A 113,135-nucleotide genomic window follows, 5' to 3' on the forward strand; every position below is an offset into this window, starting at 1 on the left:
AATTTCAATAACCGTTGATAGCGCAGAAAAAACAAAGCGGGGAGGCCTGACGGCCTCCCCGCTATTCATCTAGAGCACACCAGCACCACGAAGGCGCTGCACCTCGCCGACATCCAGCCCCAACACCTCCCCCAGCACCGCTTCGGTATGCTCGCCTAACAAGGGTGGCGCCCGGCGATACTCCACTGGCGTCTCCGACAACCGTATCGGGCTCGCAACTTGCGGCACACTACCCGCCAAGGGATGCGGAATACTCAACGCCAACCCGCGCGCCAGCACCTGGGGATCCTGGAACATCTGCGCCAGGTTATTGATAGGCCCACACGGCACTCCTGCAGCCTCCAACTGGGCCACCCACTCAGCTGTGGTCTTGAACACCGTAGCCTGGCGAATTAGTGGTATCAGCTCAGCCCGGTTGGCCACCCGCAGCTTATTGGTAACGAACCGAGGGTCCTCCGCCCATTGCGGCTGCCCGGCCACCTCAGCGAATTTACGGAACTGGCTGTCATTACCGACGGTAAGAATGAAATCGCCATCTGCCGTCGGAAAGTCCTGGTAAGGGACTATATTAGGATGCGCATTACCCAGCCGACGAGGAGGGGCGCCCGTGGTCAGGTAGTTCATTGCCTGGTTCGCCAGGCAGGCCACCTGCACATCGAGCAATGCCATGTCGACATGCTGACCGACCCCGGCCTGATCCCGGTGGGCGAGAGCAGCCAGCATGGCGACCGTGGAATACAACCCGGTCAGAATGTCGGTAAGCGCCACCCCCACCTTGACCGGCCCGGCGCCCTCTTCACCCTCCGGACGACCAGTCAGGCTCATCAGCCCACCCAACCCCTGGATCATGAAGTCATAGCCAGCGCGCTTGGCATAGGGCCCGGTCTGACCGAAGCCGGTAATGGAGCAATAGATGAGCTGCGGGTTTATCGCCTTCAGGCTCTGGTAGTCCAGGCCATACGCTGCCAGCCCACCTACCTTGAAGTTCTCTATGACGATATCGCACTTCGCCGCCAGTTCACGCACCAGCCGCTGTCCCTCCGGCTGGGTAAAGTCGATGGTCACTGAGCGCTTGTTGCGGTTGGCCGACAGGTAATAGGCCGCCTCACTGGTGTCCTCACCTTCGGCATCCTTGAGAAAAGGCGGCCCCCATGAGCGGGTATCGTCGCCACTGCCAGGGCGCTCGACCTTGATCACGTCGGCGCCAAGGTCAGCCAAAATCTGACCAGACCACGGGCCGGCCAACACGCGCGAAAGGTCTAGCACCCGCAGATGTGATAGCGCGCCCATGGCTTGCTCCTTATCAATAGAACGCCTGGATACCGGTCTGCGCACGACCCAGGATAAGTGCATGCACATCATGGGTACCTTCATAGGTGTTGACCACCTCCAGGTTAACCAGATGGCGGGCCACACCAAACTCGTCGGAGATGCCGTTGCCGCCCAGCATGTCACGCGCCATACGGGCGATATCCAGCGCCTTGCCGCAGGAATTGCGCTTCATGATGGAGGTGATTTCCACCGCAGCCGTCCCTTCATCCTTCATGCGACCCAGACGCAGGCAGCCCTGCAGCGCCAGGGTGATTTCTGTCTGCATGTCGGCAAGCTTCTTCTGAATCAACTGGTTGGCGGCCAGTGGACGACCAAACTGCTGACGGTCCAGGGTGTACTGGCGAGCGGTGTGCCAGCAGGCTTCAGCGGCACCCAGCGCACCCCACGAAATACCATAGCGAGCCGAGTTCAGGCAGGTGAACGGGCCCTTGAGGCCACGCACGTCCGGGAAAATGTTCTCTTCTGGCACGAACACATTGTCCATGACGATTTCACCAGTGATCGACGCGCGCAGGCCAACCTTGCCATGGATTGCCGGGGCACTGAGGCCTTGCCAGCCTTTTTCCAGTACGAAGCCACGAATATCGCCCGCATCATCCTTGGCCCACACCACGAACACATCGGCGATGGGACTGTTGGTGATCCACATTTTACTGCCGGTCAGCCGGTAGCCACCGTCGACCTTCCTCGCGCGCGTAATCATCGAACCAGGATCGGAGCCATGGTTAGGCTCGGTCAGACCGAAGCAACCGATCCACTCGCCACTGGCCAACTTGGGGAGGTACTTCTGCTTTTGAGCTTCGGTGCCAAATTCGTTGATCGGCACCATCACCAGCGACGACTGCACACTCATCATCGAGCGGTAACCTGAGTCGATACGTTCCACTTCGCGAGCAATAAGGCCATAGCACACATAATTCAGGCCACTGCCACCGTATTGCTCGGGAATGGTTGCACCCAACAGGCCTACTTCACCCATCTCGCGGAAGATCGCCGGATCGGTCTGCTCATGGCGGAAGGCCTCAAGCACACGCGGGGCCAGCTTGTCCTGGGCGAACTGATAAGCGCTGTCACGCACCATGCGCTCTTCTTCAGTGAGCTGCTGATCCAGCAGCAACGGGTCGATCCAGTTGAAGCTTGCTTTACCGGCCATGAGCGAATCCTCGAAATAGGGGGCAGTTTCTTGTGCCTTTGAGCCTAGGCCTGATCGGCCGCCGGGACAAACGAGGATTGCGCACCAATTAGTGATATTTTGTCACTCCGTAAATCGGCAAAACGCCTTATTGACAGCCTTACAAGTGAGGTTGACGTACATGCGCCGTAAGATCCCCAGTACCGCCGCCCTGATTTGCTTCGAGGCGGCAGCCCGTAACGAGAGCTTTACCAAGGCTGCCCAGGAACTCGCGCTGACCCAGGGTGCCGTCTGTCGGCAGATCGGTGGCCTGGAAGCCTTCCTTAATGTGGAACTGTTCCGTCGCTCGCGCCGCGGCGTAAGGCTGACCGAAGCCGGCCTGTCCTACAGTCGCCAGGTGGCGGCCCAACTGGACGCCGTGGAGCGCGATACCTTGTCGGTCATGCGCCAGCAAGGCGCCAATGTGATCGAGCTGGCGGTAGTGCCGACGTTTGGCACTCAATGGCTGCTACCACGGCTCAAGGACTTTCAGCAGCGCCACCCGGAGGTCACAGTCAACCTCACCAACCGCACCCGGCCATTCCTGTTCGCCGACACTACCTTCGATGCCGCCATCTATTTTGGTGATGCGGACTGGTCAGGCACCCAGTCGCACCAACTGATGGGTGAAAACCCAGTACCCGTGTGCAGCCCGGCACTGCTGAACGGCCAGGGCATGCTCGAGGCACGCCACATCGCGCAGCTACCACTGCTGCAGCAGAGCACGCGCCCGTATGCCTGGCGGCAATGGTTCGGCAGTGTGGACATGAATGTGGAGCGCGACATGACAGGCCCGCGCTATGAACTATTCTCGATGCTCGCCCAGGCGGCCATGCACGACATGGGCATTGCCCTGATACCACCGTTCCTGATCCAGCGGGAGTTGGAGGAGGGAAGGCTGGTGGTCGCTAACAGGCATGCCCTGAGTAGCGACAAGGCCTACTATCTGATGATTCCAGAGCGCAAGGTGGAGTCGGCGTCGCTACGCGCCTTTCGCGACTGGCTGGTAAGCCAGGCTCAGGCCTACATGAATAGATCAGGGGCAAGCGCGACAAATTGACCCTGTAGTCAATTATTTTAAACACCTACAGATATATGTATATGTCGCATATTCGCAAACTGTAACGCAAGCATAAAAACACCCTTTAACCGTGCTCAGTACGCGGCTTTGCGGGTTATTTTGCGACATCCAACTAGTCGTAAGCGAATTGGCCGCTTTTTTTTGATTTTTTCTCCTAATCTGCCAATGGCGCATGTTTGATGGGCTGCAACCCTATTGCTGCGACAAGCGGTCACAGGGTGACTTGTAGTTTTGACTTCGTTTCGCTTCAGAACCGGTTGAAGGCCTTCGGGTTCGTCTGCAAAATGCTTCGCCCCGCCCGGGATCCGGCGGGTTGGCGCTCCACAGCCGCCCCAGCGCACCATCCGAAGTGTGCTGGCTTCTACAAAGACAAAAGGTCACCGCAGGAGAAATAGTCGTGCACATTGGTGTTCCTCTCGAGACGCAGACCGGTGAGACAAGGGTCGCTGCGACCCCCGAAACCATCAAGAAACTGATTGGCCAGGGCCATCAGGTCACCGTTCAACGGGGGGCAGGGCTCAACGCCGCCATTCCGGACAGTGCCTATGAAGCCGTGGGTGCTTCCCTTGGAAGCGCCGCCGATGCCTACGGCGCCCAATTGGTACTCAAAGTGGTCGCCCCCAACGACCAGGAACTGGCCCTGATCAACAGCGGCAGCCTTCTGGTGGGCATGCTCAACCCCTTCAACGGTGAACTGATCGGCAAGATGGCCGAACGCGGTATTACCGCCTTCGCCCTGGAAGCCGCGCCGCGAACCTCGCGGGCGCAGAGCCTGGACGTGCTGTCGTCGCAGGCCAACATCGCCGGCTACAAGGCCGTGTTGCTGGCAGCCCATCACTACCCACGCTTCATGCCAATGCTGATGACCGCTGCCGGTACCGTTAAGGCCGCACGCGTCCTGGTACTGGGCGCTGGCGTTGCCGGCTTGCAGGCTATCGCCACCGCCAAGCGCCTGGGTGCGGTGATCGAAGCATCCGACGTTCGCCCGGCGGTGAAAGAGCAGATCGAATCACTGGGTGCAAAATTCATCGACGTGCCCTACGAGACCGACGAGGAGCGAGAATGCGCCGAAGGTGTTGGCGGCTATGCCCGACCAATGCCGGCCAGTTGGATGCAGCGCCAGGCGCAGGCCGTGCACGAGCGCGCCAAGCAGGCCGATATCGTCATCACCACCGCGCTGATCCCCGGGCGCAAGGCGCCGACCCTGCTAAGCGCCGAAACCGTGGCGCAGATGAAGCCTGGCTCGGTGGTCATCGACCTGGCTGCAGCCCAAGGCGGCAACTGCCCACTGACCGTCGCAGATCAAGTGGTGCAGGAGAACGGCGTGACCATCGTCGGCCCGACCAACCTGCCGGCCCAGGTGAGTGCCGATGCCTCGGCACTGTATGCACGCAACCTGCTGGACTTCATGAAGCTGCTGTTCGACAAGGATGGCGCGCTGATCATCAACCTCGAAGACGACATCGTCGCGGCCTGCCTGATGTGCCGTGATGGTCAGATCGTCCGCAAGAACGGCTAAGGAGCACGACAATGGAAGACATGCTGATTTCCCACGGCATCTACAACCTGATCATTTTCGTGCTGGCCATCTATGTGGGCTACCACGTGGTGTGGAACGTCACCCCGGCGCTGCACACCCCACTGATGGCGGTCACCAATGCCATCTCGGCAATCGTCATCGTCGGCGCCATGCTGGCCGCGGCCCTGACCGTGACCCCGGCCGGCAAGCTGATGGGCACCCTGGCCGTGGCCCTTGCCGCAGTCAACGTGTTCGGTGGCTTCCTGGTCACCCGCCGCATGCTTGAAATGTTCAAGAAGAAAACCAAGAACGAGGCGAAGAAGTAAGCATGAGCATGAATCTGGTAACGCTCCTCTACCTCGTCGCCTCGGTGTGCTTCATCCAGGCGCTCAAGGGCCTGTCGCACCCGACTACCTCGCGGCGCGGCAATCTGTTCGGCATGATCGGCATGGGGCTCGCCATCCTCACGACGGTCGGCCTCATTTATAAGCTTGGGGCTGAACTTGCCACTGCCGGTATCGGCTATGTCATCGTCGGCCTGCTGGTCGGCGGCACCGCCGGTTCCATCATGGCCAAGCGCGTCGAAATGACCAAAATGCCCGAACTGGTCGCTTTCATGCACAGCATGATCGGCCTGGCCGCGGTGTTCATTGCCATCGCCGCCGTGCTGGAGCCACAGTCGATGGGCATTGTGGCTGCCATCAGCGATCCGATCCCCACCGGCAACCGCCTGGAGCTGTTCCTCGGTGCTGCCATCGGTGCCATTACCTTCTCCGGTTCGGTGATCGCCTTTGGCAAATTGTCGGGCAAGTACAAGTTCCGCCTCTTCCAAGGCGCACCGGTACAGTTCGCTGGCCAGCACAAACTGAACCTGATCCTTGGCATGACCACCATCGCCCTTGGCCTGCTGTTCACTTTCACTGGCCACTACAGTGCCTTCACCCTGATGCTGGTCCTGGCCTTCATCATGGGTGTGCTGATCATTATTCCGATCGGCGGCGCCGACATGCCAGTGGTGGTGTCGATGCTCAACAGCTACTCGGGGTGGGCAGCGGCCGGCATCGGCTTCTCGCTGAACAACTCGATGCTGATCATCGCCGGTTCCCTGGTAGGTTCGTCCGGTGCCATCCTCTCGTACATCATGTGCAAGGCGATGAACCGCTCGTTCTTCAACGTCATCCTTGGCGGCTTCGGTGGCGATACCGACACTGGCGCGGCGCAAGGTTCGCAAGAACAGCGGCCGGTGAAGTCCGGTTCGGCTGACGATGCCACCTTCCTGCTCAGCAATGCCGACAGCGTGATCATCGTTCCGGGCTACGGCCTGGCGGTGGCCCGCGCACAACACGCACTGAAAGAGCTGACCGAGAAGCTGACCCACAATGGCGTGACCGTGAAGTATGCGATTCACCCGGTGGCGGGCCGCATGCCCGGGCACATGAACGTACTGCTGGCCGAGGCTGAAGTGCCGTACGATCAGGTATTCGAGATGGAAGACATCAACGCCGAGTTCGGCCAGGCCGACGTGGTGCTGGTGCTGGGCGCCAACGACGTGGTCAACCCGGCGGCGAAGAACGATCCCAAGTCGCCAATCGCCGGCATGCCGATCCTCGAGGCGTTCAAAGCCAAGACCATCATCGTCAACAAACGCTCGATGGCCAGCGGCTATGCCGGCCTGGACAACGAACTGTTCTATCTGGACAAGACCATGATGGTGTTCGGTGACGCCAAGAAGGTCATCGAGGACATGGTCAAGGCAGTGGAATGACACCAGCCGCTGCAAACCAGCTGATATAAAGGAAGCCCCGGTCAGAATCTGCCGGGGCTTTTCTTTTATTGATCCGGATCAACGGCTCAAATACAAGGCTTCTCATACGACCATGGTCGTGGGACGGCAATGGGCGAAATCTCTAGACTGCGCTGCAGTAGTTTCAGTAGCCCGAGATAACAATCCATGTACCGTGATCGTATCCGCTTGTCCTCCCTGCACAGCAAGGTAATGAGTGCGGCTGATGCCGCTGGTCTGATCGAGGACGGCATGACTGTCGGCATGAGCGGCTTCACCCGCGCCGGCGAAGCCAAGGCCGTACCGCATGCACTGGCCGAACGTGCCAAGCAATCGCCACTGAAAATCAGCCTGATGACCGGCGCCAGCCTGGGCAATGACCTGGACAAACAACTGACCGAGGCCGGTGTGTTGGCCCGCCGCATGCCGTTCCAGGTCGACAGCACCCTGCGCAAAGCCATCAATGACGGCCAGGTGATGTTCATTGACCAGCACCTGTCGGAAACCGTCGAGCAACTGCGCAACCAGCAGCTGAAGCTGCCGGACATCGCGGTCATCGAAGCCGTGGCCATCACCGAGCAAGGCCACATCGTGCCAACCACGTCGGTGGGCAACTCGGCCAGCTTCGCGATCTTCGCCAAGCAGGTGATTGTGGAGATCAACCTCTCGCACAACACCAACCTCGAAGGCCTGCACGACATCTATATCCCAACCTACCGTCCGACTCGCACGCCAATCCCGCTGGTCAAGGTAGACGACCGTATCGGCAGCACCGCGATCCCGATCGACCCGGCCAAGATCGTCGGTATCGTCATCAGTGATCAGCCAGACTCGCCGTCCACTGTGCTGCCGCCAGATGATGAAACACAGGGCATCGCCGACCACCTGATCAACTTCCTCAAGAAGGAAGTGGATGCAGGCCGTATGACCAACAAGCTCGGCCCGCTGCAAGCCGGCATTGGCAGCATTGCCAATGCGGTGATGTGCGGCCTGATCGAGTCGCCGTTCGAAGACCTGACCATGTACTCCGAAGTGCTGCAGGACTCCACCTTCGACCTGATCGACGCCGGCAAGCTTAGCTTCGCATCGGGCAGCTCGATCACCCTGTCAACGCGCCGCAATGCCGATGTGTTCGGCAACCTGGAGCGCTACAAGGACAAGTTGGTGCTACGCCCGCAGGAAATCTCCAACCACCCGGAAGTGGTACGTCGCCTGGGCATCATCGGTATCAACACCGCACTGGAGTTCGATATCTACGGCAACGTCAACTCCACTCACGTCTGTGGCACCAGGATGATGAACGGCATCGGTGGCTCCGGCGACTTCGCCCGTAACGCCCACCTGGCCGTGTTCGTCACCAAGTCGATTGCCAAAGGCGGGGCGATTTCCAGCGTGGTGCCAATGGTCAGCCATGTCGACCACACCGAGCACGACGTGGACATCCTGGTCACCGAGCAGGGCCTGGCGGACCTGCGTGGCCTGGCGCCGCGCGAGCGAGCGCGAGCGATCATCGACAACTGCGTGCACCCAGACTACCGCGCTGCGCTGAACGACTACTTCGACCGTGCCTGCCAGCGTGGCGGCCATACCCCGCACATCCTGCGTGAAGCCCTGAGCTGGCACGAAAACCTGGAAGAAACCGGGCGCATGCTGGCTAGCTGATCCAGATGTGGTACGGAACGGCGGCCCTGCCTCTGCTGTTCCGGCCTCTTCGCGGGCTTGCCCGCTCCCACAGGTGATGTGCAACCCTAAAGGGCAGCACTTTCTCTATGGGAGCGGGCAAGCTCGCGAATGGACCATAACAGTCAAACCCTTCTATCAATACACCTTTCCGCCATCAGCAGAATAATCTGTTCTACTGTACTGGTGTTTTCAGATCTTCCCGACTGACAAATCCCCTTCTTCGAACCAAAGCGCACCAAAGAAGTGCAGACCAGTACAGTTACGCCTATTTCGAGTGCAACAGTAGGGTTACACAGTTAACTGAGCCATCGTCTTTCAACTGAACTGTATCTACTGTTATGGACGACAGAGGAGGATCATTGGCATCAGTTAAATCACTACCTAATGCCGCCATAAGCGGAAGGATGAAGCATCATGGAACGTACCCTCAGTTCCGGTCTGGTTTTTGAAAGCAACGCCCAGCAATCCAACACCTCGCTGCCGCTGCGCGCATTGTCGACCCTGCTGCTGTGGCAGCGCCGTATGACCAGCCGTCGTCAACTGGCTCGCCTGGACTCCCGCCTGCTGGCAGACGCCGGTATCAGCGAGTCGCAGCGTTACGAAGAGCTGAGCAAGCCTTTCTGGCGCTAAGCTCCCGGCTTGCCGGCTTTGACCGGCACCGTGAATTCCCCAAACCCGTTGCAGGTGACTGCAGCGGGTTTTTTATTGCCCGAGAGACGCGCTGTAGAGCACTTGAGATCACGACCAGTACAGTTTTATAGGTACAAAAAAACACCTTAACAGTTGCCTGGCGCAGCACTCGTTATCATCGCTACGTAGCACTGCGTGATACGCTTGGCATAACCGTCTGCTAGAACCCCGTTGTTGAAACGTACCGTGACGATCCCTGCAAACGTCCGATAAAGCAGAACCAACCTGACCCTACCCCAGGAGTCCACGATCATGTCCCGTAAACACCTGCTTGGCGCCGCCCTGCTGCTTGGCCTGGCTGGCACTGCCAACGCCACCAGCTTCGTTGTCACCACCGATACGGTAGTACGCGCCGTTGCCGCCTCCACCGACGCCACTTCCGATCTGAGCTCTTCGTTCCGCGACGACAAGATCGTCCAGGCAGCCCGCGATGACGCAGCCACCTTCGTCGGCACTCAGGGCGCTATCCGCGGCGCCCGACTGGAAAGCGCCTTTGTACACATCCGTTCGAACATGCCTACCCTGCAAGCCAGCGATGCACAACTGGCCCAGGCCATCCTGGCACTCTGATACACGCCATGCGAGACAGGTGCGTTGGCTTCGGCCCTCGCACCTGAGGTAGGCTTCGCCGTTCACTTTTCCAGCCTTCAAGAAAGCTCATGCGTTATCTGTTGCCGTTGCTGTTCGCCGCCGCAGGCATGGCCAGCGCCCATGCCATGGATACGACCACACAAAGCCTGGTCATCACCGGCTATGTCACCAGCCAGGTCACAGCCGCACCATTCGATCGCAAATTGGTCACACAGGCCCGCGACGATGCCGCCGCATTCGTTGCCAGCGACGGCCTGATCCGTGGTGCACGCCTGGAAGCCGCCCTTGAATCATTACGCCACAATTGCGCACGGCACGCCGTCGGCGATCTGGAACTGGCGCAGGCAATTCTCGTCCAATAACTACATCTGACTCCCTGTATTTTTCGGAGATGCTCCATGCGTAAACCGCTGATTGCCGCTTCCCTCGGCATGCTGCTGCTGGCCGACCTGGCCCAGGCACAGACCCTGGTGGCCACCAGCAACATCATCGTGCGTGCCTTTGGCCGTTCGATCGACTTCACCTCAGACACCACCACCTCGATCCGCGACTCCAAAGTGGTGCGCGAAGCCCACGACGACGCTGCAAGCTTTGTCGCCAGCAACGGTGACATCCGCGGCGTCCAACTCGAGGCAGCCTTCAATACCCTGCGCGAGCGCGTACCGGAAGCGCGAGGCGCCAGCGACCAGGTGCTGGCTGAAGCCATACTCGCACTGTGACGCGCGTGCGCGCCTGGCTGCTCGGCTGCGCCCTGACGCTGCTCGGCACGCCCGCCTTGGCCGACCTGCAGCTTGAGCTGCAGTCGTCCGGCCTGGACCCGCAACAAGCACAAGCTTCCCAAGCCCTGCTCAACGAGGCCATGGGTAAGCTGCCACCGCGCTTCAAGCAACAGCTGGACCGTCGCGTGCGGGTCAGTTGGAGCGACAACATGCCTGCCGACGCCTATGGGCAGGCTTCACTGATATCCACCCTCGAGCTCAACCGCAGCTTGCTGCCCAGCCTCACCGATGGCAGCGCCGCCACTGAGCGCACCGACCGCCCACATGGCACGGTGCGTGAAGAGCTGCTGGCCACCGTGCTGCACGAGCTCACCCATCTCTACGACCGTGCCCGCTTGTGGCCCAGCGTCGAGAATTCGCTGATTGCACGCTGCAAGCGCCAGCAAGGCACGCTGGGCAAGGTCGGCCTGCCGGAAGAATGCCGCGGGCAGGCAGAGCGCCGCTTCACCCTGAGCGACGACCCACGCCTGCTCGACCTGGCCGGGTGGCAGCAGTACGTGGGCCGACGAGGCGAGCGCGAACAGCACAATGGCCAATTCGTGCGCAGCCCCGACAGCTATGAGTTGAGCAGCCCCAAGGAATACATCGCGGTCAACATGGAGTATTTCCTCCTCGACCCGAGCTACAGCTGCCGTCGCCCGGCGCTGTATCAGTACCTCCGTGAACACTTCGGCTGGGCCCCCCAACAGGACACCTGCGCCAAGGGCCTGCCGTTCATCAATGCCGGCAGCGACTTCGCCCGCCAGCCGCTAGGTGAAATCGACCCAGAGCGGGTCTACGAAGTGGACTATCTGCTGGCTGAAGCCAATCAGAACCTGGTCAGCCGCTGGGGGCACAGCATGCTGCGCCTGGTGATCTGCAAGCCGGGCCGACCACGCGGCCCAGACTGCCGCCTGGACCTTGATCAAAGCCTGGTGCTTTCGTACCGCGCCTTCGTCAACGACGTGCAACTCTCCAGCTGGGACGGCCTGGTCGGCAACTACCCGTCGCGGCTATTCGTGCTTCCGCTGGGCCAGGTGATCGACGAATACACCAAGACCGAGCTGCGCAGCCTGGCCTCGGTGCCCTTGAAACTCAACCGCGATGAGATCGAGAGCCTGGTGCGCCAGGCCGCCGAGATGCACTGGAGCTATGACGGCAACTACTGGTTCCTGTCCAACAACTGTGCAGTGGAGTCATTGAAGCTGCTGCGCAGCGGCACCGCCAATCCACGCCTCAACGACCTGGACAGCATCATGCCCAACGGTTTGCTGGCCGTGCTCAAGGGCAGGGGGCTGGCAGATACCAGCGTGCTTGATAACCCGCGCGAAGCGTTACGCCTGGGCTACCGCTTCGATTCTTACCGCGACCGGTACCAGGCCATGTTCGAGGTGCTGAGAAAACAGTTGCCAATCAAGCAAGCTCTGGTTGAAGACTGGCTGGCCCTCAATGCCGAGCAGCGCCGTAGCTGGTTCGCCAAGGCTGACCTGCGCACCAGCGCGGCACTGCTTCTGCTTGAGCAGGCCAGCCTGCGCCGGCAGCTTCTGCTGGCCCAGGACGAGGTCAAGCAGCGTTACCTGAATGCCGCAGCCTTGAACGATGGCAGCATCAACAAAGCTGATGCCACGCTCAAGCAAATGCTTGCCAACAGCGGTTTTCTCAGCCGCCCGGCAGAGTTGCTCGATTCCAAAGGCTACGGGCTGCCGCAGCCAGAAGAGCGCAAGCACCTGGAGCAGGTGAGCAGCGAGCGGCAGGCACAGCTGTTGCGCTTGAGCACCAGCCTGGACAAAGAGGTGAGGGCGCTGCTGGAGCCGTCGCGAGCCAAGGAAATTGCAGCGATCGAGGCCAACGTGAAGCAAATCGGTGAGCATTTGCGGGCGTTGCACAAGGCTGCTGGTGGCCTGCAGTTGTGATGGATGAAGGGCTAGCCCTTTCACGGGCAAGCCCACGCCTACAGGCGCTCCTCATCTTCCGACGGCAAATCCTCATCCAGATGCAACCAGGGCAACCGGCTGCCTACCCAGATATGCCGGTTGGCTTGCACCCACTCAGGGTGATCCAGCGTGGCCACCGTCACATCGATCGTCTGCGGGCTATGCGTGGTCACCAGCGCCACATGCGCCCCACACTGCCCACAGAAGTAGCGGCTGCAACTGGCAGGCGCCACATAGCAGTTCGGCTCGCCCGTTAACCACTGGAACCCAGAACGGGGTAGGGTAAGCCAGGTGACCACCAGTCCACCGCTGACCCGCCTGCAGATCGAACAATGACAGTGGGCAATGTCCGTCAAGTTGCCCTCCAGCCGATAACGCAGGGCGCCACAATGGCAGCCACCTTCGGTTACATCCTGCATCACCTACCTCTCGTCACCTTTGCTTCAGCGAAAGCTGGCTGAAAGCTTGCCCTTTTAGGATAGCGCCCACTACCGGCACAAGACCGGTCAGCCAGGGCACCCGGTCAATACCGCGCCCGGCCCAATCAACAACAACAATGGTGATTCTGATGTATTCCTGTGCCCGCCTTTTCGTAGTCCCCTTCCGCATGCTCCCCGCACAGTGCCCTACGCGCTGATACGCCCGAATCGACTGCCCTTTCGCCGCGCCCCGCCTGGAGTATTGCCATGCTGACCTTCCTCGGCTTTGCCATGGTCATCACGTTCATGTACCTGATCATGACCAAGCGCCTTTCGGCCTTGATCGCGCTGATTCTGGTACCGATCCTGTTCGCCCTGTTCGGTGGTTTTTCCGCCAAGATCGGCCCCATGATGCTAGAGGGCATCAGCAAGCTCGCACCTACCGGCGTGATGCTGATGTTCGCCATCCTCTATTTCGCCCTGATGATCGATTCCGGCCTGTTCGACCCGGCCGTTCGCAAGATCCTCAAGCTGGTCAAGGGCGATCCGCTGAAAGTCTCGGTCGGTACCGCTGTACTGGCCCTGGTGGTCTCGCTCGACGGTGACGGAGCCACCACCTACATGATCTGCTGCGCCGCCATGCTGCCGATGTACAGCCGCCTGGGCATGAGCCCGCGGATCATGGCCGGCCTGATCATCCTCGCCGGCGGCGTGATGAACATGACCCCCTGGGGTGGGCCGACCGCGCGTGCTGCCAGCGCCCTGCACGTAGACCCGTCAGACATCTTCGTGCCGATGATCCCGGCCATGCTGTTCGGTGTGTTGGCGATCCTGGCCATTGCCTACATGTATGGCAAGCGTGAACGCGCCCGACTGGGCGAACTGCATCTGCCTACCGACGACATCGACCACAGCGAAATCACCGTCTCGCAGTACCCGGACGCACGCCGGCCCAAGCTGCTGTACTTCAACGGTGCCCTGACCGCCACCCTGATGGTCGCGCTGATCGCCGGCGTGCTGCCGCTGCCAGTGCTGTTCATGATTGCCTTCAGTATCGCCATGATCGTCAACTACCCGTGCCTGCAACAGCAGAAGGACCGCATCGCCGCCCACGCCGGCAGTGTACTGGCCGTGACCGGGCTGATCTTCGCCGCCGGCATCTTCACCGGCATCCTGTCCGGCACCGGCATGGTCGACGCCATGTCCAAGAGCCTGCTGGCGGTCATCCCCGAGGCACTGGGCCCATACCTGGCCGTCATCACCGCGATCGTGAGCATGCCGTTCACCTTCTTCATGTCCAACGACGCGTTCTACTACGGCGTGCTGCCGGTGCTGGCCGAGGCCGCCAGCCACTATGGCATCACCCCGGTGGAAATGGCCCGTGCGTCGATCGTCGGGCAGCCGGTACACCTGCTCAGCCCGCTGGTACCCTCCACCTACCTGCTGGTGGCCCTGGCCGGTATCGAGTTCGGCGATCATCAGCGCTTCACGCTCAAGTGGGCAGTGCTGGTATGCCTGTGCATAATGCTCGGCGCACTGCTGATGGGGATTTTCCCGCTGTTCAGTAGTCTTTAATACATCCGTATCACGTACGCGACGCGCCCTGACCGGGGCGCGTTGCCATTACCGCTCGAAGGAAAATACATGGAATGGCTGACCAGCCCGGAAATCTGGGTTGCCTTTTTCACCCTTACCGCGCTTGAGATCGTCCTCGGTATCGACAACATCATCATGATCTCGATTCTGGTCAGCCGCATGCCCAAGCACATGCAGCCACGCACCCGGATCTTCGGCCTGGCCCTGGCCATGGTCACCCGTATCATGCTGCTGCTGTCGATTACCTGGGTGATGCGCCTTACCGCCGACCTGTTCGTGGTATTTGGCCAAGGCATCTCCGGGCGTGACCTGATCCTGTTCTTCGGTGGCCTGTTCCTGCTATGGAAGAGCTCGCAAGAGATCTACCACGGCCTGGAAGGCGAGGACGAGAATGCAGAGGAGCCCAAAGGCGCAGGTGGCAAGTTCTTCTACACCATCATCCAGATCGCCATCATCGACATCGTGTTCTCGCTGGACTCGGTGATCACCGCTGTGGGCATGGTTTCCCACGTACCGGTGATGATCGCCGCCATCGTCGTGGCCGTGCTGGTGATGATGCTGTGCGCCGGCGCCATCAGCAATTTCATCGACAAGCACCCGTCGCTGAAGATGCTCGCGCTGTCGTTCCTGATCGTGGTCGGTACTGTACTGATCGCTGAAGCGTTCGATGTGCATGTACCGAAGGGCTATGTCTACTTCGCCATGGCCTTCTCGCTGGGGGTGGAAGCCATCAACATACGCATGCGCACCGCCATGGCCCGCAAGGAAGGCAAAGATCATGAACCGGTGAAACTGCGCAAGGACATTCCGGGTCAATAAGGCCAAGGAAAGTGCTGCACAACAAGGGCCCTTCGCAGGGCCCTTTTTCATGCCTTTTTTCTGTGCGTTTTTTCCTGCGCGTTGTCACTGTGGAGGCTTGCCCGCGAAGCAGCGCCGACAGGCCGTCATTCGTTTCAAGATCTGTTTCAAATAAATGACTGCCATGCGAAGCTGGCGACAGCTTGGCAAAACAGCTAAAGCTTTGAGTGAGCACCGAAAATTCTTCAAACGCTCACGTTTCTTTTCTTGGCCCGATGGGCCTATGCAACAGGGGGCCTTCGCCATGCTGACCCTGCTCAACCTGCTCTCGGCCGTGACGCTTCTGGTCTGGGGTACCCACATTGTGCGTACCGGCATCCTTCGGGTATTCGGCTCGAACCTGCGACGCATCATCAGCCAGAACATGGACAAGCGCCCGCTGGCATTCATCGCCGGTATTCTGGTCACGGCCATGGTTCAAAGCAGTAACGCCACGGCCATGCTGGTCACCTCTTTCGTCGGCCAAGGCCTGATGGCCATGACCCCGGCCTTGGCAATCATGCTGGGTGCCGACGTGGGCACCGCACTGATGGCCCGGGTACTGACCTTCGACCTGTCCTGGCTGTCGCCGCTGCTGATCTTCCTTGGCGTGATCTTCTTCCTTTCGCGCAAGCAGACACGGGCCGGCCAACTGGGCCGAGTAGGCATCGGGCTTGGCCTGATCATCCTGGCACTTGAGCTTATCGTGCAGGCAGCTGCGCCGATCACCCATGCCCAGGGCGTGAAAGTGCTGTTTGCCTCACTGACCGGCGACATCATGCTCGACGCTCTGGTCGGGGCAATGTTCGCCATGATTTCCTATTCCAGCCTGGCCGCCGTTCTGCTCACAGCGACACTGGCCGGCGCCGAACTGATCAGCTTGCCGGTAGCCATCGGGCTGGTGGTCGGCGCCAACATCGGCAGCGGGCTGCTGGCCTTCATCAGTACCAGCATGCAGAACGCCGCCGGGCGTCGGGTGGCCTTGGGCAGCCTGCTGTACAAGCTGATCGGCCTGGTGCTGATCATCCCTGTGCTGCACCCGCTGGTGGCATGGATGGACTCGCTGAGTTTCAGCCCTCAGGAGCTGGTCATCGGCTTTCACCTGCTCTACAACACGCTGCGTTGTCTGATCATGCTGCCCACAGTCAAACCGATGGGGCGGCTGTGCAACGCCCTGCTGCCTGAACGGGAAATCGGCAATGGTCAGGTGCGCCCCCGTCACCTTGACACCTCGGCCCTGGAAACGCCCAGCCTGGCCCTGGCCAACGCCGCCCGCGAGACTTTGCGCCTGGGGGATATCGTCGACAGCCTGCTCGAAGCCATGCTTGGAGCCCTGCGTGGCACCCAGACCGCCTTGCCACAGCAAGTTCGCGCCTTGGGCGAAGACGCCGAAGCCCTGTACAGTGCAATCAAGCTGTACCTGGCGCAGATGTCACGGGAAGACCTCAGCGAACAGGACAACCGCCGCTGGGCCGAAATCATCGAGCTGGCAATTAACCTCAAACTCGCCTGTGACCTGATCGAACGCATGCTGCGCAAGGTCCAGCAGCAGAAAACCAGCCAGCGTCGGGAATTTTCCCAGGTAGGCCTGGAAGAGCTGACCGGCCTGCAGGAGCAATTGCTGGCCAATCTGCGCCTGGGCCTGTCGGTGTTCCTCAGTGCCGACCCGGAAAGCGCCCGCTTGCTGCTGCGGGAAAAACGCCGGTTCCGTGCCCAGGAACGGCGCCTCGCACACGCCCATGTCAGCCGCCTGCAGCGCAAGGTCGTGCAAAGTATCGAGACCAGTTCGCTACACTTGGAGCTGATCGCCGACATGAAGCGGTTGAACTCTTTGTTCTGTAGCAGTGCCTATGTGGTACTGGGCGGCTCGGACACCGGAGGGCTGATGCTCGACAGTGTGCCCGATGAAGCCCGCCAGCCGTGATTTCTCCTAGCTGAGGACCCTCGCTCGCCCATGCGTTGCCTGATGTTCGTTTGCCTGCTGATCTGCAGCCTGCCCTCGTTTGCCCTCGACCGCTCGCGGGTTGAAGGCTACCTGTTGCCTAATGGTCTGCAGGTCATCCTGAAAAACGGCTACGAACGGGACCATGTGGCGATTCGTCTAGTGGTCGGCGTGGGCCTGGATGATTTCGACTGCGAGCAGAAAGAGCTGCCACACCTGCTTGAGCACCTGTTGTTCAGTGGCATCGACGAAACAGGCGAAGGCGGGCTGGAAGAGCGCCTTCAAGCGCTCGGCGGCGAGTGGAACGCCTATACCAGCAGTGCCGACACCACCTTTGTCATCGAGGCCCCGGCGCGCAACCAGCGCAAGGTCCTCGACCTGCTGTTGGCAGTCATCCGCGATACCACCATCGACGCCAAGGCCTTGACCACCGCCAAGCGCATCATAGAGCGCGAGGATGGCGGCCACTATGGCCACCTGCAGCGCTGGCTCGACCGCCAGGATATCGGCCACCCCGCCAACGACCAGTTGGCCACCGAGCTGGGTCTGAAATGCCCGGAGCGCTCCAACCTCGACGACATGACCTTGGAGCAAGTTCAGGCGTTGCGTGACCGCTGGTACGCGGCCAACAACATGACCCTGATCATGGTCGGAGGCCTCGATCGCCTGCTTCCGGCTTATCTGGAGCGGTCCTTCGGCGAACTGCCCGCCACTGAACCCGAAGAGCGCCGCAACCTTGAAAGCATCAGCCAACAGGCCGAACAGCGTCGCAACCTGACCCGCGGCTGGCTGGGTGATAGCGTCAAATTGCACTGGCTGTTCATCGAGCCGGTGCTGGACAACGACCATCAAGCCACCCTCGACCTGCTTTCGCGCTACCTGGACTGGGCGCTGTACGACCAGCTACGTCTGCGCAACGGGCTGTCCTACGGCCCCTCCGTGCAACGTGAAAGCTTTGGCGACACCGGCCTGCTCAGCCTCAATGCGGACCTTGAGCGCGATGACATCGACAAGGCTGTCAAGGTGATGCAGGCCCTGTTCGACCACCTGCGCAAGGAAGGCCTGGACCCGGACACCTTCGCCCGCATCAAGGAAGCCAGCATCGCCAAGGAAAGCTGGAGCACCCAAGGCAACAGCGCCTTGGCCGACTACTACTGGGGGGCGCTGAACGACTATACCGACGGGCGCTTTGCCAGCCCGGTGCGCAAGCTGCGCCAAGTCAGCCTGGAACAGGCCAACGAGGCACTGAAGGATCTGCTCAAGGAAGATGGCTATGTGCGCATCGAAAAGCCGTTGCTAGGCTATGACGAGCTTTACGGGCTGATGGCCTTGCTTGCGGGGCTGTGCCTGACGGCGGGGCTGTTGCGCTGGCGGCGGCATGGGCCTGAACGGCCCAGTGGTGCTACACGGCAGCGGTAAATCGGCGGTATCCTTTTGCCAGTACCGACCCTTTCGCAGGCTTGCCCGCGAAGAGGCTGGCACAGCCACCTCACTTTTCTGTTGTAGCCCCCAATGCCCCAAATCCCCCATATCGTCCAGCGCGTCATCGAACTCCTCAAGCGCTACCCCGGCATCATTGCGCTCGGCGGTTTCCTCTCCGGTATCGGCAGCTTCATCCTGGTCGACCGCCAGGCTGGCCTGGCCAGCTGGGTCGCCGTGCTCATGCTGGTCAGCTGGGTCTGGCTGATGCTGGAGAACACCCTCACCGGGCTGTTCGCGCGCACGTTCAACCGCGAGATCCCTCAGCCGCTGCTGCGCTATGCAACGCAGATGATCCACCAGGAAACGCTGTTCTTCGTGCTGCCGTTCTTTTTCATCACCACCACCTGGAACAGCGGTCAGCTGGTCTTCACCGGCTTGCTCGGCGCCGCCGGCCTGGTTTCGATCACCGACCCGCTGTACTACAAGTGGCTGGCACCACGGCGCTGGCTGTTCCTGGCGCTGCATACCCTGACGTTGTTTGCCGCTCTGCTGACCGCGCTACCGATCATCCTGCACCTGACCACCGCACAAAGCTTCAAGCTGGCCCTGATCGCAGCCATGGCCCTGTCATTCCCCAGCCTGGCCAGCAGCTTCCCGATCAACAACTGGCGCCGCGCCGTGGCTCTGGTGCTGGTTACCCTGTCGGTCGGTGCCGGTGGCTGGCTGCTGCGCTCCTGGGTACCGCCGGCAACCCTGTGGATGACCGAGGTGGCGGTGAGTACCGAAGTCATGAACCGCCAACCGGGCGACTCGCTGGACGAAATTGCCGCCAGCCGCATTCGCAGCAGTGGCCTGTATGCCTACACCGCCATCAACGCGCCACGCGGCCTGAACGAGCGGATCTACCACGTGTGGCAGAAGGACGGCCAAGAGGTCGACCGCATTGCCCTGGACATCCACGGCGGGCGCAAGGAAGGCTATCGGGCCTGGACCCACAAGCAGAACTTCCCACCCAACCCGGTAGGCAAGTGGCAGGTGAGGGTGCTGACCGAGGATGGGCAAGTGATTGGCGTGCTGCGCTTCAAGGTGGTCAATGATGCACCCGCGGGTAGTTGACCCCCTGCCTTGCGCATGAGCAGCCTTGTGCTGCGAAAGGGCCGGTACAGCACACCACTTCCGTGTGCGCTTACGAGCTCTTCGCAGCACAAGCCTGCGCCATGGCACTGCTGCCAAGCGCACACACAGCACATAATCACCAAACAGCCCATGCCCCCTGCGCTATGATCAGCCCCTAAGCCTTAGCGCCGAGTCAATTGCATGGAGCCTATGACCACCCCTAGCGCCACCCTGGACACCAGCTGCCAACCGGCCTGCCTGCGTATTACCGGTGACTGGACCCTGGCACACTACGCCAACCTCAAGCGCGAGAGCGAGCGCCTGCGCACGCAGTGCGCTGCCAACACGATCGCCGACCTCAGCCAGCTGGGCCGCCTGGACACCGCCGGTGCTTCGCTGCTGGCCGAACTGCTAGGCTCCGAGCGCCTGTCGCGCTGCACCCACGTGCTGCCTGAAGCCAGCCAGGCGCTGCTGAAGAATGTCTACTGTTCAGTCCAGGATTACTGCATCCCGGTCAAGGAGCCCGAGCGCAATGTGCTGTTGCTGCTGCTGGAGCGTATCGGCCGCGCCGTCGGCACGCTGTGGCAGGACAGCATGCAACTGCTTGGTTTCGTCGGTGTGATTCTGGAAACCTTGCTGCGCCGCGCCTTCCAGCCACATCGCTGGCGCTTCACTCCTGTGGTGGCACATATTGAGCAGACCGGGCTGGACGCCGCGCCCATCGTTGCGTTGCTGACCTTTCTGGTGGGCGCCGTAGTCGCTTTTCTCGGCGCCACGGTGCTGGCCGACTTCGGCGCGACCATTTTCACCGTCGACCTGGTTGCGTTCTCGTTCCTGCGCGAGTTCGCCGTGCTGCTGACCGCCATTCTCATGGCCGGCCGCACTGCCAGCGCGTTCACCGCGCAGATCGGCTCGATGAAGGCCAACGAAGAAATTGACGCCATCCGCACGCTGGGCCTCAACCCCATGGAACTGCTGGTGGTGCCGCGGGTACTGGCCCTGCTGATTTCGCTACCGTTGCTCACCTTTGTCGCGATGATCTGCGGCATCGTTGGCGGTGCGGTGGTATGCGCCCTGACGCTGGATATTTCGCCGGCCATGTTCCTGTCGCTGCTGCAAAGCGACATTGGCGTGCAGCACTTCCTGGTAGGCCTGGCCAAGGCACCGTTCTTCGCCTTCCTGATCGCCGCCATCGGCTGCCTGGAAGGCTTCAAGGTCAGCGGCAGCGCCGAGTCGGTGGGGGCACACACCACCTCGGCAGTGGTGCAGTCGATTTTTGTGGTCATCGTGCTGGATGCGGTGGCAGCGCTGTTCTTCATGGAGATGGGCTGGTGAGTGGCCAGGATTGCGTAATCGAAGCCCGCGGCATCTGCAACCGCTTCGGCCGCCAGGTGGTACATGAAAACCTTGACCTTGACCTGTACCGCGGCGAAATCCTCGCCGTGGTAGGCGGCTCAGGCAGCGGCAAGTCGGTGCTTCTGCGCAGCATCATTGGCCTGCGCCGGCCCAATGAAGGGCAGATCAAGGTGTTCGGCCAGGACCTGACCGGCCTGCGCGAAGAACAGCGTTCACTGGTCGAGCGGCGCTTTGGCGTGCTGTTCCAGAAGGGGGCGCTGTTCTCTTCGCTGACGGTGACCGAAAACGTGGCCTTGCCGCTGATCGAGCACGCCGGGCTGTCGCGCAATGATGCCGAGCACTTGGCCGGGGTGAAATTGGCCCTTGCCGGGTTGCCGATCTCGGCTGCCGACAAGTACCCGGCCTCGTTGTCGGGGGGCATGATCAAGCGCGCAGCGCTGGCCCGCGCCCTGGCCCTGGACCCGGACATCCTGTTCCTCGACGAACCCACGGCTGGCCTGGACCCGATCGGTGCCGCGGCATTTGACCAGTTGATCCTTACCCTGCGCGATGCTCTGGGGCTGTCGGTGTTCCTGATCACCCACGACCTCGACACCCTGTACACCATCACCGACCGCATCGCGGTGCTGTCGCAAAAGAAAGTCCTGGTGGCCGGCCCGCTGGCCGAGGTCGAGAAGACCAACGACACCTGGATCCAAGAATACTTTCACGGCCCTCGCGGGCGCGCCGCCGAACAGGCTGCCACCCGTGCCGGGCAGGAGCGCTGAGCAATGGAAACCCGAGCCCATCACGTCCTCATTGGCCTGGTCACCGTTCTGGTGGTGGCCGGGGCCATGCTGTTCGGCCTGTGGCTGGCCAAGTCCAGTGTCGACGACGCCTTCAAGGATTACGAAGTAGTGTTCAACGAAGCCGTGTCTGGCCTTTCCCGAGGCAGCACGGTGCAGTACAACGGCATCAAGGTGGGCGACGTGTCGACCCTGCGTCTGGACCCGAAAGACCCGCGCCGGGTATTGGCACGGGTGCGCCTGAGCGCCGATACCCCGGTGAAGGAAGACACCCAGGCCAAGCTGACCCTGGCCGGCGTCACCGGCAACTCATTCATCCAGCTCAGTGGCGGCACGCCGCAAAGCCCCGAGCTTAAAGGCAAGGATGGCAAGCTGCCGGTGATCATCGCTTCGCCATCGCCAATCTCGCGCCTGCTCAACGACAGCAGCGACCTGGTGACCAACATCAACATGCTGCTCCATAACGCCAACCAGATGTTCTCTGAGGACAACATAGGCCACCTCAGCAACACGCTGGCCAACCTCGACAAGACCACCGGCGCCTTTGCCGGCCAGCACGGCAGCATCGCCGAGGCCATCGAACAGCTGGTAAAGGTGGGTAATCAGGCCAGCGCCACCCTGGCCGAAACCCAGGCGCTGATGCGCAATGCCAACGGCCTGCTGGGTAGCGAAGGCAAACAGGCGATCGGTAGCGCCGAACAGGCCATGCAGTCACTGGCCCAAAGCACGGCAACCATCAATAACCTGCTCAAGAACAACAGCGAGGCTATCGGTGACGGCGCCCAGAGCCTGAACCAGCTCGCCCCGGCCATTCGTGAACTGCGCGAAACCCTTAACGCGCTCAAAGGCATTTCCCGGCAACTGGAGGCCGACCCGAGCGGCTACCTGCTTGGCCGCGACAACAACAAGGAGTTCCAGCCATGAATCTGTCGCTGCGCCTGCTGACCCTGACGGCCTCGATGAGTCTGGTCAGTGCCTGCTCGATCCTGCCGAAGAGCGAACCTGTGGACCTTTATCGCCTGCCAGTAAACCAGCCCAGCCGCACAGCGCCGCCGCTGGAGTGGTCATTGCGCCTGAACAAGCCGCTGGCCAGTGAAGTGTTGGCCGGGCCGCGCATTGCCGTCATTCCCCAAGGCGATGTGATAAGCAGTTACAAGGGCGCACGCTGGAGCGATGCGGCTCCGGTGCTGCTGCGCAACCGCCTGCTTGATGGATTCCAGCGTGACGGCCAGGTGCAGCGCCTGAGCGCTGACGACAGTAACCTGCAAGCCGACTACGAGCTGGCTGGCGAGCTGCAGGCGTTTCAGAGTGAGTACCGCCCGGGCGGGGCGGTGGAGGTGGTGATCCGCTACGATGCGCGTCTGGTTAAGGGGCGCGACCAGCGCATCCAGGCCAGCAAGCGCTTCGAGATTCGCCAGCCGCTTGCCGACAAGCAAGTGTCAGCGGTAGTCGCCGGCTTTGGTCTGGCCAGCGACCAGCTGGTGGGGCAGGTGGTGAGCTGGACCATTGCTCAGGCCAACCAGGCACAGCTGAAGGTTCAGGCGAAGAACCAGTAGCAGACGAAGATCGCCGCGACCACCCCTGAAAACTCGGCCAGCAGTGCGCAACCGACCGCATGGCGCACGCGCTGGATGCCCACGGCACCAAAGTACACGGCCAGTACGTAGAAGGTGGTTTCGGTGCTGCCCTGAATCGTCGCCGCCACCAAGGCAGGGAAACTGTCCACGCCTTGCGTCTGCATGGTCTCGATCAGCATTGCCCGCGCTGCGCTGCCAGAGAACGGCTTGACCAGCGCGGTGGGCAAGCCCTCGACGAAGCGCGTGTCCAGGCCCATCCAGTTCACCGCATGGCGGATACCGTCCAGGGCCAGCTCCAGGGCACCAGAGGCGCGCAGCACACCCACCGCCACCAGCATCGCCACCAGGTAGGGCAGCAGGCTCTTGGCCACATCGAAGCCTTCCGTGGCGCCTTCGACAAAGGCTTCATACACCTTCACCCGTTTCAGGGCGCCCACCACCAGGAACAGCATGATCACGCCAAACAGCGTGAGGTTGCCCATGAGCGACGACAGGCTGGCCAGCGCGGCGGCCGACAGGGTGCCAAGAAAAGCCATGAAGCCTCCCAGCAGCAAAGCGCCGGGGATGAAGTAGGCAAGCACCACCGGGTCCCACAGACGCAAACGCTGCATCACTGCCACCGACAGCAGACCTACCAGGGTCGAGACGCTGGTCGCTAGCAGGATTGGCAGAAACACCATGGTCGGGTCTGGTGCGCCTTGCTGCGCCCGGTACATGAAGACGGTTACCGGCAGCAGGGTCAGCGACGAGGCGTTGAGCACCAGGAACAGGATCTGCGCGTTGCTCGCGGTGGTGCTGCCAGGGTTCAGCTCCTGCAGCGCGCGCATGGCCTTCAGGCCAATCGGCGTAGCGGCGTTGTCGAGTCCCAGGCCGTTGGCGGCGAAGTTCATGGTAATCAGGCCCAGGGCCGGATGGCCGGGCGGCACCTCCGGCATCAGGCGGGCGAACAACGGGCCCAGCACCCTGGCCAACCATTCGACGATGCCGGCCTTTTCGGCGATCTTGAGAAAGCCCAGCCACAGGGTCAGTGTGCCGAACAGCAGCACCATCACCTCGACCGACAGCTTGGCCATGGCGAAGATGCTTTCGACCATTGCCGCGAAGATGCCTGCGTTGCCACCCACCAGCCATTGGGCCAGGGCGGACACCGCCGCCACCAGGAAAAAGCCGAGCCAAAGGCCGTTGAGCATCCGTATGTTCCCCCTGAAAAGTGCCCGAATAATAGCGTATCGCAGCTGGTGACTGGAGACCGCGGGCCTGACACAGGGACTGTATAACCCTTAAGACTGCGCGCCCCTCAGCGTTCGAGCAAGACTGTCGCTGCCACTAGAGGCCCAGGTTCTCGCAGATAGCAAAAAGCCCCGACAAGTCGGGGCTCTTGGTCAAACAGCCATCAGGCTCAGCGCTTGGCGGTTTCGCCAACCACTGCAGCTTCCTGCTTCTCGGCCAGCAGCGAGGCGTAGTACTGCTCGCCCTTGACCGCGTCGTACATGCCTTCCCAGCGAGCAATGACCAATGCAGCCAAGGCGTTGCCCACAACGTTCAGCGCAGTTCGGGCCATGTCCATGATGCGGTCCACGCCCGCGATGAAGGCCAGGCCTTCCAGCGGAATGCCGACGCTGCCCAAGGTGGCCAGCAGTACCACGAACGATACGCCCGGCACACCCGCGATACCTTTGGAAGTGACCATCAGGGTCAGTACCAGCAGCAGCTGCTGGCTCCACGACAGGTCGATACCGTACAACTGGGCAATGAAGATCGCCGCGATGCTCTGGTACAGGGTCGAACCGTCGAGGTTGAACGAGTAGCCGGTCGGTACCACGAACGAGCAGATCGACTTTGGCGCACCGTACTTCTCCATCTTCTCGATCACCCGCGGCAGCACGGTTTCCGAGCTGGAGGTGGAGTAGGCCAGGATCAGCTCATCTTTCATGATGCGCATGATCTTGATCACCGAGAAGCCGAACAGGCGGGCAACCAGGCCCAGTACCATGAAGGCGAAGAAGGCGATGGCGAAGTACACCAGCAGCACCAGCTTGGCCAGCGGCAGCAGCGAGCTGAAACCGAAGTTGGCCACGGTCACGGCAATCAGGGCGAACACGCCGATCGGGGCATAGTTCATGATCATGTGAGTGACCTTGAACATGGTTTCCGAAACAGCCTGGAAGGTACGAACCAGCGGGTCACGCAGCTCTGCCTGCAGGCTCGACAGACCCAGGCCGAACATCACCGAGAAGAAGATGATCGGCAGCATTTCGCCACGCATCAGCGCTGCGAAGATGTTCGACGGAATCAGGTTGAGCAGGGTTTCGATGAACGCGTGCTCATGCTGCACTTCGGCCGCTGTCGCCTGGTACTTGGAGATGTCCACCGTGCCCAGGGTGCTCATGTCGATGCCGGCACCTGGATGGAACAGGTTGGCCAGCACCAGGCCTACGACGATGGCGATCGTGGTCACCACTTCGAAGTAGATGATGGTCTTCAGGCCGATGCTGCCCAGTTTCTTCGCGTCGCCAACACCGGCGATACCCACGATCAGCGACGAAATCACGATCGGGACGACGATCATCTTGATCAGGCGGATGAAGATGTCACCAGCGGGCTGAAGGACGTTGCTGATCCACCATGCCTTTTCTGCACTGAAATGATTCAGTAGCGCGCCGATTGCAACACCCAGGACCAGACCGATGACGATCTGCCAGGCGAGGCTCAGTTTTGCCTTCTTCATGTCTTTACCCTTTGTTTTAGTGGTCATGGCACCTGGCGGAAACACGCGTAACAGCGCCATAGGCAAGGTCACGGGCAGTAAGGATTCCGTCAGGCGACGTCATGTAAGGACACCGCAGGCGAGCGACCGGGCGCTCTGGCCAGCGAAAAAGGCGGCAACTATTGCGACGGCAAGGGGCGAAAGCTAATGCCTGAAACGCATGGCCCATGCCGTTTATGCATACTGTTTTCGACCTAGCCGGCAGCTTCGCAAGTGCTTGATTTATAACATTCGGAATCCCGAACAAGACCAAACCGCCATATTTCGGCAGATTTGGCGGGACAGGTAGGACATGAAAGATGGCCTGTTCGACAATCCGAATGGCGTAAATGCCACTTGTAGCAGCACCAAGAAGGTCGAAAAAAATTTGATGTACGGTCGAGACAAAATGTGTCCCAGGGGAAAAAACGCGCAAGGGAAGCGACGTTTCCTACATGGCTCCTCGGAAGTCAGGTCTGGCAAGGCATCCCTGTGACGCCGCCGACCTGAGACTTCCGATTCCGCCTTTCCTGACCCGGCCCATTACTGGAGGCACTCCCTGTACCCCTAGGCCACTCCGATCCTGAAACAATCAGAGCAGCCCGACCCCTTGGTCATGTGCTACCCCTCCTCGGGGCGGCGCGTCATAGAAGGCTGAACTATAGAAAGCTTCAGCTTCTATTACGTGACAGTGAGTGACCTTTCATCCGTGCCGGCAATAATGCTCAGTACCAGTTCGGGTCACGTTTGAGCTGCTCCTGCAGCATTGCCTTCATGCCGTCGTCAGGTTTGCCCAGCCAGCGGTACTGCGCATGACGGGTGGGCGACTTGTCGCTCGGCAAACCTTCGGGTACCTCCACGAGCATTCCGTAGGCATCATCCTTGTCCCAACTGAACGCCACGATCAGCCGCTTGTAGGTACAGTTGTCCTGTTTTTCGCACAGCGGGCCGACCAGGTATTTGTCGCCGTCTTCCGTAACGGCAGACATCTGCTCCTGGGCACTGCCGGTCAGATTGACCACCCAATCGGGCAGGCGTTCCTCGCCTTCGAGGGTGTCCTGCCAGGTTTCCCGGTACTCCGGGTCCGAGCCGAGCAGCTGGTCGACCCGAACTTGGCCGTCATTGGCCGCCATGGCCGCCGCGCTGCCGCCCAGCAACAGGGCGGCGACCACGGCTGAACGAAGCTTCCTGCTCATCTTCAACCTCGTCCGCGTCCAAAGAAGAAGGAGGCTACAAACAACACCAGGAAGACAATGAACAGGATCTTGGCGATACCTGTAGCAGCGCCCGCGATACCACCGAAGCCCAATACGGCGGCGACAATGGCGATGATGAGGAAAGTGATAGCCCAACTCAGCATGGTAGTTCTCCTTTCTTTTTGCGGAATCGATCCGGCCGCTTGGTCAGAAAACCCAGCGTTCCTGGGGAACAACTTTTTCCACAGTGGCCGGTGAGGCAATGGCCTGGCCAGCTGGCTGCCAGTCAGCGGCCTTGACCAAGGTGTTGGCACGGGTTGCCTGAATCTGCGTCAACAGGGCAGTCTGAGCTGCCACCTGCTCAGCCAGACGCGCCGTCTGCAAGCTGTAATAGAAGAGGCCAGCGGCCAAGGTCAGCAGCATCGCCATGCCGAGTGTCAGCATCTGGCGCAAAGGCAGTGCGGCGCTCTGCGAGCGGTTGACGGATTGGCGGTTCATGCTGGCTCTCCTGCTGTAATTTTTGTTCAACCTGAACAGGTAATTGCAGCCTGCATGCCAGCCTTTTGATTTAAATAAAAACGTTATAAATCAATGAGTTAACCAATACACGAATGCATCATGAGGACGTATCCTGCACGATGGCGCCTGTGCGGTCGTGCGAATTGCACGATCAGCCTTCAACCTTGGTCGCCACCTTCAGCAGGTCAGCATCCACGCCCCGTACGCCGATGATCTGCCGGGCGATCTCCACGGCGATGGTTTTCTGCTCCGCGCTAACCACTTCGCCCGAGAGCCGCACCATGCCTGCTTCGCTGGCCACCTTCAGGTTCAGGCCATCGAGGTTGCGACTGAAGCGATAGCTGCTCTGGATCTTGTCGACGATCCAGCTGTCGCTTGGCTGCGGCCCGGTTGGCGCACCCGCTGGTGTTTCCCGCGCTTTGGCCATGGCAGCGGTATCGAGGCTGACCAGGTTGTTGACCAGGTACACGCCGTCGGTGGTACGCGCTACCACGCCCGCCAACTCCTTGGCTTCGGCACTGTCGACCTTGCCACGCAACGTCACCACACCTTCACTGCTTTGTACTTCTATAGGGGCCTTTTCGGTGGTACGGCTCCACAACAGCCGAGCACGGATCACCGCCGCCAGGGTCACATCCTCCAGGCGCTGGGCGTAGGCACGCAACTCCAGTGGATGCTCCACCAGTTGGGTATTGACCTGCAGCAGGTTCTCCACCTGTTCGATGCCCCGGGTAGCGCGGGCCACGTCCTCGGCCAGCTGCCGCTCGACCTCGTTCTCCACCTCACCGGAAAGCCGCGCCTGCTTGCCGTCCACTTCAACCTTGATACGAAATGAATCAAGCATGCGGTTCAGTGACAAAGCGGTTTGCAGGGCGCCTTCCAGGCGCGCGTCCTGCACAGGGTCGGCGAATGCCGGGGTAAACATGGGTAGCAGGGTGGCGGCCAAAACGGCTGTACGCAGGGAAAAGGGCATGGCAGTGCCTCCTTCGTGGGCAAAATCTGAAAAACATCGCAACCAATGTGCCAGCGCGTGTCTCTAAGCAAATCATTGAAGAATCACGGCTTGTAGACATCGTTCGGCCACTGGCTAGCATGCAAAGGACAGAATCCTTCAGAATTGACCATGCAACTTGCCCGATTTTTCCCACACTAAATAAAGATCTTTCCCTAAGGAGCACAGGAAATGGAATCAGCCCAGGACAACCAAGGCCGCATTCTACTGGTGGATGACGAGTCCGCGATCCTGCGCACGTTCCGCTACTGCCTGGAAGACGAGGGCTACAGCGTGGCCACGGCCAACAGCGCCGCCCAGGCCGAAACCCTACTGCAGCGCCAGGTGTTCGACCTATGCTTCCTCGATTTGCGCCTGGGTGAAGACAACGGCCTCGACGTGCTGGCACAGATGCGTATCCAGGCCCCGTGGATGCGGGTGGTGATCGTCACCGCGCACTCAGCGATCGACACCGCAGTGGATGCCATCCAGGCCGGCGCTGCCGACTACCTGGTCAAGCCGTGCAGCCCCGACCAGTTGCGCCTGGCCACTGCCAAGCAACTGGAGGTGCGCCAGCTTTCTGCGCGCCTGGAAGCCCTGGAAGGTGAAGTACGCAAACCCAAGGACGGCCTCGATTCCCATAGCCCGGCCATGATGGCGGTGCTGGAAACCGCCCGCCAAGTCGCCATCACGGACGCCAACATCCTCATCCTTGGCGAATCTGGTACCGGCAAGGGCGAACTGGCACGGGCCATCCATGGCTGGAGCAAGCGTGCACGCAAAGCCTGCGTGACCATCAACTGCCCGTCGCTTAACGCCGAGCTGATGGAAAGCGAGCTATTCGGCCACACCCGCGGCGCCTTCACCGGCGCCAGCGAAAGCACCCTGGGGCGGGTCAGCCAGGCTGACGGGGGCACATTGTTCCTCGACGAGATCGGCGATTTCCCGCTGACCTTGCAGCCCAAACTGCTGCGTTTCATCCAGGACAAGGAATATGAACGCGTCGGGGACCCGGTTACCCGACGTGCCGATGTACGTATCCTGGCTGCCACCAACCTCAACCTTGAAGAGATGGTGCGCGAAAGCCGCTTTCGCGAAGACCTGCTGTATCGCTTGAACGTGATTACCCTGCACCTGCCCCCGCTGCGCGAGCGCAGTGAAGACATCCTCATCCTGGCCGACCGCTTCCTTGCCCGCTTCGTCAAGGAATACTCCCGCCCCGCCCGCGGTTTCAGTGACGAGGCGCGCGCCGCCCTGCTCAACTACCGCTGGCCTGGCAACATTCGCGAACTGCGCAACGTAGTGGAACGGGCCAGCATCATCTGCCCGCAGGAAAGAGTGGAAATCAGCCACCTGGGCATGGGTGAACAACCCGCCGGCAATGCCCCACGCGTAGGTGCCGCGCTTAGCCTGGATGAGCTGGAACGTGCCCATATCGGTGCCGTACTGGCCGCCAGCGATACCCTCGATCAAGCCGCCAAGACCTTGGGCATCGATGCTTCTACCCTGTACCGCAAGCGCAAGCAGTACAACCTATGAAATGGCCGCCCATGAAGCTGCGTACGCGGCTTTTCCTCAGCATCTCGACGCTCGTCACGGTGGCGTTGCTGGGGCTGCTGCTGGGTCTGGTCAGCATGCTGCAGATGGCTACAGTGCAACAGCAACTGGTGCGCGATACCACCCATGTCCTGGAAGTGGGGCTGAAGTTGCGCCAGAACCTGGGCGAACAGCTGATGCTGATTCTCGATGAAGACACCGCCCCGGAAAGCCTGCGGCTGCTGCAGGAAAACTTCCAGGACCTGCTCAACCAAGGGCTGGAGCAAGGCGGTGAGCGCACCGGTTTCAGCAAGGCCAGCAGCAACTACCAGGCCTTCCTCCAAACCTATCGCGACAGCGCCACACCCGCTCGCAGCATGGGTGCCGATCAGCCGCTTGGGGCCGCGTTCAATCAGGTGCGCACCGACCTGATCGATTCCCACAAGCAGGCATTGGACCTGATTACCCATAGCGAGGAGCGCACCCGTGACCGCGCCTTGCTGGTCAGTGGTGTACTCGGCCTGATGGGGTTGGTGGTGTTGGTACTGGGGTTTATCACCGCTCACAATATCGCCCGGCGTTTCGGCCAGCCGATCGAAGCCTTGGCCAAGGCGGCCGACCAGCTAGGCAAGGGCAATTTCGACGTTACGTTGCCGGTTACCCAGGCCGCCGAGCTTAACCAGCTGACCCGCCGTTTTGGTCTGATGGCCGATGCCTTGCGCAAGCACCAGGCCACCAACGTTGACGAGCTGCTGGCCGGCCAGCAGCGTTTACAGGCCGTACTCGACAGCATCGACGACGGCCTGCTGATCATCGACCGCCAGGGCCGCCTCGAGCACCTCAACCCGGTGGCGCAGCGCCAGCTGGGCTGGAACGATAGCCGCGTGGGCAGCAGCCTGGTCGAAGCCCTGCAGCGACCCGAGCTTGAGCAACAACTGCGCCAGGTTCTGCGCGGGGGCAGCCTCGACCGCCCACCGGACGACCTGAACATGGAGGTCGATGACGAATCACGTCTGCTCACCTACAGCCTGACCCCGGTCAGCCACCCGCAGGGGCCAATCCTCGGCGCAGTGATGGTGCTGCACGATGTAACCGAGCAAAGGGCCTTCGAGCGAGTGCGCAGCGAATTCGTGCTGCGCGCCTCCCATGAACTGCGCACCCCGGTGACCGGCATGCACATGGCCTTCGGCCTGCTGCGCGAGCGGGTCAAGTTCCCGCCCGAAGCCCGCGAGAACGACCTGCTGGAAACCATCGGCGAAGAAATGCAGCGTCTGACCCAACTGATCAACGACCTGCTCAACTTCTCCCGTTATCAGAGCGGTTTGCAAAAGCTCGAGCTGGCCCCCTGTGCCATCGACGACCTGCTGGAGCATGCGCAATTGCGCTTTGCCGAACACGCTGCGCACAAGCAGATCGAGTTGATCAAAGAACTGGACCCGCCGCTACCGCGCATCCAGGCCGACGTCGCCCAGTTGGATCGAGTGCTGGACAACCTGCTGCACAACGCCATCCGCCATACCGCCAACGGTGGGCGCATTCGCCTGCATGCCCGACGGCATGCGGAACGGGTGATCATCAGCGTCGAGGACAATGGAGAGGGCATTTCCTATGGGCAGCAAGCGCGCATCTTCGAGCCTTTCGTGCAGGTAGGTCGCAAGAAAGGCGGTGCTGGGCTGGGGCTCGCGCTGTGCAAGGAGATTGTGCAGCTGCACGGAGGGCGTATGGGCGTGTTTTCCCGGCCGGGGCAGGGGACACAGTTCTACATGGCGTTGCCGGTCTGATTGCTTAAACGCGCCTACACCCGCCGCGGCAGGTGCCCGCGAGTCACCAACTCGGCAAACTGCCGGGCGTTCAGCGGGCGGGCGAACAACCAGCCCTGGCCATAATTGACCCCCTCGCTGTTCAGCAGCACTGCCTGGTCCTCGAACTCGATACCTTCGGCAATTACCCGCAAGTGCAAGTCATGGGCCATGCGGATGATATGCGGGGCCACGCCGCTACTGGCGGCATCGTGGCCCAGAGCGTCGATGAATGCCTTGTCGATCTTCAGGCAGTCCACTGGCAGGGTTTGCAGGTAGGCCAGGCTGCAATAACCGGTACCAAAGTCGTCGATCAGCACCTGGTGCCCCACGGCGCGTAGCGCCTGCAGATTGTCACGGGCGACCACCACGTCGATCAGGCCGCGCTCGGTCACCTCGAAGGCAATCTGGCTGGGCGCCACTCGATGCAAAGCCAACAAGCGCGCCGCCACCCGGCCAATACGTGGCACCATCACATCGCAGGCCGCCAGGTTTATCGATATGTATAGCTTGGGGTGCGAGCGCAGTAGCTGACCTAGCTGTTCAAGCACACGCTGCAGGACAAAGTCGGTGATCTGGCGAATCTGCCCGGTATTCTCCGCCAGCGGAATGAAAAGGTCCGGGCTGGTCAGGGTGCCGTCCGGGCGGCGCCAGCGCACCAAGGCCTCGGCGCCCACACAGCGCCGGCTGTCGAGCTCGATGATGGGTTGGTAGAGCACCTGCAGCTCTCCACGACGCAAGGCATTCTGCAACTCTGAACTCATCGACCGTCGTTGCAGAATCAACTGCAGTACCAACCAACCGATGCAGCAGGCCGCCAGCACGCTGCCGGGGAACAGCAACCAGAGCATGCCGTTCATCCTCAGCGGCAGACTGGCCCTCGGGGCAATCAGCACCAACTGGTAATCCGGCGACTTGGTCGGCATTCGGTAGATCAGCCGATCACTGAGTTCCAGCAGCGACTTGTGGCTGGTCGACCAGGCCGAGGGCGGAGGCCATACCTGTGGCGGGCCAAGCACCGGAATGGCCCGGGCGCCGTTATCCAGCACCACGACCAGGCTGCCGCCCGGAGGCAGGTCCACCACATCGGTCAAATGCCCACGGGAGGTGGACACCAGAAACTTGCCCCGGCCCAGCATCAGTGCTGCCAGGTTCTCGTTCGGCTCGGTGGTTGTGTTAAGCCAGTAGCTGTACGTCGGCCCCTGGATATCTGGCGCCCGCAAGGGAACGAACGCTCGCTCATCACCGCGGTTGGAGCAGGCAACATTGTCATCTACATAAGCCGCTTCATAGATGAACCGCGAGCTCAGGCCAACCTGTTGCAGGGCTGCCAGCATCGCCGGGCTGCAGCCGCGCAAGGGTTGGGCCTGCAGCAGGTCTACCCCTTCGCGCAACTGGCCGAACACCTGTTCGAGCCGGTCCAGAAAACGCTCGCCCTGGGCATTCATCTGTTCGCTTTCGCTTTGCTTCATTTGGTGCAGGGCAATGCCAATGCTGGCAGAGAGCAACACGGCGGCGCTGGCCAGCGCTGCCAAAGTGGCCAGCATCCAGGGGCGGTAAAAAATTTGGCGCAGCAAGGCAATGAAGGCTGACATCGAAGGCATCCAGTTGATAACCAAGGTATAGCAACGGAATCAATAATCACCCTCACCGTTTGGCGCTTCGCTGCAATCCACCCACGCTCTTTGTAGAGGCAGCCTTGTGGCTGCGATGAGAACGTTAATAAACCGCGTCGACCAAACCCGCCTCTTCGTAGCGCAAGGCTGCTGCAACAAGTACCTCGCCCGCCACGACTCAACGCATGCGGTTAAGTACCTGCAGCATCGCTGCTGTCTGTGCATCCGGCATGCCGTCGAAGCGCTGCGGGCGGAAGCGCATCTGGAAGGCGGCAATCACATGACGTGTGGCGACATCCAGCACGCCGGTCTGCTCGATCTGATAGCCAAACCGTGCCAGCTCCTGCTGGTACCAGCCAACGCTTGGCGGGTTGACGCTGAAGTAGGCTTGCTGCCGTGCCACGGCGTTAGCATCCGGCCAGATACCCAGCCCGGCATCGGCCAGACGCTTCCACGGGAACAATGGCCCCGGGTCCAGCTTGCGCAGCGGGGCGATGTCACTGTGGCCGATGATATGGCGTGGTTCGATGTTGTTGCGTTTGACAATGTCCTTGAGCAGCGCGATCAGCGACTGGATCTGCGCCTCGCTGTAAGGGTGCCAGACCCGGCCGTTCGGGGTGTCGGTAAAGCCCGGGTTGACGATCTCGATACCAATGGACGAGGAGTTCAGCCAGGTGCGCCCCTGCCACTGGCTATCACCGGCATGCCAGGCACGACGGTTTTCATCCACCAGTTGATACACCGTAGCCGGGCCATCGCCGATCAGGTAATGGCTGCTGACTTCACCCTGGGTAAGCAGCGCCAGGGAGCGCTCCAGCGAAGCATTGGTGTAATGCAGGACAACGAACTGGATGCGGTTGTCCTGATTGACCGAAGGGTGACTGCGGTCGATGCGCAGGCCCGTCGAGCAACCGGCGACAGACAACAGCAAAAAGGAAATCAGGGTTTTTTTAAGCGTGGAAAGCACGTCAGTGGCCTCAGCGTATGAGCGCTACAGTATAACGTGCTCACCTGCGCTGTGCCTGCCGAGGAAACGGCGGCTGGCTAGCCTTGCTCGACGCGATTACGCCCCTGATCCTTTGCCCGGTACAGCGCTGCATCGGCTCGTTTGAGCACCTGGTCGCTGCGTTCGCCAGAACGGAATGCACCCAGGCCGATGGAGGTGGTGATCACTACCCGCTCACCCTTGAAGTGGAATGGGCAGGCTTCGACTGTGGCGCGCAACACCTCGGCCATCTGCGCAGCGACTGCGGGCGTAGTCTGCGGCAGCAGCAAGACGAATTCCTCGCCGCCAAAACGGGCGATGAAATCCCGGCCCCGCAGACGCTTGCGCAACTGGTCGGCCACGATCTTGAGGACCTTGTCCCCAGCCAGATGACCATAGTTGTCGTTGATGCGTTTGAAATGGTCCAGGTCAAGAATCGCCATCGCCAGATGACCGCCGTTTTCCTGCCAGTCAAGCATTTCGCGTTCGACTTGCTCGCTCCAGGCCGCACGGTTGGGCAAGCCGGTGAGCGGGTCCAGCAGCGCTTTCTGGCGCTGTTCTTCCAGGTGCTCGCGATAGCCAAGCGCCTCATGCTCCATGCTCGCCACCCGCTCCGACAAGCCTTGCAGGCGACCGGCCAGTTCCTGCTCGCGGCGATCACGCTCGTGCTTGTGCTCGTCCATGGTCAGCAGCAAGCCTTCCAGGCGGTTTTCCAGAATGTGCTTGAGGCTGTCTACATCGGCGGCACCTTGCACGCTGCTTTGCAGGCCGTCGACGTGCTCACGCAGTTGGCTATCCAGCTCGCGGGCAGCGGTGCTGTTGTCCGCGTGACCGGCACTGGCCTCGTGCAGGTGGCTCTGGAAACCTTCCAGGCGTTCATTGAGCTGCTGCAGGTAGGTTTCGAATTCGTGCTGGCCGCTGTCGGTGATCGCCAGCATGAGGACTGCCAAGTCATCCAGCACTGGGATCAGCTCATACCAGTTCAAGCCGCGCGCAACCCGCTCGCGCATTTCCAACGCCTGAGCCTTGTGGCGCTCGGGCAGGCTAAGGTCATCGAGCAGACCGATCAGGGTCTGCTCGATGTGCGCGGCAACCTGGCTGTAAGGCGGCTCCACTGCGTAGGGCAGGGCATAGGGGCCGTCTTCACCAAAGGTTTCTTCAAGGGCTTGTAAGGGTTCTGCCTCAGCCAACGGCTCGCTGACGGAAACTGCAGCTTCCGGCAATGGCGCCTTGTCCCTTGGCAACGGGGCTGGCGCCATTTCGGCCGTTTCGATCAGCGCCGGGCCAAATGCCTCCAGCTCAAGCTCGGGCGCTTCGGCCACCTCGGCAGTCGGAGCAGCAGGGGCCGGCAACGGTTGTAGCGCATCGACGTCATCGGGCCGCGAGGGCTCGGCACTGCCGGCTGCCTGGGGCACAACCTCGGCAGCAGGCAACGCCACCGGCGCAAGCTCTGCTCCTGCCTGTGCATCTTCCTCGCGGCTTCCGAACAACCGCTGCAGAAACCCGGGTCGGGCTTCTTCACCCGGCTTGCCAAGGGCCGACAGCGCGCGCCCCTGCAAGCCGCTCAACTCGCCCAACAGCGGCGGCAGCTCGCGTGACTGGGCAACCCCGCCGTCGAGCTTCTTCGCCAGTTTTTTCAATGGCCGCGAGATATCACTGGGCAGGGGTAGGCCTTGCAGTTGGCCAACCAGTGCGGTCAGCGCATCGCTGACTTGGTTCATGCGGGTTTCGCGACGCTGTTCGGAATCCAGTACCGCTTTCTCAAGGCGCGGAATCAAGCCGGCGAGGCCGGCGTCCATGTTGTCGCTGCGAATGACATCGCGCATTTCCTTCATGCACTCGTCTACCACCTTGTCACTGCCTTCAGCAGCCAGGGTGCTGCGCACCAGGCCTCGACGCAGCAGGTCAAGACGGGCATCCCAACGGCGTTCGAGCTTTTCTTGCTGCTCGATGCTTTTAAGGTATTTTTCTTTCCAGCGCTCAGCGTCTTCAGTCATGCCCGGGTCCGCAAACGGTGATGGCAATTAGCTCAAAACCGGCAGCGTATCCACAGTCAATGCATCAGGCAATCGAATCTCGACAGCAACGGGAAGGTGGTCCGAAATTGGCTGCGCCAGCACCTCGACACGCTCCAGCGTGAGGCTTGAACTGAGCAAAATATGATCAAGGCAACGCTGCGGTCGCCAGCTGGGGAAGGTGGCCTCGACTTGCGGGGCGACCAGGCCCAGGTCGCGCAGTGGCGAATGCTCCAGCAGGTCGGTGGCATGGGTGTTCATGTCACCCATCAGCACCTGGTGACGGTAACCGCCTATCAGCTCGCGGATATAACCCAACTGCAGGGCGCGGGTCTTGGCCCCCAATGCCAGATGCATCATCACCACTATCAGCGCATCTTCGCCTTCGCCAAACCGCACCAGAATCGCACCTCGCCCGGCCGGGCCAGGCAACGGATGGTCTTCGAGCAGTTGCGGCTTCAGGCGGCTGAGCACACCGTTGCTGTGCTGGGCAAAACGCCCAAGGTTGCGGTTGAGCTGCTGGTACCAATAGGGGAAGGCCCCCAAGTGGGCCAGGTGTTCGACCTGGTTGACGTAGCCCGAGCGCAGGCTGCCACCATCGGCTTCCTGCAGGGCCACCAGGTCGAAGTCGCCCAGCAACCTGCCGATCTTCTGCAGGTTACCGGCACGGCCGTTATGCGGCAGCAGGTGCTGCCAGCTACGCGTCAGGTAATGGCGGTAGCGCTCGGTGCTTATGCCCACCTGGATGTTGAAACTGAGCAGCCGCAGACGACCATCCTCGGGCAGGCCCGGGGCCTGCAGGTGATGCTCGTTGACCTGCGGCTCGTGCAGGCCAATGCCACGCGTAGCTCTGAAGCGGGGCATGGGTGACGCCGCCTACTTGGCAGCGCGCTCCTTGTCGATCAGCTGGTCGGCGACATTCAGCACGCCTTCCGGTCCGCCGGCAGTCCCCAGGTCGAAGCGGTACTTGCCGTTGACGACCATGCTCGGTACGCCGGTGATTTCATACTTCTTCGCCAATTCCTTGGCCTGTTTGACCTGGCCCTTGATGGCGAACGAGTCGAAGGTGGCGAGGAACTTGTCCTTGTCCACACCTTGAGTGGCGAGGAAGTCGGCCATGTCGTTCTTGTCGGTCAGGCGCTTGTGCTGGTTCTGAATGGCATCGAACACCGCCGCGTGCACCTTGTGCTCGACGCCCATGGCTTCGAGGGTCAGGAACATCTGGCCGTGTGCATCCCACGGGCCACCGAACATGGCCGGTACGCGCTTGAAGTTGACGTCCTTGGGCAGCTTCTCAGCCCAAGGGTTGATGGTCGGCTCGAAGTGGTAGCAATGTGGGCAGCCGTACCAGAACAGCTCGACGACTTCGATCTTGCCAGGCACGGAAACCGGAACAGGGTTGCTCAGCTCGATGTATTCCTTGCCGGCGACAGGCTCGGCGGCCTGAACGGCAGTCATACCGAATACGCTGGCGGCGACCAGCGCAGCGCTGAGAATCAGTTTACGCATGCTTTACTCCTGAGCAGTCATGGGTCGCCACGACGCGACCTGCACTGAGACAGGCCGGGAAGGGCTCGAGTTCTGTAGTGTAACGGCTGCGGACTGAAAAAAGGGCAGCCCGGCCGCCCTTTCATCATTGACCTACAACATTAACCGAAAGTTAATGCAGGCCCTGGATGTAGCTGGCCAACGCTTCGATGTCATGGTTGCTCAGCTTGCCAGCGATGGTGCGCATGGTCATGGCATCGCCATCGTTGGTGCGGTTGCCTTCGCGGAAATCAGTGAGCTGCTTGGCCACGTACTGCGAGTGCTGCCCGCCCAGGTGCGGGAAGCCGGCCAGGGCGATGCCCGCGCCGTTAGGCGAGTGGCAGCCAGTGCAGGCCGGCATGCCCTTTTCCAGGTCGCCACCATTGAACAGCGCACGGCCGCGCTCGACCAGTTTGGGATCGGCGGCACCCACGCTGCCTTTCTGGCTGGAGAAGTAGGCGGCGATATCGGCCAGATCCTGGTCGCTGAATGCGGCCAGCATGCCGGTCATTTCCAGCACGGTACGCTTGCCCGACTTGATATCGTGCAGTTGTTTTTCGAGATAGCGCTGGCCTTGGCCGGCCAGTTTCGGGAAGTTCGGTGCCAGGCTGTTGCCGTCAGGATTGTGGCAGGCGCCACAGACGGCGGTCTTGGCCTGGCCAGCGGCGGCATCGCCTTTGATAGGTTGCGCAGCAGTGGCCGCACCAGCGACACCCAAGGTCAACAGCAGACTCACGACTAGTTTGTTCATCAGCTAATCCAACACGGCTAAGGGTGAAATGTTATGTATCGGGACTGCCGCTCATCCAAAGGATGACCAAACGGTAGTCCTCGGCACTGCAGTCCATGCACAATCCACGCGGCGGCATAGCCTTGAAACCCTGGGTCACGTGCTTCACCAGTACATCCATGCCTTGCGCCAGCCTTGGCTCCCATGCTGCCCGGTCACCCCGTCTGGGTGCCTGTGGCAACTGCCCGGTGTGGCAGGCCGCACACGTGCGGTTGTACAACACCTCGGGATCCTGTGTAGCCTGTGCGCTGAAAAACGGCAGGAACATACCGACAGCAAGCAGCCATTTCGCCATGCGGAACGACCTTCAGGGTTGGGGGCCGCGCTGCGTTCTGTTGCGCGAGCTATTGTTCGACACCCCATGCCCGTTCTCCTTCGCTGGGAGAATGAGCACACAAAAACTGGGGCATTATATACTTCCGCCATCCAAACGGAAACGACACCGCTTGCCAGGCTTGGCTCTACAAAGTCAGGCAACACCCACATCGGATATCCCATGCAAGTCAAGAACCCCATCCTCGGCCTCTGCCAGAAAGCCAAATTCGCCCTCAGCGCAGCCAAGGTCGAACAATGCCCGGACGACCAGGGCTACGAGGTGGCTTTTGCCGGCCGTTCCAACGCCGGCAAATCCAGCGCCCTCAATACCCTGACTCATGCCAGCCTGGCGCGTACCTCGAAAACTCCCGGACGCACCCAGCTGTTGAATTTCTTCAGTCTGGACGATGAACGGCGTTTGGTCGACCTGCCGGGCTATGGTTATGCAAAAGTCCCGATTCCGCTCAAGCAGCACTGGCAGAAACACCTGGAAGCCTACCTGGGCAGCCGTGAGTGCCTGCGTGGCGTGATCCTGATGATGGACGTGCGTCACCCGATGACCGACTTCGACAAGATGATGCTCGACTGGGCCAAGGCCAGCAGCATGCCGATGCACATCCTGCTGACCAAGGCCGACAAGCTGACCCACGGCGCGGGCAAGAACACACTGCTGAAAGTACAGTCGGAAATCCGCAAGGGCTGGGGGGATGGCGTGACCATCCAGCTGTTCTCGGCACCCAAGCGCCTGGGCGTGGAAGACGCCTACCGAGTGCTGGCAGACTGGATGGAACTGGAAGACAAGCCGGTCATTTAATGCTTTGCGCCTGACCCGTAGGAGCGGGTTTGCCCGCAAAAGGGCCGGGCCTGCTCTCCACCCGCCGTTCACCGTTGCCGCCACTACCGTATTCGCGGGTAAACCCGCTCCTACACCTGATCGGGGTTGGACACGCTTTGGTGATTGGGCGCAGGCCCTTGTAGGCGCGGGCTTACCCGCGAATGCAGCGGTGAATTCGACAGCGCATTCGCGGGTAAACCCGCGCCTACGGAGGCTCAGTACAAGCCATCCGGCAAATTCCGGGCAAAAAAAACCCCGGACTTCGTATGGGGAGGGGGAAGTTCGGGGTCCAAGTCCGGACCGCTAGGGCGGGGTCCAGATATCTGCCAACACTTAACACAACATAGGAGCATCGAAGGGCTTCACCAGCCATTCAGTTACTCTGAGTTCCGCTTCACCGGTTTAGTTCCGAAGCCCACAAAACTATTTGCGATAGTTTCATGAAACTTAAGCACCCACAGCACTGAGCGGTGCTCGGATCCGCGTCACTACGCCGCAGATCCTACACAGTTTTACCTGCTCAATCAGTGAGCTTCGTCCCAATTCGCACCAACGCCTGCTTCGACAAGCAGCGGCACATCCAGCTGCGCGGCCTGGCTCATGTGCTGGCGAATTTCATCTTTCACCTGCTCCACCAGGTCCTCGCGTACCTCAAGCACCAGTTCGTCGTGCACCTGAAGGATCACCCGGGCATCCAGCCCGCTCTCGCTCAACCAGTTATCTACTTTGACCATGGCCCGCTTGATGATGTCGGCCGCAGTACCCTGCATCGGGGCGTTGATCGCCGTGCGCTCGGCGCCCTTGCGCAGGGCAGGGTTCTTGGCATTGATGTCTGGCAAGTACAGCCGGCGGCCAAACAGGGTTTCGACAAAGCCTTGCTCGGCCGCCTGGGCGCGGGTGCGCTCCATATAGGCCAGCACGCCCGGGTAGCGGGCAAAATAACGGTCGATGTAGTCCTGTGACTGCTTGCGGTCGACGCCGATCTGCTTGGCCAGGCCAAAGGCGCTCATGCCGTAAATCAGGCCGAAGTTGATGGCCTTGGCGCTGCGGCGCTGGTCGGTGGTCACGTCTTCCAGAGCCACACCGAACACTTCGGCTGCCGTGGCGCGGTGCACGTCCAGGTCATTGCGGAAGGCATGCAGCAAGCCTTCGTCCTTGGCCAGGTGGGCCATGATGCGCAGCTCGATCTGTGAATAGTCCGCCGCCAGAAGCTTGTAGCCCGGACTGGCGATGAACGCCTGGCGAATACGCCGCCCTTCAGCGGTGCGGATCGGAATGTTCTGCAGGTTCGGGTCGCTCGACGACAACCGGCCGGTGGCCGCCACCGCCTGCTGGTAGGACGTGTGGATGCGCCCGGTGCGCGGGTTGATCTGCCCCGGTAACTTGTCGGTGTAGGTGCTCTTGAGCTTACTCAGGCTGCGGTACTGCATCAGCACCTCTGGCAGCGGGTAGCCTTGTTCGGCCAGTTCGTCGAGCACTGCTTCGGCGGTGGATGGCTGGCCCTTGGCGGTCTTGCTCAGCACCGGCATGCCCAGCTTGTCGTAAAGAATCGTGCCCAGCTGCTTGGGCGAGCCGAGGTTGAACGTCTCACCGGCGAGCTCGTAGGCACGCAGCTCCAGCTCAGCCATCTTCACGCCCAGCTCACCGCTCTGTACTTTCAACAGCTCGGCATCGACCAACGCACCCTGGCGCTCGATCCTGGCCAGCACCGGCACCAGCGGCATCTCGATATCCGTCAGCACCGGTTGCACGCTCGGCGTCTGTGCCAGGCGGGCCTGCAATGCATGGTGCAGGCGCAGCGTGATGTCGGCGTCTTCGGCGGCGTAGGGGCCGGCCTTGTCCAGGGTGATCTGGTTGAAGGTAAGCTGCTTGGCACCCTTGCCGGCGATGTCCTCGAAGGCGATCGTGGTGTGGTCGAGGTACTTCTGCGCCAGGCTGTCCATGTCATGACGGGTGGCCGTGGAGTTCAGCACGTACGACTCGAGCATGGTGTCATAGGCCACGCCGCGCATCTCGATGGCGGGAGAGCCATTGGCGAGGATGTTGATGTCGTACTTGGCGTTCTGCCCGACCTTGGCCTTGGCCGGGTCCTCCAGCAAGGGCTTCAGCGCCAACAGCACGGCCTCGCGATCCAGCTGGACCGGCGCGCCTTCATAATCGTGGGCCAGCGGCACATAGGCCGCTTCGTGCGGCTCGACAGCGAAGGACAGGCCGACCAACTGCGCCTGCTGGGCGTCCAGGCCGGTGGTCTCGGTGTCGAAGGCGAACAGCGGTGCCTGGCGCAGCTTCTCCAGCCAGGCGTCGAAACGGGCCTGGTCGAGAATGGTTTCGTATTTGGGCTCGACCTTGGCCGCAGGCTCCACGGCCGGGGCAACATCATCACCGGCCTTGGCGGCATCGCGCTGCACTTCGGCGACCCAGCTCTTGAACTCCATCTCGGTGTACAACGCCAGCAACGCCTCGCGGTCAGGTTCACCGCACACCAGCGCCTCGACCTCGACATCCAGCGGCACGTCAACCTTGATGGTGGCCAGCTCGTAGGACAGGAATGCCGCGTCGCGGTGCTCCTCCAGCTTGGCCGGCAAGGTCTTGGCGCCGCGAATGGCCAGCGTTGGTACCTTGTCCAGGTTGGCGTAAAGGTCGCTGAGACCGCCGCCGATGCCGGTCAGCAGCCCCACCGCCGTTTTTTCGCCCACGCCCGGCACGCCCGGGATGTTGTCGACCTTGTCACCCATCAGGGCCAGGAAGTCGATGATGTGTTCCGGGCCGACGCCGAACTTCTCGTGCACGCCAGCCACGTCCAGCACGCTTCCGGTCATGGTGTTGACCAAGGTAATGTGCCCGTCCACCAGCTGCGCCATGTCCTTGTCACCGGTCGAGATGATCACCGGGCGACCCAGGGCGGCGCTGCTGCGCGCCAAGGTGCCGATCACGTCGTCAGCCTCGACACCCTCCACGCACAGCAGCGGGTAGCCCAGCGCCTTGACGCTGGCGTGCAGCGGCTCGATCTGTACCCGCAGGTCATCCGGCATGCTGGGGCGGTTGGCCTTGTACTCAGCGAACATGGCATCGCGGAAAGTGCCGCCCTTGGCGTCGAACACCACGGCGAACAGGCTGTCGGGATATTGCTTGCGCAGGCTCTTGAGCATGTTCAGCACACCCTTCACCGCACCGGTCGGCATGCCCTTGGACGTGGTCAGCGGTGGCAGCGCGTGGAAGGCGCGATAAAGGTAGGAGGAACCGTCCACCAGGACGAGGGGCGCTTGGCTCATGAGCAGAATCAACCTTTTCGACGGGTCCGGCGCTAGAATAGCCAGAATCATTGACGACAAAGGGACTAGGTTATCATGCGCACACTCAATCGCCTGTTACTGCTCGGCCTGTTGGCAACCACGCCTGTCGTCACCCTGGCGGCGGACGACGCCCCCTCGGCCGATCCCGAGGTGACCATTCGCACGGAAGGCGATAAAACCATCCAGGAATACCGGCAAAACGGCTTCCTGTATGCGATCAAGATCACGCCGAAAAACGGCAAGCCTTACTTCCTGGTACGCGCTGATGGCACTGATGCCAATTTCATTCGATCCGACCAGCCGGACATGCTGATTCCGTCCTGGAAGATCTTCGAGTGGTAAGCTGACGCGCACCGTTCACATCAACCCGGCACTTCCCGGCGGAAGTGCCCGTATGGGCATTTTTTCATCATGTCAGTCTTCACCCCCGTGACCCGGCCTGAGCTGGAAACCTTTCTGGCGCCGTACGAGCTGGGCCGTCTGCTCGACTTCCAGGGCATTGCCGCCGGTACCGAGAACAGCAATTTCTTCGTCAGCCTCGAACAGGGGGAGTTCGTCCTGACGCTGATCGAGCGTGGGCCCAGCGAGGACATGCCGTTCTTCATCAAGCTGCTCGATACCCTGCACGGTGCCGACATGCCGGTGCCCTATGCCATTCGTGATCGCGACGGCAACGGCCTGCGCGAGCTGTGCGGCAAGCCGGCATTGCTGCAGCCCAGGCTGTCGGGCAAACACATCAAGGCACCCAACAACCAGCACTGCGCCCAGGTCGGCGAGCTACTGGCACACATTCACCTGGCCACCCGAGAGCACATCATCGAGCGCCGCACCGACCGCGGCCTGGACTGGATGCTGGCCTCGGGTGCCGAGCTACTGCCACGCCTGACTGCGGAGCAAGCCGCATTGCTGCAGCCGGCGCTGGACGAAATCAGCGCACATAAGGCGCAGATCCTGGCCTTGCCGCGGGCCAACCTGCATGCCGACCTGTTCCGCGACAACGTGATGTTCGAAGGCACCCACCTGACCGGTGTGATCGACTTCTACAATGCCTGCTCCGGGCCGATGCTGTATGACATTGCCATCACCGTGAACGACTGGTGCCTGGATGAGCAGGGAGCGGTGGATGTACCACGCGCCCAGGCACTGCTGGCAGCCTATGCGGCGCTGCGGCCGTTCACTGCAGCCGAAGCCGAGCTGTGGCCGGAAATGTTGAGGGTAGGCTGCGTACGTTTCTGGCTGTCGCGCCTGATTGCCGCCGAATCGTTTGCCGGGATGGATGTGATGATCCACGATCCGAGCGAGTTTGAAGTACGTCTGGCGCAGCGCCAGCAGGTGGCTTTGCACCTGCCGTTCGCGCTGTAGACCGCGTCTGCTTCTTCGCGGGTGAACCCGCTCCCACAGGGATAGCGACGGCCTTGAGGCCTGCGCAGTACCTGTGGGCACGGATTCACCCGCGAAGGGGCCGGTACAGGCTTACAGCTGTTCCAGGCAGCCTGCCAGGTCACCGCCCAGCTTCTCCAGCAAGCGCTCATACCCTTTGCCATCCACCGGATCGGTGCCACCCAAGGCATCCAGCTCGGCCAGGCGCACCGGCAACCCGGCAGTCAGCGTCTCGGCCAATCGCGGCCGCAGTGGCGGCTCGCTGAACACGCAGGTCTTGCCCACTTCCTGAAGACGCTTGCGCATGGCCGCCACATGTTGCGCCCCAGGCTGCACCTCGGATGCCACGCTGAACACGCCCGCGTGCTTCAAGCCATATTCAGCTTCAAAATAGTCGAAGGCTTCGTGGAAGACGAAGTACGGCTTGCCGGCAATACCGGCCACGCGCGCCTTGATACGCCCATCCAACGCATCCAGGCGTTCATCGAAGGCCTTCAGGTTGCTCTGATAGCGAGCCGCATTGGCCGGGTCGACCTGGGCCAGGTCAGCTGCCATTTTTGCCGCGATTACTCGCGCATTGACCGACGATAGCCACAAATGCGCATCCAGGCTGCCTGGGCGGTGATCGTGGTCATGATCGTCATGGTCTGCTTCCTCATGGGAGTGGCTGTCCTCGCCAAAGTGGCGCAGCTTCATGCCCGGCAGCGACTGCACAGCCACTGTGGCCTTGCTGCGGCTTCCCAGCACACGCGGAAGGAAGTTCTCCATGTCAGGGCCGATCCAGTAAAGCAGGTCGGCATCGCCTACCCGCCGCACGTCCGAGGGGCGCAGCGCATAGTGGTGGGGTGAAGCGCCGGGCGGCAGCAGCACGTCAGGGCTGCCAACACCCTCCTGCACGGCAGCGGCAATCTGCTGCAGGGGCTTGATACTGGTGAGCACACGCACGTCGGCCTGCGCGGATAATGCGATGAAAGCGACAAACAGAGCCAGGAATCGGGACACGGTGGATACTCGAATCTTCAGAAACAGGTAACATAATAACGTCTCTGTCCAGAACCGTCGCTGCCCATGTCCATCACACCGCTGGCCAACCGTCCTCACGACCACTCCCATTGCGTACACAGCGCACTGGCTGAAGCCGACGCCTTGTGCACCCGCCAGGGCCTGCGCCTGACAGCCCTGCGCCGCCGTGTGCTGGAGCTGGTGTGGCAGAGCCACAAGCCACTGGGCGCCTACGACATCCTCGCTGTGCTCAGTGAGCAGGACGGCCGCCGCGCCGCGCCGCCCACGGTGTACCGTGCGCTGGACTTCCTGCTGGAAAACGGCCTGGTACATCGCATCGCATCGCTCAACGCCTTCATCGGCTGCAGCCACCCCGAGCACGTGCACCAAGGCCAGTTCCTGATCTGTCGGGCCTGCCATGTGGCCATCGAGCTCGAGCAGAGCAGCATCAGCGAGGCCATCATCAACAGCGCCAAAGGCGTGAGTTTCACGGTCGAGACCCAGACCGTGGAAGTGGTCGGCCTGTGCGGTAACTGCCGGAGCGCGGCATGAGCGACGCCCTGATTCGCCTGGAGCAGGTCGGCGTCACCTTTGGCGGTGAGGCGGTGCTCGACAGCATCGACCTGTCGGTCGCCCCAGGCCAGATCGTCACCCTGATTGGCCCTAACGGGGCGGGCAAGACGACCCTGGTGCGCGCCGTACTTGGCCTGCTCAAGCCACATCGCGGCAAGGTATGGCGCAAACCCAAGCTGCGCATTGGCTACATGCCGCAGAAAATTCAGGTTGATGCCACGCTGCCGCTGTCGGTGCTGCGCTTCTTGCGCCTGGTGCCCGGCGTAGACCGCGCGGCAGCCTTGTCGGCGCTGCAGGAAGTGGGCGCCGAGCACGTCATCGACAGCCCGATCCAGACTATTTCCGGCGGCGAAATGCAACGCGTGCTGCTGGCCCGCGCCTTGCTGCGCGAACCCCAGTTGCTGGTGCTCGACGAACCGGTACAAGGTGTGGACGTGGTCGGCCAGACCGAGCTTTACAACCTCATCACCCGCCTGCGCGACCGCCACGGCTGCGGCGTACTGATGGTGTCCCACGACCTGCACCTGGTCATGAGCGCTACCGACCAGGTGGTGTGCCTGAACCGCCACGTGTGCTGCTCGGGTCACCCTGAGCAAGTCAGCGGTGATCCGGCGTTCGTCGAGCTGTTCGGCAAGACCGCACCGAGCCTGGCCATCTACCACCACCATCACGACCACAGCCACGACCTGCATGGCTCGGTGGTCGCCCCTGGCACCCATGTTCACGGAGAGCACTGCAAGCATGGCTGATTTTCTTCTCTACGCCTTGCTTGCCGGCTTGTCCCTGGCACTGGTTGCAGGCCCACTGGGCTCCTTCGTGGTATGGCGGCGCATGGCCTATTTTGGCGACACCCTGTCTCACGCCGCGCTGCTCGGTGTGGCCCTGGGCTTTGCCCTGGATGTCAGCCCGGCGCTGGCGGTAACCGTGGGCTGCCTGTTGCTGGCGATTCTGCTGGTGACATTGCAGCAACGCCAGCCGCTGGCCTCCGACACCCTCCTGGGTATCCTGGCCCCCAGCACCTTGTCGCTGGGCCTGGTGGTGCTGAGCTTCATGCACGATGTGCGCATTGACCTGATGGCTTACCTGTTCGGCGATCTGCTGGCCATCAGCACCACCGACCTGGCCTGGATCCTCGGCGGCAGTGCACTGGTTCTGCTGCTGCTCGCTGTGCTGTGGCGGCCGCTGCTGGCGGTTACCGTGCACGAAGAACTGGCCGTGGTAGAAGGCCTGCCCGTGGCCGGCTTGCGCATGGCGCTGATGCTGCTGATCGCGGTGGTGATTGCGGTTGCCATGAAAATCGTTGGCGTGTTGCTGATTACCTCACTGCTGATCATTCCTGCCGCTGCGGCACAGCGTCACGCCCGCTCACCAGAGCAGATGGCCCTGGGTGCCAGCCTGCTGGGTGTCACCGCAGTCTGCGGCGGCCTGGCCATGTCCTGGTTCAAGGACACCCCCGCCGGGCCCTCGATCGTGGTCTGCGCCGCGGTGCTATTCTTGCTGAGCCTGGCTCTGCCAAAACGCTGAAAAGCAAGGCGTGTGCAGGCACGCCTTGCAACCTTCGGCCCGTAAAGGGTCTGTAAGGCCTATTTTCGAGCGTGCGCACCTGGGTGTAGACTTGCTCGCTTTTTGCGCAAATAGAGAGTCGCAGGAATGAAGCCGTTCGCCTCCCGTTATCTGCTTGTTGCCGCGTTTTCCCTGATCCTGGCTGCCTGTTCCAATGCGCCGGTCGAACAGGCCACCGCACCTGCTCAAGCAGATGCCTGGCAGCAGTTGCAACAGAACATCGCCAGCAATGAGCTGGCTACCGCCGAAGACCAGCTTGCTGCACTGCAGGCCCAGTCGCCGGATGATGCACGCCTGGAGCAATACCAGCGCCAACTGGCCGAAGCTTACCTGCAACGTAGCCAGATCGTTCTGCAGAAGGGCGATGTAAACGCGGCAGCTACCGCGCTGGCTCGTGCCCGGGCACTGATGCCGCAGGCGCCAGCGGTGACCGGCGGGGATGCCGTGACCCAGGCCCGCAAGGCCGAACTGGAAAAGGCTGAAGCTGCGCTGAAAGCCGCCGAAGCCAAGCCCAAGGCACGCATCATCGACCCGACAGCGCCCAGTACCGTGGTGGCCTTGAAGACCACTGACAGCCGCGTTCTGCGCCGCCAACTGGACGACATTGCCGCCGATGTGGTGAGTTACCAGTGCGAAGTGGTATTCCAGGTACCGCGCACCGAGGATGCACCTTGGCTGAAGACCTTGCTGGAAAAGCGCGTGCGCAAGATTGACAGTGGGTTCGAGCTGAAGCAGAAGCATGAGATTCAGCGCTCGCTGCCGGCACAGGTGGTGCTGGTCCCGCATCAGCAGTAAACGCTTCGCGGGTAAACCCGCTCCTCTATCAGGAGCGGGTTTACCCGCGACAAGGCCTTATCAGGCAGGAACAGCTTCAGCTGCCGCCTCCCGCTCCCACACCCGGTGGCTTTCAACCGCTTTGACAAAGGCATCCACTGCCTTCTGCTCATCCCCGAGCAGCAGCCCCTTGTCCTCCTTGAGCCCCAACGCTTTCGCCAATTCCTTGGTCAGCACCAGCGCCTTCAGGTGCTTGTAGCCCTCCAGCACGAAGTGCTTGGCCAATCCGCTAGCCGCCAGCGCATCCGTAGAGGCCTTGCCCGCAGGCACGACAATCCCGTCGAACATGATCGAAGGCATCCCCTCCATCGACGCCGCTACCGGCAGTTGTTTGCCATCCGCCGCCTTCACCGGCGCCGAGGTCGGCCCCAGCAGCATCGGCCGGGCACTGTGCGCTTCCAGGGCCTTGACCAGTTTGTCCACGCTGGCAGCGTCCACGCCATCTGCCACCAGCACAGCAATCTTGCGCCCCTTGATACCCACCGAACCTGGGTGGTTCATCTGGCTCAACGCAGGCGATTGCGTCAGCTGGCTACCCTTCACCTTCACCGTACCCGCTTTCGGCGCAGGAAGGCCCAGGTTGGCCGCAACCGCCGCCGCCAGCTTCAGGTCGATGTTGGCGAGAATTTCATTCACTTCCCGGGCGCGGATATGTTCACGCTCCACTTTGCCCAACTCGAAGCTGTAAGCCTTGATGATGTGCTGTTGCTCGGTCGGGCTCATGCTCTGGAAGAACAGCCGAGCCTGCGAGAAGTGATCGCCAAACGACTCACTGCGCTGGCGAATCTTGTGCGCATCGACACGCTCCTGATAGCTCTCGAAGCCGCCGTCCTGCGCCGCAGGCGGGGTTTCCTTCGGCCAGCCGCCATCAATCGAGTTGGGCTCGTAGGAAGCCCGGCCCTTGTGCACGACGTGCTGGTGCAGGGCATCACGCTGGTTGTTGTGGTTCGGCGCTACCGGCCGGTTGATCGGGATCTGGTGGAAGTTCGGCCCACCCAGGCGGCTGATCTGGGTATCGGTGTACGAGAACAGCCGGCCCTGCAGCAGCGGGTCGTTGGTAAAGTCGATACCTGGCACGATATGGCCTGGGCAGAACGCCACCTGTTCGACCTCGGCAAAGAAATTGTCCGGGTTGCGGTTGAGCACCATCTTGCCCAGCGGCGTGACGGGTACCAGTTCCTCCGGGATGATCTTGGTCGGGTCCAACAGGTCGAAGTCGAATTTGTGTTCGTCAGCCTCAGGCACAATCTGCACGCCCAGTTCCCATTCCGGGTAGTCACCGGTTTCGATGGCTTCCCATAGGTCACGGCGCTGGAAGTCGGTGTCCTTGCCCGCCAGCTTCTGGGCTTCGTCCCACAGCAGGGAATGCACGCCCTGGCGTGGTTTCCAATGAAACTTGACGAAGCTGGCCACGCCCTTGGCATTGATCAGACGGAAAGTATGCACGCCAAAGCCTTCCATCATTCGAAGGCTGCGCGGGATGGCGCGGTCAGACATGGCCCACATGACCATATGGGCCGACTCCGGCACCAGCGAGACGAAATCCCAAAAGGTGTCGTGAGCCGAACCGCCGGTCGGTATCTCGTTGTGGGGCTCTGGCTTCACCGCGTGGACAAAATCGGGGAACTTGATGGCATCCTGGATGAAAAACACCGGCATGTTGTTGCCGACCAAGTCGAAATTGCCTTCATCTGTATAGAACTTGACGGCAAAGCCCCGTACATCTCGCACCGTGTCACCAGACCCGCGTGGGCCCTGAACCGTCGAGAAGCGGACAAAAACCGGGGTGATCTTTTCCGGATCTTGCAGGAAGCCGGCCTTGGTCAGCTCAGCGTGGTTGCCGTAGCTCTGGAAGAACCCGTGTGCCCCGGTACCGCGTGCGTGCACGATGCGCTCGGGGATACGCTCATGGTCGAAGTGGGTGATTTTCTCGCGCATGATGAAGTCTTCAAGCAGCGAAGGTCCGCGATCACCCGCCTTGAGGGAGTTCTGGTTGTCAGCAATGCGCACGCCTTGGTTGGTTCGCAGCGCATGCCCGGTCGCATCGCTACGGTCGGCCTCCAGGCTCTGCAGCTTGGCATTGGTGTTGGCCCTGTCAGGGGTCTGGGTACCGGCGGCCTCGCTGTGCTTGGGCGCATCCGTTTTCTTGCTGGGCATGATCGGCTCTCCTCATCAGTCTTAAGGCGTGCCCGTTCAGGGCTTGTGCAAGTAGTGACTGGAGGGCGTTGCCGAGCGTTCAATCAGGATTACCGGTTGTCGCGATATGCCCGATGGATTGGTGCATGACGAAATAAATGCTAAGAACAGCTATGGGAAAAGGCTAAAATGCGCGACCCCAGCTAACCGCTGACCCAAATTTCAATGCGCCCCACAAGGTTCGCTACGTGATCGAGTTCCAACAGGTACATAAAACCTACCGCGTTGCCGGTAGGGAAATCCCCGCACTGAATCCGACCAGCCTGACCATCGAAGATGGCCAGGTGTTCGGCCTGATCGGCCATTCCGGCGCTGGCAAAAGCACCATGCTGCGCCTGATCAACCGCCTGGAGGAGCCCTCCGGCGGCACGATCATCGTCGACGGCGAAGATGTCACCGCGTTCAACGCCAGCCAGTTGCGCGGCTTCCGCCAGCAAGTCGGGATGATTTTCCAGCACTTCAACCTGCTGGCTTCCAAGACCGTCGCCGACAACGTCGCCCTGCCACTGGCCCTGGCCGGTGAGCTGTCGCGCAGCGAAATCGACAAGCGTGTCACCGAGCTACTGGCTCGCGTTGGCCTGTCGGACCACGCCAAGAAGTACCCGGCGCAGCTGTCCGGCGGCCAGAAGCAGCGCGTCGGCATCGCCCGCGCCCTGTCCACCAACCCAAAGATTCTGCTATGCGACGAGGCCACCAGTGCCCTCGACCCGCAAACCACGGCCTCGGTCCTGCAACTGCTGGCCGAGATCAACCGTGAACTGAAGCTGACCATCGTGCTGATTACCCACGAGATGGACGTGATCCGCCGTGTCTGCGACCGCGTGGCCGTGATGGACGCCGGTCAGATCGTCGAGCAAGGCTCGGTGGCCGAGGTGTTTCTGCACCCGCAGCACCCCACCACCAAGCGCTTCGTCCAGGAAGACGAGCAGGTCGACGAAGGCGAGCAGCGCGACGACTTTGCCCACGTGCCAGGCCGCATCGTACGCCTGACCTTCCAGGGCGACGCCACCTACGCGCCGCTGCTGGGCACCGTGGCCCGCGAAACCGGTGTCGACTACAGCATCCTCGCCGGGCGTATCGACCGCATCAAGGATGTCCCCTATGGCCAGCTCACTCTCGCCCTGATCGGCGGAGACATGGAAGCGGCGTTCGCCCGCTTCAAGGCAGCTGACGTACATATGGAGGTACTGCGTTGATGGACGCCCTGAATTTCTTTGCCAACGTCGACTGGGCCGAAATCTGGCTGGCCACCGTCGATACCATGATCATGCTGTTCGGCTCGCTGTTCTTCACCGTGCTGCTAGGCCTGCCACTGGGCGTGTTGCTGTTCCTCTGCGGGCCAAAGCAGATGTTCGAACAGAAAGGCGTCTATGCGCTGCTGTCGCTGGTGGTCAACATCCTGCGCTCGCTGCCATTCATCATTTTGCTGATCGTGATGATCCCGTTCACCGTGCTGATCACCGGTACCTCGCTGGGCGTTGCAGGCGCCATCCCGCCGCTGGTAGTGGGTGCCACGCCGTTCTTTGCACGCCTGGTTGAAACCGCCTTGCGTGAAGTGGACCGCGGCATCATCGAAGCCACCCAGTCGATGGGCGCCACCACCCGCCAGATCATCACCAGTGCGCTGCTGCCGGAAGCCCGTCCGGGCATCTTCGCGGCCATTACCGTAACCGCCATCACCCTGGTTTCTTACACCGCCATGGCCGGTGTGGTGGGTGCCGGTGGCCTTGGTGACCTGGCTATCCGCTTCGGTTACCAGCGTTTCCAGACCGATGTGATGGTAGTGACTGTGGTACTGCTGCTGATACTGGTTCAAGTACTGCAGAGCGTGGGCGACAAACTGGTCGTGCATTTTTCCCGTAAATAACCCCAATGGGGTCGGCCAGGCCGACCCGTTCGGGGGCCGTCGCGGCCCTCACAAGGAGTGATCAATGAAGAAGCTGCTTGCTGTCGCTGCCGCTGTCGCGGCCTTCTCGGCCCAGGCCGATACCCTTACCGTCGCCGCCACCCCGGTGCCGCACGCCGAGATCCTCAACTTCGTCAAACCACAACTGGCGAAAGAAGGCGTAGAGCTGAAGGTCAAGGAATTCACCGACTACATCCAGCCGAACGTGCAGGTGGCCGAAAAGCGCCTGGACGCCAACTTCTTCCAGCACCAGCCTTACCTGGATGAGTTCAACAAGGCCAAGGGTACCCAGCTGGTGAGCGTGGCAGGCGTGCACATCGAGCCACTGGGCGTGTATTCGTCCAAGATCAAGAAGCTGGACGAGCTGTCCTCCGGCGCCACCGTGGTCATCCCCAACGACGCCACCAACGGCGGCCGCGCCTTGCTGCTGCTGGACAAGGCTGGCGTGATCAAGCTCAAGGACAACAAGAACATCCTGTCGACCGTGAAGGATGTTGCCGAAAACCCGAAAAACGTGAAGTTCCGTGAGCTGGAAGCCGCCACCATCCCGCGTGTGCTGACCCAGGTAGATGCTGCCCTGATCAACACCAACTACGCGCTGGAAGCCAAGCTGAACCCGGAAAAAGACGCGCTGGCCATCGAGGGCAGCGACTCGCCTTACGTGAACATCCTGGTTGCCCGCCCGGACAACAAGGACTCGGACGACATGAAGAAACTGGCGGCTGCACTGCACTCGCCTGAGGTGAAGCAGTTCATCATCGAGAAGTACAAAGGCGCTGTGGTTCCGGCGTTCTGAGCCAACATCCCCGGGGCCGCTTTGCGGCCCTTTCGCGACGCAAGGCCGCTCCCACAAAGTAAGGCGTACGCCGATCCGTGGCCTTGTGTCGCGAAAGGCCTGCGCAGCAGGCCCAGCACTCTCAATCCCGCTTGACCAGCCCCGGCAACTGCGCCCCCAGCTTCTGGTTGTTGAACGGCGCCCGAATGAACCCACGCTGTCGCCCATCCGGCCCGACAATCGCCAGGTTACCGCTGTGATCCACGGTATACCCCGGCTTGCTGGTATCCGCCGGAATGAACGGAATGCTCAAGGCATTGGCCAGCTTCTGGGTATCCTCGATCGACCCCGCCACGCCGACAAAGTCCTTGTCGAAATAGCCCAGATACTGCTTCAGCTGGTTCGGCGTGTCGCGGTTAGGGTCCACGCTCACCAACACCACCTGCAGCCGGTCGACGGCATCCTTGGGCAGCTCGCTCTTCACCTGGCGCAACTGGGCCAGGGTGGTCGGGCAGATGTCCGGGCAGTAGGTGTAGCCAAAGAACAGCAGCGACCATTTGCCCTTGAGGTCATCCATCTGCACCGGCTGGCCGTCCTGGTTGGTCATGGTGACATCAGCCACGGCGCGGCTCTGCGGCAGCAGGATGATGCCCGCATCAATCAGCTCGGCAGGGTTGGGCTGGTCACGACCATTAAGCACCTTGTTGACGGTCAGGCCCAGGATCAACGCGACCAGGGCAACGAGGATGAAGACGGTTTTCTGGGTTCGGGTCATAGGCTCAGCAACAGGTAGTGGTCAAGGAGCAACGCGATGAACAGCGCGAACAGGTAGCCGATAGAGTACTTGAAGGTGCCGATCGCCGCGTGCGGCCGGCTGCTACGGTACAACACCCAGGCCCAATGCAGGAAGCGCAGGCCCAAGCCCAGGGCACAGGCCAGGTACAGCGGGCCACTCATGTGGATGGCATACGGGAGCAGGCTCACCGCCAGCAGGATCAGGGTGTACAGCAGGATATGCAGTTTGGTGTAGCGCTCGCCGTGGGTCACCGGCAACATCGGGATATCGGCCTTGGCGTATTCCTCCTTGCGGTGGATGGCCAGCGCCCAGAAATGCGGCGGGGTCCAGGCGAAAATAATCAGCACAAGCAGCAAGGGTTCGGCGCTGACATGGCCGCTTACCGCCACCCAGCCGAGCAACGGCGGAGCGGCACCGGCCAGGCCACCGATGACGATGTTCTGTGGCGTGGCGCGCTTGAGAAAGCCGGTGTAGAGCACCGCATAACCGAGTAATGAGGCCAGGGTCAGCCAGGCGGTGAGGGCGTTGGTGAACACCAGCAGCAGGACCATGCCCAGCAGCGCCAGGGCCAAAGCGAACAACAGCGCCGGCAGGGGCTCGACTCGGCCTTGGGCCAAAGGCCGTTTGTGGGTGCGTGCCATCAGCGCATCGATGCGCCGATCCACCACATGATTGACCACCGCTGCGCCACCCGCGCACAGGCCGATGCCCAGGTTGCCGAACAACAGCACGCTCCAGCTGACGCCCGCCCGGGTGGCCAGGAACATGCCCGCCAGCGAGGTGATCAGCATCAGCACCACCACCTTGGGCTTGGTCAGCTCAAGGTAATCGCGCCAGCGGGCCCGTCGTACGCTTAGAAGCGTCGCCACGAGTCGTTCCTCATGTGATGGGAAATGCCCACCCCGACCACCGGCCGCAGACGCCAACCATGACCGACACCCATACGAACCTTGTCGACCACTCGAATGCGGTAGTTCACCAGCACCATGCTCAGCAGCAGCATCGCCCCGCCGGCATTGTGCGCAACAGCCACCGCCAGCGGCAGGTGGAACACCACGTTGCTGATGCCCAGGCCCACTTGCAAGGCCAGCGCCAGCAGCACCAGCCGCGCCAGGCCGGGGAGACCACAGCGGTGCAGCTTCCAGCTGAGCATCAACAGCACACAGGTCACCAGCAGCGCGCCCAACCTGTGGCTGATGTGGATGGCCGTGCGCGCATCACTGTCCAACTGCCCGCCAAGGTAATTGGGGCCGACGTGCTGGGTCAGGTGGAAGCCGTTGCTGAAATCCGCCGCTGGCCACCACTGGCCATGGCAGGTCGGCAGGTCGATGCAGGCCACGGCTGCGTAGTTGGCGCTGACCCAACCGCCCAGGGCAATCTGGCCGATTACCACCAGCAGCGCCAGTGCAGCGATCCGGCGCAGGCTCAGCGGCAGTTTCGGCAAGGGCGCAAAAGCCCGGGACAGACGCAGAGACAACAGGAACAGCAAGCTCAACGTGGTAAAGCCACCCAGCAAGTGCGCCGTGACCACCTGCGGCCACAGCTTCAGGGTGACCGTCCACATTCCGAAGGCTGCCTGGGCCAACACCACACCCAGTAGCAGCATCGGCAGGCGATAAGGCTGCCCATCGCGGGCATGCCGGCGCATTGCCTGGAACGCGAGCAGGGCGATCACCACGGCCAGGCTACCGGCAAAGTAGCGGTGGACCATCTCCGCCCAGCCCTTGGCAGCTTCCACCGGGTGCTCCGGAAAGTGCAGCTCGGCATGGGCCAACTGCGCGTCAGTCTTGGGCACGCTGATAAAGCCATAGCACCCCGGCCAGTCGGGGCAACCGAGGCCTGCGTGGGTCAGGCGGGTATAGGCACCAAGCAGGACGACCAGCAGTGCCAGCAGGGTGGCGAACACAGCAAGGCGAAATCCAGGTCTGGCCATGGCAGGCTCCTAGCCGATGTTGGACAGCTTGAGCAGGTGGCGCAGGTCATCCAGCACATGCTTGCCGTTGACCTTGCCGTCGTAGCGCAGCACCAGGTTGCCGTGCGGGTCGACGATCCACAGCTGCGGGCCGGGCTCGACAACCTTCTGCTGATAACGTTGCGCATCCAGCGGGTAGCGCTGCAACTGCGGGTACTCGCGGCCAAGCAGTGCCTGATAGTCGGCGCTCAGCGGCTGGGCGGCGGCCAGCGCATGGCTGGCGCGGCTGGCATCACGCCCCAGCCCGACCTGAATCTGCCGAGCCAGGTACACCAGGCGCTGACAGTCTTCGGTGCAGGCCTGGGGCGCGCTGACCAGCAACTGCCAGCGCTCGTCCTGTCCCGCCACGCCGAGATCGGCACGGCTTTCCCCATTGCCAATCATGGCGCCATGGTAGCTGCGGCCTTCCGGCACCCAGAATTTGAGCTTGTACATACTGGTGGCCAGAACCATCGGCCCAAGCACCACCAGCAGGATCAGTAACAGCTGCAAACGCCCACGGGCTCTGGGCTTGCTACGTTCAGGCACGTCCAGTGGAGTGGCGGTGGCCATGGCGTTTCTCCTTGTTTTGGTGCCAGCCGAAGTAGAGGTAGAGCAGAACCAGAGCGGTAGCCAGGGCAAACCACTGCACGGCGTAGCCCACGTGTTTTTCGGGGCTCATGGCCACAACCGGCCAGTCCAGGCGATAGCTCGCAGGGCCCGGCTCCAGGCGCAATTCCTGAGCGAAGCCTTCGCGATCAAGCTGTTGCCATAGCAGCGCAGCATCGATAGCGGTCAACAGATGCGGCCATTGCCCACCGATGGGGTCCGGGTGCAGCTGGAAGGTGCTACCGGGCGCGACATACACAGAGGCATCCAGCGCCAAGGCCTCGGCAGGGGTTTCGAAGTGCACCGGCACCCGGCGGTCCAGCCATGGCAGCCAGCCACGATTGATCAGCAACCACAGGCCGCTGGCTTGGTCGTGGAAGGGCTGCAGCAGCTCGACACCGGCTTTTCCGTCGCGCATGCGGTTGTCCAGCAGCACGCTGTGCTCGGCGTCGAAGCGGCCATACAGGTGCACACGGCGGAAGGCGTTGTCTTCTTTCGAGAGGAGCTGGGCGGTGGCGATCGGCGCTTCAACCCGCCGTTCCGCATAGGTGGCCAGCAGCACGCGCTTTTCCTCGGCACGGCCGAGTTGCCAGCAACCAAGCGCAATCAACCCTGGCAGCAGTGCAAGCACCACCAGCGTCGGTACCCAGCCTGGGCGAAACGGCCTCACGGGCGCCTCGCTATACTTATCCACATCACCGCATCCCCCCGGAGTAACGCCATGCTCAAGGCCGCGATTGTCCTGATGCTGTTGGCCACGATTGCCAGTCTGTTCAGTGGCCTGGTGTTTCTGGTCAAGGATGATGAAAACTCGACCCGCCTGCTCAAGGCCCTGACCGTACGGGTCACCCTGGCAGCCTTGACCATAGGCCTGGTCGCCTGGGGCTTGATCAGCGGTCAGCTGGTCTCCCACGCCCCTTTCTGAAGCGCTCACCCACCCCTACAGGGTTTCGTATTCACAACACATAGACAAAGATGAACAACCCCACCCACACCACATCGACGAAGTGCCAGTACCAACTGGCTGCCTCGAAGCCGAAGTGTTTTTCTGGGTTGAAATGCCCGCGCAAAATACGCACGAACATCACAATCAGAATGATCGTGCCCAATGTCACGTGGGCACCGTGAAACCCGGTAAGCATGAAGAACGTCGCACCGTAGATCCCTGAGCCCAGTGTCAGCCCCAGCTTGGTATAGGCCTCGTGGTACTCGAAGGCCTGCAGCGCGATGAAGCTGATGCCCAGAACAATGGTCAGCGCCATCCAGAATTTCAGCGGCCCGCGGTGGTCACGGCGCAAGGCGTGGTGGGCAATGGTGATTGTCACACTGGAACTGACCAGCAGGATGGTGTTGATCAGCGGCAGATGCCACGGGTCGATCACTTCCTTGGGCGGCGGGAACAGCTTGGGGTCGGGGGTGTGCAGTAGCGGCCAGGTGAATTCGAACGTTGGCCACAGCATGTGCGCAACACCTTTGGCCCCTTCGCCTCCCAGCCACGGCCCCGCCAGTACGCGGACATAGAACAGCGCGCCGAAGAACGCCAGGAAGAACATCACTTCAGAGAAGATGAACCAGCTCATGCCCCAGCGGAACGAGCGATCCAGCTGCGGGCTGTACAACCCGGCGCGGCTCTCCTTGACCACTGACCCAAACCAGCCGAACAGCATGTAGGCCAGAAACAACGCACCCACGAAGAAGATCAGCGGCCCGTGCGAATCCGGGTGGCCCGCCTTCATGTCGTTGAACCAGGTGCCCAGGCCGAATACCGTGATGAACATGCCGATGGTGGCGATGATCGGCCATTTGCTCTGCGCCGGAACGTAGTAGTGCTCATGACTTGCCATTGCTGTTCTCCTTCCCTTAACGGGCGCCCTGGACGTCCTGCGCCGCAACGTGCGCGACCGGCGGGTGGCGAGCGGTGATGTCGAACAAGGTGTAGGCCAGTGTCAGGTGCTTCACGCTGGCCGGCAGGTCGCGGTCGACGATGAAGCGCACCGGCATCTCGATGCGTTCGCCGGGCTGCAGCACCTGCTGGGTAAAGCAGAAGCACTCGGTCTTGTGGAAGTAGGCCGCGGCCTCGGCCGGGGTAATGCTGGGTATTGCCTGCGCACTCATCGGCCGGTCGGTCGGGTTGTGAGCAATGAAGATCATCTGGTTCACCGCGCCCGGGTTGACCTCCAGCTGGTCGGCAGTGGAGTAGAAGTCCCAGACCATGTCGCTGGCATTGGTCGACATGAACTGCACCCGCACAGCACGCGTCGGGTCACTGACCTGGCTACCTTCGTATTGGCCGCCGGTCTTGCCGTTGATACCGAACGCTTTGCACATGACGTCGTAGATCGGCACCAGCGCGAAGCCGAAGGCGAACATCACCACCGTCAGCATCAACAGGCGCGTTACCAGGCGTTTCACCGACAGGCCGTTCATGGCGGGTTCCTATTTCACTTCCGGGGGTGTCTGGAAGGTGTGGTAGGGCGCAGGCGAGGGTATCGACCACTCAAGGCCCTCGGCGCCATCCCAGGGTTTGGCCGGTGCCGGCGCGCCACCGCGGATGCACTTGATGACAATGAACAGGAAGAAGATCTGCGTGGCGCCGAACATGAACGCGCCGATCGACGACACCATGTTGAAATCGGCGAACTGCAGGTTGTAGTCGGGGATGCGCCGTGGCATGCCGGCCAAGCCTACGAAGTGCATGGGGAAGAAGGCCATGTTCATGCCGATGAACGACAGCCAGAAGTGCAGTTTGCCGAGGGTTTCGTCGTACATGTGGCCAGTCCATTTCGGCAGCCAGTAGTAGGCCGAGGCAAAGATGCCGAAAATTGCACCAGGCACCAGTACGTAATGGAAATGCGCCACCACGAAGTAAGTGTCGTGGTACTGGAAGTCCGCCGGGGCGATCGCCAGCATCAACCCGGAGAAACCACCGATGGTGAACAGGATGACAAAGGCGATGGCGAACAGCATCGGCGTTTCGAAGGTGAGCGAACCTTCCCACATGGTGCTGACCCAGTTGAATACCTTCACCCCGGTGGGCACGGCAATCAGCATGGTGGCGTACATGAAGAACAACTCGCCGACCACCGGGATGCCGACCACGAACATATGGTGGGCCCAGACGATGAATGACAGGAAGGCAATGGCGCCGGTGGCATACACCATCGAGGTATAACCGAACAGCGGCTTGCGCGAGAACGCCGGGATGATCGAGCTGACCGCACCGAAGGCGGGCAGGATCATGATGTACACCTCAGGGTGACCGAAGAACCAGAACACATGCTGGAACAGCACCGGGTCACCGCCACCTGCGGCACTGAAAAAGCTGGTACCGAAGTGGATATCCATCAGCATCATGGTTACCACGCCGGCCAGTACTGGCATCACCGCAATCAGCAGGAACGCGGTAATCAGCCAGGTCCAGACGAACAGTGGCATTTTCATCAGCGTCATGCCGGGGGCACGCAGGTTGAGGATGGTGGCAATCACGTTGATCGCCCCCATGATCGAGCTGATACCCATCAGGTGGATGGCGAAGATGAAGAAGGTGACACTGGCTGGCGCATAGGTGGTGGAAAGCGGTGCGTAGAACGTCCAGCCAAAGTTCGGCCCTCCGCCCGGGCTGAACAGCGTCGAGACCAGCAGCAGGAAGGCCGCCGGCAGCAGCCAGAAGCTGAAGTTGTTCATCCGTGGCAGGGCCATGTCAGGCGCGCCGATCATCAGCGGAATCATCCAGTTGGCCAGGCCGACGAAGGCCGGCATCACCGCGCCAAACACCATGATCAGGCCATGCATGGTGGTCATCTGGTTGAAGAACGCCGGTTCCACGATCTGCAAACCCGGCTGGAACAGCTCAGCGCGGATCACCATGGCGAACGAGCCACCCAGCAGGAACATGATGAAACTGAACCACAGGTACATCGTGCCGATGTCTTTATGGTTGGTGGTCAGCACCCAGCGCATCAGGCCCTTGGCCGGGCCGTGCGCATGGTCATGGCCGTGGGCGTGGTCGTCGATCACTGCACTCATGTCCTGTCTCCTGCAATCCATTGATTGCCGCGAGTAACCCGGTTCACTTGGCTTCTGCCTGCTTCAGCGCCAGCACGTCCTTCGGCGTCACCATGTCGCCTTTGTTGTTGCCCCAGGCATTGCGCTCGTAGGTGACCACAGCAGCGATGTCGACTTCCGACAGCTGCTTGCCGAAAGCGGCCATGGCCGTGCCGGGCTTGCCATGGAAGACAATGCTCAGGTGGCCTTCCTTCGGCCCGGTGGCAATCTTCGAGCCTTTGAGCGCCGGGAACATTGGCGGCAGGCCCTGGCCTTCGGCCTGGTGACAGGCCACGCAGGTGGTGTGGTAGACCTTGTCGCCTCGCGCCACCAGCTCTTCCAGGGTCCATTCCTTGCTGGTCAGCTCCTTGAGCTTGGCGGCTTCAGCCTTGCGCTCGCCAAGCCAGGTGTCGTAATCGGCCTTGGACTTGACCTCGACCACCACCGGCATGAAGCCGTGGTCTTTGCCGCACAGCTCGGTACACTGGCCGCGGTAGATGCCTGGCTTTTCGATCCGGGTCCAGGCTTCGTTGACAAAGCCTGGGATGGCGTCGCGCTTGACCGCGAAGGCTGGCACCCACCAGGAGTGGATCACGTCGGCAGCAGTGACCAGAAAGCGCACTTTCGCGCCCACCGGCAGCACCAGCGGCTGGTCGACTTCCAGCAGGTAATGCTCATCCTTGGGCGCCTTGTTGTGGATCTGGTCGGTGGGGGTGGCCAGATTGCTGAAGAACTCCACGTCCTGGCCCAGGTACTTGTAGTGCCATTTCCACTGGTACCCCGTGACCTGGATGTCGATGTCCGAATCGCTGGCATCGTAGATGTCGATCAGCGTCTTGGTGGCCGGGATGGCCATGGCCACCAGGATCAGGAAGGGAACTACCGTCCAGAGGATTTCCACCCAGGTGTGCTCGTGGAAATGCGCAGCCTGCTGGCCGGTGGAGCGGCGGTGGATGACCATTGACCAGAACATCGCGCCAAACACCACGATGCCAATGATCACGCAGATCCAGAAGATGGTCATGTGCAGGTCGAAGACGGCGTTGGAGACTTCCGTCGCCCCTGGGTGCATGTTCACGGTCCAGGCGGCGTTTGCCTGGCCAAAAACCGACCACAACAGGAGGCCCATCCAGACATGTGGATGTCGCATCATTGCGGGTTCCCCTTCTAATTCTTGTTGTCCCGGAGGCGTGGCCTGCGGCAAGAGGGAACGGCGGTCAAGACTGCATGGCTTCGACGACCGAGCCCCTGCTAAAAGCAGTCGGGCCTCATCAACGAATCACGTTCACCGGGAGTATAGACAGCGACCAATGGCACGCAATGAAGCCTGTGAAATGAACTTCACGAAATAGCCAGATAGCCTGAAAACCGCGCGCTTGAGAGGTCATGGCTAAATAATGGCATCTGGTTATGCCAGACATAGCACACGTTTGCGCGGTTTATAACAAATACGTCTTAGGTATTCTGTATACCGAGCTAATTTAGTGTCTTCCGTTTGAAACGTAATGTCCCTGGAGTTGTCATGAACATCGCTGCTGTACGCGAGCAGGTAAGCCAAGCCCATCAACATGAAGGCCAGACCGGCCAATTGAAACAGCGTCTCGAGCTGCAACTGCCCCATCTGCACCCCTCGATCCAACTGCCTGAGCAGGACGCCCAGGGTACTTTGGCGCGCTTCGTCAGCGCCTACATCGATCAGGTTCCGGAACTGCTGGAGGCCGCCCACGAGGTCGCCCGCGAAGCCGGGATCGAATCGCAGATCAAACCTGTACTGAAAATTGCCGAAGCCTACTTCCTGCAGCCGCCCAGCGTGATGCAAGGGCATGTAGGCCTGGACTGCCTGCTGGATGAAGCCTACCTGGCGCACCGCCTGGTGGAGGAGGTGAATGACTTGTACATTCGCTACTTCCAGCAGCCGTTGATTCCGGTCGACACCACGGTCGCCAACCTGATTGCCCACCAGTTGATTGGCGAAAGCTTTGCCAACCAGCTGGATGAAGTGGTGCACCACTCGGTCGACGAAATGCTCAATGACGAGAGCTTTGCGGTTGAATCGGTGGAGGCTTATCGAGAGAAGCTGAGCAGCCCGGCAACTGGCGAGGCGTGGAAGCGCTGGCCGTGCCTGTCGCGCCAACTGGGTGTCGAGCTGGGTCAGCCGGCCTGATAGACCTGTAACGGCCTAGGTGCATCGGTGGTTCGGCGCAGGCCGTCGTAGGAGCGGGTTCACCCGCGAAAGGGCCGGCCCTGCTGGCCTATCTCCACCCGCCGATCACCGTTGCCGCCGCTACCGTATTCGCGGGTAAACCCGCTCCTACGCACATGCATCGGTGGTTCGCCACAGGCCGTCGTAGGAGCGGGTTCACCCGCGAAAGGGCCGGCCCTGCTGGCCAATCTCCATCCGCGGATCACCGTTGCCGCCGCTACCGTATTCGCGGGTAAACCCGCTCCTACGCCCCAGCCCCCGCTGTAGTCCGCAACCGCCCCTCGATCCGACGCTTCAGGCGCCGCTGCTCTATCAGCAACCGTGACCCATTGGCAGAATTGCTGCGGCTCCAGTCCTCCAGCAACTCAAGGCACGAGTGGTCGATATAGCTCAAGTTCCCCAGCGGCACATGCAGCGTGGTGCCCGCCGGTACGGTAACCAGCACCTGGGTCAGCGCCGGCACCTTCAGGAAGGTCGCCGCGCCACTGAGGCGCAGTTCCATGTGCCCATCCTTGGCCAGGCTCACCAGGTTGATCTTCAGCCGCGCCGCCTTGAACGCCAGCTTCAGCAAGGTCAGGGCAAAGCCCAGCAGCACACCGGTCAGCAGGTCGGTAAAGATGATCGCCAGCGCAGTCGCCGCGTAGGTGAACATCGGCATGCGCCCATAACGGCCCAGCCCGCGAAACGCCTTGAAGTCGACCAGTTTGACCCCGGTAAATACCAACACCCCCGCCAAGCTCGCCACCGGGATCTGCTGCAGCACGCTGCTCAGCGCCACCACGAAGGCCAGCAACCACAAGCCATGGAAGATTGCCGAGGCCCGGGTTTGCGCCCCGGCCTGGACGTTGGCCGAGCTGCGCACGATTACCCCGGTCATCGGCAGGGCACCCAGCACCCCGCACAGCATATTGCCGATGCCCTGAGCCGACAGTTCGCGGTCGAAGTCCGAGCGCTGGCCGCTGTGCATGCGGTCCACTGCTGCGGCCGACAGCAAGGTTTCGGCGCTGGCAATGAACGCCAGGGCAAAAGCGGCGACCAACAGGGCAGGGTCGGCCAGCTGCATCAGGTCCGCCGGACGAAGCCAGTCGATGGCCTCGGACAGGTCGGCCGGGACTTGCACGCGGTTCACCGGCAAGGCCAGCCACAGGCTGATAGCGGTCATGCTGGCCACGCCGAGTAATGCACCCGGCACGAAACGCAGCCGCTGCGGCCGCAAGCGCTCCCAGCCCCACATGATGGCGATGGTCCCCAGGCCCAGCGCACCGGCCATCCAGCCAGCGCCGGTGCTCTCCTGTGGCAGGGCTGCCGACAACGTTGCCGGGAACGCCAGCAGGTTCTGCAGGCCCGACGGTTGCGGCGCGGTATCGAACATCACATGCACCTGCGAAAGCACGATCAACACGCCAATCCCGGCGAGCATGCCGTAAACCACCGCCGGCGCGGTCACGCGGAACCAGCAGCCCAGGCGCAAGCGACCGGCCAGCAACTGCAACAGGCCGGCCAGCAACAGGATTGGCCCGAGCATGGCCATGCCGTGCTGGCGTACCAGCTCGAACACCAGTACCGCCAGACCGGCAGCGGGGCCGCTGACCTGTAGCGGCGACCCAGCAAGGAAACCGACGACAATGCCGCCGATAATCCCAGTAATCAGGCCTTTTGCCGGCGGCATGCCAGAAGCGATCGCAATGCCCATGCACAACGGCAGGGCCACCAGGAAGACCACCACCGACGCCAGCAACTCACGCGGCAGGGCCGCTTTCAACTGTGTAATGTTCACCGTGTTTCTCCTTTCTCTAGTCGCACGGCCATTCCCCTGGCCGTGGGCACGTTTGCCCCTGACAAGCGCGCAGGCGCGGGCCGCCAGCGAGCACGCCGGCAGGGCAGTCAGGGAATTCAAGGCAGCCGAATGCCGTGCCACACCCCTGCAGGGTGCAGCCGGCTATCAAGGTTCTAGCGGCGGACGGGTCGCTTAGTAGCGGCCTCTCGGAGTGGCGCAGGGAACGGGTTCACCCGCGGCCAAGGGCAGGAAGCTGTCGCTGGCGGCGTCGTAGGCTTCGATCTTGCTGGTCTCGATGTCGTACACCCAACCATGAATGAACAGCTCACCGGCTGCCAGGCGCGAAGCCACCGAAGGATGGGTGCGCAAGTGATGCAGCTGGGCGATGACGTTCTCTTTGGTCAGCACTTGCATCGTCTCGTGTTCGCTGCCGCAGGAGCAGTTGTTCTCGACCACGGTGCGGGCCACTTCAGCGTGGCGCAACCAGGCGCCAACGGTAGGCATCTTGGTCAGCGACTGCGGGTTGAGTACCGCACGCATGGCGCCACAGTCAGAGTGGCCACAGATGATGATGTGGTGAACTTTAAGCGCCATTACGGCGTACTCGATGGCGCTGGAAACGCCGCCGTTCATCTGGCCATAAGGCGGTACCACGTTACCCACGTTACGGGTCACGAACAGGTCGCCTGGCGAGCTCTGGGTGATCAGCTCGGGAACGATGCGCGAATCGGCACAGGTGATGAACATGGCGCGTGGTGTTTGCGCGGTGGCGAGCTTCTTGAACAGCTCTTGCTGATCTGGGAAAACATCATGGTGAAAGCGCAGGAAGCCGTCGACGATGTGCTTAAGGGCAGCATCGGCGCTTTCCGCGGGGACCTGCGGTACGACCTTGGATGGGTCCTTGACGGGCATGATTCATCCTCTTGACGGTGTGTAGGTAAATCCATTTTACCGGTGAAAGATTCAGGCTATGCAGGGTTTTAGATGACACGCACGGGCCATAGATCACAGTCGCTGCGGACTTATTACCTACGCTAGCGGGGAAAACTTAACTGAAACTTAATTCGAAGGCTCTAGAACGGGCGTTCCAGATGAAAAAGGCGGGAACTGGATAATAGCAAAAAAACATCAGCTGCCAATATGTATTAGCGCAATTATTGGTTGTTATTAGTTGCGTTGTGAGCAATGCGCAGCCCTTGGTGGGGCGGGTTCATGTCAGAACAGCGCCATCTGCCCACCCGGCGGGCAGAACGCCGAGCAATCCAGCGCCTGCGCCTCGCGCCCTTCGAAGTCCAGCCGTTTCATTGCCTTGGCAAAGCGCTGCGCCAGCAACTCGGCAAACACCCCTTCACCACGCATGCGCACACCGAACCGGCTGTCATACAGCTCGCCACCACGGCTCTGGCGGATCAGGCTCAACACATGCGCTGCCCGCTGCGGGTAATGATCCTGCAACCACTGCTCAAACAACGGCGCCACCTCCAGCGGCAGGCGCAGCATCATGTACGCCGCACTTTGCGCACCGGCCTCCTTCGCCGCCTCCAGCAGGCGTTCCAGCTCACTGTCGTTGATCATCGGAATCATCGGCGAACACAAAACACCCACCGGTACGCCCGCTTCACGCAATACCCGGATGGCCCTCAACCTCGCACCGGGTGAGGCCGCTCGGGGTTCGAGCACGCGCTTGAGGCCGTCGTCCAGCGTGGTCAGGCTGATCATCACTCGTGCCAGGCGCTGGCGGGCCATCTGGGCCAGCAGGTCGAGGTCGCGCAGCACCAGTGAACCCTTGGTGACAATGGTCACCGGGTGACGAAAACGCAGTAACACTTCGAGCAAGCGCCGGGTCAGTAACTGTTCCCGCTCAATCGGCTGGTACGGGTCGGTGTTGGAGCCCAGATTGATCGGCGCGCACACGTAGCCCGGTTTGCTCAATTGCTGTGCCAGCACCTCGGCGGCGTTGGTCTTGGCAATCAGTTTGGTCTCGAAATCCAGGCCGGGAGAAAGGTCCCAGTAGGCGTGTGAGGGGCGGGCATAGCAGTAGATACAGACATGCTAGGCTATACGTTCCATTGTTTCTGGCTGCTCAAAAAATGACCAAAAAATGTTATCCCTACGTTCGATTCTCATCTACACGTCAGGAGGATGGCAGCACCAGAACACGCCAGAATGAGCTTATAGACGCTTTCGTGTCCAAGCATAGCTTGGAGGTAGACAGACACCTTGAAGACGCCGGAACGTCTGCTTATCACGGTAAAAATGCCAGTGCTGAGGGTGTGCTCGGACAGTTCCTTCAAGAAGTCAGAAAAGGTGAAATCGAACGAGGTTCCTACCTGCTAATTGAAAACTTCGACCGCCTGTCAAGAGACAAGATTGTTCGTAGTAATAAGATTTTTACAGACCTTTTATTTTCTGGCATCAAGATTGTCATCCTTGATAGAAACAAGGTCTATGACGCAGATAACCTTGATGTTGGCGACTGGATTAATGCACAGGTAGAGTTTGGACGAGCTAACGCAGAGAGCAAGCGGAAAAGCGATTTTTCAAGTAAGGCTTGGAAATATAATCGTGAGAAAATGCGTGATGGTGAAATAGTCACTAAAAAAGTTCCAACGTGGTTGAAAGTTGAAAACAACACTTTCATCATTGATGAAGAAAAAGTCGAACGAATTAGAACGCTTTTCAAACTTTCTTTGTCGAAAGGTCTGCAAGAAGCAACCAAAGAATATAATCAACTATTCATTGAGAAAATTGCTATTCATCAAGCTCAATACCTATTGAGTAATAGAAAGTTAATCGGAGAGCATAGTCCGCAAAAAATCCATTACGATGAAAATGGAAAGCTTATGAGAAAAGATGAAGGGGAACCAATCCCTAACTATTACCCAGCTGTTATAGATGAGGAACTTTTCTTAAAAGCTCAGTCGGTCATTAAGTCAAGAAAGCCTTTCTCCGGAAGATACTCAAATCAACGATATAACGTCTTTCGTGACCTTATCTATTGCAAGTGGTGTGGTGGAACCATTAGGTATATGAACAAAGGAGAAAGGGATTATTTCATTTGCACAAACTCCATGACCGGCAAGTGTGACTTGAATAGTCATTTTGGTCAGCAATCCATTCGTGGTAAAAAACTATTCAATATGTTTTTTCGCTTCACCGATGGAATAAATATCGGCACATTATTAGAAGAAAACTCAAACGCCGATGAAGTCAAAAACTCAATTATGAAGTTGGAGAACAACAGAAACATAATCAACATCAGGCTTCATGACTTCAAATCTAAAATCAAAGCAATGATTATGGATGGCGAAGCCATTTCGGAGACTTACAATGAAATCATCATTGAACTAGAAAACTCCACCACCAGCATTGATGTAGAAATCGAAGACAAGAGAAAAGAGCTTGAACAAATCTTCTCATCATTCAAATCTTTCTATGACTTAAAAGATATTGATATTGAAAAAATCATCTATGACAAAACAGAGGAAGCAGTAGCGAAACGAGTTTCCTACAATAATGAATTGAAGAATATCATCAAACATATTCGCATTGACTTCTTAGATACTGTAATGGAAATAGAGTTCACTAACAAAATCGTGAGGCTTGTTGGTGGCGATGGCAACGTTCTTGAATACGAAAAAGACTTTGTGCCCGACGAAGACTTCACAACCATCTATAATTATGACAAGGACTATATCAATCCAGATGCTTAGGTTTTCACCAGATTGCTTTTGAAGGCTGCCTTTTGAGGTGGCCTTTTTTGTTTGTTGTCGTGGCAGTCCACTTCCTTTTTCAGATGGCACTCCACCAGCCATTGAAAACATTAAAATATATGTTACAACATTAGTAAGCATTCTATATACATGCGAGCAATAACAATGGAATGCCACTTCGTGGATTACCATTGTTGCTCGATTTTCTTCACTTCGTTTAGAAAATAAAAAGCAGGTGGAATGCCACCCTAATAATGACCAATCAAGGAGTTAATCACATGAATACAGAAGACACACAAAAACCAAAAAAAATACCTAATAGGAAACGTGCCAAGTCCCTCACGTTTAGAACAACGGATGAACATTTTGAAAAATTCAATCGTCTTGCGACTGAATTGGACTTAAACAAAAATGAGATAATCGAAAAAATTATTGATGATGGATTTGGCCAAACCATAGAAATAACATCCCCTGTATTGAAAGAGCTGTTTGACAAGTTTGATACTAAACTCAAAGAGCCGTTCAACAACCTGAACCAGATAGCCAAGCACATGAACAGTAACGAGGTTGTTCCTGCCAGCCTTTGGAAATCAATAGAAGAAATTGAAAAAACTTACAAGCTACTTAACACATATATAAGAGAGCAAAAACGTTACAAGAAAATAGAGAAGAACATAAGCACAGGAGAAAAATGATTAGGAAATATGTGAGCAGCCAACAGAACAAAAGAGGAACAAAAAAAATTGTCAATTACATTCTAAGAGACGAAGCATGTTGTCTTTTTGAAACTGACCTGTTGCATAGTCCGACAACATCCAAGAAAGATTTAGTCAATAGATTTTCAAGTGAGATTGACGATGATGTCAAATTTCACAATAGCAATAGAACAATAGGCTCTACTCAAAAAGTAAGAACGTATCACGACATTGTTAGCTTTCACACTAATGATGATATGAACCCACAGAAAGCATTACAGATTGCCAAAGAGCTTTATGAGAAAACGCATAACCTTTCTAATCGCAAATACTTTATGGCCGTTCACAATGATACTAATGAAATGCACGTCCACATAGTCTGGGCTGTTAGAGATAAGAATGGAAAAACCTACAAGCAAGACCATGATTATAGAGTGATAGAAAGAGAATGTGACAAATTAGAAAACAAACATGGATTGATTAAACCAAAAAACAGAATTGCCACCGACATGGATAAGTTGAACAACCATCCAGACCTTAAAGGAAAAAGTGAGGCTGTTAAAAAAAGAGCAGCGGCCAAGGCAATTAACAAGAAGTATTCCGAAAAGCTACCATCGTCCAATGAAAGAATGCTTGATGTTCGCGGTATACCCTCAAATAAAACACAGATGAAAGAGGCTTTAAAGCCTTATATTGATAAATCTTCAAGTCCTTCCGACTTTATAAACCAGATAACCGCGAATGGCTTTAATGTCATTCATAATGGTAAAACATCTTTCTCTATTCAGTTGGATGACCAGATATTCAAAGCGTCGGAATTAAACCTTTCCTATAAGACTTTAAAAGCAAAGCTCGGAGAAGATGAAGAGTTCGAAAAAACTTTATCTAAAAAGCATCAGGTGAAAAAACAGATTGAAGAGTGTTCATTGCTTTCCAGTAATACACAACCTGACTTTATGAGTAAGGTTCACTCGAAATCAACCTTGATGACCAGCTTCAAATATGAACAACACAATGACAAGGTTGAATATTTCTATAACACATACAACAGCAAAAAAGCTTTTGAGTATTACAAAGACCCGTCCAAGGTGCTTTTCAATGACACATCAAGAAAGTCAGCGAAAGCCGGTCTACAAAGACTTATGGCTGACACAACACCACCATCAGTCATCACGGTATCAGGCTCCGAGAAGTTCAGGCGAAATGCTTGGATAGAAGCCAAGTTAATGAAGATGGAAGAAAAAGGCGTTTCCTTCCAAGGCTACAAACCTACACCAGCAGATTTAGAAGAATTGAAGAAAATTCAGGAGCAATATGCTTCGATGAATAAGAAGGTAGAGCCTAAACCACAACCAGCACCCGAAGCCCCTACGGTGGCCGTTGAAGCACCTAAACCAGTTGAGCCTATTGCTCCACCTGTCATGCCTACACCCGTTCAAAACGCATCAGAGAAACCGCCAGAGACTACAAAGCAGGTTGTAGCCACCAATGACGACTTGATAGATGAGTTGATGAGAGAGTTTGAAACCCCCAACCATATACCAGTCGCAGAAGCTCCTACGGAAGCCATAGAGCCACCTAAACCAGATGAGCTTATAGCGAGTGACCTTTACACACCGATGACACCAGAGCCGCTTGCAGAGCCTGAAAATCACAAGATTGATGGCGACTATTCCACTTATGACACCAGCGAGCTATGTGATGAAATGGCAGATATAGTGAGCCGCATCGAAAGAAAACACTTTATTGGTAACAGCAGTAATGACATTGCAGGTCATAGAAAATGGGATGCTACACACCGTGATTATGTTCATTCAAAACCTGCCAATGAGCGAACACAATACTATTTGAGGCAAGAACTATATAGGGTTCACGATGAGATAAAAGATAGAAATCCAAAGCTTGCCAACGAGCTTGATAGTGAGTTTAAAAAATCAATGAAATACAACACAAGATTTAAGCCAGAGATACAAATCCAACCGGATAAAAAATAAAGCCCTATGGGCTTTTTTGTATTGCATAATTCAATTAAAAAGGAAGTTCTTCATCACATAACGATAAGTCATCAGTGATGTTTATTTCTTTTTCTTTTGGCTCAGGCAGTGGCTTCTCTCTTCTTTTCTTAAACTCGACCTTGTAAGCAACCAATTCCCTGCCGTCTTTAATCGGTTCTACACGCTTCAAAAAATCAATACTTATTAGTTCGTCGTGTGCTTTTTTTATACTTCTTAACGCTTCATTTTTTACCGATGTTCCTGCTTGTAATCTTGTTATTATGTCGCTAGTATTGAAAATAACTGCATCATCAAATCTATTAGTTAGGTAGAACATATATAGGGCCTTGGCATAATCGCCTTTTATTTCTTTGAACTCATCAAACTTAAAATTGAATATCAAGTCAGTGTCATGCTTGTAGAAGTTCTCAAACTCTCTATTAAACGTAATTACAGTGTTTTCTTTATCGTTTGCATCCTCCACAACATTATTCAACAAATGGCACTTGTAAGTGACGGAATCATATCTAAATTCAAGATAGAATTTCATCATGCTCTTCAAAGACTTTCTTAGTTTTTCTATGTAAACCTTCTTGTTGCTTGGATGAACCTTGTGGAATTTCATGAACTTCTTCATGTTTATAGTGAATGTTAGTTTATCCGATTTTAACTTCATTTGCAGGATGTAATAGAAAACATCAAAATCGAAATCAACGGATAGTGGTATGAAGTCCATTTCAACGTCTTCAAATGCATAAAGCCTTGCAATTTTGAGTATGACTCTCGGGCTCTTCGAGTTTTTTACTGATTGAAATATAGGCAAGTGAAGAATTGACTTGGCGAATGTCATATATGTATCTTGTGCGTAAATCTTTTTGTTGGTTTCATGCTGGTTGAATATTAGCTCCATTGGTGCTCCTTTTATTGTTTGTATACATATATAAAAGCACGGCATTGATAAATGTCAATAGAATAACGCCACATATATCAATAGCATTTTAATGCTACATATAACGCCACATGTATTTATGCGGGGCGTCACATGCATCCACATAGAACGCCCCATATGTCTGCATAGAACGCCACACATATCAACATAGAACGCCACATATATATACATATAACGCCACATATATGGGCCTAAAAAATGGCGTATTCTAAGCATAAAACAACCCTCTTAAATACCTTTAAATACTACTAATTACTCTAAAATACCTTTATTGATTTCAAATTTCATTTTTTGAGTTCAGCAGAGCACGCCCCATCCGGGGCTAAAACCATCTGGGAAAGGCGAACGAAGTTCGCAGATTTGAGAAGCGAAGCGAAACAAATCATAAAACGCAGTTTTTCAGTGGTTTGCTGCCGGATGTCTAACACTTTGAAGATTGAAATCAAAATCAAAGTCCCTTGCCCTATCGGGTTGAACTGGGAATAAAGTCAAAAGCATCTGGTAGCTTCGCTTTTAGAAAAGCAACGAAATGCTTTGAAAAATACAGCTCACGCAAATAGCGTTTTTAGAGTGGGTAAGCATTTAACGCTACCCTAATATCAATTAATTGAAATACTGAGTTTTATGGTCGTTTTTGTAAGTTGTGCTTTATTTTGAAATCGAGTGGTAGGGTTTGAAAATTTTCATTCTCGTAGGTGGCCTACCCCCCACGTTTTTTGATGAAATTAAACTGGGAGCGATTTTTAAGTGTGTCGATGATTTTTATTCGGGTGGTTAGTTGCAAAATGTAATTAAGTAAAATGCGAATAGAGTTGACCGGTAAATGTGAATAAGGTCGGACTATAAGTTTATTTTTGTTTTGCTATTGACAGTGTTTCTTGCCGTATTTAAGCCATTATTTGATAGTCGGAAAAATTGAAATATCAATAATTTGCCATAAAACCATAAAAAATTTTGGAATTTTTTTTGAAAAAGCATTTTAATGCTTGCAGAGCGAAGATGAGTTCTTAGGTCGAAGAAGACCTGTTTTTGGTTTAGTACTAATTTCACTTATAAATTATATGTGCTCAACTTTTACACTTGAACAAGTTCAAGCATAAAAATTGAGCTTGCCGGGTATAGGGCCAACCGCACCAATATCGGCTATTGATTTGGAGCATTGTAAATTACGTTCAACATTTCCCATGCTTCGGAAAAGCCAAACAAGTCGATTGCCTTATCTTTGTTTGTCTCATACGGCCATTCTTGATAGCGTGACAGGACGCTTTTACCCGATTTTAGTTGAGCAATAAGCATCTCTATTTGCTTATCTGTATATCCACTTTCGGCAGTAGCCGATATAGGGGCATTTTGGTCTACCCGGAGAGTAATATTAGACGAAGGAAAATGGTCATTACCTACGCTTATAAAGTGCGAACCATTTTTCCATATACCGATGGAAACACTATCCTTACCGATTGCACACCAGTGCGTGTCATCCATCCCGTCTTTCTTACACCTTGTGCTCCAATTCGTTACATGTAGGTCTTTGATAGTGTCTAATGTGCTTTTTTTATCACCTTGAATTGTGCCGCTACCGTCGCTGTAATAGATGCGATACTTTATGCCTTTGTAAACACCAGTCTCCGTGCGAAGCCGTTCGTTGGTGCTCAAATTTTTATAATTCATCCCTACACGGCATTTAATTTGTCCCCCATCAAACAGTGGGACATTCCTTTTTATAAGTTCATCAACGTCTACTATTGGTAGTTTTTTCTGATAGCCACTGTCGTATTCAGTCTTTGGACATACCACGTCTGCCGAAGCATGTTGACCCAGCATCATTAAAAATAGAATTTTTGCTAAAAAATCAACTTTCATTTATCACCCTTCCATGTGGGACATTACTAAGCATAACGATTGCGGATATTAGCATACTGTCCTAATGCCATAATTCTAACAAAATATTCTAAATACAAAAATGCGGCACCATTCACACAGCATAGCCAGCCATGTTCGCAGCCACGGTAGGGGTTGATGGAGCGATCGAAAGGGAGGTCGGGTGAAGTGTTGCGGCTGATCACCGACTTGGCTGTCTCGATCCGCACCTCGGTACCCTGGGTTTGCGGCACTTCCTGGTACCAGCCATCATCTTCCGCCACCGAATGACCAGGGGCAAAGCGGTTGTGTGGGTTGTGCGCCGTGCCACGGCCCTTTTGCGGTGCTGGAGGAATCATGGCTCACCTGAATACTGTACTCATATACAGTATCGCGCATGCCGGGATCTTTCCAGCACCTCTGGTCTGACTACTTCAGGCCATGCCAGCTGAGATACGCTGCCTGGCTCGATTGCCGCCCGAGAAACGCCTCGATGCCTTCACGCAATGGGCGCGATGCCCCTGGGGCGAACAGTGCTTCCTGCAGTGCCCGCCCCGTGGCTCCGTTCAACAGGCCCTCGGCTTCGAAGCGGGTGAACACATCGAAGGCATGCACATCCGACCACAGATAGGCGTAGTAACCCGCATCGTAGCCGTTCACAAGGTGGTCGAAGGCATGCGCCGGATGTTCAAAGTCAGCGAGTGGCCAGTAACCGCAACGCGCGCGGGCATCACCCAGTCGCTGTTCAAAGGTCCTGCCATCGTTTGGTGTGCCATGCAGGTCCATGTCGAACAGCGCCAGGCACAGATCACCCGCGATCTCCTCCACGCCCTGCTGCCGTAGCTGCCGCAGGCACTCATCGGCTTGCTCGCGGGATAGTTGGTGGCCGTCGTGCGTGCGCGCCGAGATCGCCACCAGGTAGTCCGCGTCCCAGACCCAACGTTCGAACAGCTTGCCGAACAACTCCACACCATCGGTGCCCAGCTCGGTCACATTGGACATGACGTGGTTCGTCGTACGTACCAGCAGGTGGTGCAGGGCATGGCCGAATTCATGGAACAGCTTGCGCAGTGACAAATGATCGAGCAACGGCTGCGAACCTGACAGCGCTTGCGGCACATCACTGAACACCACCACCGAGGCTGCCTGGCAGATACCCTCTGCATCGACCCGGCGATTCCTTACATAGGTGGTGAACACCGCGTCTGGCTGCTTGCCTGCGTGTTGCACGGCATCCAGATACAGAAAGCCAATGAAAGCGCTGTCCTGCCACACCTCGAACGGCTGCACGCTGTCATCCCAGACAGGCAGCGCTTTGGGCTGCAGCACTGCACCAAACAACGTCTGCGCCAATTGCTGCAACGCACTGACAACGGTATTCAGCGGGAAATAATCGCGCAGCGCTTCGGCAGGAAACTCGCTGCGCGAAGCACACCGCAGGTACTCGAAATCCCAGGGTTGGGGTTTGCCCAGGCCCTGCTCGGCAGCCCAACACTCCACCTGCGAACGCCACCGCAACATGGCAGGTCGCACATGATCGGCCAGATCGTGGAGAAAGCCGCGCACCTGAGCTACCGAACCCGCACTCTTCACCTGCAGGCTCTGCTCCAGATGGCCGGAATAACCGAGCAGGAGGGCCTTCTCCTCAAGCAATTGCGCCTGTTGCTGCAGATACGTGCGGTTGTCCTGTTGCCGATCATGGCTGACGCCACGGGCGTGAAAAGCCCGGTACACACGCTCACGGAGCTGGCGGTTGGCAGCATGTTTGAGCACCTCACGCGTAGTCACCGTGTCACACGCAATCAACCACCCCTGCTTACCTGCTTGCTGTGCGCTTGCAGCCAATTCGTCACGTACCCGCTGCGGGATGCCGCTCAGCTCCGCTTCATCGGTGATGTTCAACCCAGGCCGGTCGATGTTGCTGCGGAACGCCTCGCGTGCAGTGCCAATCTGCGTTTGAAGGTCTGCCAGATGCGCTTTGCCTGCGGTGTCGAGTAACGCCCCGCTAGCGGCGAACTTGTCCAGGTGCCAACGCAAAGTGGCACGCTTCCCGACATCCAGTTGCTTGCCGATGTCACTGCCGGCCAAGCGTGCATACAGATCATGCAAAACCGTGTTGGCGAATTTTTGCTCGAAGCGCGCCGTCACTTTCCCGTAGAAATCAATGATGGCGTTGGCCCACGCCGTATCCCGGCCGACCAGTGGTGAGGCGGCATACAACACTGCCAGCAGCCGGCTATCCAGCCCATCCAACGCCAGCACCATGTCATCCCAGGTGGGCATGGCCCGCTGGTTCAGGATGATGCGTTCGACACCTTGCTCGTGCGCCAACAGCACGGCAGCGAACGCCGCCTGCATGTTTTCGAGGGTGATGGAAGAGTAATCGACGGGGATATGGCTATCTTGCAGAAGAGGGTTGGCCATGGTGCATCACCTTGCTGATAGAAATGAGCAAGAGAGCTTGCATGGCCCGCGTGCGCCAGGTGGCCTGACTATCTAACACCTGTCCATGCCTGCCCGGGCATTGCACCCGGGCGGCACGACAGGATTACTCAGCCGGCTTTTTCAGCTTCGGATTTGGGAAGAACTGCACGGTCTGCACCTTGGCCGGCGCCGCTTTCGGCGCCAGGTGGTTGACCCGGGTGCCGAGTTCCTTCGGCACCGACAAGCCCTGCTCGTTGAGGGTGTCGGTAAAGCCGCAAGCCACGCACTCGCGGTGCGGTACGCCGTCGTCGTTCCACATCATCAGCTTGTCGGGCTCGCTGCACGCCGGGCACACGGCACCGGCAATGAAGCGCTTCTTGGTCTTGTTCACAGCTACCTCACTCATGCTGCAGCGTCCTCGGTAAGACCACTGTGGCGCAGCAATGCATCGATGGAAGGCTCACGGCCACGGAAGTCGACAAACAGCTCCATCGGCTCGCGCGAACCACCACGGGCCAGGATCGCCTCGCGGAAGGCGCGGCCGGTCTCGGCGTTCAGCACGCCTTCTTCCTCGAAGCGCGAGAAGGCGTCAGCCGACAGCACTTCGGCCCACTTGTAGCTGTAGTAGCCCGCCGCGTAACCGCCCGCGAAAATGTGCGCAAAGCTGTTGGGGAAGCGGTTGTAAGCCGGCGGGCGCATGACCGACACCTCGTCACGCACACCTTCGAGCACCTGCAATACGCTGCGGCCGTCGCCATGGCTGGCGTGCAGCTCGAAATCGAACAGCGAGAACTCCAGCTGGCGCACCATCATCATGCCCGACTGGAAGTTTTTCGCGGCCAGCATCTTGTCCAGCAGGTCCTGGGGCAGGGCGGCGCCGGTTTCGTAGTGACCAGAAATCAGTGCCAGGCCTTCCGGCTCCCAGCACCAGTTTTCCATGAACTGGCTTGGCAGCTCGACCGCATCCCAGGCCACGCCGTTGATGCCGGACACGCCGGCATGCTCAATGCGGGTCAGCATGTGGTGCAGGCCGTGACCGAATTCGTGGAACAGGGTGGTGACTTCATCATGGGTCAGCAAGGCGGGCTTGCCGGGCGCGGCCGGGGTGAAGTTGCACACCAGGTTGGCCACCGGGCTCTGCAGCTGGCCGCCGGCAGTGCGGCGACGGTCACGGGCGCCGTCCATCCAGGCGCCCCCACGCTTGTTGGCGCGGGCGTACAGGTCGAAGAAGAAACGGCCAACGTGCTGACCATTTTCCTTGATCTCGAACAGGCGTACGTCCGGGTGCCAGCTGTCGAAGCCCTTGAGCTCGGCGATTTCGATGCCGTACAGGCGCTGCACGATACTGAACAGGCCGCCCAGCACCTTGTCGATCGGGAAGTAGGCGCGCAGGGCTTCCTGCGACACACTGTAGCGCTGCTCGCGCAGCTTCTCGCCAAAGTAGCCGGCATCCCAGCTGGCCAGCTCGGGGCAGCCTTGTTCGGCAGCGTAGGCCTTGAGCTGTTGCAGGTCCTGGGCGGCGAACGGCTTGGAACGCTTGGCCAAGTCACGCAGGAAGCTCAGCACCTGGTCGCTGGACTCGGCCATCTTGGTGGCCAGGCTCAGCTCAGCGTAGTTCGTGTAGCCCAGCAGTTCGGCCAGCTCCTGGCGCAGGTCGAGGATTTCGCGCATCACCGGGCCATTGTCGAACTGGCCGGCATTCGGGCCCTGGTCGGAGGCGCGGGTGCAGTAGGCGGCGTAGAGCTCTTCGCGCAGGGCGCGGTCGCTGGCGTAGGTCATCACCGCGTAGTAGCTGGGGAACTCAAGGGTGATCAGCCAGCCGTCCAGGCCCTTGGCCTGGGCTGCAGCGGCCATCTGCGCCTTGGCCGATTCGGTCAGGCCGGCCAGCGCAGCTTCGTCGGTAACATGCTTGGTCCAGGCCTGGGTGGCGTCAAGCAGCTGATTGGAGAAACGGCTGCCCAGCTCGCTGAGCTTGCTCTGCACTTCGGCGTAACGCTGCTGCTTGTCCGCCGGCAGGTCGATACCCGACAAGCGGAAGTCACGCAAGGCGTGCTCGAGGATAGTCTTTTGCGCCACGTCGAAGCCGGCAGCCTCAGGGCTGTCGATCAGCGCCTGGTAGGCTTCGAACAGCGCGCGGTTCTGGCCCAGTTCGGTAGAGTAGGCGCTCAACGCCGGCAGGCACGACTCGTAGGCCTCACGCAACTCGGCACTGTTGCACACCGCATTGAGGTGGCTGACCGGGCTCCAGGCGGCGCCCAGGCGGTCGTTCAGTTCGTCCATGGCCAGCACCAGGCCGGCCCATGTAGGGTTCTTGCCCTGCTTTTCGAGGATCTCGGCAATGGCTTTACGGTTGTCGGCCAGGATCGCTTCGATCGCCGGCAACACGTGTTCGGCACGAATTTGCGAGAAGGGCGGCAGATCGTGGGATTGCAGAAGCGGGTTGTTCGCAGTCACGGTTTGGATACCTTGGCAGAAGAAACACTGCCCCATCTTAATTACAATCGACGCCGACCGCAGCAGGCAGCCTGCCTATCGGCACAGATGAGAGACGCTATCATGGCCATTCGCAGCTTCCAGCAACACACTCCGAAAGTTGGGCCCAGGGCCTTCGTCGACCGTTCGGCGGTGGTGCTGGGCGACGTGGAGATCGGTGAAGACAGTTCGGTCTGGCCGTTGACCGTGGTGCGCGGCGACATGCACCGCATCCGCATTGGCGCGCGCACCAGCGTGCAGGACGGCAGCGTGCTGCACATTACCCACGCCGGGCCTTTCAACCCGGACGGTTTCCCGCTGATCATCGGCGACGAAGTGACCATCGGGCACAAGGTGATGCTGCATGGCTGCACCCTGGGCAACCGTATCCTGGTGGGTATGGGCAGCACCATCATGGATGGTGCCATCGTCGAGGACGAAGTGATCATTGGCGCCGGCAGCCTGGTGCCGCCGGGCAAACGCCTGGTCAGTGGCTACCTGTACATGGGCAGCCCGGTGAAACAGGCCCGGCTGCTGAACGATAAGGAGCGCGCATTTTTCTCCTACAGCGCCGGCAACTACGTAAAGCTCAAGGACCAGCACCTGGCCGAAGGCTACGATCAACCTGAATGACCGCATTCGCGGGCATGCCCGCGAAGAAGGCCACGCAGCACTCAAGTGGAACCCTGTACATGCACCAGCAAAACATCCTCTTCGACCTCGACGGCACCCTGACCGACCCACGCCTGGGCATCACTCGCTCGATCCAGTACGCCCTGGCCAAGCTGGGCATCGACGAACCGGACCTGGCCCGCCTCGAACACTTCATCGGCCCACCCCTGCTGCAGGCTTTCATGCAGTTCTACAGCTTCGATGAAGCCAAGGCCTGGGATGCGGTGAACTTCTACCGCGAGCGCTTCCGCGTGACCGGTCTATACGAAAACCTCGTGTTCGAAGGTGTGCCGGAGTTGCTTGAGGCCCTGAACGGGCAGGGCCGCACGCTGTACATTGCCACCTCCAAACCATGGGAGTTCGCCCGCGAAATCGCTCGGCACTTTGCTTTCGATCATCACTTCAAGGTGATCTACGGCAGTGAGCTGGACGGCACGCGCACCAACAAGGTCGAGCTGATTCGCCATTTGCTGGATGAAGAAGGGCTGGACCCGGCGCACACCCTGATGATCGGGGACCGCAAGCATGACCTGATCGGCGCGCGCAGCAACGGGCTGCAGGCCGTCGCGGTGGGGTACGGGTTTGGCAGCCAGGAAGAGCTGATGGCAGAAGAACCCGCTTTCCACTTCGCCACGGTAGCCGATTTGCACCAGGCTTTTACCAAGGCTTGAGGGCCAGCAGGGCTGCTTTGCAGCCGGCCCTCCCACATTGATCGGCGTCCGCAGGGCCTTTGTGGGCCTTGTGGCGCGATGGGCCGCAAAAGCGGCCCAAAAATCTCAACGGCTAACCATCAGACGCTGCAGCGCCGCTTTCCTTGCTTCAATCGGCAACCGCCCCAAATGCTCGACCCGCGCGTAAAACCGAACCCAATCCCCACCCACCTCACGAAACAACGCCGCAAACGCCGGCACCCACTGGTCATATAGCCCGAACGGCAACAACTTGGCATTACTCATCGGCCCATACATCCAGGCGTCATAGCGCTTGTCACCGCCCCACTGGCCATCACGCACCTGCCGGTATTCACGCCTCAAACGCTCAAACTCGGCCTGCTTGGCCCGGCGCTTGTGTGCATCATCCAACGGCCCCGCATAAATCGCCTGCAATCGCTCACGGCTGGCCAACACCAGGCGGATAAACTGGTCGCGCTGCTTTCCCTGATCCCCGCCAACCGCCGCCAGCCCACGCGCCGCACGCCATTGCCGCGTGCCTTCCTGCTCGACGAACGAGGCAAACGACTCATTGAACTCGGTATCGTCCTGCACATAGAAGCGCTGGTGGGCCAGTTCATGAAAGATCAACGTAGCCAGGCGCTCATCGCCCCAGCCCACCATCGACGACAAAATCGGGTCATCGAACCAACCCAGGGTCGAATAAGCTTCCACGCCGCCCACGTACACATCCAGGCCATCCTGACGCATCAACGCCGCCGCGCCTCGCGCCGCGCCTTGCTGGTAGTAGCCGCGGTACGCCACGCACCCGGCAATCGGAAAGCAGTGCGTTACCGGTTGCAACGACAACTCGGGCGTGGCGAACACATTCCACACCACGTAGGGGCGTCCAAGGTCGGCGTATACCCGGTAGCTGCGGTTGTCTGGCAGTTTCAATTGCTGGCTGGCAAACAGCCGCGCCTGTTCGGCCTGTTGCAGGTGCGCGCGCAAGGGTGCAGGGGTAGCAGGGTCGGCCAATACCTGCTCTACAGGCTGCCGCGCCCGCAGCAACTGCCACTGGCCCTGCGCCAGCTGCCCGTAGTAGGCGGCATTGCTGCAACCGTTCAGCAGGAGCGCCGCAAGCAGCGGAACCAAACGGGTGAAAATGCGGTCGAGTGCCCCAAGGCCTGAGCGCTGCATAAGAAAAAGTCGAAGCATCCGGGACTGTCTGACTCGCTCAACACCATTTCGCTCCAAGACTATCTCGCCAAGGGGGAGTTTCGCCATGCGTGCATTGTTGGTCGCCGGCTCACTGTTGTTGATCTCTGCCTGTTCAACCTTGCCAGACCCAGACCCGAACCAGGCCTGGATCGACCTCACCCGTTACGACAATACGTCGCTGGACGCCGTGCAGGTAGATGAGCGTGACTGGGCTGACAGCCGCTATTTCGAGGTTCAACCCGGCAGCCACGAACTGACCGTGCGCTATCAATTTCCGGTTAACCCCAGCAATATCGGCCCCGTCGAGGAGCCATTGTGGCGCGATTGCCAGGTCAAGCTGACCTTCAAGGACTTCAGCGCCGGGCAGCGTTATCAGCTGCAAGCCGGCAGCATTGGCTTCCGCCCTTGGATCAAACTCTACGACCACCAGCAAAAACTGCTGGGTCAAGGGCTGCCGGCGGGTTGTCAGCGCACCTGAACCGCACAAACGGCGCTATGCTTGTTACTTGTAAATCGCAAGTGGGAGTTTTGCCATGCGCCAGCCCATGATGCTGATCGCCCTCAGTGCACTGGGGGCTTGCGCCAGCCCCTTGCCGCCCGTCGACCCCAAGCAGGCCTGGGTCGATCTGTACACCATGACCCCCGGCCGGGTGATCATGGCCGACCGCCTCGACGGCAAGCGTCTGGACGATGGCCGATATTTTCAGGTGACGCCGGGCAAGCACGAACTGGTGGTGCGCTTCGATTATGAAATCTACTCGGGCGGCATCATGTCCGAGCCCAGGGACCGAACCTGCTACCTGACCGTACGCTTTGACAACTTCAAGGCCGGCGAACGCTATCGCCTGGAAGCGCGGGCGCCGGTAATGGAGCCGCAGGTGCTGCTGTATGACGCCGACCGCAAGGTGGTGGTGAACGAGCCTAGCGATGTGTTCTGCATACCGTGAACGTGGGGCTGCCTTGCAGCCCCGGGCCATAGTACTTATCGATCATTCTTTTGATAGATGATCTTCTTCGTCCCGCCATCGCAGGTCCCGACGACCATGTTCTGGTCCTTGACCTCGCTGTTGGGCACGATCTCCAGCGTATAGGACGAAACCCCTTGGGCCTGGATCTTGGCCTCGATCTCGGTTTTCAGCTCCTCGCAAGGCTTGACGGCCGCCAGCGCAGACGTGGCGACAAGGGAAGCCAACACAGCGATAGCTACGCGAATCATGGAACGGCTCCTGGAAAGGGCAGTGGCGCTGCCGACGTTCTTTAGACTACAGCAAACCACCACCGTTGCACCGTTTCACCCCACCAACGCCGCATCCAGGCTGATCTTCGCATTCAAAACCTTGGACACCGGGCAGCCTTCCTTCGCCTTGTTGGCAATCTCCAGGAATTGAGCCTCGCTGGCCCCCGGTACCTTGGCCCTGAGCACCAAGTGCACAGCGGTAATGGCAAAACCGTCAGCTTGCTTGTCGAGCGTCACCTCTGCAGCCGTGTCGATCCGCTCCGCAGTCAGCCCCGCCTCGCCGAGCATCATGGATAGCGCCATCGAGAAACAACCGGCATGGGCCGCGCCGATCAGTTCCTCCGGGTTGGTACCGGGCGTGCCCTCGAAACGTGTGTTGAAGCCATAAGGGTTCTGCTTGAGTGCGCCGCTTTCGGTAGAAAGCAGACCTTTTCCATCCTTCAGGCCACCTTGCCAGATTGCCGATGCTGTCTTTTTCATGATGCCTCCTGGTCACTGGGTTGCTTACCTACGGTTCAGAGGCCTGCCGCCTGCTGCAAGTTCAGTGCAATTAGATTGCAGGCATTGAATCCAACGAATGCGCCCATACAGAATCAAAAAGGCCTCTGGCCAATCACTTTTGCGGAGGCTCCATGACGCAGCTGCGTGACCTGAAGATTTCCACCCTGGACCTGGTGCCCGTACGCGCCGACGCTGGCCCCGCGCAATCGCTGCGCAACTCGCTGGACCTGGCGCAGCATGTCGAGCGCTTTGGCTATAACCGCTTCTGGGTGGCCGAGCACCACAACATGGACGGCATCGCCAGTTCGGCGACGTCGGTGCTGATCGGCTACCTGGCCGGTGGCACCTCACGTATTCGCGTGGGCTCTGGCGGGGTGATGCTGCCCAACCATGCGCCACTGGTGATCGCCGAGCAGTTCGGCACCTTGGCCAGCCTGTATCCGGGGCGTATCGACCTTGGTCTGGGCCGTGCGCCGGGTTCGGACCAGATGACGGCCTATGCCCTGCGACGCGACCGCGCTGGCGGCCCAGATGACTTCCCGGACGATGTCGAGGAGCTTTCGCGCTACCTCGGGCCACGCACTGATGATCAAAAAGTGATCGCCGTGCCGGGGCACGACACCGACGTGCCGATGTGGTTGCTGGGATCCAGCCTGTTCAGTGCCCAGCTGGCGGGTATGCGCGGCATGCCCTACGCCTTCGCCTCGCATTTCGCGCCACGCTACATGCACGAGGCCATTCGCGTGTACCGCAACCACTTCAGGCCCTCGACCACGCTGGATAAGCCGTATGTGATGCTGGGCATCCCCATGGTGGTGGCGCAGACCGACGAGAAGGCCGAATACCTGGCCACCTCGGTTTACCAGCGCATCCTGGCGCTGATTCGCGGACAGAGCCTGATGCAGAAGCCACCCGTGGAAAGCATGGATGGGCTGTGGTTGCCCCATGAACGGGAGACGGTGGCCAGCTTCCTGGGGCTGGCCATGATCGGCAGCCCGCAGAAGGTAAAGGCCAAGGTAGAAGTGCTGCTGGAACAGACGGGTGCGGATGAGCTGATCTTTACCTGTGACCTGTATGAGCATGCGGACCGCATTCGGTCATATGAGCTGATGGCGCAGGCCCTCAAGGCCGAGTGACCCTCGACACGGGCTCGCCCGCTCCCATAGGTTGACTGTGGAAGCGGGCAAGTCCGCGAAAGGGCAAACGCATCAGCCGCGGCGGTAAACAATCTCCTTGGTCCCGGCCTCACAGCTACCAATGACCTTGCCCGCCGGGTCGCCTTTCTTGACGATCTCCAGCTTGTAGCCAGTGACGCCCTTGGCATCCAGCTTGGCCGCAATTTCCGCCTTCAGTTCCTCGCACGGTTTGCCCGCTGCCAGCGCACCACCGGCCAGGGTCATCAGGCCCAGCGCCAGAATCAGTTTGTTCATCACTCGCGTTCCTTGTGCAGATGAAATCAGAAGGGGCCCCACCAAGGCGCCCCTTTTCTGAATACCTCATCACGCCGGGATCATACAACCCAACGTTGTTTCAGCTATTGGCGATACGGAAGCCGACCTTCAGCGTGACCTGGAAATGCGCCGCTTTGTTGTCGCGGATATGGCCGCGGGTATCGACCACTTCGAACCATTCCAGGTGCTTGATGCTTTTACCGGCTTCGGCCAGAGCATTGTTAATCGCCTCTTCGATACTGGTGGGCGAAGACCCGACCAGTTCGATTTTCTTGTAGGTGTGATGATCGGTCATGAGTGCTCTCCATGGTTGACAGTGAGATTCAGCCTAGCAGCGCAGGCCTGGTTTACCTGCGAGCAGTCACTGTCAGCGAAAGTTCGATCGCACTTTCACGCAGCCCAAGGGTCGCAATCCTTACAGCCCATACTGCAAAGGAGAGTCAACATGCACCGCAACTCGCTGCGTAAAACATCCCTGGAAAGCATGGAAGCGGAGATCGAGAGCCTTCTGAAAAGCTTGGAACACCTCAAGCATGATGCGTCGGAAGAGTCCCAGAAGTCGGTGAAGGCAATCCGCAGCAACGCTGAAAGCGCACTGCGTCATTCGCGCAGCCTACTGAGCGATGCGTACGAGGAAGTGAAGCAGCGCACCCGCCAGACCGGCATAGCCACCCGGGACTACGCCCAGGAGCACCCCTACACCACCGCCGGTGTGGCCATTGGTGCGCTGGGCCTGCTGGCGGCCTACCTGATATGCAAGCGAAACTAAGCGCTCTGCCGCGCAAGTTCCGCCCGTAACCACTGCGCCAACTGCTCGGCGCGCTCGTCTGCGGCGCGCCGTGGCACCCACAATGCCAGCGCCGCCTGGGTAGGTGAAAAGCCCCAAGGCGCACTCAAACGGCCCGCCCGCAGGTCATCGGCGACCAGTGGCTGCGGTGCAATCGCCACGCCCAATCCGGCCACGGCAGCCTCCAGCAGGTAATACAGGTGCTCGAAAGCCTGGCCATAGTGAATGGCCGTCGGGTCCAGGCCCTGTTGCACCGCCCAGGTAGGCCACGCTTGCGGGCGTGAAGTGGTGTGCAGCAAGGCTTCGCCCAACAATGCCTTGGCGGGCGCGCCCTGCAAGCGCTGGAAGCCTGCGAAATGCGGGCTGAGCACCGGCCCGATGCATTCTTCGGCCAGCACGTGCACCTGCATGTCCGCCGGCCACGGTGGCTCGGCATACACCAGCAACGCATCCAGCCCGGGCCGCCGCGGGTCCAAGTCGCCCTCACCCGCCGACAGGTGCAAGCGCAGCTCAGGCAAATCCGCCTGCAACCGCCCCAGCCGCGGGATAAACCACCGCGCCAGCAGGCTGCCCGAGCAGCCCAGCACGAATGGCGCCTCGCTCACATCACGGCTGAGCTCGGAACACACGCTGCGCAGCCGGTCGAAGGCCTCACCGCTGGCATCGCGCAGACGCACACCGGCATCTGTGAGTTTGATGCCACGCCCGTCCTTGACGAACAGGGCTACGCCCAGATGCTCCTCAAGCACCTTGATCTGCCGGCTGACAGCGCCGTGGGTCACGTGCAGCGCTTCCGCCGCCTGGCTGACGCTGTTGAGCCTGGCTGTAGCCTCGAAGGCGCGCAGGGCATTGAGGGGAGGGAGGTCGTGGGCCATTTTACCTGTGAGTTTTTCTGACAAGTTTACGCAATCTTATCGGTTTTCAGCCGAGCTTGCCGTGGTTAGAGTAAAGCCCATCACTCATTCACTACGCCTTGGAGCGCCCCATGACCCAGTCCCAATACCGCCCCGGCCCCGACGCCAATGGCCTGTTCGGCTCGTTCGGCGGCCGCTACGTGGCCGAAACCCTGATGCCACTGGTGCTGGACCTGGCCCGCGAATACGAAGCGGCCAAGGCAGACCCCAAGTTCCTTGAAGAGCTGGCTTACTTTCAGCGCGACTACATCGGCCGCCCCAACCCGCTGTACTTCGCCGAGCGCCTGACCGAGCATTGCGGCGGGGCGAAGATTTTCTTCAAGCGTGAAGAGCTCAACCATACCGGCGCGCACAAGGTGAACAACTGCATCGGCCAAGTGCTGCTGGCCAAGCGCATGGGCAAAAAGCGCCTGATCGCCGAAACCGGCGCCGGCATGCACGGTGTCGCCACCGCCACCGTCGCCGCGCGCTTCGGCCTGCCTTGCGTGATCTACATGGGCGCCACCGACATCGAGCGCCAGCAGGCGAACGTGTTCCGCATGAAGCTGCTGGGCGCCGAGATCGTGCCGGTTACCGCCGGCACCGGCACCCTGAAAGACGCCATGAACGAAGCCCTGCGTGACTGGGTTACCAACGTCGAAGACACCTTCTACCTGATCGGCACCGTGGCTGGCCCACACCCGTACCCCGCCATGGTCCGCGATTTCCAGTCGATCATCGGCAAAGAGACCCGTGCCCAGTTGCAAGAGAAGGAAGGCCGTCTGCCAGACAGCCTGGTTGCCTGCGTCGGCGGCGGCTCCAATGCCATGGGCCTGTTCCATGAATTCCTCGAAGAGCCGAGCGTGCAGATCATCGGCGTTGAAGCCGGTGGCCACGGCGTACACACCGACAAGCATGCCGCCAGCCTGAACGGCGGCGTACCGGGCGTATTGCACGGCAACCGCACCTACCTGCTGCAGGACCAAGACGGCCAGATCACCGATGCCCACTCGATTTCCGCAGGCCTGGACTACCCGGGCATCGGCCCGGAGCACGCCTATCTGCATGAGGTGAAGCGCGTCGAGTACGTCAGCATCACCGATGACGAAGCATTGGATGCATTCCACGCAACCTGCCGTCTGGAAGGCATCATTCCAGCCCTGGAAAGCTCCCACGCCTTGGCCGAAGCGATCAAGCGCGCACCGAAGCTGCCCAAGGACCACCTGATGGTCGTGTGCCTGTCGGGCCGCGGCGACAAAGACATGCAAACCGTCATGAACCACATGGCCGCCCAGGAGAAACACGCATGAGCCGTCTTGAACAACGCTTCGCCGAGCTGAAGGCCGAAGGCCGCTCGGCACTGGTCACCTTCGTCACAGCTGGCGACCCGGGCTACGACGCCTCGTTGCAGATCCTCAAGGGCCTGCCGGCTGCTGGCGCCGACGTGATCGAGCTGGGCATGCCGTTCACCGACCCGATGGCCGATGGCGTGGCCATTCAGCTGGCCACCCTGCGCGCCCTTGAGGCTGGTCAGACCTTGGCCAAGACCCTGCAGATGGTTCGCGAATTCCGTGTGGATAACCAGACCACGCCGATCGTGCTGATGGGCTACTACAACCCTATCCACCGCTTTGGTGTGGACACGTTCGTGGCTCAAGCCAAGGCCGCGGGCGTCGATGGCCTGATCATCGTCGACCTTCCGCCAGAGCACGACGCCGAACTGGCTACCCCGGCCCAGGCTGCAGGCATCGACTTCATCCGCCTGACCACCCCGACCACCGACGACGCGCGCCTGCCGCGCGTGCTGGAGCGCAGCTCCGGGTTCGTCTACTACGTGTCGGTGGCTGGTGTGACCGGTGCCGGTTCGGCGACCACCGAGCATGTGACCGAAGCCATTGCCCGCCTGCGCCGGCATACCGATCTGCCGATCAGCGTTGGCTTCGGCATTCGCACGCCGGAACAGGCTGCGAACATTGCCCGCCTGGCCGATGGCGTGGTGGTGGGCTCGGCACTGGTCGACAAGATCGCCCAAGCCCAAAGCGCCGATCAGGCGGTGACCGATGTATTGAGCCTGTGCTCGGCATTGGCTGAAGGGGTGCGTGGCGCACGCCGCTAAACCGCGTCGTCTGCTTCGCGGGTAAACCCGCTCCTACGGGGCCAGCGCCACCCTCTGGCTCTGCGCTATCGTTGTAGGAGCGGGTTCACCCGCGAAGAGGCCAGCACAGGCTACCCCCGCCTAGCCCCCAAAAATCGACAGATTCAAGGGCCGCACGGCCCCCATCCAGATCGCATGATCCCGGTGATCCGCCAGTTCATCCCCGGTTTCCGGATGCATGAATACCACCAGGCCCTTGCGGTACAGCGCCAACCAAGGCAATACCACCCCCACCACTTCGGGCCCGAACGCCAGCTGGCAACTCCAGTCCGGATGCGGCCCAACCGGTTTCTGGTGCATGCGCCCCATGGTCACGGGGAACAGCCGCGCCGCCTCCTCGCACAGTTCCCGGGCCTGCTCCATGGTGGCTGCGTCGTAATAAACGTGGGCGTGGTAACCCTTGATCCTCTGCACGATAACTCCTGATTGCGGTCCAACCATCACCACCTGCAACGGGAGTGATGCAGTGAAAAACGCCGAAACCCCAGTGTTCAAACTGGTCCTGTTCGGGCCTGAAAGCAGCCTGGGCAATGCCCTGATGGTCGAGCTGCTGTCGCGCCAGCACGAAGTCATCGCCGTGGTCGACGACCTCAACCGCCATTCGCCGCGCCCGGGCCTGCACTTCAAGATAGGGGGGCTGGGTGATGCCCACCAGGCGGAGCAGGGCGCAGCGGGCGGCTCGGCGGTGATCGCCCTGTTACCAGCGCTGGCGCCGGGTGACCTGCCAGGGCAGGCACGCTTGAGCGAGGCGCTGGTGGCGGGGCTTGCGCATACGACTATACGCCGGCTGCTGCTTGTGGGCGATTTCGATGTGCTGGATGAGCCGAGCAAGTACAGCGAGATGGAGCGGGATTGCGTGGCCCAAGTGGTTGATGGGTTGCAGCGCAGTGCGTTGCACTGGACGCTGATCAATGCACCGCAGGAACTGGCCGGGTTGGGCATGGAGCATTTTCGCAATACCGAAGGGACGCTGGAGCCTGGGCTGACTGAGCCGTTGCGGCGCTTGGCCAGGATCGCAGCGGGGATGGTGGACATGCTGGAGCTGGACTTGCACCGGGGCGAGCATCTGAACTTCGTGGTCTAGATTGCCGGGGCTGCTGCGCAGCCCATCGCGACGCAAGGCCGCTCCCACATGGGCCGGCGTACGCAGTGTCTTTTTGGGAGCGGCCTTGTGTCGCGATGGCCCGCAAAGCGGCCCCAAGATCTCAAAGGCTGCGCTCCTGCTCCAACCAATCCACGAACCGCTCGATCAACGCCCCACGCCGCTTGCGCGGCGGCAAAACTGCGTAATAGCCGCGTTCCGAGCGCAAGCTCCCCTCCAGCGGCCGACACAGCAACCCTTGCTCCACCAATCCATCCACCAGGTGAGCCCAGCCAATCGCCACCCCTTGCCCGGCAATCGCTGCCTGAATCAGCAAGGTATAGTTATCAAACCGCAACTGCCCCGCCGGCGCTGGGCTGTCCACACCAAACCCACGAAATACCCCCGCCCAGTCAAACCAGCGGCTGGCCTGCTCGCCCTTCAGATGCAGCAGCGGCAATCGTTGCAAAGCCACAGCTGACAAGGCTTTGCCATGAATCAAATGGGGGCTGCACACCGGGAACACTTCCTCATCGAATAGCCAGCGGCTTTCTCCTTGGTGAAAGCGTCCATCGCCAAACAGCACCGCCACATCGATGTCCGGGCGCAACATGCCCTGGCTGCGCTCACCCGTCACCAGGCTCACATCCACCTGTGGATAAGCCTGATGAAAGCGCTGCAGCCTTGGCATCAGCCAGAACGCCGCAAAGGCAAAGTCGGTGGCGACCTGCAGCACTTCGCGCTGGCCGCGCCCGCTGGCCTGGGCAATACCGTCATCCATGGCCTGCAGCCCCTGATGCACCTGTTCGAACAGCACCTGGCCAGCCTCGGTCAGCTCGATGCCCCGGTAAATGCGGTCAAACAGGCGCGTGCCCAACTGTGCCTCCAAGCGCTTCACCTGCTGGCTCACTGCCGGCTGCGTGGTACCCAACTCCAGCGCCGCAGCGGTAAAGCCACGCAGGCGTGCAGCAGCCTCGAATACGCGCAGGGTATCCAGCGACAATCCGGCAAGGTGGTCAAACATAAGCTTGGCTAATCCCAGTCATTGCCCGCCATGGGCTTTACCCATGTTATCCACAGTCGCATCTTTGTAGGCAAGCAGTTCGCATAACCCTCAACGATGGGAGCCACCATGACGCGTCCGAATATCCTGTTCATCATGGCCGACCAGATGGCCGCGCCCTTGCTGCCCATCTACGGCCCTTCGCCCATCCAGATGCCGCACCTCGGCCGCCTGGCCGAGCAAGCCGTGGTGTTCGACTCGGCCTACTGCAACAGCCCACTGTGCGCGCCATCACGCTTCACCTTGGTCAGCGGTCAGTTGCCCAGCCGCATTGGCGCCTACGATAACGCGGCCGACTTCCCTGCCGATGTGCCGACCTACGCCCATTACCTGCGTCTCCTGGGCTACCGCACCGCGCTGTCGGGCAAGATGCACTTCTGCGGCCCGGACCAGTTACACGGCTACGAAGAACGCCTGACCAGCGACATCTACCCGGCCGACTATGGTTGGGCGGTGAACTGGGACGAACCCGATGTGCGTCCAAGCTGGTACCACAACATGTCCTCGGTGCTGCAGGCCGGTCCGTGCGTGCGCACCAATCAGCTGGATTTCGACGAGGAGGTGGTGTTCAAGGCGCGCCAGTACCTGTACGACCATGTGCGCGAAAACGATGGCCGGCCATTTTGCCTGACCGTTTCGATGACGCACCCGCACGACCCCTACACCATTGCCAAACGCTACTGGGACCGCTACGAAGGTGTGGATATCCCCATGCCCCGTGCCGAGTTCAGCCAGGCAGCACTCGACCCGCACTCCCAGCGCCTGCTGAAAGTCTACGACCTGTGGAACAAGCCGCTGCCTGTGGACAAGGTCCGCGACGCCCGCCGCGCCTACTTCGGCGCTTGCAGCTATATCGATGACAATATTGGCCAATTGCTGCAGACCCTGGAGGAATGCAACCTGGCCGATGACACACTGATCGTGTTTTCCGGCGACCACGGCGACATGCTTGGCGAGCGTGGCCTCTGGTACAAAATGCATTGGTTCGAAATGTCGGCGCGGGTGCCGCTGCTGATCCATGCGCCGAAGCGCTTCGCAGCGGGCCGGGTCACTGCCTCGGTGTCGACCTGCGACCTGTTGCCAACCTTGGTCGAACTGGCTGGCGGCGCTGTGGATAAAGACCTGCATCTGGACGGCCGCTCACTGCTGGGCCACCTGCAAGGGCAGGGCGGTCACGACGAGGTGATCGGCGAGTATATGGCCGAAGGCACCGTCGGCCCGCTGATGATGATCCGCCGCGGGCCCTACAAGTTCGTGTACAGCGAAGACGACCCATGCCTACTCTATGACCTGAGCCGCGACCCGCACGAGCGGGAGAACCTCACCGGCAGCCCGGACCACCAGGTGCTGCTGCAGGCATTTGTCGATGAAGCACAACAGCGCTGGGACATCCCCAGCCTGCGCCAGCAGGTGCTGGCCAGCCAGCGCCGCCGCCGGCTGGTGGCCGAAGCGCTGGCCATCGGCAAGCTGAAAAGCTGGGATCACCAACCACTGGTGGACGCCAGCCAACAGTACATGCGCAACCACATCGATCTCGATGACCTCGAGCGCAAGGCACGTTATCCACAGCCCGCCCCCCTGGATTGAGAAGAGAGGCCGCCATGCACAAGTTCTCCGCCGCCGTGTTCGTCCTGGCCCTGAGCGCCACCACGGCCCACGCCGCAGACAGCGATGCGCAATGCAGTACCGTGAAAATGGCCGACCCCGGCTGGAGTGATATTGCCTCGACCAATGCCGTGGCACGCCTGTTACTGGAAAGCCTGGGTTACCAGGTGAAGATCGACAGCCTGGCCGTACCGATCATCTACGGCGGCCTCAAGGACGGCCAGGTTGACGCCTTCCTCGGCAACTGGATGCCGGCGCAGCAAGGCTTCCATGACAAGTTCATCGCCAACGGCGATGTGCAGCAGCTGTCGCGCAACCTGGAGGGAACCGAGTTCACCCTCGCAGTGCCCGACTATGTGTGGAATGCCGGGGTGAAGGACTTCGCTGACCTGCAAAAACACGCCGGGCAGTTCGACAAAAAGCTGTACGGAATCGGCTCCGGCGCCCCGGCCAACCTGTCACTCAAGAAAATCATCGAAGAGAATGAATTCAACCTCGGCCAGTGGAAGCTGGTGGAGTCCAGCGAGCAGGCGATGCTGGCTCAGGTCGACCGGGCGGTGAAGAAGCAGCAATTCATCACCTTCCTTGGCTGGACCCCGCACCCGATGAACGTGAAACTGAAAATGCATTACCTGACCGGTGGTGAAAAATGGTTCGGCAGCAAGGGCGAGGTATACACGCTGACCCGCAAGGGTTATCCACAAGCCTGCCCGAATGCGGCGAAGCTGCTAGGTAACCTCAAGTTCACACTGGACATGGAAAACAGCATCATGGCAGAGGTTGTGGACAAGAAGATCAGCTTCGATGAAGCGGCCAAGGCCTGGGTGAAAGCGCATCCTGAACGGTTGGATGGGTGGTTGGCCGGGGTTACCACCAGGGCCGATGGTGATGCCCTGGAGGCCGTCAAAGCCAAACTGTAATCTCACAAAGCAACACACCAACCCTGTGGGAGCGGGCGCGCCCGCGAACACCGGCGAAGCCGGTGCCAAGCAACGCGTTGGCTTTTTCGCGGGCATGCCCGCTCCCACAGGGCTTGGCGACCCCTTAAGGATTGTGAATAACCCATGCATCGCCTCTCTTTACTGCTGCCCTTCCTCAGCTGGCTTCCCCGCCAATCGGGCCGCAGCCTGCGCCAGGACCTGCTGGTAGGCCTGAGCGGCGCCATCCTCGCCCTGCCGCAATCCATCGCCTACGCCCTGATCGCCGGCCTGCCCGCCGAATACGGGCTTTACGCCGCCATCGTGCCGGTACTGATCGCCTGCCTGTGGGGCTCTTCCTGGCACCTGATCTGCGGCCCGACCGCTGCCATTTCCATCGTGCTCTACGCCAGCATCAGCCCGCTGGCCGTGGCCGGTAGCGCTGACTACATCACGCTGGTGTTGCTGCTGACCTTCCTTGGCGGCATTTTCCAGCTGCTGCTCGGGCTGTTGCGCTTCGGCGCGCTGGTCAACTTCGTCTCCCATTCCGTGGTGCTCGGCTTCACGCTGGGTGCCGCCATCGTCATTGCCTTGGGCCAGCTACCCAACCTGCTGGGCATGGCCCTGCCCAGCCAGGCCACCGCGCTGAAGACCGTGCAAGACCTGGCCAGCCACGCAGGCGAGGTCGACTTGCCTTCCTTGCTGCTGGGCCTGGCCACCGTAGTGATCGGCGTGGCCTTCAAGCTCTGGCGCCCACGCTGGCCGAGCCTGTTGATAAGCCTGATCCTGGTCAGCTTGCTGGCCTGGCTGTTGCCGGGCTTCTTTGGCCATGTGCCGCGGGTGGCAGCGTTCACAGGGCAACTCCCGCCTTTCAGCCCGCTGCCTTTGCTGGACGTGGAGCTCATGCTGCGTCTGCTGCCCAGCGCCGTGGCGGTAGGCATGCTGGGGTTGGTCACCAGCCTGTCGATTGCCCGCTCGCTATCGGCACGTTCAGAACAGCTGATCGACCCGGACCAGGAAATACGCGCACAGGGCCTGTCGAACATTGCCGGTGCATTTTTCTCTGGTTACCTGTCTGCCGGCTCCTTCACCCGCTCGGGCCTGAGCTACGAGGCGGGCGCCCGTTCACCGATGGCCGGGGTGTTTTCAGCGCTGTGGGTGGCGTTGTTCGCCGTGACCGGCGCCGGCCTGATCGCGCACCTGCCGATACCGGCCATGGCCGGCAGCATTCTGCTGATCTGCTGGGGGTTGGTGGACCACCGAGGGATCCGTGCATTGTTCCGGGTCAGCCGCTCGGAGTTTCTGGTGATGGCGCTGACAGCTGCAGCGACATTGCTGCTGGAGCTGCAGACAGCCATCTATGCCGGGGTGCTGGCTTCGCTGTTCTTCTATTTGAAGCGCACCTCACGACCACGGATCCAACAAAGCCGTGAAGGGGACGCGGATGTCTTGCGGGTAGGTGGGTCGATTTTCTTTGGTGCGGCGCATTACCTGCAGGTGCGCTTGCAGCGCTGCCAAGGGCCGCATGTAGTGATCGATGCCCGGCAGGTGAATTTCATCGATTACTCGGGTGTGGATATGTTGCACCGTGAGGCACGAAGGTTGCGGCGATTGGGGGGGAGTTTGACCTTGCACCGGGCCAGGCCCCAAGTGATCGAGGAGTTGCAGAAGCTGGAAGGGGTGGAGTTGTGCCCGATCCGGTTTGAGGAATGAGGTTGGGTCCTGGGGCTGCTTTGCAGCCCATCGCGACACGAGGCCGCTCCCACAGAGGATCGGCGTACGACTTACTTTGTGGGAGCGGCCTCGTGTCGCGATAGGGCCGCAAAGCGGCCCCGGCCATCTCAGCCCCGAGCGAGTTGCCGGCGCAGTTCAGCCAACACCGGCGCCGTATCCGGCCTCACGCCACGCCAGATAAAGAAGGCCTCAGCCGCCTGCTCAGCCAGCATCCCCAGTCCATCCAATACCTTGGCAGCCCCCAGCTTGGTAGCCCACTGGCAAAACGGCGTCGGCTCCTTGCCATACATCATGTCGTAGCAAACCGTACGACCCGCCTCGACCAGGCTGTCGGCAATAGGCGGCAACTCCCCGGCCAGGCTCGCCGAGGTGGCGTTGATGATTACATCCACAGGCTCCTGCAACCAGGCAAACCCGCTGGCCACCACCGGCCCCAGTTCATCGAACTCGCGCGCCAGCTGCTCGGCCTTTTCCACGGTACGGTTGGCAATCACCAGCGACTGCGGCTTGTGCGCCAGAATAGGCTCCAGCACGCCGCGCACGGCGCCACCGGCACCGAGGATGAGAATGCGCTTGCCCGCCAGCTCGACCCCGGCATTCACCGTCAGGTCGCGCACCAGGCCAGCGCCGTCGGTGTTGTCGCCCTGCAGGGTGCCATCAGCCAGCTTGCTCAGCGTGTTCACTGCGCCAGCGCGCCGGGCACGCGGGGTCAGGCTGTCGCACAGGCGGTAGGCCTCTTCCTTGAACGGCACGGTGACATTGCCGCCACTGCCTTGCTTGAAGAAGCCGCGCGCGCAGTCGCTGAACTCGTCCAGTGGCGCCAGCAGCGTGGCATATTCCAGGTCCTGACCGGTCTGCTCGGCGAACAGGCGGTGGATCAGCGGCGACTTGCTGTGGCCGATGGGGTTACCAAAAACGACGTACTGGTCCATGACGGCTCCTTGGTTATCCACAGGCTTACTGGCCGAGCCAGTCGCGGTCCTGCAGGAAATACTCGGTCAGGCGCGCTTCTTCGCTGCCGGGTGCAGCCTTCCAGTCGTAGCCCCAGCGCACCTGAGGCGGCAGCGACATGAGGATGGACTCGGTACGGCCACCGGATTGCAGGCCGAACAGGGTGCCACGGTCGTAGACCAGATTGAACTCCACGTAGCGGCCGCGGCGGTATTCCTGGAACTCGCGCTGTTGCGGGGTGTAAGGCGTGTCTTTGCGGCGCTGGACGATCGGCAGGTAGGCGTTGATGTAGGCATCGCCGATGGCGCGGATGAAGGCGAAGCACGTGTCGAAGTCCCACTCGTTCAGGTCATCGAAGAACAAGCCGCCGATACCACGTGGCTCACCACGGTGCTTGAGGTGGAAGTAGCGGTCGCACCAGGCCTTATAGCGTGGGTACACATCGGCGCCAAACGGCGCGCAGGCCTGCTCGGCCACTCGGTGCCAGTGAACGCAGTCTTCTTCGTTGCCATAGTATGGCGTCAGGTCAAAGCCGCCGCCGAACCACCATACGGCCTCTTCACCTTCCTTTTCGGCGATGAAGAAGCGAACGTTGGCGTGGGAAGTCGGCACATGCGGGTTGTGCGGGTGTATCACCAGCGACACGCCCAAGGCTTCGAAGCCACGGCCTGCCAGCTCGGGGCGGTGGGCACTGGCCGACGGCGGCAGGCCGGCACCAAACACATGGGAGAAGTTGACCCCGCCTTTTTCGATCACGTTGCCCTCACCGATAACCCGCGTGCGGCCCCCGCCACCGGCTTCGCGCACCCAGGCGTCCTCGACGAAGCGGGCACCGCCGTCTTCTGTTTCGAGGGCAGAGCAGATGCGGTCTTGCAGGTCGAGCAGGTAGGCTTTCACGGCCTCGGTGCGGCTAGTCATCGGGTCACCAGGAACGGGCAGGGAAGAATTCGCCGCGTAGCATACCACCGCCAGCGCGCGCGCCGCAGTTGACGACGACCAAGCAAAGGCGTCCGATAGAAGGCCTTTCCCGATCCCGACTACAGGAGTGCGAGATGGCCAAGCGTATCCAGTTCAGCCAGCATGGCGGCCCGGAAGTGCTGCAGTTTGTGGAATTCGAACCCACCCCGCCCGGGCCACAGCAGGTGCGTGTGCGTAACCATGCGATCGGCCTGAACTTCATCGATACCTACTTCCGAAGCGGGCTGTATGCGCCGCCGTCCCTGCCTTCTGGCCTGGGTACCGAAGCGGCAGGTGTGGTAGAGGCCGTGGGCGAAGGCGTGTCCCGATTGAAGGTAGGAGACCGTGTGGCACATGCCGGCGGCCCGCTGGGCGCCTACAGCGAGGTTCATACGCTACCGGAAGCCAACCTGGTCAAGCTGCCGGACACCATTAGCTTCGAGCAGGCGGCAGCGGTGATGCTCAAGGGTTTGACCGTTCAGTACCTGCTAAAGCAGACCTATGAAGTGAAGGCGGGCGATGTGATCCTGTTCCATGCCGCAGCCGGTGGTGTAGGGTCGCTGGCCTGCCAATGGGCCAAGGCCCTGGGCGCCAAGCTGATAGGCACCGTGAGCTCTGCCGAGAAGGCCGAACGGGCCAAGGCGCTGGGGGCATGGGCGACCATCGACTACAGCCATGAAGATGTGGCCAAGCGCGTACTGGAGCTGACCGACGGCAAGAAATGCCCGGTGGTGTATGACGGCGTGGGTGCCGACACCTGGCTGACCTCGCTGGACTGCCTGCGCCCGCGTGGGCTGATGGTGAGCTTTGGCAACGCTTCCGGTGCGGTGAGCGGGGTGAACCTGGGGATCCTGGCGCAGAAGGGCTCGCTGTATGTCACCCGGCCGACCTTGGCCACCTATGCCAACAATGCCGAGAACACCCAGGCCATGGCCGATGACCTGTTTGCGATGATTGCGAGCGGGAAGCTGGTTGTGGATATCCAGCAGCGGTATCCACTGAGCGAGGCGGCCAAGGCGCAGGCAGAGCTGTCGGCGCGGCGGACTGTAGGATCGACTGTACTAATCCCCTGAGCCACACACATTCCCTGTAGGAGCGGGTTTACCCGCGAAGAAGCCACCGCAATGGATGGCACCGGCTTTGCCGGTGTTCGCGGGCAAGCCCGCTCCCACAGGTACTGCGTCGGCCTCGATAGCAGCACTATGCCTTGGAGCCTGGGCGTGACGGCGATGGCGTCGACTCGATGCCATCGAGTATCGCCTCGATCACACCCTCTGCCATCTCAATCGCATGCAGGTTCGACCAGAACATGCCACGGCCTTCTTCACGCATGTAGTCCAAAGCTTTGTAGCCGGTTTCGTAAGCGCTGCGCAGGTACAGGGCTACGTGGACCAGAGCGTCCTCGGCAGAAATGTTTGGGTTGACGGTGAAGAGTGGATCGTGGCCGGCATCGCAGCGGCCGAAGGGGCGGGTGGAGGTGCATGGGAGAGGTGGATCGGGGACTATTTTCTTCATCATTGGAAAATGCTCCTCAAGGCCGCCAACCCTCACTACCACGTGAATGGGTGGCGACTGTACGCGAGGTGGTAGACCCGGGCATTTTCCAATCCAGGCAGGCTCGAAAGCCTCCCACGCACAGCCACCATAGACTGTCATGGAAAAAATGCATCCGGGCTACCACACCCGATCGCCAAGTTATTCGGCGACGGATAGAGCCTAGAGGCAGAGGTTCCCACTTAGAAGGTGATGGAAGGAGACGCGGGTCGTAGGATATTTCCCAATCCTCAAACCGGACAACCATTCGAGACAAAATCAGAAAAATCTGCGGTGGCTAGGCCCGGACCTGTGGGAGCGGGCATGCCCGCGAACACGGGCGAAGCCCGTGCCAGGCACCGAGTTGTATTCTTCGCGGGCGCGCCCGCTCCCACAGGGGCACGAGTCCCGAGCCAGGCCTGTGGATTGGTATCAACCCGGGCGAACGACTTCGCCGGTTGCCAGGTCGCGAATCACACTCGGGTTCTTCCGCCCGCCCAGCGCACCACCGAGCACCAGGTCCAACTGGCCATGGAAGTACTGCTCAACCCGCAAGCGGGTCTTCGCCGCCGGGCGCCCGCCAGGGTTGCACGAGGTGGAAATCAGCGGCCCCACCAGCGCGCACAGCTCACGCACCACCGGGTGATCACTGACCCGCAGCGCCACCGTGTCATGCTGCCCGGTCACCCACTCGGGCAACAGGTCCTGGTGCGGCACCAGCCAGGTGTTCGGCCCCGGCCAGGTGCTGCCCATGCGGTCGATCCAGTCTTCGGGGAAGTCCTCGAACAGGAAGTCGAACTGACGGATGTTGTCAGCGATCAGAATCAGCCCTTTATCCACAGGACGCGACTTCAGCGCCAGCAGGCGATACACCGCGTCCTCGTTCCATGGGTCGCAGCCCAGGCCCCAGACCGCTTCCGTCGGGTAGGCAATCACCGCGCCTGCCCGGATCTCACGTGCGGCTTGTTGCACACGAAAACTGCTCACCATTGCTGTTTCTCCGCCTATATACCTTGCATGTGAGCAGTGTACTTAGCCCGCGCGGGCAAACCAACGCCCGGCTTCATTGCTGACCCGGCCTTCCAGCTCCAGCTCGGTCAACTGCGCCAGCACGTCGGCCAGCGGCTGCTCGCTGCAGTGGGCCAGGCTTTCACTGGTCTGGGGGGCGGCATGCAGCAGGGCGAGCAGGGGGTGGTCGAATCTGTCCACAACCGCAGGCGGCAGGTTCTGCCAACCCTGCAAGCTTTCCAGGATCTGCTCCACAGTTTCCACCAGCAGCGCCCCATCACGAATCAGCTGGTGACAGCCCTTGGCCCCCGGGTGATGAATGGAGCCCGGAATGGCGTACACCTCACGGCCTTGCTCTGCGGCCAGGCGCGCCGTGATCAGCGAGCCGCTGGCGAGGCTCGCCTCAACCACCAGTACACCTAGCGACAGGCCACTGATGATGCGGTTGCGCCGTGGGAAGTTGCCAGGCAGCGGCCCGGCATCCAGGGGATACTCGGAAACCAGCGCGCTGCCGTTGTCGATCATCGCCTGCGCAAGGTCCCGATGGCGCTGTGGATAAAGTTTTTGCAAGCCCGTACCGAGCACGGCAATCGTGCCGCCGCCAGCCTGCAACGCGGCCCGATGAGCGGCACCGTCGACACCTACCGCCAGCCCGCTGGTAATGGTGAAACCAGCCTGCGCGAGGTAACGGGAAAATGCCCGGGCGGTGTCGAGCGCCGGGGGTGTGGCACGTCTGCTGCCCACGATCGCCAGCTGAGGACGATCGAGCAAGGCAGGTTCGCCAGCGACAAAAAGCAGCGGCGGGGCATCGTCGATTTCTGCCAGCAAGGCTGGGTAGTCTGGGCCGTCCCACATCAGCAAATGCTGGCCAGGGCGCTCTAACCAGGCCATTGCGGCGAGCGCGCCCTCGCGTACCTCGGCACTGCGCCGGGCATCGATGGTGGCTTGGGGGATGCCCAACGCTCGCCAGGCCGAACCGGGAGCGCTAAGCGCACTAGAGGCGCTGCCGAACGCATCCAGCAAGGTGCGAAAACGTCGCAATCCTGTCTCGGGCAAGCGATGCAGGCGTAATCGGGCCTCCAGTTCAGCAGGCGGGCAGAGCGACGAATGGTAACTGGGCATGGGGATCGTCCTTGATCGAAACAGGGCCATCTACGTGGCACAACCTGTGGATAACTCTGTGAGTAACACTTTGAAAAGCTGTCCATTGATTGGGGGCTATCAAGCCCATAGTCACCCTAGACGAGCTTGCCAGGTGCCGAAATCCCCGTTTCCCTTTATTATGTGTGCTCAGTTTTCAACCGAACGCACAGTGACTGCCTGACCTTATGGCCATCTTGAACATTCTCGAATTCCCGGACCCGCGCCTGCGCACCCTCGCCAAACCGGTGACGGAGTTCGACGACGCCCTGCGTCAGCTGATCGACGACATGTTTGAAACCATGTACGAAGCCCCTGGCATCGGCCTGGCCGCTACCCAGGTGAACGTGCACAAGCAGGTTGTGGTCATGGACCTCAGCGAAGACCGCAGCGAACCGCGCGTCTTCATCAACCCGTCGGTCGAAGAGCTGACCCATGACATGGGCCAGTACCAGGAGGGCTGCCTGTCGGTACCGGGCTTCTACGAGAACGTTGACCGTCCGCTGCGTGTCCGGGTCAAGGCCCAGGACCGCGACGGCAAGCCATTCGAACTGGAATGCGAAGGCCTGCTGGCGGTGTGCGTACAGCACGAATTCGATCACCTCAACGGCAAGCTGTTCGTCGACTACCTGTCGCAGCTCAAGCGCGACCGGATCAAGAAGAAGCTGGAAAAGCAGCATCGCCAGCAAGCCTGATCCCCACCTTCCTGAAGGCTTGCTCCGGCAAGCCTTTTTCTTTTTTGAAGCGAGAACTCCATGCGCATCGTCTTTGCAGGCACTCCAGAGTTTGCCGCCGAACACCTCAAGGCCCTGCTCGACAGCCCCTACGAGATCGTGGCCGTCTACACCCAGCCCGACCGCCCGGCCGGCCGTGGCCAAAAGCTGATGCCAAGTGCGGTCAAGGCACTGGCCGTGGCCCATGACATCCCGGTGTTCCAGCCGCAGACCCTGCGCAATGCCGATGCGCAGGCCGAACTGGCCGCACTGAAACCAGACCTGATGGTAGTGGTCGCCTACGGCCTGATCCTGCCGCAGGTGGTGCTGGATATCCCGCGCCTGGGTTGCATCAACAGCCACGCTTCCCTGCTGCCACGCTGGCGCGGTGCCGCGCCGATCCAGCGTGCCGTGGAAGCTGGCGACGCTGAAAGCGGCGTGACCGTGATGCGCATGGAGGCCGGCCTGGACACCGGCCCGATGCTGCTCAAGGTCGTCACCCCGATCAGCGCCGAGGACACCGGCGGCACCTTGCACGATCGCCTGGCCGAAATGGGCCCGCCCGCAGTCGTTCAGGCCATCGCCGGCCTGGCTGACGGTTCGCTGCAAGGCGAAATACAGGACGATGCGCTGGCCACCTACGCGCACAAACTGAACAAGGACGAAGCGCGTATCGACTGGACCCGCCCGGCCGTCGAGCTGGAACGCCTGATCCGCGCCTTCAACCCATGGCCGGTGTGCCACAGCATGCTGGACGGTGAAAGCGTCAAGGTGCTGGCCGCCAACCTGTCCACAGGCCAAGGCGCCCCGGGCGAGATACTTTCCGCCAGCAAGGACGGCCTCGTAGTTGCGTGCGGTGACCAAGCCCTGAGCCTGACCCGCCTGCAACTGCCTGGCGGCAAGGCATTGAGCTTCAGTGACCTGTTCAACAGCCGCCGCGAGAAGTTCGCCGCCGGCAAGGTGCTGGGCCAATGAACCCACGCCTCGCCGCCGCCCGTGCGCTTGCTGCTGTGCTCAGCGGCAAGGCTTCGCTGAACAGCTCGCTGCCGGCGCAACTGGACAAGGTAGATGAACGCGACCGCGGCCTGACCCAAGACCTGGCGTTCGGCACCGCACGCTGGCAGCCACGCCTCGACCTGCTGGCCGCACAGCTGCTGCAAAAACCCTTCAAAGCAGCCGATGCCGATGTTCAGGCCCTGCTGCTGGTTGGCCTGTACCAGCTGTTCTACACGCGCATTCCGGCCCATGCCGCCATCGGCGAGACCGTGGGCTGTGCCGACAAACTGAAGAAGCCGTGGGCCAAGGGCCTGCTCAATGCCGTACTGCGCCGTGCACAGCGCGAAGGCGAGGAGCTGCTCGCCGGCATGGAGCGCGACCCGGTGGTGCGTACCGCGCACCCGCGCTGGCTGCAAAAAGCGCTGAAAGCTTTCTGGCCAGAGCAGTGGGAAGCCATCTGCGCCGCCAACAATGCCCACCCACCGATGATTCTGCGGGTCAATCGCCGTCACCATAGCCGCGATGCCTACCTGGCACTGCTGGCCGAAGCCGGCATCGGCGCCAGCGCATGCCAGTACAGCCGGGATGGCATCGTGCTGGCCGAAGCCTGCGACGTGCGCGGCCTGCCAGGCTTCGCCGAAGGCTGGGTGAGCGTGCAGGACGAAGCTGCGCAGCTATCTGCCGACCTGCTGGAACTGGCCCCCGGTCAACGCGTGCTCGATGCTTGCTGCGCACCGGGCGGCAAAACCTGCCACCTGCTGGAGGCCGAGGCTGGCCTGGCGCACATGGTGGCCATCGATCTCGAAGCCAAGCGGCTGACCCGCGTGCGAGAAAACCTCGACCGCCTGCAGCTGGACGCCGAGCTGATCGCCTGCGATGCCCGCGACACTGCCAGCTGGTGGGACGGCAAGCCATTCCAGCGCATTCTGCTCGACGCGCCGTGCTCGGCCACCGGCGTGATTCGCCGCCACCCGGACATCAAGCTGACCCGCCAAGCCGACGACATCCCGGCTTTGGCCACGCTGCAAGGCGAGCTGCTGGATGCCCTGTGGCCGACCTTGGAAGTGGGCGGCATGCTGCTATACGCCACCTGCTCCAGCTTGCCGACCGAAAACACTGAAGTGATCAAAGCCTTCCTCGCCCGCACCCCGGGCGCCCGTGAGCTGGACCTGGCGACCGAAGCCGGCCTGCGCCAGCCCCACGGCCGTCAGCTGCTGGCCCAGGAAGGCGGCCACGACGGTTTCTACTATGCCAAGCTGATCAAGATCGCCGCCTCGCGCGGATAAGAACAAAGGATAGGGAGTAGCGCATGAAGATCATCATCCTCGGCGCAGGGCAGGTAGGCGGTACGCTGGCTGAACACCTGGCCAGCGAAGCCAACGACATTACCGTGGTCGACACCGACGGCGACCGCCTGCGCGACCTCGGCGACCGCCTGGACATCCGCACCGTCCAGGGCCGCGGCTCACTGCCGACGGTGCTGCGCCAGGCCGGTGCCGACGACGCCGACATGCTGGTGGCGGTAACCAACAGTGACGAGACCAACATGGTTGCCTGCCAGGTGGCCTATTCGCTGTTCCATACCCCGACCAAGATTGCACGGGTGCGCGAATCGTCCTACCTGACCCGCGAAGAGCTGTTCGACAACGACCATATCCCGGTCGACGTTCTGATCAGCCCCGAGCAGGTGGTGACCAATTACATCAAGCGCCTGATCGAACACCCAGGCTCGCTGCAGGTGATCGACTTCGCCGAGGGCAAGGCCCAGCTCGTGGCAGTGAAGGCCTACTATGGCGGCCCGCTGGTCGGCCAGCAATTGCGCCAGATCCGTGCGCATATGCCCAACGTCGACACCCGCGTGGCAGCCATCTTCCGTCGCGACCGGCCGATCACCCCGCGTGGCGACACGGTGATCGAAGCCGACGACGAGGTGTTCTTCATTGCCGCGAAGAAGGATATCCGTGCGGTGATGGGCGAACTGCGCCGCATCGACGAGACCAATAAACGCATTGTCATCGCGGGCGGCGGGCAGATCGGCGAGCGCCTGGCGGAAGCCATCGAAAGCCGATATCAGGTGAAGATCATCGAGATGAGCCCGGCGCGTTGTCGGCACCTCTCCGATACCCTCGAAAGCACTGTGGTGCTGCAGGGCAGCGCTTCGGACAAAGACCTGATGCTCGAAGAGAACATCGCCGACGCCGATATTTTCCTGGCCCTGACCAACGATGACGAAGCCAACATCATGTCGTCGCTGCTGGCCAAGCGCCTGGGCGCAGGCAAGGTGATGACCATCATCAACAACCCGGCTTATGTCGACCTGGTACAGGGCGGTGATATCGACATTGCCATCAGCCCGCAGCTGGCCACCATCGGTACCCTGCTGGCGCACGTGCGCCGGGGCGACATTGTCAGCGTGCACTCGCTGCGCCGCGGTGCGGCCGAAGCGATCGAGGCGGTGGCACATGGCGATTCGAAGTCGAGCAAGGTGGTCGGCAAGGCGGTCGAGAACATTGCCCTGCCACCGGGAACCACCATCGGCGCGATCATCCGTGACGAAGAGGTGATGATTGCCCACGACGACACCGTGATCGAATCGGGTGACCATGTGATCCTGTTCGTTGTGGATAAAAAGCACATTCGTGATGTGGAGAAGCTGTTCCACGTCGGCTTGAGTTTCTTCTAGGAGAAGAGGGCATGCGCGAATCGCTGGAGAAGATGCTGGCCAAAGGTGTGGATAACCCGCTGCTGAGGTTTGGCCTGGGCAAGGCCTGGCTGGATGAAGGCAACGGCGCTGAAGCAGCGGTGCACCTGGCGCGCTGTGTAGAGCAGGATCCGAAATACTCGGCAGCATGGAAGCTGCTGGGCAAGGCCTATCAGCTGCAGGGCGAGCTGGCGGCGGCGCGCAAGGCGTGGGAAGACGGGATCGTGGCGGCGCAGGCCCATGGTGACAAGCAGGCCGAAAAAGAGATGACCGTATTCCTGAAGAAGCTCAACAAAGCAGCGGGTTGACGCGGCCCTTGTAGGAGCGGGTTTACCCGCGAATGCGTCGGTGAATCCAACATCGCATTCGCGGGTAAACCCGCTCCTACCAGAGGGCGGTGAATGGCTTAATACCAGCGCGGCTCGCCAGCCGGGCGCTTCTTGAAGCGCTTCATGCTCCACATGTACTGGCTGGGGTACTCGCGCACATAGCGCTCGACCACCTTGCTCATCGCCGCCGCCGACACATTCACGTCGGTGCTGTACATCCCCTCTGGCGCCGCCTCCAGGAACACCTTGAAGCCCGAGCCATCCGGCAACCGCAGCGCATGCAGGAACACACCTACCGCCTTGCCACCGGCCAGCATGTTCGGCACGAACTTGCTGGTCAGCGCCTGGGTGCCGAGGAACGGCACGAACACGCCCGCCGATTCCGCCGGCTCCGGGTCGGCAGGAATACCCACCTGGCCACCACGGCGCACTTCCTTGATCACGCTGAGGATGCCTTCCTTGGTCGACGGTGCCACGCGATTGCCCATCTGCACGCGCTGCTCGCGCAGCAGATCATCCACCGCCTTCAGCTTCGGCGGGCGGTAGAAGATGATCGGTTTGCACTGGTTGCAGTAGAAGTGGTTCAACACTTCCCAGTTGCCCAGGTGGCTGGTGATGCCGACCACCCCTTTACCTGAGGCCAAAGCCTGCTCCAGCACTTCCAGGCCATGCACTTCCTTGACCAGCTCCAGCGAGCGTTGTGGCGGCCAGATCCAGGCACAGGCACTTTCGACAAAGGATTTACCGATATCCCGCAGCGCCTGGCCCACCAGTTGCTCACGGGCAACCGGGTCCATCTCCGGGAAGCACTTGGCCAGGTTGATCCGTACCACGTTGCGCGAACTGTTGGGGATTTTCCACATCAGCCAGCCAATACCGGCGCCGACACGCTGCACAGCGCCCCAGGGCAGCTTGGCAAACAGGCGCAGCACCCCGACCATCAGGGCGCCCTTGAACTTTTCCACAGGCGAATTCCTTATTTCAGCAAGGCGCGCATTGTAACCCCTCAGCGCAACAAGGCGGCGTAGCGATCGCAGTCGGTGGTGTGGTCCATGACCATGCCGGTGGCCTGCATGAAGGCGTAGCAGATGGTCGGACCGACGAACGTGAAGCCAGCTTTCTGCAAGGCCTTGCTCATTGCCTTGGCTTCATCGGTAACAGCTGGCACGTCGCCGCGCGCCTTGAAGTGGTTGATCTTTGGCGAGCCGCCGACGAACGACCACAGCCATTCGGCGGGGTTATCCACAGCCAGCCAGGCCTGGGCGTTGCGCCGCGCAGCCTTGAGCTTGAGGCGATTGCGGATGATGCCTGCATCCTGCATCAATTCTTCGATGCGTTCGTCGCCCATGGCCGCCAGCTTTACGGGGTCGAAGCCGTACATCACCTGGCGATAACGCTCGCGTTTGCGCAAAACGGTAATCCATGAAAGCCCTGCCTGGAACCCTTCGAGCAAAAGCATCTCGAAGAGCAACGCCGGGTCGCGCTGTGGCATCCCCCATTCCTGGTCGTGGTAGGCCTGGTACAACGGATCGTCGGTACACCAAAAGCAGCGTGGCATAAGGCTCCAATGAGTAGAGGGCGAGGCGAATCAGGTTATACTCCCGCTCTTTACATCCGCATCCCCAGATACAGGTGAATTTCGTGAGCCAGCCTACGCCAGCCGTGCGTACCTTCCAAGACCTGATCCTTGCCCTGCAGAACTACTGGGCAGCTCAAGGTTGTGTGGTACTTCAGCCCTACGATATGGAAGTAGGCGCCGGCACTTTCCACACCGCTACATTCCTGCGCGCCGTGGGTCCAGAAACCTGGAACGCCGCCTATGTGCAGCCGAGCCGTCGTCCTGCCGACGGGCGGTATGGCGAAAACCCCAACCGCCTGCAGCACTACTACCAGTTCCAGGTGGTGCTCAAACCGAACCCGGCCAACTTCCAGGAGCTGTACCTCGGCTCGCTGAAAGCCATCGGCCTGGATCCGTTGGTGCACGACATTCGTTTCGTCGAAGACAACTGGGAATCGCCGACCCTCGGCGCCTGGGGTCTGGGCTGGGAAATCTGGCTCAACGGCATGGAAGTGACCCAGTTCACCTACTTCCAGCAGGTTGGCGGCATCGAGTGCTACCCGGTCACCGGTGAAATCACCTACGGCCTGGAGCGCCTGGCCATGTACATCCAGGGCGTCGATTCGGTGTACGACCTGGTGTGGGCCGACGGCCCGTTCGGCAAGGTCACCTATGGCGACGTGTTCCACCAGAACGAGGTGGAGCAGTCGACCTACAACTTTGAACATGCAAACGTCGACAAACTGTTCGAGCTGTTCGATTTCTACGAAAGCGAAGCCAACCGCCTGATCAAGCTGGAGCTGCCGCTGCCGACCTATGAAATGGTCCTGAAGGCATCGCATACCTTCAACCTGCTGGACGCCCGCCGCGCCATCTCGGTAACCGAGCGCCAGCGTTACATCCTGCGTGTACGTACCCTGGCCCGGGACGTGGCGCAAAGCTATCTGCAAGCCCGCGCACGCCTGGGCTTCCCGATGGCCACCCCTGAACTGCGTGACGAAGTGTTGGCTAAGCTGGAGGCTGCACAATGAGTGCTCAAGATTTTCTGGTAGAACTGGGCACCGAAGAGCTGCCACCCAAGGCCCTCGCCAGCCTCGGCGACGCCTTCCTGGCCGGTATCGAAAAAGGCCTGCAGGCTGCTGGCCTGAACTACGCCGGCAAGCAGGTGTACGCCGCGCCGCGTCGTCTGGCCGTGCTGATTCGCCAGCTGGACGTGCAGCAGCCTGACCGCAGCATCAACATCGACGGCCCGCCCCTGCAGGCTGCCTTCAACGCCGAAGGCGAGCCGACCCAGGCTGCGCTGGGCTTCGCCAAGAAGTGCGGCGTGGAACTGGCCGAAATCGACCAGAGCGGCCCCAAGCTGCGCTTCTCCCAGCACATCCCGGGCAAGGCCACCACTGACCTGCTGCCGACCATCGTCGAAGATTCGCTGAACGACCTGCCGATCCCCAAGCGCATGCGCTGGGCGGCCAGCCGTGAAGAGTTCGTGCGCCCGACCCAATGGCTGGTAATGCTGCTGGGCGACCAGGTGGTCGACTGCACCATTCTGTCGCAGAAGGCCGGCCGTGAATCCCGTGGCCACCGCTTCCATCATCCGGAAACCGTGGTCATCACTACCCCGGCCAACTATGTCGAAGACCTGCGTAAAGCTCACGTGCTGGCCGACTTCGCCGAACGCCGCGAGCTGATCAGCAAGCGTACCGCTGAGCTTGCCATGCAGCAGGAAGGCACGGCCATCGTGCCGCCGGCGCTGCTGGACGAAGTGACTGCTCTGGTCGAATGGCCAGTGCCGCTGGTGTGCTCGTTCGAAGAGCGTTTCCTTGAGGTGCCGCAGGAAGCCCTGATTACCACCATGCAGGACAACCAGAAGTACTTCTGCCTGCTGGACAGCGAAGGCAAGCTGCTGCCGCGCTTCATTACCGTGGCCAACGTCGAAAGCCGCGACCCGAAGCAGATCGTGCAAGGCAACGAAAAAGTCGTGCGCCCGCGCCTGACCGACGCCGAGTTCTTCTTCAAGCAGGACAAGAAGCAGCCACTGGAAACCTTCAACGAGCGCCTCAAGAACGTGGTGTTCCAGGCTCAGCTCGGCACCGTGTACGACAAGGCCGAACGTGTTTCCAGGCTGGCCGCCTTCATTGCTCCGCTGATCGGCGGCGACGCCCAGCGCGCTGGCCGTGCCGGCCTGCTGTCGAAGTGCGACCTGGCCACCGAGATGGTCGGCGAATTCCCTGAAATGCAGGGTGTTGCCGGTTACTACTACGCGCTCAACGACGGTGAGCCGGAAGACGTAGCCCTGGCCCTGAACGAGCAGTACATGCCGCGCGGTGCAGGCGCCGAGCTGCCGCAGACCCTCACCGGTGCTGCTGTGGCCATCGCCGACAAGCTCGACACCCTGGTGGGTATCTTTGGCATCGGCATGCTGCCTACCGGCAGCAAGGACCCGTACGCCCTGCGCCGTGCGGCTCTGGGCGTGCTGCGTATCCTGATCGAGAAGCAACTGGACCTGGACCTGACCGGTGCAGTCGAGTTTGCGGTCAAGCAGTTCGGCGCCAAGGTCAAGGCCCCCGGCCTGGCCGAGCAAGTACTGGAGTTCATTTTCGACCGCCTGCGCGCGCGTTACGAAGACGAAGGCATCGACGTGGCCACGTACCTGTCGGTACGCGCACTGCAGCCAGGCTCCGCCCTGGACTTCGACCAGCGCGTACAAGCCGTGCAGGCGTTCCGCAAACTGCCGGAAGCCGAGGCCCTGGCCGCGGTGAACAAGCGCGTGTCGAACCTGCTGAGCAAGGCCGAAGGTGCCATCGCCGAGCAGGTCGAGCCGAAGTACTTCGACAATGCCAACGAGTTCTCCCTGTACTCGGCCATCCAGCAGGCCGACCAGGCCGTGCAACCGATGGCTGCGGCACGTCAGTACAGCGAATCGCTGGCCCGCCTGGCGGCCCTGCGTGACCCGGTCGATGCCTTCTTCGAGGCGGTCATGGTCAACGCCGAAGACGCCAAGGTACGTGCCAACCGTTATGCCCTGCTCAGCCGTCTGCGCGGCCTGTTCCTGGGCGTGGCTGACATTTCGCTGCTGGGGTAAGCCTTGAAACTGCTGATTCTCGACCGTGACGGGGTGATCAACTACGACTCCGATGCGTACATCAAGACGCTGGAAGAATGGGTGCCGATCCCCGGTTCGGTCGATGCGATCGCGCAGTTGAGCAAGGCGGGCTGGACGGTGGCCGTGGCCACCAACCAGTCCGGCATTGCCCGTGGCTACTACCCGCTGGCAACCCTTGAGGCCATGCACGCGCGCCTGCGCGCGCTGGTGGCCGAGCAGGGCGGTGAGGTGGGCCACATCGTGTATTGCCCGCATGGGCCGGACGAAGGGTGCGATTGCCGCAAGCCCAAGCCCGGCATGCTGCGGGCGATCGCCGAGCATTACCAGATCGGCCTTGAAGGCGTCTGGTTCGTCGGCGACAGCAAAGGTGACCTGGAGGCCGCCCTGGCCGTCGGTGCACAACCCGTGCTGGTGAAGACCGGCAAGGGCGAGCGGACCCTGGAAAAAGGCGTCCCGGAAACTACACTGATTTTCGACGATCTGGCAGCTATCGCCAGAGAACTAATTTAAACAGTGCGCCTTCTGGCGCATTTTTCTTCAGGCGGGCATGCCCCGCAATGGTACAAGCCACTATGTCGATCCTGCAGGCGATCAGAATCTTTCTTTTTTACCTGCTGCTGGGCACCAGTTCGCTGCTGTGGTGCTCGCTGAGCTTCTTCGTCGCGCCGTTCCTGTCGTTCCCCAAGCGCTACAAGTTCATCAACGTGTACTGGTGCCGCTGCGCGCTGTTTCTGGTGCGCACCATCCTGGGCATCGACTACAAGATCACTGGCGCCGAGAACGTGCCAGCTGAGCCTTGCGTGATTCTGTCCAATCACCAGAGCACCTGGGAAACCTTCTTCCTGTCCCAGTACTTCTCGCCGCTTAGCCAGGTGCTCAAGCGCGAGCTGCTGTATGTACCGTTCTTCGGCTGGGCCATGGCCATGCTGCGGCCCATCGCGATCAACCGCGACAACCCCAAGGAAGCGTTGCGCCAGGTGGCGAGCAAGGGTGACGAACTGCTCAAGCAGAAGACGTGGGTGCTGATTTTCCCAGAAGGCACCCGTGTACCGTTCGGCACCATCGGCAAGTTCTCGCGCGGCGGTACCGCCCTGGCCGTGAATGCCGGGCTGCCGGTGCTGCCGATTGCCCACAACGCTGGGAAGTTCTGGCCCAAGACCGGTTGGGGCAAGCGTGCCGGTACAATCGAAGTGGTAATTGGTGAGCCGATGTACGCCAACGGCACGGGGCCACGTGCCATTGCCGAACTCAACGACCGCGCTGCAGCTTGGAACGAAGCGACCCAGCGGGCCATGGGATCGCTGCCGCCAGCTGCGGAAAAACCTCAGGAGCAGATGGCTTGACCTTCTGTGGATAACTTGTGTGCAGTTTTTGGATTAAATGCTTTAATTGATACCTAAGTGTATGAATTTTCTAGTTATTTCTTTGTATGAATTTTTTCTGAAAATCGTGCATAAGTTTTTTTGAAGCATAAGAAAACCGGCTTTTACAGCCGGTTTTTTTATGGCATGTGGACATCAGACTTTGTCGATATCTACATCCTTGGTTTCTCTCAGACAGAAGATCCCTACCACCAGGCTGATCCCGGTCACCAGCACCGGGTACCACAGCCCGTAGAAGATATCCCCGGTATAGACCACCAGCGCGAACGATACGGTAGGCAGGAAACCACCGAACCAGCCATTACCAATGTGGTAGGGCAGCGACATCGAGGTGTAGCGGATGCGGGTCGGGAACAGCTCGACCATCACCGCCGCCAACGGACCATAGGTCATGGTCGCGATCAGGATCATCGCCACGATCAGCACCACCACCATTACCTGGTTAACCTGCGCAGGGTCGGCCTTGGCCGGGTAACCAGCCTGCTCGATTGCAGCACGCATGGCGGTTTCATCAAAGCCGTTGATGGTCTTGTCACCGATGTTCACCACCACTTCACTGCCGGCCACGCTTACCGAGCTGTACGGCAGGCCCTGCTTGACCAGGAACGTCTTGACCTTGTCGCACGGGCTGTCAAAACGAGCCTTGCCCACTGGGTCGAACTGGAATGTGCAGCCTTGCGGGTCGGCGGTGACCACGATCGGCGCCTGACGGCTGGCAGCGTCGATCTGCGGGTTGGCGTAGTGGCTCAGCGCCTTGAACAGTGGGAAGTACAGTACCGTGGCCAGCAACAGGCCGAGCATCAGGATCGGCTTGCGGCCGATACGGTCGGACAACCAGCCAAAAAACACGAAGAACGGCGCGCCAATCACAACGCTGATGATGAGCAGGGTGTTGGCCTGAGCCGAGTCCATTTTCAGCATCTGGGTCATGAAGAACAGAACGTAGAACTGCGCCGTGTAGAAGGTCACAGCCTGCCCCGCGTTGATGCTGAACAGGGCGGTAAGCACCACTTTCAGGTTTGGCCAGGAGGTGAATGACTCACGGATGGGCGACTTGCTGACCTTGCCCTGAGCCTTCATTTTCACAAAGGCCGGCGACTCGTGCATGCTCATGCGAATCCAGGTGGAGATCGCCAGCAGCACGATCGACAGCAGGAACGGCAAGCGCCAGCCCCAGGTTTCGAACTGGTCGCCACTGACATACCGGCTACCCAGCACCACCAACAGCGACAACAACAGGCCCAACGTTGCGGTGGACTGGATGAAACCGGTATGCAAGCCACGCTTGCCGGGCGGCGCATGCTCGGCCACGTAAGTGGCGGCACCGCC

109 protein-coding genes and 2 pseudogenes (1 of these 111 running past the window's edge) are annotated in these 113,135 nt (G+C 60.2%); 58 read left to right on the plus strand and 53 right to left on the minus strand.

Annotation, left to right across the window (positions count from 1 at the left end):
- Positions 1-69 precede the first annotated feature (69 nt).
- Positions 70-1,290 (minus strand): CaiB/BaiF CoA-transferase family protein, encoded by a 1,221-nt coding sequence (locus tag BJQ17_RS00080; RefSeq protein ID WP_070095332.1) that lies wholly within the window; start codon positions 1,288-1,290, stop codon positions 70-72.
- 13 nt (positions 1,291-1,303) lie between these two features.
- Positions 1,304-2,485 carry an acyl-CoA dehydrogenase gene (locus BJQ17_RS00085; protein ID WP_003252907.1) on the minus strand — a complete coding sequence of 394 codons (1,182 nt, stop codon included), beginning with the start codon at positions 2,483-2,485 and terminating at the stop codon, positions 1,304-1,306.
- 160 nt (positions 2,486-2,645) lie between these two features.
- Here BJQ17_RS00085 and BJQ17_RS00090 point away from each other — a divergent pair, with 160 nt between their 5' ends.
- From BJQ17_RS00090 to BJQ17_RS00135, 10 genes are all read left to right on the plus strand, one after another.
- The gene (locus BJQ17_RS00090; protein ID WP_070095333.1) at positions 2,646-3,563 is read left to right on the plus strand and encodes a LysR family transcriptional regulator; all 918 of its coding nucleotides are present in this window, start codon (positions 2,646-2,648) and stop codon (positions 3,561-3,563) included.
- A gap of 418 nt (positions 3,564-3,981) precedes the next feature.
- The gene (locus BJQ17_RS00095) at positions 3,982-5,103 is read left to right on the plus strand and encodes a Re/Si-specific NAD(P)(+) transhydrogenase subunit alpha (protein ID WP_003252911.1); all 1,122 of its coding nucleotides are present in this window, start codon (positions 3,982-3,984) and stop codon (positions 5,101-5,103) included.
- Positions 5,104-5,114: 11 nt separating this feature from the next.
- Complete coding sequence (locus BJQ17_RS00100; protein ID WP_003252914.1) at positions 5,115-5,429, plus strand: NAD(P) transhydrogenase subunit alpha; 315 nt, start codon at positions 5,115-5,117, stop codon at positions 5,427-5,429.
- A 2-nt stretch (positions 5,430-5,431) separates the two neighbouring features.
- Entirely contained in the window at positions 5,432-6,868 is a 1,437-nt protein-coding gene (locus tag BJQ17_RS00105) for an NAD(P)(+) transhydrogenase (Re/Si-specific) subunit beta (RefSeq protein WP_070095334.1), read from the plus strand.
- Positions 6,869-7,054: 186 nt separating this feature from the next.
- Positions 7,055-8,548, plus strand: a complete 1,494-nt coding sequence (locus tag BJQ17_RS00110) for an acetyl-CoA hydrolase/transferase family protein (RefSeq protein WP_003252922.1) — start codon at positions 7,055-7,057, stop codon at positions 8,546-8,548.
- 435 nt (positions 8,549-8,983) lie between these two features.
- The gene (locus BJQ17_RS00115; protein ID WP_003252924.1) at positions 8,984-9,199 is read left to right on the plus strand and encodes a DUF1127 domain-containing protein; all 216 of its coding nucleotides are present in this window, start codon (positions 8,984-8,986) and stop codon (positions 9,197-9,199) included.
- 312 nt (positions 9,200-9,511) lie between these two features.
- Positions 9,512-9,829: a DUF2388 domain-containing protein gene (locus BJQ17_RS00120; RefSeq protein WP_003252928.1), complete on the plus strand. Its 318-nt coding sequence runs from the start codon at positions 9,512-9,514 to the stop codon at positions 9,827-9,829.
- Positions 9,830-9,918: 89 nt separating this feature from the next.
- The gene (locus BJQ17_RS00125) at positions 9,919-10,212 is read left to right on the plus strand and encodes a DUF2388 domain-containing protein (protein WP_003252930.1); all 294 of its coding nucleotides are present in this window, start codon (positions 9,919-9,921) and stop codon (positions 10,210-10,212) included.
- Positions 10,213-10,248: 36 nt separating this feature from the next.
- Complete coding sequence (locus tag BJQ17_RS00130; protein WP_003252932.1) at positions 10,249-10,569, plus strand: DUF2388 domain-containing protein; 321 nt, start codon at positions 10,249-10,251, stop codon at positions 10,567-10,569.
- Complete coding sequence (locus BJQ17_RS00135; RefSeq protein ID WP_070095335.1) at positions 10,566-12,521, plus strand: DUF4105 domain-containing protein; 1,956 nt, start codon at positions 10,566-10,568, stop codon at positions 12,519-12,521. Before BJQ17_RS00130 ends, BJQ17_RS00135 begins: the two co-directional genes overlap by 4 nt.
- Before the next feature lie 38 nt (positions 12,522-12,559).
- Here the strand turns inward: BJQ17_RS00135 and BJQ17_RS00140 are convergent, their stop codons facing one another.
- A complete protein-coding gene (locus BJQ17_RS00140; protein ID WP_003252936.1) occupies positions 12,560-12,961 on the minus strand; it encodes a GFA family protein in 402 nt (133 codons plus the stop codon).
- A 267-nt stretch (positions 12,962-13,228) separates the two neighbouring features.
- Between BJQ17_RS00140 and BJQ17_RS00145 the strand changes: the two genes are divergently transcribed.
- The 9 genes from BJQ17_RS00145 to BJQ17_RS00185 all read left to right on the plus strand — a co-directional run bounded on the left by BJQ17_RS00145 (position 13,229) and on the right by BJQ17_RS00185 (position 23,571).
- Positions 13,229-14,536 (plus strand): CitMHS family transporter, encoded by a 1,308-nt coding sequence (locus BJQ17_RS00145; protein ID WP_003252938.1) that lies wholly within the window; start codon positions 13,229-13,231, stop codon positions 14,534-14,536.
- A gap of 69 nt (positions 14,537-14,605) precedes the next feature.
- A complete protein-coding gene (locus BJQ17_RS00150) occupies positions 14,606-15,376 on the plus strand; it encodes a TerC family protein (RefSeq protein WP_003252940.1) in 771 nt (256 codons plus the stop codon).
- A 283-nt stretch (positions 15,377-15,659) separates the two neighbouring features.
- Positions 15,660-17,318, plus strand: coding sequence for a Na/Pi cotransporter family protein (locus BJQ17_RS00155; protein ID WP_003252941.1), 1,659 nt, complete (start codon positions 15,660-15,662; stop codon positions 17,316-17,318).
- A gap of 30 nt (positions 17,319-17,348) precedes the next feature.
- On the plus strand, positions 17,349-18,755 hold the full coding sequence (locus tag BJQ17_RS00160) for a pitrilysin family protein (RefSeq protein WP_004575248.1): 1,407 nt from the start codon (positions 17,349-17,351) through the stop codon (positions 18,753-18,755).
- Positions 18,756-18,848: 93 nt separating this feature from the next.
- On the plus strand, positions 18,849-19,874 hold the full coding sequence (locus BJQ17_RS00165) for a DUF5924 family protein (RefSeq protein WP_003252945.1): 1,026 nt from the start codon (positions 18,849-18,851) through the stop codon (positions 19,872-19,874).
- Between the two features lie 201 nt (positions 19,875-20,075).
- Positions 20,076-21,209 carry an ABC transporter permease gene (locus tag BJQ17_RS00170; RefSeq protein ID WP_070095336.1) on the plus strand — a complete coding sequence of 378 codons (1,134 nt, stop codon included), beginning with the start codon at positions 20,076-20,078 and terminating at the stop codon, positions 21,207-21,209.
- On the plus strand, positions 21,206-21,997 hold the full coding sequence (locus BJQ17_RS00175; RefSeq protein WP_003252949.1) for an ABC transporter ATP-binding protein: 792 nt from the start codon (positions 21,206-21,208) through the stop codon (positions 21,995-21,997). Before BJQ17_RS00170 ends, BJQ17_RS00175 begins: the two co-directional genes overlap by 4 nt.
- Positions 21,998-22,000: 3 nt before the next feature.
- A complete protein-coding gene (locus tag BJQ17_RS00180; RefSeq protein ID WP_003252951.1) occupies positions 22,001-22,939 on the plus strand; it encodes an MlaD family protein in 939 nt (312 codons plus the stop codon).
- Positions 22,936-23,571, plus strand: a complete 636-nt coding sequence (locus tag BJQ17_RS00185; protein WP_003252953.1) for an ABC-type transport auxiliary lipoprotein family protein — start codon at positions 22,936-22,938, stop codon at positions 23,569-23,571. The genes BJQ17_RS00180 and BJQ17_RS00185 overlap by 4 nt, the downstream gene beginning before the upstream one ends.
- Here BJQ17_RS00185 and BJQ17_RS00190 read toward each other — a convergent pair.
- The 6 genes from BJQ17_RS00190 to BJQ17_RS00215 all read right to left on the minus strand — a co-directional run bounded on the left by BJQ17_RS00190 (position 23,553) and on the right by BJQ17_RS00215 (position 29,026).
- The gene (locus BJQ17_RS00190; RefSeq protein WP_070095337.1) at positions 23,553-24,782 is read right to left on the minus strand and encodes a nucleoside recognition domain-containing protein; all 1,230 of its coding nucleotides are present in this window, start codon (positions 24,780-24,782) and stop codon (positions 23,553-23,555) included. The genes BJQ17_RS00185 and BJQ17_RS00190 overlap by 19 nt on opposite strands.
- Positions 24,783-24,991: 209 nt before the next feature.
- Complete coding sequence (gene gltP, locus BJQ17_RS00195) at positions 24,992-26,320, minus strand: glutamate/aspartate:proton symporter GltP (protein WP_011953158.1); 1,329 nt, start codon at positions 26,318-26,320, stop codon at positions 24,992-24,994.
- Between the two features lie 743 nt (positions 26,321-27,063).
- Positions 27,064-27,534, minus strand: coding sequence for an inhibitor of vertebrate lysozyme family protein (locus BJQ17_RS00200; RefSeq protein WP_004575249.1), 471 nt, complete (start codon positions 27,532-27,534; stop codon positions 27,064-27,066).
- Between the two features lie 2 nt (positions 27,535-27,536).
- Complete coding sequence (locus tag BJQ17_RS00205; RefSeq protein ID WP_003252966.1) at positions 27,537-27,698, minus strand: DUF1328 domain-containing protein; 162 nt, start codon at positions 27,696-27,698, stop codon at positions 27,537-27,539.
- A 43-nt stretch (positions 27,699-27,741) separates the two neighbouring features.
- Positions 27,742-28,032, minus strand: coding sequence for a hypothetical protein (locus BJQ17_RS00210; protein WP_003252968.1), 291 nt, complete (start codon positions 28,030-28,032; stop codon positions 27,742-27,744).
- Positions 28,033-28,204: 172 nt separating this feature from the next.
- The gene (locus BJQ17_RS00215) at positions 28,205-29,026 is read right to left on the minus strand and encodes a BON domain-containing protein (RefSeq protein WP_070095338.1); all 822 of its coding nucleotides are present in this window, start codon (positions 29,024-29,026) and stop codon (positions 28,205-28,207) included.
- Between the two features lie 210 nt (positions 29,027-29,236).
- On the opposite strand from BJQ17_RS00215, the gene algB reads away from it, so the two are divergent.
- Positions 29,237-30,583: a sigma-54-dependent response regulator transcription factor AlgB gene (gene algB / locus BJQ17_RS00220; protein ID WP_070095339.1), complete on the plus strand. Its 1,347-nt coding sequence runs from the start codon at positions 29,237-29,239 to the stop codon at positions 30,581-30,583.
- Positions 30,580-32,361, plus strand: a complete 1,782-nt coding sequence (locus BJQ17_RS00225) for a KinB sensor domain-containing domain (protein ID WP_003252975.1) — start codon at positions 30,580-30,582, stop codon at positions 32,359-32,361. The genes algB and BJQ17_RS00225 overlap by 4 nt, the downstream gene beginning before the upstream one ends.
- Positions 32,362-32,375: 14 nt before the next feature.
- Here BJQ17_RS00225 and BJQ17_RS00230 read toward each other — a convergent pair whose 3' ends face one another.
- From BJQ17_RS00230 to BJQ17_RS00260, 7 genes are all read right to left on the minus strand, one after another.
- Positions 32,376-33,974, minus strand: a complete 1,599-nt coding sequence (locus BJQ17_RS00230) for an EAL domain-containing protein (protein WP_004575251.1) — start codon at positions 33,972-33,974, stop codon at positions 32,376-32,378.
- 199 nt (positions 33,975-34,173) lie between these two features.
- A complete protein-coding gene (locus tag BJQ17_RS00235) occupies positions 34,174-34,962 on the minus strand; it encodes an N-acetylmuramoyl-L-alanine amidase (protein WP_014861523.1) in 789 nt (262 codons plus the stop codon).
- A gap of 77 nt (positions 34,963-35,039) precedes the next feature.
- Positions 35,040-36,977 carry a GGDEF domain-containing protein gene (locus tag BJQ17_RS00240; RefSeq protein WP_070095340.1) on the minus strand — a complete coding sequence of 646 codons (1,938 nt, stop codon included), beginning with the start codon at positions 36,975-36,977 and terminating at the stop codon, positions 35,040-35,042.
- Between the two features lie 27 nt (positions 36,978-37,004).
- Complete coding sequence (locus BJQ17_RS00245) at positions 37,005-37,859, minus strand: endonuclease/exonuclease/phosphatase family protein (protein ID WP_003252985.1); 855 nt, start codon at positions 37,857-37,859, stop codon at positions 37,005-37,007.
- A gap of 12 nt (positions 37,860-37,871) precedes the next feature.
- A complete protein-coding gene (gene dsbA, locus BJQ17_RS00250; protein ID WP_003252987.1) occupies positions 37,872-38,504 on the minus strand; it encodes a thiol:disulfide interchange protein DsbA in 633 nt (210 codons plus the stop codon).
- A gap of 151 nt (positions 38,505-38,655) precedes the next feature.
- A complete protein-coding gene (locus tag BJQ17_RS00255; RefSeq protein ID WP_003252989.1) occupies positions 38,656-39,273 on the minus strand; it encodes a cytochrome c in 618 nt (205 codons plus the stop codon).
- A gap of 31 nt (positions 39,274-39,304) precedes the next feature.
- Positions 39,305-39,607, minus strand: a complete 303-nt coding sequence (locus tag BJQ17_RS00260) for a cytochrome c5 family protein (RefSeq protein ID WP_003252992.1) — start codon at positions 39,605-39,607, stop codon at positions 39,305-39,307.
- Between the two features lie 201 nt (positions 39,608-39,808).
- Here BJQ17_RS00260 and yihA point away from each other — a divergent pair, with 201 nt between their 5' ends.
- Positions 39,809-40,441 carry a ribosome biogenesis GTP-binding protein YihA/YsxC gene (yihA, locus tag BJQ17_RS00265; RefSeq protein ID WP_003252993.1) on the plus strand — a complete coding sequence of 211 codons (633 nt, stop codon included), beginning with the start codon at positions 39,809-39,811 and terminating at the stop codon, positions 40,439-40,441.
- A 545-nt stretch (positions 40,442-40,986) separates the two neighbouring features.
- Here yihA and polA read toward each other — a convergent pair.
- Positions 40,987-43,734, minus strand: coding sequence for a DNA polymerase I (gene polA / locus BJQ17_RS00270; protein WP_070095341.1), 2,748 nt, complete (start codon positions 43,732-43,734; stop codon positions 40,987-40,989).
- 75 nt (positions 43,735-43,809) lie between these two features.
- Between polA and BJQ17_RS00275 the strand changes: the two genes are divergently transcribed.
- Both BJQ17_RS00275 and BJQ17_RS00280 read left to right on the plus strand, forming a co-directional pair.
- Positions 43,810-44,097 (plus strand): DUF2782 domain-containing protein, encoded by a 288-nt coding sequence (locus tag BJQ17_RS00275; RefSeq protein ID WP_003252997.1) that lies wholly within the window; start codon positions 43,810-43,812, stop codon positions 44,095-44,097.
- 69 nt (positions 44,098-44,166) lie between these two features.
- The gene (locus BJQ17_RS00280; protein ID WP_070095342.1) at positions 44,167-45,117 is read left to right on the plus strand and encodes a homoserine kinase; all 951 of its coding nucleotides are present in this window, start codon (positions 44,167-44,169) and stop codon (positions 45,115-45,117) included.
- Positions 45,118-45,228: 111 nt separating this feature from the next.
- Here the strand turns inward: BJQ17_RS00280 and BJQ17_RS00285 are convergent, their stop codons facing one another.
- The gene (locus BJQ17_RS00285; protein WP_003253000.1) at positions 45,229-46,137 is read right to left on the minus strand and encodes a zinc ABC transporter substrate-binding protein; all 909 of its coding nucleotides are present in this window, start codon (positions 46,135-46,137) and stop codon (positions 45,229-45,231) included.
- 66 nt (positions 46,138-46,203) lie between these two features.
- On the opposite strand from BJQ17_RS00285, the gene zur reads away from it, so the two are divergent.
- From zur to BJQ17_RS00305, 4 genes are all read left to right on the plus strand, one after another.
- Positions 46,204-46,689: a zinc uptake transcriptional repressor Zur gene (gene zur, locus BJQ17_RS00290; RefSeq protein WP_004575253.1), complete on the plus strand. Its 486-nt coding sequence runs from the start codon at positions 46,204-46,206 to the stop codon at positions 46,687-46,689.
- The gene (gene znuC, locus BJQ17_RS00295; protein ID WP_004575254.1) at positions 46,686-47,459 is read left to right on the plus strand and encodes a zinc ABC transporter ATP-binding protein ZnuC; all 774 of its coding nucleotides are present in this window, start codon (positions 46,686-46,688) and stop codon (positions 47,457-47,459) included. The genes zur and znuC overlap by 4 nt, the downstream gene beginning before the upstream one ends.
- Positions 47,452-48,234, plus strand: coding sequence for a zinc ABC transporter permease subunit ZnuB (znuB, locus tag BJQ17_RS00300; RefSeq protein WP_070095343.1), 783 nt, complete (start codon positions 47,452-47,454; stop codon positions 48,232-48,234). Before znuC ends, znuB begins: the two co-directional genes overlap by 8 nt.
- A 126-nt stretch (positions 48,235-48,360) precedes the next feature.
- Complete coding sequence (locus BJQ17_RS00305; protein ID WP_070095344.1) at positions 48,361-49,068, plus strand: PA5502 family lipoprotein; 708 nt, start codon at positions 48,361-48,363, stop codon at positions 49,066-49,068.
- Between the two features lie 60 nt (positions 49,069-49,128).
- Here BJQ17_RS00305 and katE read toward each other — a convergent pair whose 3' ends face one another.
- Positions 49,129-51,264, minus strand: a complete 2,136-nt coding sequence (gene katE / locus BJQ17_RS00310; RefSeq protein WP_070095345.1) for a catalase HPII — start codon at positions 51,262-51,264, stop codon at positions 49,129-49,131.
- A 227-nt stretch (positions 51,265-51,491) separates the two neighbouring features.
- Between katE and BJQ17_RS00315 the strand changes: the two genes are divergently transcribed.
- The 3 genes from BJQ17_RS00315 (at position 51,492) to BJQ17_RS00325 (ending at position 54,005) form a co-directional block, all read left to right on the plus strand.
- Entirely contained in the window at positions 51,492-52,499 is a 1,008-nt protein-coding gene (locus BJQ17_RS00315) for a methionine ABC transporter ATP-binding protein (protein ID WP_003253013.1), read from the plus strand.
- Positions 52,499-53,170: a methionine ABC transporter permease gene (locus BJQ17_RS00320; protein WP_003253016.1), complete on the plus strand. Its 672-nt coding sequence runs from the start codon at positions 52,499-52,501 to the stop codon at positions 53,168-53,170. The genes BJQ17_RS00315 and BJQ17_RS00320 overlap by 1 nt, the downstream gene beginning before the upstream one ends.
- 64 nt (positions 53,171-53,234) lie before the next feature.
- The gene (locus BJQ17_RS00325; RefSeq protein ID WP_003253017.1) at positions 53,235-54,005 is read left to right on the plus strand and encodes a MetQ/NlpA family ABC transporter substrate-binding protein; all 771 of its coding nucleotides are present in this window, start codon (positions 53,235-53,237) and stop codon (positions 54,003-54,005) included.
- A gap of 121 nt (positions 54,006-54,126) precedes the next feature.
- Here the strand turns inward: BJQ17_RS00325 and BJQ17_RS00330 are convergent, their stop codons facing one another.
- The 5 genes from BJQ17_RS00330 to BJQ17_RS00350 are packed head-to-tail and all read right to left on the minus strand — an operon-like array spanning position 54,127 to position 58,010.
- Positions 54,127-54,759, minus strand: a complete 633-nt coding sequence (locus tag BJQ17_RS00330) for an SCO family protein (protein WP_003253019.1) — start codon at positions 54,757-54,759, stop codon at positions 54,127-54,129.
- Entirely contained in the window at positions 54,756-55,649 is an 894-nt protein-coding gene (cyoE, locus tag BJQ17_RS00335) for a heme o synthase (protein ID WP_004575259.1), read from the minus strand. The genes BJQ17_RS00330 and cyoE overlap by 4 nt, the downstream gene beginning before the upstream one ends.
- A complete protein-coding gene (locus BJQ17_RS00340) occupies positions 55,634-56,713 on the minus strand; it encodes a heme A synthase (RefSeq protein WP_070095346.1) in 1,080 nt (359 codons plus the stop codon). The genes cyoE and BJQ17_RS00340 overlap by 16 nt, the downstream gene beginning before the upstream one ends.
- A 9-nt stretch (positions 56,714-56,722) precedes the next feature.
- Positions 56,723-57,304 (minus strand): hypothetical protein, encoded by a 582-nt coding sequence (locus BJQ17_RS00345; protein WP_003253026.1) that lies wholly within the window; start codon positions 57,302-57,304, stop codon positions 56,723-56,725.
- Entirely contained in the window at positions 57,273-58,010 is a 738-nt protein-coding gene (locus BJQ17_RS00350; RefSeq protein WP_070095347.1) for an SURF1 family protein, read from the minus strand. The genes BJQ17_RS00345 and BJQ17_RS00350 overlap by 32 nt, the downstream gene beginning before the upstream one ends.
- Positions 58,011-58,061: 51 nt before the next feature.
- On the opposite strand from BJQ17_RS00350, the gene BJQ17_RS00355 reads away from it, so the two are divergent.
- On the plus strand, positions 58,062-58,265 hold the full coding sequence (locus BJQ17_RS00355; protein WP_003253030.1) for a twin transmembrane helix small protein: 204 nt from the start codon (positions 58,062-58,064) through the stop codon (positions 58,263-58,265).
- A gap of 31 nt (positions 58,266-58,296) precedes the next feature.
- Here the strand turns inward: BJQ17_RS00355 and BJQ17_RS00360 are convergent, their stop codons facing one another.
- The 4 genes from BJQ17_RS00360 to coxB are packed head-to-tail and all read right to left on the minus strand — an operon-like array spanning position 58,297 to position 62,537.
- Positions 58,297-59,184, minus strand: a complete 888-nt coding sequence (locus tag BJQ17_RS00360; protein WP_003253033.1) for a cytochrome c oxidase subunit 3 — start codon at positions 59,182-59,184, stop codon at positions 58,297-58,299.
- Between the two features lie 16 nt (positions 59,185-59,200).
- Complete coding sequence (locus BJQ17_RS00365; RefSeq protein ID WP_003253035.1) at positions 59,201-59,767, minus strand: cytochrome c oxidase assembly protein; 567 nt, start codon at positions 59,765-59,767, stop codon at positions 59,201-59,203.
- A 9-nt stretch (positions 59,768-59,776) separates the two neighbouring features.
- The gene (gene ctaD, locus BJQ17_RS00370) at positions 59,777-61,366 is read right to left on the minus strand and encodes a cytochrome c oxidase subunit I (protein ID WP_003253037.1); all 1,590 of its coding nucleotides are present in this window, start codon (positions 61,364-61,366) and stop codon (positions 59,777-59,779) included.
- A gap of 43 nt (positions 61,367-61,409) precedes the next feature.
- On the minus strand, positions 61,410-62,537 hold the full coding sequence (gene coxB, locus BJQ17_RS00375) for a cytochrome c oxidase subunit II (protein ID WP_003253039.1): 1,128 nt from the start codon (positions 62,535-62,537) through the stop codon (positions 61,410-61,412).
- Between the two features lie 369 nt (positions 62,538-62,906).
- On the opposite strand from coxB, the gene BJQ17_RS00380 reads away from it, so the two are divergent.
- Complete coding sequence (locus BJQ17_RS00380) at positions 62,907-63,548, plus strand: hypothetical protein (RefSeq protein ID WP_064615135.1); 642 nt, start codon at positions 62,907-62,909, stop codon at positions 63,546-63,548.
- A 283-nt stretch (positions 63,549-63,831) separates the two neighbouring features.
- On the opposite strand, the gene BJQ17_RS00385 is transcribed toward BJQ17_RS00380, so the two are convergent.
- From BJQ17_RS00385 to BJQ17_RS00395, 3 genes and pseudogenes are all read right to left on the minus strand, one after another.
- Positions 63,832-65,364, minus strand: a complete 1,533-nt coding sequence (locus BJQ17_RS00385) for a SulP family inorganic anion transporter (protein WP_070095348.1) — start codon at positions 65,362-65,364, stop codon at positions 63,832-63,834.
- Positions 65,365-65,556: 192 nt separating this feature from the next.
- Positions 65,557-66,276 (minus strand): carbonic anhydrase, encoded by a 720-nt coding sequence (locus BJQ17_RS00390; protein ID WP_003253046.1) that lies wholly within the window; start codon positions 66,274-66,276, stop codon positions 65,557-65,559.
- Positions 66,277-66,579: 303 nt separating this feature from the next.
- Positions 66,580-67,416, minus strand: a pseudogene (locus BJQ17_RS00395) (PA0069 family radical SAM protein); the annotation flags it as partial.
- A gap of 38 nt (positions 67,417-67,454) precedes the next feature.
- Between BJQ17_RS00395 and BJQ17_RS00400 the strand changes: the two are divergent.
- The 3 genes from BJQ17_RS00400 (at position 67,455) to BJQ17_RS00410 (ending at position 71,766) form a co-directional block, all read left to right on the plus strand.
- Positions 67,455-69,077, plus strand: a complete 1,623-nt coding sequence (locus tag BJQ17_RS00400) for a recombinase family protein (RefSeq protein WP_083284998.1) — start codon at positions 67,455-67,457, stop codon at positions 69,075-69,077.
- A gap of 278 nt (positions 69,078-69,355) precedes the next feature.
- Complete coding sequence (gene mobC, locus BJQ17_RS00405; protein ID WP_070095350.1) at positions 69,356-69,772, plus strand: plasmid mobilization relaxosome protein MobC; 417 nt, start codon at positions 69,356-69,358, stop codon at positions 69,770-69,772.
- 11 nt (positions 69,773-69,783) lie between these two features.
- On the plus strand, positions 69,784-71,766 hold the full coding sequence (locus tag BJQ17_RS00410; protein ID WP_175442700.1) for a relaxase/mobilization nuclease domain-containing protein: 1,983 nt from the start codon (positions 69,784-69,786) through the stop codon (positions 71,764-71,766).
- Positions 71,767-71,800: 34 nt separating this feature from the next.
- Here BJQ17_RS00410 and BJQ17_RS00415 read toward each other — a convergent pair whose 3' ends face one another.
- From BJQ17_RS00415 to prlC, 6 genes and pseudogenes are all read right to left on the minus strand, one after another.
- A complete protein-coding gene (locus BJQ17_RS00415; RefSeq protein WP_070095352.1) occupies positions 71,801-72,676 on the minus strand; it encodes a RepB family plasmid replication initiator protein in 876 nt (291 codons plus the stop codon).
- A gap of 1,182 nt (positions 72,677-73,858) precedes the next feature.
- Positions 73,859-74,575, minus strand: coding sequence for a hypothetical protein (locus tag BJQ17_RS00420; RefSeq protein WP_070095353.1), 717 nt, complete (start codon positions 74,573-74,575; stop codon positions 73,859-73,861).
- Positions 74,576-74,691: 116 nt separating this feature from the next.
- Positions 74,692-74,931, minus strand: a pseudogene (locus BJQ17_RS29535) (radical SAM protein); the annotation flags it as partial.
- Positions 74,932-75,001: 70 nt separating this feature from the next.
- Positions 75,002-76,996: a M3 family metallopeptidase gene (locus BJQ17_RS00425; RefSeq protein WP_070095354.1), complete on the minus strand. Its 1,995-nt coding sequence runs from the start codon at positions 76,994-76,996 to the stop codon at positions 75,002-75,004.
- A gap of 124 nt (positions 76,997-77,120) precedes the next feature.
- Positions 77,121-77,402: a YheV family putative zinc ribbon protein gene (locus BJQ17_RS00430; RefSeq protein ID WP_003253053.1), complete on the minus strand. Its 282-nt coding sequence runs from the start codon at positions 77,400-77,402 to the stop codon at positions 77,121-77,123.
- A complete protein-coding gene (prlC, locus tag BJQ17_RS00435; RefSeq protein ID WP_256559294.1) occupies positions 77,399-79,450 on the minus strand; it encodes an oligopeptidase A in 2,052 nt (683 codons plus the stop codon). The genes BJQ17_RS00430 and prlC overlap by 4 nt, the downstream gene beginning before the upstream one ends.
- A gap of 102 nt (positions 79,451-79,552) precedes the next feature.
- On the opposite strand from prlC, the gene BJQ17_RS00440 reads away from it, so the two are divergent.
- Together BJQ17_RS00440 and BJQ17_RS00445 are read left to right on the plus strand one after the other, a co-directional pair.
- Positions 79,553-80,101 (plus strand): gamma carbonic anhydrase family protein, encoded by a 549-nt coding sequence (locus tag BJQ17_RS00440; RefSeq protein WP_004575263.1) that lies wholly within the window; start codon positions 79,553-79,555, stop codon positions 80,099-80,101.
- Between the two features lie 59 nt (positions 80,102-80,160).
- The gene (locus BJQ17_RS00445; RefSeq protein WP_070095381.1) at positions 80,161-80,811 is read left to right on the plus strand and encodes an HAD family hydrolase; all 651 of its coding nucleotides are present in this window, start codon (positions 80,161-80,163) and stop codon (positions 80,809-80,811) included.
- 105 nt (positions 80,812-80,916) lie between these two features.
- Here the strand turns inward: BJQ17_RS00445 and BJQ17_RS00450 are convergent, their stop codons facing one another.
- Positions 80,917-81,990 carry an aminopeptidase gene (locus tag BJQ17_RS00450; RefSeq protein WP_070095356.1) on the minus strand — a complete coding sequence of 358 codons (1,074 nt, stop codon included), beginning with the start codon at positions 81,988-81,990 and terminating at the stop codon, positions 80,917-80,919.
- Positions 81,991-82,075: 85 nt separating this feature from the next.
- On the opposite strand from BJQ17_RS00450, the gene BJQ17_RS00455 reads away from it, so the two are divergent.
- Together BJQ17_RS00455 and BJQ17_RS00460 are read left to right on the plus strand one after the other, a co-directional pair.
- A complete protein-coding gene (locus BJQ17_RS00455) occupies positions 82,076-82,489 on the plus strand; it encodes a hypothetical protein (protein ID WP_003253063.1) in 414 nt (137 codons plus the stop codon).
- Between the two features lie 55 nt (positions 82,490-82,544).
- Positions 82,545-82,958: a hypothetical protein gene (locus BJQ17_RS00460; RefSeq protein ID WP_014859486.1), complete on the plus strand. Its 414-nt coding sequence runs from the start codon at positions 82,545-82,547 to the stop codon at positions 82,956-82,958.
- Positions 82,959-82,993: 35 nt separating this feature from the next.
- Here BJQ17_RS00460 and BJQ17_RS00465 read toward each other — a convergent pair whose 3' ends face one another.
- A complete protein-coding gene (locus tag BJQ17_RS00465) occupies positions 82,994-83,227 on the minus strand; it encodes a DUF1161 domain-containing protein (RefSeq protein WP_003253067.1) in 234 nt (77 codons plus the stop codon).
- Positions 83,228-83,302: 75 nt separating this feature from the next.
- Positions 83,303-83,728, minus strand: coding sequence for an OsmC family protein (locus BJQ17_RS00470; RefSeq protein WP_003253070.1), 426 nt, complete (start codon positions 83,726-83,728; stop codon positions 83,303-83,305).
- 152 nt (positions 83,729-83,880) lie between these two features.
- On the opposite strand from BJQ17_RS00470, the gene BJQ17_RS00475 reads away from it, so the two are divergent.
- Entirely contained in the window at positions 83,881-84,885 is a 1,005-nt protein-coding gene (locus tag BJQ17_RS00475) for an LLM class flavin-dependent oxidoreductase (protein ID WP_003253072.1), read from the plus strand.
- Positions 84,886-84,957: 72 nt separating this feature from the next.
- Here BJQ17_RS00475 and BJQ17_RS00480 read toward each other — a convergent pair whose 3' ends face one another.
- Together BJQ17_RS00480 and BJQ17_RS00485 are read right to left on the minus strand one after the other, a co-directional pair.
- Positions 84,958-85,179, minus strand: coding sequence for a DUF1161 domain-containing protein (locus BJQ17_RS00480; RefSeq protein WP_003253075.1), 222 nt, complete (start codon positions 85,177-85,179; stop codon positions 84,958-84,960).
- Positions 85,180-85,279: 100 nt separating this feature from the next.
- Positions 85,280-85,495: a dodecin gene (locus BJQ17_RS00485; protein WP_003253076.1), complete on the minus strand. Its 216-nt coding sequence runs from the start codon at positions 85,493-85,495 to the stop codon at positions 85,280-85,282.
- A gap of 150 nt (positions 85,496-85,645) precedes the next feature.
- Here BJQ17_RS00485 and BJQ17_RS00490 point away from each other — a divergent pair, with 150 nt between their 5' ends.
- The gene (locus BJQ17_RS00490) at positions 85,646-85,969 is read left to right on the plus strand and encodes a YqjD family protein (protein ID WP_003253078.1); all 324 of its coding nucleotides are present in this window, start codon (positions 85,646-85,648) and stop codon (positions 85,967-85,969) included.
- On the opposite strand, the gene BJQ17_RS00495 is transcribed toward BJQ17_RS00490, so the two are convergent.
- Entirely contained in the window at positions 85,966-86,862 is an 897-nt protein-coding gene (locus tag BJQ17_RS00495) for a LysR family transcriptional regulator (RefSeq protein WP_070095357.1), read from the minus strand. The genes BJQ17_RS00490 and BJQ17_RS00495 overlap by 4 nt on opposite strands.
- A 110-nt stretch (positions 86,863-86,972) precedes the next feature.
- On the opposite strand from BJQ17_RS00495, the gene trpB reads away from it, so the two are divergent.
- Both trpB and trpA read left to right on the plus strand, forming a co-directional pair.
- Positions 86,973-88,190, plus strand: a complete 1,218-nt coding sequence (gene trpB / locus BJQ17_RS00500; RefSeq protein WP_004575268.1) for a tryptophan synthase subunit beta — start codon at positions 86,973-86,975, stop codon at positions 88,188-88,190.
- Positions 88,187-88,996 carry a tryptophan synthase subunit alpha gene (gene trpA / locus BJQ17_RS00505; RefSeq protein WP_014859484.1) on the plus strand — a complete coding sequence of 270 codons (810 nt, stop codon included), beginning with the start codon at positions 88,187-88,189 and terminating at the stop codon, positions 88,994-88,996. Before trpB ends, trpA begins: the two co-directional genes overlap by 4 nt.
- 120 nt (positions 88,997-89,116) lie before the next feature.
- On the opposite strand, the gene BJQ17_RS00510 is transcribed toward trpA, so the two are convergent.
- Positions 89,117-89,449 carry a DOPA 4,5-dioxygenase family protein gene (locus BJQ17_RS00510; RefSeq protein WP_003253084.1) on the minus strand — a complete coding sequence of 111 codons (333 nt, stop codon included), beginning with the start codon at positions 89,447-89,449 and terminating at the stop codon, positions 89,117-89,119.
- Between the two features lie 52 nt (positions 89,450-89,501).
- Here BJQ17_RS00510 and BJQ17_RS00515 point away from each other — a divergent pair, with 52 nt between their 5' ends.
- The gene (locus tag BJQ17_RS00515) at positions 89,502-90,119 is read left to right on the plus strand and encodes an NAD(P)H-binding protein (protein ID WP_070095358.1); all 618 of its coding nucleotides are present in this window, start codon (positions 89,502-89,504) and stop codon (positions 90,117-90,119) included.
- Between the two features lie 121 nt (positions 90,120-90,240).
- Here BJQ17_RS00515 and BJQ17_RS00520 read toward each other — a convergent pair whose 3' ends face one another.
- A complete protein-coding gene (locus BJQ17_RS00520) occupies positions 90,241-91,140 on the minus strand; it encodes a choline sulfate utilization transcriptional regulator (RefSeq protein ID WP_070095359.1) in 900 nt (299 codons plus the stop codon).
- 108 nt (positions 91,141-91,248) lie between these two features.
- Here BJQ17_RS00520 and betC point away from each other — a divergent pair, with 108 nt between their 5' ends.
- The 3 genes from betC to BJQ17_RS00535 all read left to right on the plus strand — a co-directional run bounded on the left by betC (position 91,249) and on the right by BJQ17_RS00535 (position 95,414).
- Positions 91,249-92,766, plus strand: a complete 1,518-nt coding sequence (gene betC, locus BJQ17_RS00525) for a choline-sulfatase (RefSeq protein WP_070095360.1) — start codon at positions 91,249-91,251, stop codon at positions 92,764-92,766.
- Between the two features lie 14 nt (positions 92,767-92,780).
- Positions 92,781-93,704 (plus strand): choline ABC transporter substrate-binding protein, encoded by a 924-nt coding sequence (choX, locus tag BJQ17_RS00530; protein WP_070095361.1) that lies wholly within the window; start codon positions 92,781-92,783, stop codon positions 93,702-93,704.
- Between the two features lie 144 nt (positions 93,705-93,848).
- Positions 93,849-95,414: a SulP family inorganic anion transporter gene (locus BJQ17_RS00535; protein WP_070095362.1), complete on the plus strand. Its 1,566-nt coding sequence runs from the start codon at positions 93,849-93,851 to the stop codon at positions 95,412-95,414.
- A 128-nt stretch (positions 95,415-95,542) separates the two neighbouring features.
- Here BJQ17_RS00535 and aroE read toward each other — a convergent pair whose 3' ends face one another.
- Positions 95,543-96,367 carry a shikimate dehydrogenase gene (gene aroE, locus BJQ17_RS00540; protein ID WP_003253098.1) on the minus strand — a complete coding sequence of 275 codons (825 nt, stop codon included), beginning with the start codon at positions 96,365-96,367 and terminating at the stop codon, positions 95,543-95,545.
- 25 nt (positions 96,368-96,392) lie between these two features.
- Positions 96,393-97,304: an oxygen-dependent coproporphyrinogen oxidase gene (hemF, locus tag BJQ17_RS00545; RefSeq protein ID WP_003253100.1), complete on the minus strand. Its 912-nt coding sequence runs from the start codon at positions 97,302-97,304 to the stop codon at positions 96,393-96,395.
- A gap of 134 nt (positions 97,305-97,438) precedes the next feature.
- On the opposite strand from hemF, the gene BJQ17_RS00550 reads away from it, so the two are divergent.
- Positions 97,439-98,416, plus strand: a complete 978-nt coding sequence (locus BJQ17_RS00550) for an NADPH:quinone reductase (RefSeq protein WP_003253102.1) — start codon at positions 97,439-97,441, stop codon at positions 98,414-98,416.
- Between the two features lie 127 nt (positions 98,417-98,543).
- On the opposite strand, the gene BJQ17_RS00555 is transcribed toward BJQ17_RS00550, so the two are convergent.
- The 3 genes from BJQ17_RS00555 to dprA form a co-directional block, all read right to left on the minus strand.
- A complete protein-coding gene (locus BJQ17_RS00555; RefSeq protein WP_014859479.1) occupies positions 98,544-98,861 on the minus strand; it encodes a hypothetical protein in 318 nt (105 codons plus the stop codon).
- Positions 98,862-99,308: 447 nt separating this feature from the next.
- Positions 99,309-99,866, minus strand: coding sequence for an L-threonylcarbamoyladenylate synthase (locus BJQ17_RS00560; RefSeq protein ID WP_003253107.1), 558 nt, complete (start codon positions 99,864-99,866; stop codon positions 99,309-99,311).
- 42 nt (positions 99,867-99,908) lie between these two features.
- Positions 99,909-101,006 carry a DNA-processing protein DprA gene (gene dprA / locus BJQ17_RS00565; RefSeq protein WP_019750121.1) on the minus strand — a complete coding sequence of 366 codons (1,098 nt, stop codon included), beginning with the start codon at positions 101,004-101,006 and terminating at the stop codon, positions 99,909-99,911.
- Positions 101,007-101,212: 206 nt separating this feature from the next.
- On the opposite strand from dprA, the gene def reads away from it, so the two are divergent.
- Genes def through BJQ17_RS00590 form a run of 5 tightly spaced genes read left to right on the plus strand, consistent with a single transcriptional unit; the run spans position 101,213 to position 105,742 of the window.
- Positions 101,213-101,719: a peptide deformylase gene (def, locus tag BJQ17_RS00570; RefSeq protein ID WP_003253111.1), complete on the plus strand. Its 507-nt coding sequence runs from the start codon at positions 101,213-101,215 to the stop codon at positions 101,717-101,719.
- Between the two features lie 60 nt (positions 101,720-101,779).
- Positions 101,780-102,712, plus strand: a complete 933-nt coding sequence (gene fmt / locus BJQ17_RS00575) for a methionyl-tRNA formyltransferase (RefSeq protein WP_003253113.1) — start codon at positions 101,780-101,782, stop codon at positions 102,710-102,712.
- A complete protein-coding gene (gene rsmB, locus BJQ17_RS00580; RefSeq protein WP_003253115.1) occupies positions 102,709-104,019 on the plus strand; it encodes a 16S rRNA (cytosine(967)-C(5))-methyltransferase RsmB in 1,311 nt (436 codons plus the stop codon). The genes fmt and rsmB overlap by 4 nt, the downstream gene beginning before the upstream one ends.
- Before the next feature lie 23 nt (positions 104,020-104,042).
- Positions 104,043-105,416 (plus strand): Trk system potassium transporter TrkA, encoded by a 1,374-nt coding sequence (gene trkA / locus BJQ17_RS00585; RefSeq protein ID WP_070095363.1) that lies wholly within the window; start codon positions 104,043-104,045, stop codon positions 105,414-105,416.
- An 11-nt stretch (positions 105,417-105,427) separates the two neighbouring features.
- Positions 105,428-105,742 (plus strand): tetratricopeptide repeat protein, encoded by a 315-nt coding sequence (locus tag BJQ17_RS00590; protein WP_070095364.1) that lies wholly within the window; start codon positions 105,428-105,430, stop codon positions 105,740-105,742.
- A gap of 98 nt (positions 105,743-105,840) precedes the next feature.
- Here BJQ17_RS00590 and BJQ17_RS00595 read toward each other — a convergent pair whose 3' ends face one another.
- Positions 105,841-106,728, minus strand: coding sequence for a lysophospholipid acyltransferase (locus tag BJQ17_RS00595; protein WP_070095365.1), 888 nt, complete (start codon positions 106,726-106,728; stop codon positions 105,841-105,843).
- 41 nt (positions 106,729-106,769) lie between these two features.
- Complete coding sequence (locus BJQ17_RS00600) at positions 106,770-107,321, minus strand: DNA-3-methyladenine glycosylase I (protein WP_003253123.1); 552 nt, start codon at positions 107,319-107,321, stop codon at positions 106,770-106,772.
- An 83-nt stretch (positions 107,322-107,404) separates the two neighbouring features.
- Between BJQ17_RS00600 and glyQ the strand changes: the two genes are divergently transcribed.
- From glyQ to BJQ17_RS00620, 4 genes are read left to right on the plus strand one after another with little or no spacing between them, the layout of a single operon-like run.
- Complete coding sequence (gene glyQ / locus BJQ17_RS00605) at positions 107,405-108,352, plus strand: glycine--tRNA ligase subunit alpha (RefSeq protein ID WP_003253126.1); 948 nt, start codon at positions 107,405-107,407, stop codon at positions 108,350-108,352.
- Entirely contained in the window at positions 108,349-110,403 is a 2,055-nt protein-coding gene (gene glyS / locus BJQ17_RS00610; protein ID WP_004575173.1) for a glycine--tRNA ligase subunit beta, read from the plus strand. Before glyQ ends, glyS begins: the two co-directional genes overlap by 4 nt.
- A 3-nt stretch (positions 110,404-110,406) precedes the next feature.
- Positions 110,407-110,934, plus strand: coding sequence for a D-glycero-beta-D-manno-heptose 1,7-bisphosphate 7-phosphatase (gene gmhB / locus BJQ17_RS00615; protein WP_003253129.1), 528 nt, complete (start codon positions 110,407-110,409; stop codon positions 110,932-110,934).
- Positions 110,935-110,981: 47 nt separating this feature from the next.
- Positions 110,982-111,767: a 1-acyl-sn-glycerol-3-phosphate acyltransferase gene (locus BJQ17_RS00620; protein ID WP_010951467.1), complete on the plus strand. Its 786-nt coding sequence runs from the start codon at positions 110,982-110,984 to the stop codon at positions 111,765-111,767.
- A 174-nt stretch (positions 111,768-111,941) separates the two neighbouring features.
- Here BJQ17_RS00620 and BJQ17_RS00625 read toward each other — a convergent pair whose 3' ends face one another.
- Positions 111,942-113,135: the 3' portion of an MFS transporter gene (locus BJQ17_RS00625; RefSeq protein ID WP_011953118.1), read on the minus strand. The gene runs 426 nt beyond the window's last position; only the last 1,194 of its 1,620 coding nucleotides appear in the window; its start codon lies off the right edge, out of view; the stop codon is at positions 111,942-111,944.

It is taken from the genome of Pseudomonas sp. NBRC 111139, from assembly GCF_001753955.1.
GTDB classification, from domain to species: Bacteria; Pseudomonadota; Gammaproteobacteria; order Pseudomonadales; family Pseudomonadaceae; genus Aquipseudomonas; species Aquipseudomonas alloputida.

Bases quoted from the DNA above. Each gene is read 5' to 3' on its own strand.
- BJQ17_RS00240 (WP_070095340.1), bottom strand. From the start codon at position 36,977: ATGACTGAAGACGCTGAGCGCTGGAAAGAAAAATACCTTAAAAGCATC.
- BJQ17_RS00550 (WP_003253102.1), top strand. From the start codon at position 97,439: ATGGCCAAGCGTATCCAGTTCAGCCAGCATGGCGGCCCGGAAGTGCTG.
- BJQ17_RS00495 (WP_070095357.1), bottom strand. From the start codon at position 86,862: ATGGCCCACGACCTCCCTCCCCTCAATGCCCTGCGCGCCTTCGAGGCT.
- BJQ17_RS00440 (WP_004575263.1), top strand. From the start codon at position 79,553: ATGGCCATTCGCAGCTTCCAGCAACACACTCCGAAAGTTGGGCCCAGG.
- BJQ17_RS00365 (WP_003253035.1), bottom strand. From the start codon at position 59,767: ATGAACGGCCTGTCGGTGAAACGCCTGGTAACGCGCCTGTTGATGCTG.
- BJQ17_RS00465 (WP_003253067.1), bottom strand. From the start codon at position 83,227: ATGATTCGCGTAGCTATCGCTGTGTTGGCTTCCCTTGTCGCCACGTCT.
- BJQ17_RS00170 (WP_070095336.1), top strand. From the start codon at position 20,076: ATGGAGCCTATGACCACCCCTAGCGCCACCCTGGACACCAGCTGCCAA.
- choX (WP_070095361.1), top strand. From the start codon at position 92,781: ATGCACAAGTTCTCCGCCGCCGTGTTCGTCCTGGCCCTGAGCGCCACC.
- algB (WP_070095339.1), top strand. From the start codon at position 29,237: ATGGAATCAGCCCAGGACAACCAAGGCCGCATTCTACTGGTGGATGAC.
- BJQ17_RS00085 (WP_003252907.1), bottom strand. From the start codon at position 2,485: ATGGCCGGTAAAGCAAGCTTCAACTGGATCGACCCGTTGCTGCTGGAT.
- BJQ17_RS00190 (WP_070095337.1), bottom strand. From the start codon at position 24,782: ATGCTCAACGGCCTTTGGCTCGGCTTTTTCCTGGTGGCGGCGGTGTCC.
- BJQ17_RS00225 (WP_003252975.1), top strand. From the start codon at position 30,580: ATGAAATGGCCGCCCATGAAGCTGCGTACGCGGCTTTTCCTCAGCATC.
- BJQ17_RS00100 (WP_003252914.1), top strand. From the start codon at position 5,115: ATGGAAGACATGCTGATTTCCCACGGCATCTACAACCTGATCATTTTC.
- BJQ17_RS00090 (WP_070095333.1), top strand. From the start codon at position 2,646: ATGCGCCGTAAGATCCCCAGTACCGCCGCCCTGATTTGCTTCGAGGCG.
- BJQ17_RS00380 (WP_064615135.1), top strand. From the start codon at position 62,907: ATGAACATCGCTGCTGTACGCGAGCAGGTAAGCCAAGCCCATCAACAT.
- BJQ17_RS00260 (WP_003252992.1), bottom strand. From the start codon at position 39,607: ATGGCGAAATGGCTGCTTGCTGTCGGTATGTTCCTGCCGTTTTTCAGC.
- BJQ17_RS00470 (WP_003253070.1), bottom strand. From the start codon at position 83,728: ATGAAAAAGACAGCATCGGCAATCTGGCAAGGTGGCCTGAAGGATGGA.
- BJQ17_RS00535 (WP_070095362.1), top strand. From the start codon at position 93,849: ATGCATCGCCTCTCTTTACTGCTGCCCTTCCTCAGCTGGCTTCCCCGC.
- rsmB (WP_003253115.1), top strand. From the start codon at position 102,709: ATGAACCCACGCCTCGCCGCCGCCCGTGCGCTTGCTGCTGTGCTCAGC.
- katE (WP_070095345.1), bottom strand. From the start codon at position 51,264: ATGCCCAGCAAGAAAACGGATGCGCCCAAGCACAGCGAGGCCGCCGGT.
- BJQ17_RS00215 (WP_070095338.1), bottom strand. From the start codon at position 29,026: ATGCCCTTTTCCCTGCGTACAGCCGTTTTGGCCGCCACCCTGCTACCC.
- BJQ17_RS00560 (WP_003253107.1), bottom strand. From the start codon at position 99,866: ATGGTGAGCAGTTTTCGTGTGCAACAAGCCGCACGTGAGATCCGGGCA.
- def (WP_003253111.1), top strand. From the start codon at position 101,213: ATGGCCATCTTGAACATTCTCGAATTCCCGGACCCGCGCCTGCGCACC.
- znuC (WP_004575254.1), top strand. From the start codon at position 46,686: ATGAGCGACGCCCTGATTCGCCTGGAGCAGGTCGGCGTCACCTTTGGC.
- BJQ17_RS00320 (WP_003253016.1), top strand. From the start codon at position 52,499: ATGGACGCCCTGAATTTCTTTGCCAACGTCGACTGGGCCGAAATCTGG.
- BJQ17_RS00600 (WP_003253123.1), bottom strand. From the start codon at position 107,321: ATGCCACGCTGCTTTTGGTGTACCGACGATCCGTTGTACCAGGCCTAC.
- BJQ17_RS00145 (WP_003252938.1), top strand. From the start codon at position 13,229: ATGCTGACCTTCCTCGGCTTTGCCATGGTCATCACGTTCATGTACCTG.
- polA (WP_070095341.1), bottom strand. From the start codon at position 43,734: ATGAGCCAAGCGCCCCTCGTCCTGGTGGACGGTTCCTCCTACCTTTAT.
- BJQ17_RS00430 (WP_003253053.1), bottom strand. From the start codon at position 77,402: ATGAGTGAGGTAGCTGTGAACAAGACCAAGAAGCGCTTCATTGCCGGT.
- coxB (WP_003253039.1), bottom strand. From the start codon at position 62,537: ATGATGCGACATCCACATGTCTGGATGGGCCTCCTGTTGTGGTCGGTT.
- BJQ17_RS00180 (WP_003252951.1), top strand. From the start codon at position 22,001: ATGGAAACCCGAGCCCATCACGTCCTCATTGGCCTGGTCACCGTTCTG.
- BJQ17_RS00110 (WP_003252922.1), top strand. From the start codon at position 7,055: ATGTACCGTGATCGTATCCGCTTGTCCTCCCTGCACAGCAAGGTAATG.
- gltP (WP_011953158.1), bottom strand. From the start codon at position 26,320: ATGAAGAAGGCAAAACTGAGCCTCGCCTGGCAGATCGTCATCGGTCTG.
- yihA (WP_003252993.1), top strand. From the start codon at position 39,809: ATGCAAGTCAAGAACCCCATCCTCGGCCTCTGCCAGAAAGCCAAATTC.
- BJQ17_RS00325 (WP_003253017.1), top strand. From the start codon at position 53,235: ATGAAGAAGCTGCTTGCTGTCGCTGCCGCTGTCGCGGCCTTCTCGGCC.
- BJQ17_RS00475 (WP_003253072.1), top strand. From the start codon at position 83,881: ATGACGCAGCTGCGTGACCTGAAGATTTCCACCCTGGACCTGGTGCCC.
- BJQ17_RS00205 (WP_003252966.1), bottom strand. From the start codon at position 27,698: ATGCTGAGTTGGGCTATCACTTTCCTCATCATCGCCATTGTCGCCGCC.
- BJQ17_RS00255 (WP_003252989.1), bottom strand. From the start codon at position 39,273: ATGAACAAACTAGTCGTGAGTCTGCTGTTGACCTTGGGTGTCGCTGGT.
- zur (WP_004575253.1), top strand. From the start codon at position 46,204: ATGTCCATCACACCGCTGGCCAACCGTCCTCACGACCACTCCCATTGC.
- trpA (WP_014859484.1), top strand. From the start codon at position 88,187: ATGAGCCGTCTTGAACAACGCTTCGCCGAGCTGAAGGCCGAAGGCCGC.
- BJQ17_RS00080 (WP_070095332.1), bottom strand. From the start codon at position 1,290: ATGGGCGCGCTATCACATCTGCGGGTGCTAGACCTTTCGCGCGTGTTG.
- BJQ17_RS00415 (WP_070095352.1), bottom strand. From the start codon at position 72,676: ATGGAGCTAATATTCAACCAGCATGAAACCAACAAAAAGATTTACGCA.
- fmt (WP_003253113.1), top strand. From the start codon at position 101,780: ATGCGCATCGTCTTTGCAGGCACTCCAGAGTTTGCCGCCGAACACCTC.
- trkA (WP_070095363.1), top strand. From the start codon at position 104,043: ATGAAGATCATCATCCTCGGCGCAGGGCAGGTAGGCGGTACGCTGGCT.
- BJQ17_RS00210 (WP_003252968.1), bottom strand. From the start codon at position 28,032: ATGAACCGCCAATCCGTCAACCGCTCGCAGAGCGCCGCACTGCCTTTG.
- BJQ17_RS00140 (WP_003252936.1), bottom strand. From the start codon at position 12,961: ATGCAGGATGTAACCGAAGGTGGCTGCCATTGTGGCGCCCTGCGTTAT.
- BJQ17_RS00115 (WP_003252924.1), top strand. From the start codon at position 8,984: ATGGAACGTACCCTCAGTTCCGGTCTGGTTTTTGAAAGCAACGCCCAG.
- BJQ17_RS00165 (WP_003252945.1), top strand. From the start codon at position 18,849: ATGCCCCAAATCCCCCATATCGTCCAGCGCGTCATCGAACTCCTCAAG.
- BJQ17_RS00125 (WP_003252930.1), top strand. From the start codon at position 9,919: ATGCGTTATCTGTTGCCGTTGCTGTTCGCCGCCGCAGGCATGGCCAGC.
- BJQ17_RS00490 (WP_003253078.1), top strand. From the start codon at position 85,646: ATGCACCGCAACTCGCTGCGTAAAACATCCCTGGAAAGCATGGAAGCG.
- BJQ17_RS00245 (WP_003252985.1), bottom strand. From the start codon at position 37,859: ATGCCCCGCTTCAGAGCTACGCGTGGCATTGGCCTGCACGAGCCGCAG.
- BJQ17_RS00185 (WP_003252953.1), top strand. From the start codon at position 22,936: ATGAATCTGTCGCTGCGCCTGCTGACCCTGACGGCCTCGATGAGTCTG.
- BJQ17_RS00445 (WP_070095381.1), top strand. From the start codon at position 80,161: ATGCACCAGCAAAACATCCTCTTCGACCTCGACGGCACCCTGACCGAC.
- BJQ17_RS00275 (WP_003252997.1), top strand. From the start codon at position 43,810: ATGCGCACACTCAATCGCCTGTTACTGCTCGGCCTGTTGGCAACCACG.
- BJQ17_RS00455 (WP_003253063.1), top strand. From the start codon at position 82,076: ATGCGTGCATTGTTGGTCGCCGGCTCACTGTTGTTGATCTCTGCCTGT.
- BJQ17_RS00555 (WP_014859479.1), bottom strand. From the start codon at position 98,861: ATGATGAAGAAAATAGTCCCCGATCCACCTCTCCCATGCACCTCCACC.
- hemF (WP_003253100.1), bottom strand. From the start codon at position 97,304: ATGACTAGCCGCACCGAGGCCGTGAAAGCCTACCTGCTCGACCTGCAA.
- BJQ17_RS00460 (WP_014859486.1), top strand. From the start codon at position 82,545: ATGCGCCAGCCCATGATGCTGATCGCCCTCAGTGCACTGGGGGCTTGC.
- dprA (WP_019750121.1), bottom strand. From the start codon at position 101,006: ATGCCCAGTTACCATTCGTCGCTCTGCCCGCCTGCTGAACTGGAGGCC.
- znuB (WP_070095343.1), top strand. From the start codon at position 47,452: ATGGCTGATTTTCTTCTCTACGCCTTGCTTGCCGGCTTGTCCCTGGCA.
- BJQ17_RS00425 (WP_070095354.1), bottom strand. From the start codon at position 76,996: ATGGCCAACCCTCTTCTGCAAGATAGCCATATCCCCGTCGATTACTCT.
- BJQ17_RS00485 (WP_003253076.1), bottom strand. From the start codon at position 85,495: ATGACCGATCATCACACCTACAAGAAAATCGAACTGGTCGGGTCTTCG.
- BJQ17_RS00590 (WP_070095364.1), top strand. From the start codon at position 105,428: ATGCGCGAATCGCTGGAGAAGATGCTGGCCAAAGGTGTGGATAACCCG.
- BJQ17_RS00160 (WP_004575248.1), top strand. From the start codon at position 17,349: ATGCGTTGCCTGATGTTCGTTTGCCTGCTGATCTGCAGCCTGCCCTCG.
- BJQ17_RS00130 (WP_003252932.1), top strand. From the start codon at position 10,249: ATGCGTAAACCGCTGATTGCCGCTTCCCTCGGCATGCTGCTGCTGGCC.
- BJQ17_RS00305 (WP_070095344.1), top strand. From the start codon at position 48,361: ATGAAGCCGTTCGCCTCCCGTTATCTGCTTGTTGCCGCGTTTTCCCTG.
- BJQ17_RS00520 (WP_070095359.1), bottom strand. From the start codon at position 91,140: ATGTTTGACCACCTTGCCGGATTGTCGCTGGATACCCTGCGCGTATTC.
- BJQ17_RS00400 (WP_083284998.1), top strand. From the start codon at position 67,455: ATGACCAAAAAATGTTATCCCTACGTTCGATTCTCATCTACACGTCAG.
- BJQ17_RS00155 (WP_003252941.1), top strand. From the start codon at position 15,660: ATGCTGACCCTGCTCAACCTGCTCTCGGCCGTGACGCTTCTGGTCTGG.
- BJQ17_RS00345 (WP_003253026.1), bottom strand. From the start codon at position 57,304: ATGGCCACCGCCACTCCACTGGACGTGCCTGAACGTAGCAAGCCCAGA.
- mobC (WP_070095350.1), top strand. From the start codon at position 69,356: ATGAATACAGAAGACACACAAAAACCAAAAAAAATACCTAATAGGAAA.
- BJQ17_RS00120 (WP_003252928.1), top strand. From the start codon at position 9,512: ATGTCCCGTAAACACCTGCTTGGCGCCGCCCTGCTGCTTGGCCTGGCT.
- dsbA (WP_003252987.1), bottom strand. From the start codon at position 38,504: ATGCGTAAACTGATTCTCAGCGCTGCGCTGGTCGCCGCCAGCGTATTC.
- BJQ17_RS00200 (WP_004575249.1), bottom strand. From the start codon at position 27,534: ATGAGCAGGAAGCTTCGTTCAGCCGTGGTCGCCGCCCTGTTGCTGGGC.
- BJQ17_RS00355 (WP_003253030.1), top strand. From the start codon at position 58,062: ATGCTCAAGGCCGCGATTGTCCTGATGCTGTTGGCCACGATTGCCAGT.
- BJQ17_RS00330 (WP_003253019.1), bottom strand. From the start codon at position 54,759: ATGACCCGAACCCAGAAAACCGTCTTCATCCTCGTTGCCCTGGTCGCG.
- BJQ17_RS00450 (WP_070095356.1), bottom strand. From the start codon at position 81,990: ATGCAGCGCTCAGGCCTTGGGGCACTCGACCGCATTTTCACCCGTTTG.
- BJQ17_RS00230 (WP_004575251.1), bottom strand. From the start codon at position 33,974: ATGTCAGCCTTCATTGCCTTGCTGCGCCAAATTTTTTACCGCCCCTGG.
- BJQ17_RS00340 (WP_070095346.1), bottom strand. From the start codon at position 56,713: ATGGCCAGACCTGGATTTCGCCTTGCTGTGTTCGCCACCCTGCTGGCA.
- aroE (WP_003253098.1), bottom strand. From the start codon at position 96,367: ATGGACCAGTACGTCGTTTTTGGTAACCCCATCGGCCACAGCAAGTCG.
- BJQ17_RS00420 (WP_070095353.1), bottom strand. From the start codon at position 74,575: ATGAAAGTTGATTTTTTAGCAAAAATTCTATTTTTAATGATGCTGGGT.
- betC (WP_070095360.1), top strand. From the start codon at position 91,249: ATGACGCGTCCGAATATCCTGTTCATCATGGCCGACCAGATGGCCGCG.
- BJQ17_RS00280 (WP_070095342.1), top strand. From the start codon at position 44,167: ATGTCAGTCTTCACCCCCGTGACCCGGCCTGAGCTGGAAACCTTTCTG.
- BJQ17_RS00480 (WP_003253075.1), bottom strand. From the start codon at position 85,179: ATGAACAAACTGATTCTGGCGCTGGGCCTGATGACCCTGGCCGGTGGT.
- trpB (WP_004575268.1), top strand. From the start codon at position 86,973: ATGACCCAGTCCCAATACCGCCCCGGCCCCGACGCCAATGGCCTGTTC.
- glyS (WP_004575173.1), top strand. From the start codon at position 108,349: ATGAGTGCTCAAGATTTTCTGGTAGAACTGGGCACCGAAGAGCTGCCA.
- BJQ17_RS00620 (WP_010951467.1), top strand. From the start codon at position 110,982: ATGGTACAAGCCACTATGTCGATCCTGCAGGCGATCAGAATCTTTCTT.
- ctaD (WP_003253037.1), bottom strand. From the start codon at position 61,366: ATGAGTGCAGTGATCGACGACCACGCCCACGGCCATGACCATGCGCAC.
- BJQ17_RS00390 (WP_003253046.1), bottom strand. From the start codon at position 66,276: ATGCCCGTCAAGGACCCATCCAAGGTCGTACCGCAGGTCCCCGCGGAA.
- BJQ17_RS00360 (WP_003253033.1), bottom strand. From the start codon at position 59,184: ATGGCAAGTCATGAGCACTACTACGTTCCGGCGCAGAGCAAATGGCCG.
- BJQ17_RS00150 (WP_003252940.1), top strand. From the start codon at position 14,606: ATGGAATGGCTGACCAGCCCGGAAATCTGGGTTGCCTTTTTCACCCTT.
- BJQ17_RS00105 (WP_070095334.1), top strand. From the start codon at position 5,432: ATGAGCATGAATCTGGTAACGCTCCTCTACCTCGTCGCCTCGGTGTGC.